102 protein-coding genes, 1 tRNA gene, 1 other RNA gene and 2 pseudogenes (1 of these 106 cut by a window edge) are annotated in these 115,343 nt (G+C 52.1%); 57 read left to right on the forward strand and 49 right to left on the reverse strand.

All coding sequences use genetic code 11. From position 1 onward, the window contains the following. The first annotated feature begins 67 nt into the window (after positions 1-67). The 3 genes from yibB to tdh all read left to right on the forward strand — a co-directional run bounded on the left by yibB (position 68) and on the right by tdh (position 3,436). Positions 68-925 (forward strand): protein YibB, encoded by an 858-nt coding sequence (gene yibB, locus GPJ68_RS00555; RefSeq protein WP_103284485.1) that lies wholly within the window; start codon positions 68-70, stop codon positions 923-925. A gap of 279 nt (positions 926-1,204) precedes the next feature. Further along, complete coding sequence (kbl, locus tag GPJ68_RS00560; RefSeq protein WP_046275754.1) at positions 1,205-2,401, forward strand: glycine C-acetyltransferase; 1,197 nt, start codon at positions 1,205-1,207, stop codon at positions 2,399-2,401. A gap of 9 nt (positions 2,402-2,410) precedes the next feature. Next, positions 2,411-3,436 carry an L-threonine 3-dehydrogenase gene (gene tdh, locus GPJ68_RS00565; RefSeq protein ID WP_046275753.1) on the forward strand — a complete coding sequence of 342 codons (1,026 nt, stop codon included), beginning with the start codon at positions 2,411-2,413 and terminating at the stop codon, positions 3,434-3,436. Between the two features lie 67 nt (positions 3,437-3,503). Here the strand turns inward: tdh and rfaY are convergent, their stop codons facing one another. After that, positions 3,504-4,190, reverse strand: a complete 687-nt coding sequence (rfaY, locus tag GPJ68_RS00570) for a lipopolysaccharide core heptose(II) kinase RfaY (RefSeq protein WP_047502168.1) — start codon at positions 4,188-4,190, stop codon at positions 3,504-3,506. Between the two features lie 244 nt (positions 4,191-4,434). Here rfaY and GPJ68_RS00575 point away from each other — a divergent pair, with 244 nt between their 5' ends. Continuing rightward, entirely contained in the window at positions 4,435-5,469 is a 1,035-nt protein-coding gene (locus GPJ68_RS00575; RefSeq protein ID WP_101700435.1) for a glycosyltransferase, read from the forward strand. Here the strand turns inward: GPJ68_RS00575 and GPJ68_RS00580 are convergent. The 3 genes from GPJ68_RS00580 to gpmM are packed head-to-tail and all read right to left on the reverse strand — an operon-like array spanning position 5,456 to position 9,268. Beyond that, the gene (locus tag GPJ68_RS00580; RefSeq protein WP_104651739.1) at positions 5,456-6,427 is read right to left on the reverse strand and encodes a divergent polysaccharide deacetylase family protein; all 972 of its coding nucleotides are present in this window, start codon (positions 6,425-6,427) and stop codon (positions 5,456-5,458) included. The genes GPJ68_RS00575 and GPJ68_RS00580 overlap by 14 nt on opposite strands. Before the next feature lie 3 nt (positions 6,428-6,430). Further along, positions 6,431-7,690, reverse strand: a complete 1,260-nt coding sequence (gene envC / locus GPJ68_RS00585) for a murein hydrolase activator EnvC (RefSeq protein ID WP_230330234.1) — start codon at positions 7,688-7,690, stop codon at positions 6,431-6,433. A 33-nt stretch (positions 7,691-7,723) separates the two neighbouring features. Continuing rightward, entirely contained in the window at positions 7,724-9,268 is a 1,545-nt protein-coding gene (gpmM, locus tag GPJ68_RS00590) for a 2,3-bisphosphoglycerate-independent phosphoglycerate mutase (RefSeq protein WP_047501311.1), read from the reverse strand. A gap of 247 nt (positions 9,269-9,515) precedes the next feature. Between gpmM and GPJ68_RS00595 the strand changes: the two genes are divergently transcribed. From GPJ68_RS00595 to cysE, 5 genes are all read left to right on the forward strand, one after another. Next, positions 9,516-9,947, forward strand: coding sequence for a rhodanese-like domain-containing protein (locus GPJ68_RS00595; RefSeq protein WP_005120473.1), 432 nt, complete (start codon positions 9,516-9,518; stop codon positions 9,945-9,947). A gap of 51 nt (positions 9,948-9,998) precedes the next feature. Continuing rightward, positions 9,999-10,250 carry a glutaredoxin 3 gene (gene grxC / locus GPJ68_RS00600; protein WP_003024152.1) on the forward strand — a complete coding sequence of 84 codons (252 nt, stop codon included), beginning with the start codon at positions 9,999-10,001 and terminating at the stop codon, positions 10,248-10,250. Positions 10,251-10,296: 46 nt separating this feature from the next. Beyond that, entirely contained in the window at positions 10,297-10,764 is a 468-nt protein-coding gene (secB, locus tag GPJ68_RS00605; protein WP_003024155.1) for a protein-export chaperone SecB, read from the forward strand. After that, entirely contained in the window at positions 10,764-11,783 is a 1,020-nt protein-coding gene (gene gpsA, locus GPJ68_RS00610; RefSeq protein WP_016154966.1) for an NAD(P)H-dependent glycerol-3-phosphate dehydrogenase, read from the forward strand. Before secB ends, gpsA begins: the two co-directional genes overlap by 1 nt. Positions 11,784-11,860: 77 nt before the next feature. Next, entirely contained in the window at positions 11,861-12,682 is an 822-nt protein-coding gene (gene cysE / locus GPJ68_RS00615; protein ID WP_016154965.1) for a serine O-acetyltransferase, read from the forward strand. A 181-nt stretch (positions 12,683-12,863) separates the two neighbouring features. Here the strand turns inward: cysE and trmL are convergent, their stop codons facing one another. The 6 genes from trmL to GPJ68_RS00645 all read right to left on the reverse strand — a co-directional run bounded on the left by trmL (position 12,864) and on the right by GPJ68_RS00645 (position 19,160). Continuing rightward, positions 12,864-13,337 carry a tRNA (uridine(34)/cytosine(34)/5-carboxymethylaminomethyluridine(34)-2'-O)-methyltransferase TrmL gene (gene trmL / locus GPJ68_RS00620; protein WP_016157744.1) on the reverse strand — a complete coding sequence of 158 codons (474 nt, stop codon included), beginning with the start codon at positions 13,335-13,337 and terminating at the stop codon, positions 12,864-12,866. A 46-nt stretch (positions 13,338-13,383) separates the two neighbouring features. Next, entirely contained in the window at positions 13,384-14,724 is a 1,341-nt protein-coding gene (locus GPJ68_RS00625) for an aromatic acid/H+ symport family MFS transporter (protein ID WP_172860729.1), read from the reverse strand. Positions 14,725-14,919: 195 nt separating this feature from the next. Continuing rightward, positions 14,920-16,110 (reverse strand): FMN-dependent L-lactate dehydrogenase LldD, encoded by a 1,191-nt coding sequence (gene lldD / locus GPJ68_RS00630; protein ID WP_180837069.1) that lies wholly within the window; start codon positions 16,108-16,110, stop codon positions 14,920-14,922. Then, positions 16,107-16,883, reverse strand: coding sequence for a transcriptional regulator LldR (gene lldR / locus GPJ68_RS00635; protein WP_003024170.1), 777 nt, complete (start codon positions 16,881-16,883; stop codon positions 16,107-16,109). Before lldR ends, lldD begins: the two co-directional genes overlap by 4 nt. Continuing rightward, complete coding sequence (gene lldP, locus GPJ68_RS00640) at positions 16,880-18,535, reverse strand: L-lactate permease (protein WP_016154960.1); 1,656 nt, start codon at positions 18,533-18,535, stop codon at positions 16,880-16,882. Before lldP ends, lldR begins: the two co-directional genes overlap by 4 nt. Before the next feature lie 262 nt (positions 18,536-18,797). Further along, positions 18,798-19,160 (reverse strand): YibL family ribosome-associated protein, encoded by a 363-nt coding sequence (locus GPJ68_RS00645; RefSeq protein WP_016154959.1) that lies wholly within the window; start codon positions 19,158-19,160, stop codon positions 18,798-18,800. Between the two features lie 292 nt (positions 19,161-19,452). Between GPJ68_RS00645 and GPJ68_RS00650 the strand changes: the two genes are divergently transcribed. Continuing rightward, a complete protein-coding gene (locus tag GPJ68_RS00650; RefSeq protein ID WP_016154958.1) occupies positions 19,453-19,659 on the forward strand; it encodes a hypothetical protein in 207 nt (68 codons plus the stop codon). Positions 19,660-19,671: 12 nt separating this feature from the next. Here the strand turns inward: GPJ68_RS00650 and mtlR are convergent, their stop codons facing one another. From mtlR to mtlA, 3 genes are all read right to left on the reverse strand, one after another. Next, positions 19,672-20,262: a mannitol operon repressor MtlR gene (gene mtlR / locus GPJ68_RS00655; RefSeq protein ID WP_005120486.1), complete on the reverse strand. Its 591-nt coding sequence runs from the start codon at positions 20,260-20,262 to the stop codon at positions 19,672-19,674. Beyond that, on the reverse strand, positions 20,259-21,407 hold the full coding sequence (gene mtlD / locus GPJ68_RS00660; protein ID WP_104651741.1) for a mannitol-1-phosphate 5-dehydrogenase: 1,149 nt from the start codon (positions 21,405-21,407) through the stop codon (positions 20,259-20,261). The genes mtlR and mtlD overlap by 4 nt, the downstream gene beginning before the upstream one ends. Before the next feature lie 220 nt (positions 21,408-21,627). Further along, positions 21,628-23,544, reverse strand: a complete 1,917-nt coding sequence (gene mtlA / locus GPJ68_RS00665; protein WP_016154956.1) for a PTS mannitol transporter subunit IICBA — start codon at positions 23,542-23,544, stop codon at positions 21,628-21,630. 533 nt (positions 23,545-24,077) lie between these two features. Between mtlA and GPJ68_RS00670 the strand changes: the two genes are divergently transcribed. The 9 genes from GPJ68_RS00670 to GPJ68_RS00710 all read left to right on the forward strand — a co-directional run bounded on the left by GPJ68_RS00670 (position 24,078) and on the right by GPJ68_RS00710 (position 34,210). Further along, on the forward strand, positions 24,078-24,440 hold the full coding sequence (locus tag GPJ68_RS00670) for a DUF3302 domain-containing protein (RefSeq protein WP_016154955.1): 363 nt from the start codon (positions 24,078-24,080) through the stop codon (positions 24,438-24,440). Between the two features lie 2 nt (positions 24,441-24,442). Further along, positions 24,443-25,579 (forward strand): HlyD family secretion protein, encoded by a 1,137-nt coding sequence (locus GPJ68_RS00675; RefSeq protein ID WP_016157740.1) that lies wholly within the window; start codon positions 24,443-24,445, stop codon positions 25,577-25,579. A gap of 70 nt (positions 25,580-25,649) precedes the next feature. After that, entirely contained in the window at positions 25,650-26,258 is a 609-nt protein-coding gene (locus tag GPJ68_RS00680; protein WP_101700432.1) for a glutathione S-transferase, read from the forward strand. Positions 26,259-26,356: 98 nt separating this feature from the next. Further along, positions 26,357-27,748, forward strand: a complete 1,392-nt coding sequence (selA, locus tag GPJ68_RS00685) for an L-seryl-tRNA(Sec) selenium transferase (RefSeq protein WP_104651744.1) — start codon at positions 26,357-26,359, stop codon at positions 27,746-27,748. Further along, a complete protein-coding gene (gene selB, locus GPJ68_RS00690) occupies positions 27,745-29,589 on the forward strand; it encodes a selenocysteine-specific translation elongation factor (protein WP_016157738.1) in 1,845 nt (614 codons plus the stop codon). The genes selA and selB overlap by 4 nt, the downstream gene beginning before the upstream one ends. A 188-nt stretch (positions 29,590-29,777) precedes the next feature. Further along, complete coding sequence (gene yiaY, locus GPJ68_RS00695) at positions 29,778-30,929, forward strand: L-threonine dehydrogenase (RefSeq protein WP_016157737.1); 1,152 nt, start codon at positions 29,778-29,780, stop codon at positions 30,927-30,929. Between the two features lie 92 nt (positions 30,930-31,021). Then, positions 31,022-32,560, forward strand: a complete 1,539-nt coding sequence (gene aldB / locus GPJ68_RS00700) for an aldehyde dehydrogenase AldB (protein WP_019078065.1) — start codon at positions 31,022-31,024, stop codon at positions 32,558-32,560. A 184-nt stretch (positions 32,561-32,744) separates the two neighbouring features. After that, positions 32,745-33,068: a DUF3302 domain-containing protein gene (locus tag GPJ68_RS00705; protein ID WP_003024200.1), complete on the forward strand. Its 324-nt coding sequence runs from the start codon at positions 32,745-32,747 to the stop codon at positions 33,066-33,068. A gap of 5 nt (positions 33,069-33,073) precedes the next feature. Continuing rightward, the gene (locus GPJ68_RS00710; RefSeq protein WP_016154946.1) at positions 33,074-34,210 is read left to right on the forward strand and encodes an HlyD family secretion protein; all 1,137 of its coding nucleotides are present in this window, start codon (positions 33,074-33,076) and stop codon (positions 34,208-34,210) included. Positions 34,211-34,257: 47 nt separating this feature from the next. Here GPJ68_RS00710 and GPJ68_RS00715 read toward each other — a convergent pair whose 3' ends face one another. Continuing rightward, positions 34,258-35,211, reverse strand: a complete 954-nt coding sequence (locus GPJ68_RS00715; protein ID WP_016157735.1) for a LysR family transcriptional regulator — start codon at positions 35,209-35,211, stop codon at positions 34,258-34,260. 121 nt (positions 35,212-35,332) lie between these two features. Here GPJ68_RS00715 and GPJ68_RS00720 point away from each other — a divergent pair, with 121 nt between their 5' ends. Both GPJ68_RS00720 and GPJ68_RS00725 read left to right on the forward strand, forming a co-directional pair. Continuing rightward, complete coding sequence (locus GPJ68_RS00720) at positions 35,333-36,073, forward strand: MipA/OmpV family protein (RefSeq protein WP_016154944.1); 741 nt, start codon at positions 35,333-35,335, stop codon at positions 36,071-36,073. A 237-nt stretch (positions 36,074-36,310) separates the two neighbouring features. Next, the gene (locus GPJ68_RS00725; protein WP_049042776.1) at positions 36,311-36,784 is read left to right on the forward strand and encodes a 4Fe-4S dicluster domain-containing protein; all 474 of its coding nucleotides are present in this window, start codon (positions 36,311-36,313) and stop codon (positions 36,782-36,784) included. 36 nt (positions 36,785-36,820) lie between these two features. On the opposite strand, the gene avtA is transcribed toward GPJ68_RS00725, so the two are convergent. Beyond that, positions 36,821-38,071: a valine--pyruvate transaminase gene (gene avtA / locus GPJ68_RS00730; RefSeq protein WP_049271770.1), complete on the reverse strand. Its 1,251-nt coding sequence runs from the start codon at positions 38,069-38,071 to the stop codon at positions 36,821-36,823. Between the two features lie 176 nt (positions 38,072-38,247). Next, the gene (malS, locus tag GPJ68_RS00735; RefSeq protein WP_104651746.1) at positions 38,248-40,278 is read right to left on the reverse strand and encodes an alpha-amylase; all 2,031 of its coding nucleotides are present in this window, start codon (positions 40,276-40,278) and stop codon (positions 38,248-38,250) included. Positions 40,279-40,594: 316 nt separating this feature from the next. On the opposite strand from malS, the gene GPJ68_RS00740 reads away from it, so the two are divergent. Beyond that, positions 40,595-41,419: a protein bax gene (locus GPJ68_RS00740; protein WP_016154930.1), complete on the forward strand. Its 825-nt coding sequence runs from the start codon at positions 40,595-40,597 to the stop codon at positions 41,417-41,419. A gap of 42 nt (positions 41,420-41,461) precedes the next feature. Here the strand turns inward: GPJ68_RS00740 and xylR are convergent, their stop codons facing one another. The 4 genes and pseudogenes from xylR to xylF all read right to left on the reverse strand — a co-directional run bounded on the left by xylR (position 41,462) and on the right by xylF (position 46,523). Next, positions 41,462-42,640: a D-xylose utilization transcriptional activator XylR gene (gene xylR, locus GPJ68_RS00745; protein WP_016154929.1), complete on the reverse strand. Its 1,179-nt coding sequence runs from the start codon at positions 42,638-42,640 to the stop codon at positions 41,462-41,464. 80 nt (positions 42,641-42,720) lie between these two features. After that, a pseudogene (gene xylH / locus GPJ68_RS00750) lies at positions 42,721-43,902 on the reverse strand (xylose ABC transporter permease XylH). Continuing rightward, positions 43,880-45,421: a xylose ABC transporter ATP-binding protein gene (locus GPJ68_RS00755; RefSeq protein ID WP_046275786.1), complete on the reverse strand. Its 1,542-nt coding sequence runs from the start codon at positions 45,419-45,421 to the stop codon at positions 43,880-43,882. Before GPJ68_RS00755 ends, xylH begins: the two are co-directional and overlap by 23 nt. Positions 45,422-45,530: 109 nt before the next feature. Then, a complete protein-coding gene (gene xylF / locus GPJ68_RS00760) occupies positions 45,531-46,523 on the reverse strand; it encodes a D-xylose ABC transporter substrate-binding protein (protein ID WP_016154926.1) in 993 nt (330 codons plus the stop codon). A gap of 365 nt (positions 46,524-46,888) precedes the next feature. Between xylF and xylA the strand changes: the two genes are divergently transcribed. From xylA to yiaA, 4 genes are all read left to right on the forward strand, one after another. After that, entirely contained in the window at positions 46,889-48,211 is a 1,323-nt protein-coding gene (gene xylA, locus GPJ68_RS00765) for a xylose isomerase (protein ID WP_016154925.1), read from the forward strand. Positions 48,212-48,282: 71 nt separating this feature from the next. Next, complete coding sequence (gene xylB / locus GPJ68_RS00770) at positions 48,283-49,737, forward strand: xylulokinase (protein ID WP_180837071.1); 1,455 nt, start codon at positions 48,283-48,285, stop codon at positions 49,735-49,737. Between the two features lie 166 nt (positions 49,738-49,903). Then, entirely contained in the window at positions 49,904-50,248 is a 345-nt protein-coding gene (gene yiaB, locus GPJ68_RS00775; protein ID WP_103928741.1) for an inner membrane protein YiaB, read from the forward strand. 24 nt (positions 50,249-50,272) lie between these two features. Further along, entirely contained in the window at positions 50,273-50,710 is a 438-nt protein-coding gene (yiaA, locus tag GPJ68_RS00780) for an inner membrane protein YiaA (RefSeq protein WP_016154922.1), read from the forward strand. A gap of 40 nt (positions 50,711-50,750) precedes the next feature. Here the strand turns inward: yiaA and GPJ68_RS00785 are convergent, their stop codons facing one another. Continuing rightward, on the reverse strand, positions 50,751-51,746 hold the full coding sequence (locus GPJ68_RS00785) for an acyltransferase (protein WP_104651756.1): 996 nt from the start codon (positions 51,744-51,746) through the stop codon (positions 50,751-50,753). 173 nt (positions 51,747-51,919) lie between these two features. Between GPJ68_RS00785 and GPJ68_RS00790 the strand changes: the two genes are divergently transcribed. The 3 genes from GPJ68_RS00790 (at position 51,920) to glyS (ending at position 55,314) form a co-directional block, all read left to right on the forward strand. After that, positions 51,920-52,228 carry a YsaB family lipoprotein gene (locus GPJ68_RS00790; RefSeq protein WP_016154920.1) on the forward strand — a complete coding sequence of 103 codons (309 nt, stop codon included), beginning with the start codon at positions 51,920-51,922 and terminating at the stop codon, positions 52,226-52,228. 95 nt (positions 52,229-52,323) lie between these two features. After that, positions 52,324-53,235 (forward strand): glycine--tRNA ligase subunit alpha, encoded by a 912-nt coding sequence (glyQ, locus tag GPJ68_RS00795; RefSeq protein ID WP_001168551.1) that lies wholly within the window; start codon positions 52,324-52,326, stop codon positions 53,233-53,235. Positions 53,236-53,244: 9 nt separating this feature from the next. After that, positions 53,245-55,314, forward strand: coding sequence for a glycine--tRNA ligase subunit beta (glyS, locus tag GPJ68_RS00800; protein ID WP_016157728.1), 2,070 nt, complete (start codon positions 53,245-53,247; stop codon positions 55,312-55,314). A gap of 63 nt (positions 55,315-55,377) precedes the next feature. Here the strand turns inward: glyS and cueP are convergent, their stop codons facing one another. The 3 genes from cueP to GPJ68_RS00815 form a co-directional block, all read right to left on the reverse strand. Then, entirely contained in the window at positions 55,378-55,917 is a 540-nt protein-coding gene (gene cueP / locus GPJ68_RS00805) for a copper-binding periplasmic metallochaperone CueP (RefSeq protein WP_104651747.1), read from the reverse strand. Between the two features lie 187 nt (positions 55,918-56,104). Beyond that, positions 56,105-56,317, reverse strand: a complete 213-nt coding sequence (gene cspA, locus GPJ68_RS00810) for an RNA chaperone/antiterminator CspA (protein WP_000014594.1) — start codon at positions 56,315-56,317, stop codon at positions 56,105-56,107. A gap of 279 nt (positions 56,318-56,596) precedes the next feature. Next, positions 56,597-56,887 (reverse strand): HTH-type transcriptional regulator, encoded by a 291-nt coding sequence (locus GPJ68_RS00815; protein ID WP_016157726.1) that lies wholly within the window; start codon positions 56,885-56,887, stop codon positions 56,597-56,599. A 380-nt stretch (positions 56,888-57,267) separates the two neighbouring features. Between GPJ68_RS00815 and GPJ68_RS00820 the strand changes: the two genes are divergently transcribed. Then, the gene (locus GPJ68_RS00820) at positions 57,268-57,978 is read left to right on the forward strand and encodes a DUF3053 domain-containing protein (protein WP_016154915.1); all 711 of its coding nucleotides are present in this window, start codon (positions 57,268-57,270) and stop codon (positions 57,976-57,978) included. A 58-nt stretch (positions 57,979-58,036) separates the two neighbouring features. Here GPJ68_RS00820 and ghrB read toward each other — a convergent pair whose 3' ends face one another. The 6 genes from ghrB to GPJ68_RS00850 form a co-directional block, all read right to left on the reverse strand. Then, positions 58,037-59,011 (reverse strand): glyoxylate/hydroxypyruvate reductase GhrB, encoded by a 975-nt coding sequence (ghrB, locus tag GPJ68_RS00825; protein WP_180837073.1) that lies wholly within the window; start codon positions 59,009-59,011, stop codon positions 58,037-58,039. A gap of 22 nt (positions 59,012-59,033) precedes the next feature. Continuing rightward, positions 59,034-60,314: an MFS transporter gene (locus GPJ68_RS00830; protein ID WP_003827389.1), complete on the reverse strand. Its 1,281-nt coding sequence runs from the start codon at positions 60,312-60,314 to the stop codon at positions 59,034-59,036. A 70-nt stretch (positions 60,315-60,384) separates the two neighbouring features. Then, positions 60,385-61,323 carry a sugar kinase gene (locus GPJ68_RS00835; protein WP_046275780.1) on the reverse strand — a complete coding sequence of 313 codons (939 nt, stop codon included), beginning with the start codon at positions 61,321-61,323 and terminating at the stop codon, positions 60,385-60,387. Between the two features lie 3 nt (positions 61,324-61,326). After that, positions 61,327-62,076, reverse strand: coding sequence for a sugar phosphate isomerase/epimerase (locus GPJ68_RS00840; RefSeq protein WP_049271797.1), 750 nt, complete (start codon positions 62,074-62,076; stop codon positions 61,327-61,329). A 99-nt stretch (positions 62,077-62,175) separates the two neighbouring features. Then, a complete protein-coding gene (locus GPJ68_RS00845; RefSeq protein WP_005133828.1) occupies positions 62,176-63,192 on the reverse strand; it encodes a LacI family DNA-binding transcriptional regulator in 1,017 nt (338 codons plus the stop codon). Between the two features lie 101 nt (positions 63,193-63,293). Beyond that, complete coding sequence (locus GPJ68_RS00850; RefSeq protein WP_016157720.1) at positions 63,294-63,956, reverse strand: OmpA family lipoprotein; 663 nt, start codon at positions 63,954-63,956, stop codon at positions 63,294-63,296. 159 nt (positions 63,957-64,115) lie between these two features. Between GPJ68_RS00850 and GPJ68_RS00855 the strand changes: the two genes are divergently transcribed. Next, a complete protein-coding gene (locus GPJ68_RS00855) occupies positions 64,116-66,449 on the forward strand; it encodes a molybdopterin guanine dinucleotide-containing S/N-oxide reductase (protein WP_180837075.1) in 2,334 nt (777 codons plus the stop codon). On the opposite strand, the gene GPJ68_RS00860 is transcribed toward GPJ68_RS00855, so the two are convergent. Both GPJ68_RS00860 and tag read right to left on the reverse strand, forming a co-directional pair. After that, entirely contained in the window at positions 66,418-66,858 is a 441-nt protein-coding gene (locus GPJ68_RS00860; RefSeq protein WP_016157718.1) for an N-acetyltransferase, read from the reverse strand. The genes GPJ68_RS00855 and GPJ68_RS00860 overlap by 32 nt on opposite strands. Next, positions 66,848-67,417, reverse strand: a complete 570-nt coding sequence (gene tag, locus GPJ68_RS00865) for a DNA-3-methyladenine glycosylase I (protein WP_047415864.1) — start codon at positions 67,415-67,417, stop codon at positions 66,848-66,850. Before tag ends, GPJ68_RS00860 begins: the two co-directional genes overlap by 11 nt. 159 nt (positions 67,418-67,576) lie before the next feature. Here tag and GPJ68_RS00870 point away from each other — a divergent pair, with 159 nt between their 5' ends. Beyond that, complete coding sequence (locus tag GPJ68_RS00870) at positions 67,577-68,278, forward strand: autotransporter outer membrane beta-barrel domain-containing protein (protein WP_016157717.1); 702 nt, start codon at positions 67,577-67,579, stop codon at positions 68,276-68,278. Between the two features lie 76 nt (positions 68,279-68,354). Here GPJ68_RS00870 and GPJ68_RS00875 read toward each other — a convergent pair whose 3' ends face one another. Continuing rightward, positions 68,355-68,531, reverse strand: a complete 177-nt coding sequence (locus GPJ68_RS00875) for a hypothetical protein (protein ID WP_172452819.1) — start codon at positions 68,529-68,531, stop codon at positions 68,355-68,357. Between GPJ68_RS00875 and GPJ68_RS00880 the strand changes: the two genes are divergently transcribed. The 11 genes from GPJ68_RS00880 to GPJ68_RS00930 all read left to right on the forward strand — a co-directional run bounded on the left by GPJ68_RS00880 (position 68,530) and on the right by GPJ68_RS00930 (position 79,617). Beyond that, the gene (locus tag GPJ68_RS00880; protein ID WP_016154906.1) at positions 68,530-69,732 is read left to right on the forward strand and encodes an MFS transporter; all 1,203 of its coding nucleotides are present in this window, start codon (positions 68,530-68,532) and stop codon (positions 69,730-69,732) included. The genes GPJ68_RS00875 and GPJ68_RS00880 overlap by 2 nt on opposite strands. A gap of 210 nt (positions 69,733-69,942) precedes the next feature. Beyond that, entirely contained in the window at positions 69,943-71,637 is a 1,695-nt protein-coding gene (gene eptB / locus GPJ68_RS00885; protein ID WP_016157716.1) for a kdo(2)-lipid A phosphoethanolamine 7''-transferase, read from the forward strand. A 91-nt stretch (positions 71,638-71,728) separates the two neighbouring features. Next, positions 71,729-71,805 (forward strand) — tRNA-Pro (locus GPJ68_RS00890). 33 nt (positions 71,806-71,838) lie between these two features. Next, positions 71,839-71,972, forward strand: a non-coding RNA gene (locus tag GPJ68_RS00895) — RtT sRNA. 419 nt (positions 71,973-72,391) lie between these two features. Continuing rightward, complete coding sequence (locus GPJ68_RS00900) at positions 72,392-72,628, forward strand: hypothetical protein (protein WP_137398959.1); 237 nt, start codon at positions 72,392-72,394, stop codon at positions 72,626-72,628. Then, positions 72,543-74,150 (forward strand): dipeptide ABC transporter periplasmic-binding protein DppA, encoded by a 1,608-nt coding sequence (dppA, locus tag GPJ68_RS00905; protein ID WP_016154904.1) that lies wholly within the window; start codon positions 72,543-72,545, stop codon positions 74,148-74,150. Before GPJ68_RS00900 ends, dppA begins: the two co-directional genes overlap by 86 nt. Before the next feature lie 161 nt (positions 74,151-74,311). Beyond that, a complete protein-coding gene (dppB, locus tag GPJ68_RS00910) occupies positions 74,312-75,331 on the forward strand; it encodes a dipeptide ABC transporter permease DppB (protein ID WP_016154903.1) in 1,020 nt (339 codons plus the stop codon). Positions 75,332-75,340: 9 nt separating this feature from the next. Further along, positions 75,341-76,243, forward strand: coding sequence for a dipeptide ABC transporter permease DppC (gene dppC, locus GPJ68_RS00915; protein ID WP_046275775.1), 903 nt, complete (start codon positions 75,341-75,343; stop codon positions 76,241-76,243). A gap of 10 nt (positions 76,244-76,253) precedes the next feature. Then, a complete protein-coding gene (dppD, locus tag GPJ68_RS00920) occupies positions 76,254-77,237 on the forward strand; it encodes a dipeptide ABC transporter ATP-binding protein (protein WP_019078085.1) in 984 nt (327 codons plus the stop codon). Beyond that, the gene (dppF, locus tag GPJ68_RS00925) at positions 77,234-78,238 is read left to right on the forward strand and encodes a dipeptide ABC transporter ATP-binding subunit DppF (RefSeq protein WP_003827418.1); all 1,005 of its coding nucleotides are present in this window, start codon (positions 77,234-77,236) and stop codon (positions 78,236-78,238) included. Before dppD ends, dppF begins: the two co-directional genes overlap by 4 nt. 176 nt (positions 78,239-78,414) lie before the next feature. Further along, positions 78,415-79,617: a sigma-54-dependent Fis family transcriptional regulator gene (locus tag GPJ68_RS00930; protein WP_172860394.1), complete on the forward strand. Its 1,203-nt coding sequence runs from the start codon at positions 78,415-78,417 to the stop codon at positions 79,615-79,617. A 33-nt stretch (positions 79,618-79,650) separates the two neighbouring features. Here GPJ68_RS00930 and GPJ68_RS00935 read toward each other — a convergent pair whose 3' ends face one another. Beyond that, positions 79,651-80,916 (reverse strand): amino acid permease, encoded by a 1,266-nt coding sequence (locus GPJ68_RS00935; protein ID WP_180837405.1) that lies wholly within the window; start codon positions 80,914-80,916, stop codon positions 79,651-79,653. Between the two features lie 19 nt (positions 80,917-80,935). Between GPJ68_RS00935 and GPJ68_RS00940 the strand changes: the two genes are divergently transcribed. After that, a complete protein-coding gene (locus GPJ68_RS00940; protein ID WP_000654804.1) occupies positions 80,936-81,904 on the forward strand; it encodes an IS5-like element IS903B family transposase in 969 nt (322 codons plus the stop codon). 228 nt (positions 81,905-82,132) lie between these two features. Here the strand turns inward: GPJ68_RS00940 and megL are convergent, their stop codons facing one another. Then, positions 82,133-83,329 carry a methionine gamma-lyase gene (gene megL / locus GPJ68_RS00945; RefSeq protein ID WP_003023295.1) on the reverse strand — a complete coding sequence of 399 codons (1,197 nt, stop codon included), beginning with the start codon at positions 83,327-83,329 and terminating at the stop codon, positions 82,133-82,135. Positions 83,330-83,754: 425 nt separating this feature from the next. On the opposite strand from megL, the gene GPJ68_RS00950 reads away from it, so the two are divergent. The 4 genes from GPJ68_RS00950 (at position 83,755) to GPJ68_RS00965 (ending at position 89,255) form a co-directional block, all read left to right on the forward strand. Then, a complete protein-coding gene (locus GPJ68_RS00950; protein ID WP_016154898.1) occupies positions 83,755-83,862 on the forward strand; it encodes a type I toxin-antitoxin system toxin Ldr family protein in 108 nt (35 codons plus the stop codon). A 226-nt stretch (positions 83,863-84,088) separates the two neighbouring features. After that, positions 84,089-86,095 carry a biofilm formation regulator HmsP gene (gene hmsP / locus GPJ68_RS00955; RefSeq protein ID WP_032931922.1) on the forward strand — a complete coding sequence of 669 codons (2,007 nt, stop codon included), beginning with the start codon at positions 84,089-84,091 and terminating at the stop codon, positions 86,093-86,095. A 157-nt stretch (positions 86,096-86,252) separates the two neighbouring features. Beyond that, the gene (gene dctA / locus GPJ68_RS00960; protein WP_003023301.1) at positions 86,253-87,539 is read left to right on the forward strand and encodes a C4-dicarboxylate transporter DctC; all 1,287 of its coding nucleotides are present in this window, start codon (positions 86,253-86,255) and stop codon (positions 87,537-87,539) included. Positions 87,540-87,761: 222 nt separating this feature from the next. Next, positions 87,762-89,255 carry a pitrilysin family protein gene (locus GPJ68_RS00965; RefSeq protein WP_016157710.1) on the forward strand — a complete coding sequence of 498 codons (1,494 nt, stop codon included), beginning with the start codon at positions 87,762-87,764 and terminating at the stop codon, positions 89,253-89,255. 64 nt (positions 89,256-89,319) lie between these two features. Here GPJ68_RS00965 and GPJ68_RS00970 read toward each other — a convergent pair whose 3' ends face one another. After that, a complete protein-coding gene (locus tag GPJ68_RS00970; protein ID WP_104651753.1) occupies positions 89,320-90,249 on the reverse strand; it encodes a sugar kinase in 930 nt (309 codons plus the stop codon). Positions 90,250-90,479: 230 nt separating this feature from the next. Here GPJ68_RS00970 and pdeH point away from each other — a divergent pair, with 230 nt between their 5' ends. Then, the gene (pdeH, locus tag GPJ68_RS00975; protein ID WP_016157708.1) at positions 90,480-91,247 is read left to right on the forward strand and encodes a cyclic-guanylate-specific phosphodiesterase; all 768 of its coding nucleotides are present in this window, start codon (positions 90,480-90,482) and stop codon (positions 91,245-91,247) included. A gap of 76 nt (positions 91,248-91,323) precedes the next feature. Further along, entirely contained in the window at positions 91,324-93,384 is a 2,061-nt protein-coding gene (locus GPJ68_RS00980) for an AsmA family protein (RefSeq protein ID WP_104651754.1), read from the forward strand. 92 nt (positions 93,385-93,476) lie between these two features. Here the strand turns inward: GPJ68_RS00980 and GPJ68_RS00985 are convergent, their stop codons facing one another. The 3 genes from GPJ68_RS00985 to GPJ68_RS00995 all read right to left on the reverse strand — a co-directional run bounded on the left by GPJ68_RS00985 (position 93,477) and on the right by GPJ68_RS00995 (position 97,069). Beyond that, complete coding sequence (locus tag GPJ68_RS00985) at positions 93,477-94,799, reverse strand: MFS transporter (RefSeq protein ID WP_003023312.1); 1,323 nt, start codon at positions 94,797-94,799, stop codon at positions 93,477-93,479. 294 nt (positions 94,800-95,093) lie between these two features. After that, a complete protein-coding gene (gene yhjD, locus GPJ68_RS00990; protein ID WP_016154892.1) occupies positions 95,094-96,122 on the reverse strand; it encodes an inner membrane protein YhjD in 1,029 nt (342 codons plus the stop codon). A 47-nt stretch (positions 96,123-96,169) separates the two neighbouring features. Further along, a complete protein-coding gene (locus GPJ68_RS00995; RefSeq protein WP_016157706.1) occupies positions 96,170-97,069 on the reverse strand; it encodes a LysR family transcriptional regulator in 900 nt (299 codons plus the stop codon). A gap of 119 nt (positions 97,070-97,188) precedes the next feature. Between GPJ68_RS00995 and GPJ68_RS01000 the strand changes: the two genes are divergently transcribed. After that, entirely contained in the window at positions 97,189-97,947 is a 759-nt protein-coding gene (locus GPJ68_RS01000) for an SDR family NAD(P)-dependent oxidoreductase (protein WP_016157705.1), read from the forward strand. Positions 97,948-98,494: 547 nt separating this feature from the next. After that, the gene (locus GPJ68_RS01005) at positions 98,495-99,097 is read left to right on the forward strand and encodes a response regulator transcription factor (protein ID WP_047415886.1); all 603 of its coding nucleotides are present in this window, start codon (positions 98,495-98,497) and stop codon (positions 99,095-99,097) included. An 18-nt stretch (positions 99,098-99,115) separates the two neighbouring features. On the opposite strand, the gene GPJ68_RS01010 is transcribed toward GPJ68_RS01005, so the two are convergent. Together GPJ68_RS01010 and GPJ68_RS01015 are read right to left on the reverse strand one after the other, a co-directional pair. Beyond that, entirely contained in the window at positions 99,116-99,466 is a 351-nt protein-coding gene (locus GPJ68_RS01010) for a lysozyme (protein ID WP_047501369.1), read from the reverse strand. Positions 99,467-99,537: 71 nt separating this feature from the next. After that, positions 99,538-100,092 (reverse strand): GNAT family N-acetyltransferase, encoded by a 555-nt coding sequence (locus GPJ68_RS01015; protein ID WP_103766977.1) that lies wholly within the window; start codon positions 100,090-100,092, stop codon positions 99,538-99,540. A gap of 167 nt (positions 100,093-100,259) precedes the next feature. On the opposite strand from GPJ68_RS01015, the gene GPJ68_RS01020 reads away from it, so the two are divergent. Next, on the forward strand, positions 100,260-101,849 hold the full coding sequence (locus GPJ68_RS01020; RefSeq protein ID WP_180837077.1) for an STY4199 family HEPN domain-containing protein: 1,590 nt from the start codon (positions 100,260-100,262) through the stop codon (positions 101,847-101,849). A gap of 27 nt (positions 101,850-101,876) precedes the next feature. Here the strand turns inward: GPJ68_RS01020 and GPJ68_RS01025 are convergent, their stop codons facing one another. Further along, complete coding sequence (locus tag GPJ68_RS01025; RefSeq protein ID WP_104651755.1) at positions 101,877-103,526, reverse strand: alpha,alpha-trehalase; 1,650 nt, start codon at positions 103,524-103,526, stop codon at positions 101,877-101,879. Between the two features lie 425 nt (positions 103,527-103,951). Between GPJ68_RS01025 and GPJ68_RS01030 the strand changes: the two genes are divergently transcribed. Together GPJ68_RS01030 and dinQ are read left to right on the forward strand one after the other, a co-directional pair. Continuing rightward, positions 103,952-105,346 (forward strand): cytochrome-c peroxidase, encoded by a 1,395-nt coding sequence (locus GPJ68_RS01030; RefSeq protein WP_016157700.1) that lies wholly within the window; start codon positions 103,952-103,954, stop codon positions 105,344-105,346. Positions 105,347-105,727: 381 nt separating this feature from the next. Next, positions 105,728-105,811, forward strand: a complete 84-nt coding sequence (gene dinQ, locus GPJ68_RS01035) for a damage-inducible type I toxin DinQ (RefSeq protein ID WP_003837776.1) — start codon at positions 105,728-105,730, stop codon at positions 105,809-105,811. Positions 105,812-105,877: 66 nt separating this feature from the next. Here dinQ and gorA read toward each other — a convergent pair whose 3' ends face one another. Together gorA and GPJ68_RS01045 are read right to left on the reverse strand one after the other, a co-directional pair. Further along, positions 105,878-107,230, reverse strand: a complete 1,353-nt coding sequence (gene gorA / locus GPJ68_RS01040) for a glutathione-disulfide reductase (RefSeq protein WP_019078096.1) — start codon at positions 107,228-107,230, stop codon at positions 105,878-105,880. Positions 107,231-107,334: 104 nt separating this feature from the next. Continuing rightward, a pseudogene (locus GPJ68_RS01045) lies at positions 107,335-108,176 on the reverse strand (23S rRNA (adenine(2030)-N(6))-methyltransferase RlmJ). Between the two features lie 214 nt (positions 108,177-108,390). Here GPJ68_RS01045 and prlC point away from each other — a divergent pair. Both prlC and rsmJ read left to right on the forward strand, forming a co-directional pair. Further along, complete coding sequence (prlC, locus tag GPJ68_RS01050) at positions 108,391-110,433, forward strand: oligopeptidase A (RefSeq protein WP_104652229.1); 2,043 nt, start codon at positions 108,391-108,393, stop codon at positions 110,431-110,433. 8 nt (positions 110,434-110,441) lie between these two features. Further along, positions 110,442-111,194 carry a 16S rRNA (guanine(1516)-N(2))-methyltransferase RsmJ gene (gene rsmJ / locus GPJ68_RS01055; RefSeq protein WP_104652228.1) on the forward strand — a complete coding sequence of 251 codons (753 nt, stop codon included), beginning with the start codon at positions 110,442-110,444 and terminating at the stop codon, positions 111,192-111,194. Positions 111,195-111,292: 98 nt separating this feature from the next. Here rsmJ and GPJ68_RS01060 read toward each other — a convergent pair whose 3' ends face one another. The 5 genes in view from GPJ68_RS01060 to GPJ68_RS01080 are tightly spaced (at most 39 nt apart) and all read right to left on the reverse strand, a layout consistent with a single transcriptional unit that may run on beyond the window. After that, entirely contained in the window at positions 111,293-111,580 is a 288-nt protein-coding gene (locus GPJ68_RS01060; protein WP_029139725.1) for an HPr family phosphocarrier protein, read from the reverse strand. Between the two features lie 2 nt (positions 111,581-111,582). Next, on the reverse strand, positions 111,583-112,755 hold the full coding sequence (locus GPJ68_RS01065; protein ID WP_104652227.1) for a mannitol dehydrogenase: 1,173 nt from the start codon (positions 112,753-112,755) through the stop codon (positions 111,583-111,585). A 17-nt stretch (positions 112,756-112,772) separates the two neighbouring features. Further along, positions 112,773-113,471, reverse strand: a complete 699-nt coding sequence (locus GPJ68_RS01070) for a DeoR/GlpR family DNA-binding transcription regulator (protein WP_016157694.1) — start codon at positions 113,469-113,471, stop codon at positions 112,773-112,775. 39 nt (positions 113,472-113,510) lie between these two features. Then, a complete protein-coding gene (locus GPJ68_RS01075) occupies positions 113,511-113,939 on the reverse strand; it encodes a PTS sugar transporter subunit IIA (protein WP_016157693.1) in 429 nt (142 codons plus the stop codon). After that, positions 113,936-115,343, reverse strand: the 3' portion of a protein-coding gene (locus tag GPJ68_RS01080; RefSeq protein ID WP_233896670.1) for a PTS mannitol transporter subunit IICB. The gene runs 53 nt beyond the window's last position; the window shows 1,408 of its 1,461 coding nt (coding positions 54-1,461); its start codon lies off the right edge, out of view; the stop codon is at positions 113,936-113,938. Before GPJ68_RS01080 ends, GPJ68_RS01075 begins: the two co-directional genes overlap by 4 nt.

A 115,343-nucleotide genomic window follows, 5' to 3' on the forward strand; every position in this document is an offset into this window, starting at 1 on the left:
TATTATATGTACAAAAACAAAAACTATGTGATATAATATTTTTTTTATTAATGGTTTGAAAATGGTTATGAAATCGTCTACCACTATTGTGACAGCATATTTTGATATCGGTAGGGGGGAGTGGACTGTTAATAAAGGCTTCCGTGAAAAACTTTCCCGATCTTCTGATGTCTATTTTGACTACTTCAAACGGTTAGCCGCTTTAGAAAATGAAATGGTTATTTTTACTTCGTCTGAGTTTGAAGACAGAGTTGCGGAAATACGCAAAGGTAAGCCCACAAAAATTATAACCATAGATTTAGGTAAAAAATTTAAGCATATTAATAATAAAATAAGACAAATCCAGCAGGATGATACCTTTAAGAATAAATTAGAGACGCGACAGCTAGGTAACCCTGAGTACTGGTCTCCAGAATATGTGTTGATCAATAATTTAAAAGCATATTTTGTAGTGAAGGCCATAAATGCAGGCTTAGTTAATACTCCGATGGTTGCCTGGGTAGACTTCGGATATTGCCGTAAACCGCAGGTTACTCGCGGATTAAAAGTATGGGACTTCCCTTTTGACCGTAATAAAATGCATCTCTTCACGATTAAAAAGGGTCTGGTTATATCATCCAGAAAACAGGTTTTTGATTTTATGATCGGAAATCATACTTATATTATCGGCGGCGCTATTGTTGGTTCACCAGAGAAATGGAAAGAGTTTTACTCATTAGTCACTGAGTGTCAAAAAGAGACTCTCAGAAATAATATTGTTGATGATGATCAGGGTATTTTTGTCATGTGTTATTACAAGCGCCCTGATCTATTAATGCTTAATTACCTTGGTCGGGGCAAATGGTTCGATCTGTTCCGTGTTTATCGGCGAACCGCTTTAGGTGCAAAACTCCAGGCATTGCGAATTTTTCTCACTCGAAAGTAGTGGCTTGAATGAGATTGAAGGGTTACCTAACCAGATAGAATGCTGCAAAGGCATTCTTCTGCTATTGCTGTTGTTTTTTTATGATTTTTTATAAAATCCAGCCAATTCAATTGGTTGAGATTCAGTGCGTCCAATGAATCCATACGACGGCATCACTGATTAGCCATGTGGGTATACGTGATTTATGCTTCATTTTGAAGAAGTGATGATGCGTCATCTCGTATCAGCGTATAGCTTTGGGTAATATGTGCTGAAATTTGCCCAGTCTGGAGAATTGAAATGCGTGGGGATTTTTACAAACAGTTAACGAACGATCTCGAAACCGCACGTGCGGAAGGATTGTTTAAAGAAGAGCGCATTATTACGTCTGCCCAGCAGGCGGATATCACCGTGGCGGACGGAAGCCACGTTATTAACTTTTGTGCGAACAACTATCTGGGGCTGGCTAACCACCCGGAACTGATTGCAGCTGCAAAAGCAGGTATGGATTCTCACGGATTTGGTATGGCTTCGGTCCGCTTTATTTGCGGTACCCAGGACAGCCATAAGCAACTGGAGCAAAAACTGGCGGCATTCCTCGGTATGGAAGATGCCATCCTTTACTCTTCCTGCTTTGACGCCAACGGCGGCCTGTTTGAAACGCTGCTGGGTGCAGAAGATGCGATTATCTCAGATGCGCTCAACCACGCTTCTATCATTGACGGTGTTCGCTTGTGTAAAGCAAAGCGTTTCCGTTACGCCAACAACGACATGGTCGAGCTGGAAGCGCGCCTGAAAGAAGCGCGTGAAGCGGGAGCCCGTCATATCCTGATCGCCACCGATGGCGTGTTCTCTATGGATGGTGTGATCGCTAACCTGAAAGGCGTTTGTGACCTGGCGGATAAATACGACGCGCTGGTCATGGTTGATGATTCCCATGCTGTCGGCTTTGTCGGCGAAAATGGTCGTGGCTCACATGAATACTGTGACGTGATGGGGCGTGTGGACATCATCACTGGTACGCTGGGTAAAGCGCTCGGCGGCGCATCTGGCGGGTACACCGCAGCGCGCAAAGAGGTTGTTGAGTGGTTGCGTCAGCGTTCCCGTCCGTATCTGTTCTCCAACTCATTGGCTCCTGCAATTGTTTCTGCCTCCATTAAAGTGCTGGAGATGGTCGAAGCAGGCAGCGAGCTGCGCGATCGCCTGTGGGCGAACGCACGTCAGTTCCGCGAGCAAATGTCTGCCGCAGGCTTTACGTTAGCGGGAGCGGATCACGCAATTATCCCTGTCATGTTGGGGGATGCGGTAGTGGCGCAAGAGTTCGCCCGCGAGCTGCAAAAAGAGGGGATTTACGTTACTGGATTCTTCTATCCGGTGGTTCCAAAAGGTCAGGCGCGTATTCGTACCCAGATGTCTGCAGCGCATACCCCTGAGCAGATTACGCGTGCTGTTGAGGCGTTCACACGCATTGGTAAACAACTGGGCGTTATTGCCTGAGGATGTGAAATGAAAGCGTTATCCAAACTGAAAGCGGAAGAGGGCATTTGGATGACCGACGTTCCTGAACCGGAAGTCGGCCATAACGATTTGCTGATTAAAATCCGTAAAACAGCCATCTGCGGGACTGACGTTCACATTTATAACTGGGATGAATGGTCGCAAAAAACCATCCCGGTACCGATGGTCGTTGGACATGAATATGTCGGCGAAGTTGTTGGCATCGGCCAGGAAGTTAAAGGCTTTAAAATCGGTGATCGCGTTTCAGGCGAAGGTCATATCACCTGCGGGCATTGCCGTAACTGCCGCGGTGGACGTACTCACCTGTGCCGCAATACGACCGGTGTTGGCGTAAACCGTCCTGGCTGCTTTGCAGAATACCTGGTGATCCCGGCATTTAACGCGTTTAAAATTCCGGACAACATCTCTGACGACCTGGCGTCTATCTTCGATCCGTTCGGTAATGCGGTGCATACGGCGCTGTCGTTCGATCTGGTTGGGGAAGATGTGCTGGTTTCCGGCGCGGGTCCAATCGGTATTATGGCGGCAGCGGTTGCCAGGCACGTTGGCGCACGCCACGTGGTGATTACCGATGTTAATGAGTATCGCCTTGAACTGGCGCGTAAAATGGGCATCACTCGCGCGGTCAACGTGTCGAAAGAGAGTCTGACCGACGTGATGGCTGAACTGGGCATGACCGAAGGGTTTGATGTCGGTCTGGAGATGTCCGGCGCGCCGCCAGCGTTTCGCACCATGCTGGACACCATGAACCACGGTGGCCGTATTGCTATGCTGGGTATTCCACCATCAGACATGTCCATCGACTGGACTAAAGTTATCTTTAAGGGATTGTTTATTAAAGGTATCTACGGTCGCGAGATGTTTGAGACCTGGTACAAGATGGCCGCATTGATTCAGTCTGGTCTGGATTTGTCGCCGATTATCACCCATCGATTCTCCATCGATGAATTCCAGCAGGGCTTTGACGCGATGCGCTCGGGCCAGTCAGGGAAAGTGATCCTGAGCTGGGATTGAATGCTCGACTTGTATTAAATGCTACCAACGGCCAGATTCTTTATTCTGGCCGTATAAAGAATAAATACTATTTGCCACGAAGCTTTCTGGATAAAGATCTTATCGCTTCTTTGAGCCAGATGAGCTTATAGATTAATCCTTTTCCTTTGATGTTAATATGATATTTTCGCTGCAAAGCTAAAATATCATTAGCCTGGCAAATCTTCATATTTCCCTTACAGGATAAGTCAATTATTCTTAATTCACCGCCTGGCGTACGAATGAAATTTCCAGGGTGGATATCATTAGATGCCAACCCGGCTTTGTGAAGGCGCAGAACGCACTGCTTCACTTCATCGGCATTCTTATGGTTAATTTCTTTTAAAGGAGTGCCTTCAACATATTCATGAATAATATAAACATCATGACACTGACGAAGTCGTACTTTTTCAGCGGCATAGTAGAGATCGGCTGTACAGGCGCGCATTTCCGGGGAGAGTGTGTCCAGCTTCTTGATGAGCCAGGAATAAAAGGGGCCGGAGATAAAATTCTGCATTTTTTTCTCAAATCGAGGATCAACTTCACGGTCGTTTTTGATGATAAATTTTTGTGAGTTGTACTCGACCAGTTCTACACTGCGCATGGCGTTACCACTGCTCAATGGTTTGCCACTGATTTCTTTGTTTATATACTTATTCATCAGTGACTTAAGGTCTGTTTTGGTCTCTTTGCAATAGACCGTATAACCTTTCTCATGTGTCTTACTGATGGCCATCACTTTCCTCAATATCAGTGTACATCGCGCGTTAATTTACAGGGGTATAGTATACAGGTTGTGTCCCTCAATATGTAGACGATCTGAGCTATCACAGCCCGCTGAACTCAGGCGCCGCATGGCATTTTCCCATACTGGTTGCTTTCGCTGCGCCGCTTCTGAAAATTAAACGTTCTAGCCTTAATAATTCCTTAATGAAACTGTAGTAAAAGTCATCAGTGTACTGACAAACTTGGGTTATCTGATGAGAAACCGCACAAATATGTTGAGTGTTATTATTCCGTTGTATAACGCGGGTGATAGTTTTCGGGGTTGCATGGAATCTTTGATCGCACAGACATGGGCTGCGATAGAGATCATTATTGTGGATGACGGTTCAACGGATAACTCTGTTGATATTGCAAGACATTATGCTGATAACTATTCCCATGTCCGGTTGTTACATCAGGCTAACGCCGGGGCATCTGTCGCGCGTAATCGTGGTCTGGCAGTGGCCAAAGGGGATTATGTTGCATTTGTCGATGCCGATGACCTGGTTTATCCCAATATGTATGAAACCCTGATGACCATGGCGCTTCAGGATGACCTCGATCTGGCACAGTGCAATTCTGATTGGTGCATTTTCGAAACGGGGGACACCTGGCAATCAATACCGACGGACCGTCTGCGGTCTACGGGTGTATTGACCGGCCCCGACTGGTTACGTATGGCATTGGCTTCACGCCGTTGGACGCATGTGGTCTGGATGGGGGTTTATCGCAGAGATGTTATCGAGAAAAACAAGATAGCGTTTATTCCAGGGTTGCATCATCAGGATATTGTATGGACGACGGAGTTTATGTTTAACGCCAAACGTGTGCGATATACCGAGCAATCATTGTATAAATACTTCTTACACGATCAATCAGTTAGCCGTCTTAAAAGACAAGGCTTAAAAAATCTCAATTACCAACGCCACTATATTAAAATTACACGGTTATTGGATAAGTTGAATCGTGAATATGCGGGTCGGATTACTATTTATCCGGAATTTCATCAGCAAATAACCTATGAAGCATTACGCGTTTGCCACGCAGTACGCAAAGAGCCGGATGTCCATATTCGTCAACGCATGATTGCAGAGATTTTTGTCTCTGGTATGTATAAACGCATGATTACTAACGTACGCAGCGCCAAAGTTTTGTACCAGGCGCTACTATGGTCATTCCGTCTCTGGAAATGGCGCGATAAAACATCCTCGCCTTCTCGTATTGCCCGTAAAACGCTTAATTTACGTTAGCGTTCATAGCGCTGGGTGAGGATGTATTCCCCCAGCCCTGCCATTGCAGGCGTATGTACTGCACCAGCGTGCTTTGGGTGATGCTTTCACCGAGCACGCTGAAGAAGCGGCTGGCGTAAACCGGCTCTAACGGCTGCTTCGGTTTGCATAATCTCACCCCGCGGAAAGGATTACGTGGCGCATCAGGTTTACCATTCTTCGGCGGTGTAAGGTTTGGTCTGGAGGTGTCTACCTGTGGTTCATTGAGCAGGCTGCTTGGGCGAACCAGCGTAATGTCCGCAGGCAGGTTATAAAGCATCTGCTGCAGGACGCGAACCGTCGAAGGGTGAGGATGCCCAATGGCAATTGCTGAACCGTTGCGGCGCGCAAGCTCAACGGCACGATTAAACTGACGGCGAATATCGGCTTCGTTTTGCGTGTCATCCAGGAAGACTTTGCGTTTGATAACCTTCACGCCGGTTCCTGATGCTGCGCGCATTGCCTGACTGTTGCCGATGGTCATACTGTCCAGGAAGTAGAGATCGTAGCGTTCCAGCGCCTGCATCACCTTCTGCATACCGAACAGGCTGGAGGTCATCGCGCTGCCCATATGGTTGTTCAGCCCGACCGCATTCGGTACTTTGCTTACCGCGTCGCGAATAATCCGCTCAATCTCTTCGCTGCTCATTTCCGGGCGCAAAGTATCTTTCTCTAACGGCTGTTTGCTCAGCGGCGCCATCGGCAGATGGATTAACACTTCATGCCCGCTGTTATGCGCTTTAATCGCCATTTCACGCGCGTGTGGGGCATTAGGCAGAACGGCAACGGAGAGGGTGGAAGGCATCGCCAGAACCTGATTTTCGGTGTGTGGACGATAGCCGAAATCATCAATAACGATGGCGAGTTTGCCAGCAAAAACAGGTGTTGCGAAGGCCAGCACGCTGGCGAGAGAGAATAATAGACGACGAAATTGAGGCAAAACTTATCTTCCCAACCACGGCTGTGGATTGACCGCCTGACCCTGGCGACGAATTTCGAAATAGAGTGCCGGCCTGCCCTGTCCGCCGCTGCTACCCACAAGTGCAATAGGCTGCCCGGCGCGAACCTGCGTACCGACGCTGACCAGCGCGCTCTGGTTATAACCGTACAGGCTCATATCGCCTTTACCGTGCTCAACGACGACCACCAGGCCGTAGCCCTGCAACCAGTCCGCCAGAATGACGCGACCATCGGCAATGGCTTTAACTTCGGTGCCTTCGGATGCGCCAATAACCATCCCCTTCCAACGTAGCTCACCTTGCAACTGTTCGCCATAACGATGTAGCGTTGGACCACGAACGGGCCAGAATGCCTGGCCGCGTGGGGAACCTAAACCGCCGGTACGGGACATCAGTGATTTTTCGCTTTCGGTTGGCTTGTAGGTTGAGCCTTTCCGTGACGCATCCTTCTGTTTGTCACGTACGGCCTGCGCCTCGCGAGCTTCACGTTCCGCGCGTGCTTTGGCTGCGGCTTCGGCGCGAGCAATGCTGTTGCGCAGGCGTGATTCGTTGGCGCGCATTTCGCCCAGTTGCTGCTGACCCTGCTGAATCGATGACTCCAGACCCGAGAGCGTCTTCTTGCGTTCATTACGCGCCTGCTCCAGCTTAGCCTGCTGAGCGCGCTGTTCGTACAGCAACGTCTGTTGTTCGCTCTGCTTATCTTCCAGCTCGGCTTTTTGCGAGTCGACTTCTTCGCGGGTTTGTTTCAACTGCGCGATGGTTTCCTGCCGCGCCTGGTTCAGATAGCCGAAATAGGCCTGCAGGCGTTGCCCGCGCTGGCTCTCTTCCCCGCTCAGAATGAGCTGAATACCGGTGTGTTCGCCCTGGCGAAACGCTGCGTCAAGTTGGGCTGCCAGGCTACGCTCTTGCGCAGCCCGCTGTTTTTCCAGCTTCGCGAGGGCGGCATTCATCTCTGTAATTTGCGCATTCAGCTGCGCCAGCGAGTTTTGCGTTTCGCGTAGTTGCCTGGCGGCAACGGCGATGGCCTGTTCCTGAGCTTTAAGTTGAGCGAGGAGAGTGGAGCGTTGTTGTTGTTGTTGGCGTACCGCGCGTTCTTTTGCCGCGATATCAGCCTGAATAGATTTGAGCTGATCGCGCTCGTCCGCGTGGGCGGAAAAGGCGCACAGCAATACGCCAGCGCTAAGCGCGCTGGCGTAGAACAAGGGCCTGACTGAAAGCTTTTGCAGTTTCACGGCCCAAGTGATGGTATTAATCGCCTTTCCCCTCATGGGGAGGGATTATTCCACGATGAACAGCGGCTTACCAGTCATCTCTTGCGGGATTTCCATACCCATCAGCGTCAGCATCGTCGGGGCGATATCAGAAAGTTTGCCGCCTTCAACTGCTTTGACGTTTTTACCACCGACATAAATCAGCGGAACGGGCAGGTTGGTGTGTGCTGTATGCGCCTGACCGGTGGACGGATCGCGCATTTGCTCTGCGTTACCGTGGTCCGCGGTGATCAGCAGTTGGCCGCCAACGGATTCAACCGCTTTAGTCACCTGCTCAACGCAGTGATCCAGCGCTTCAACCGCTTTAACCGCAGCTTCCATCACCCCGGTGTGACCAACCATGTCGCCGTTCGGGTAGTTACAAATGATGGTGTCGTATTTTCCGCTCTGAATCGCAGCAACCAGCTTCTCGGTCAGCTCAGCAGAGCTCATTTCCGGCTGCAGATCGTAGGTCGCGACTTTCGGCGAGTTGATCAGGATGCGATCTTCGCCTTTGAACGGCTCTTCTACGCCGCCGTTAAAGAAGAAGGTCACGTGGGCATATTTTTCAGTTTCGGAAATACGCAGCTGCGTTTTGTCATTCTTCGCCATCCACTCGCCAAGGGTGTTGGCCAGAGACGCTGGTGGGTAAGCAACAGCCGTTTTGATGTCGGCTGCGTATTCGGTCAGCATCACAAAGTTGAGGTTAACGACTTTCTTACGGGTGAAGCCGTCGAAGTCAGCGTTAACAAACGCACGGGTGATTTCACGCGCACGGTCAGCACGGAAGTTCATGAAAATCAGCGTATCGCCGTCTTCCATGGCGGCTTCAGCCTGGCCTTCAGCACGGATCACGGTCGCTTTCACGAATTCGTCGTTTTCGTCGCGGGCATAAGCAGCCTGCAGGCCTTCAACAGCCGTAGCGAACTGGAACTCGCCTTTTGCCAGCGTCATCAGGTCATAAGCCTGTTCAACGCGATCCCAACGGTTGTCGCGGTCCATGGCGTAGTAACGACCGATGATGGACGCTACGCGGCCTTTGCCCAGCGCGGCAAATTTCTCTTCGAATTTCTGCAGCGAATGTTCAGCGCTGCGCGGCGGGGTATCACGGCCATCAAGGAAAGCGTGCAGATAGATTTTCTCAGCACCGCGTTCAGCTGCCATTTCGACCATCGCCATGATGTGATCTTCGTGACTGTGAACGCCGCCAGCAGAGAGCAGGCCCATGATGTGAACCGCTTTGCCGCTATTTTTTGCCTGGTCGACCGCATCGGTCAGCACTGGGTTAGCGAAGAAAGTCCGTTCTTTAATTTCAACATCCAGACGGGTCAGGTCCTGATACACGATGCGGCCCGCGCCCAGGTTGACGTGACCCACTTCGGAGTTGCCCATCTGGCGATCGGGCAGGCCGACTTCCAGGCCAGAGGCATCAATCAGGGTATGCGGACGTTTTGCCCACAGAGCATCCATTACCGGGGTTTTGGCATTAAAGATGGCGTTATCCTGGCTGTCTTCACGATAGCCATAGCCATCCAGAATCACCAGTACCATAGGTTTTTTAGAAACCGACATTGCGACAACCTCACACTCAATAGACAAAAATAATTGCGTAATTTTACTACAGCTGAATCGATAAAATAGCCCCAGAAGATCAAATAATCGACCAGAGCGTGTCGCAGAGGGCGCGGATTTACGTTTTTTTTTCCGTAGCGCCCCGCAAAAATGCAATCCAATGCACGCTCTGGCTGTATTTGCGCCAACGCGCAGGTATACTCCTTTCCTGGTTTTTTAATCACTAAGTCGGGAGTTGTTACCCCCCATGCAAGAAATTATGCAATTTGTTAGTCGCCACCCTGTATTGAGTATCGCCTGGATTGCGTTACTGGCGGCTGTATTATTTACCACGTTTAAGAGCCTGACTTCGAAAGTGAAGGTAATTACGCGCGGAGAAGCCACTCGTCTTATCAACAAAGAAGATGCGGTGATTGTGGATTTACGTCAGCGCGACGACTTCCGCAAAGGCCATATCGCGGGCTCCACTAACCTGCTGCCGAGCGAAATCAAAGCCAACAATTTTGGCGAGCTGGAAAAACACAAAAACAAACCTGTTATTGTGGTTGATGGCTCTGGTATGCAGTGCCAGGATTCAGCAACTGCGCTGATTAAAGCCGGTTTTGAGCAGGTATCTGTACTGAAAGACGGCGTAGCGGGCTGGAGTGGCGAGAATCTGCCACTGGTTCGCGGCAAGTAATTTACCCGTCTTCTTTCATGCCTCAGGGTAAAAGAACACTGGAGATAAGTCATGGCCAATATTGAGATCTATACCAAAGCGACCTGCCCGTTTTGCCATCGCGCAAAGGCGCTGTTGAACAGCAAGGGTGTGAGTTTCCAGGAACTTCCGATTGACGGCGATGCCGTGAAGCGTGAAGAGATGATCAAGCGCAGTGGCCGTACAACGGTTCCGCAGATTTTTATTGATGCACAGCACATTGGTGGTTGTGACGACTTGTATGCGTTGGATGCACGTGGTGGACTGGATCCACTGCTGCGTTAAGGCGTACCGAAGTATTTAAAGGACAACACTAAAGGGTTTTCTCAACATGTCAGAACAAAATAACACTGAAATGGCTTTCCAGATCCAACGTATTTATACCAAGGATGTGTCTTTCGAAGCGCCAAATGCACCACATGTTTTCCAGAAAGATTGGCAGCCAGAGGTTAAACTGGATCTTGATACCGCATCTACCCAACTGGCAGATGATGTGTATGAAGTAGTGCTGCGTGTCACCGTAACGGCTTCTCTGGGTGAAGAAACTGCGTTCCTGTGTGAAGTTCAGCAGGGCGGTATTTTCTCCATCAGTGGTATTGAAGGGACTCAGATGGCGCATTGCCTTGGTGCATACTGCCCGAACATTCTGTTCCCGTATGCCCGCGAATGCATCACCAGCCTGGTTTCCCGCGGTACATTCCCGCAACTGAACCTTGCGCCGGTCAACTTTGATGCGCTGTTCATGAACTATTTACAGCAGCAGGCTGGCGAAGGTACTGAAGAACATCAGGATGCCTGATGAACCAAAGTAATGCTTCAATGACTGTGATTGGTGCCGGCTCGTACGGCACCGCTCTTGCCATCACCCTGGCAAGAAATGGCCATCAGGTTGTCCTGTGGGGCCATGATCCGAAACATATCGCGACCCTCGAGCACGATCGCTGCAACGTCGCGTTCCTCCCTGATGTGCCTTTTCCCGAAACGCTGCGCCTGGAAAGTGATTTAGCCACTGCGCTGGCCGCCAGTCGTAATATTCTGGTGGTGGTGCCTAGCCACGTCTTTGGCGAAGTGCTGCGCAACATCAAACCGCTGATGCGTCCTGACGCGCGTCTGGTCTGGGCGACAAAGGGTCTGGAAGCGGAAACGGGACGCCTGCTGCAGGACGTCGCGCGTGAAGCGCTGGGGAATTCTATTCCACTGGCGGTTATCTCCGGTCCGACGTTCGCCAAAGAGCTGGCGGCGGGCATGCCGACGGCGATTTCTCTGGCCTCGACGGACGACACCTTTGCTGACGATCTCCAGCAGTTGCTGCACTGTGGCAAGAGCTTCCGCGTTTACAGCAATCCGGATTTCATTGGCGTGCAGCTTGGCGGCGCGGTGAAAAACGTTATTGCGATTGGCGCGGGGATGTCTGACGGCATCGGTTTCGGCGCGAATGCGCGAACCGCATTGATCACCCGTGGACTGACCGAAATGTCTCGCCTTGGCGCGGCGTTGGGTGCCGATCCTGCCACCTTTATGGGGATGGCGGGTTTAGGCGATCTGGTGCTGACCTGTACCGACAACCAGTCGCGTAACCGTCGTTTTGGCATGATGCTCGGCCAGGGGATGGACGTGCAGGGGGCGCAGGACAAGATTGGTCAAGTGGTTGAAGGCTACCGCAATACGAAAGAAGTTCGTGAATTGGCGCACCGTTTTGGGGTTGAGATGCCAATAACCGAGGAAATTTATCAAGTATTGTATTGCGGAAAAAACGCGCGCGAGGCAGCATTGACGTTATTAGGCCGTGCACGCAGGGACGAGCTGAGTCGCCACTAGCTGTAAGGAACTGTTGAATATAACGACCCGACCCGCGAAGAACGGGTCGGTCGTTTTGCTACCTTCTGGAGTACGCAATGCCGTGTGAAGAACTGGATATCGTCTGGAAAAACATTAAAGCGGAAGCCCGGGCACTGGCGGAATGTGAGCCAATGCTGGCCAGTTTTTATCACGCAACGTTGCTCAAGCATGAAAACCTCGGCAGTGCGCTGAGCTATATGCTGGCGAATAAACTCGCTTCTCCGATCATGCCCGCCATTGCCATTCGCGAAGTCGTGGAAGAGGCCTACGCGGCCGATCCTGAAATGATTGCCTCTGCGGCCTGTGATATTCAGGCGGTACGCACGCGTGATCCGGCTGTCGATAAATATTCCACCCCACTTCTGTATCTGAAGGGCTTTCATGCGCTTCAGGCCTACCGTATCGGTCACTGGCTGTGGCATCAGGGGCGTCAGGCGCTGGCAATCTTCCTGCAAAATCAGGTGTCCGTTAGCTTCCAGGTAGACATTCACCCGGCGGCAAAAATTGGCCGTGGGATTATGCTCGATCACGCCACTGGTATTGTGGTCGGTGAAACTGCCGTGATTGAAAACGACGTCTCTATTTTGCAATCCGTCACGCTGGGCGGGACCGGTAAAGCTGGCGGTGACCGTCATCCGAAAATTCGTGAAGGCGTGATGATTGGCGCGGGAGCAAAAATTCTCGGCAACATTGAAGTCGGGCGCGGCGCGAAGATTGGCGCAGGTTCCGTCGTTTTACAGCCGGTACCCCCGCATACCACTGCAGCAGGCGTTCCGGCACGCATCGTCGGCAAGCCTGACAGCGATAAGCCGTCCATGGATATGGATCAGCATTTCAACGGGATACATCATACTTTTGAGTATGGAGATGGTATCTGATTTCGAGCTATCTTACCTGGCAGATTAAACCTGGGCTGTGCTCGTCATCCTCACGGACTGCGTGTACGCTCCGGTGACTGCGCGCAGTCCGTGTTCAATCTGTCTGCGCCGATAACGCTCGAAATGAATTTCATCAAATTAATGTAGGTCGGATCAGGCGCTAGCCGCCATCCAACAATCATCAGCTACGCAGTACCGCGCCCGGATACCCTAGCTGGCGCCAGGCCTCATACACCACCACCGACACCGCATTTGACAGGTTCATGCTGCGACTGTCTGGCATCATCGGAATACGAATTTTTTGTTCGGCCGGCAGCGCGTCAAGGATGCTGGCTGGCAGACCGCGTGTTTCCGGACCAAACATCAGATAATCCCCGTCCTGATAGCATACCGCGCTATGCGCTGGCGTACCTTTGGTGGTCAGAGCAAACAGGCGCTGCGGATGTTCTGCGGCGACGAAGGCGGCGTAATCAGGGTGGCGTAGCACGGCGGTAAATTCATGGTAATCCAGCCCCGCGCGACGCAGGCGCTTGTCGTCCCAGGTAAAGCCCATTGGCTCTATAATATGCAGACGAAAGCCGGTGTTGGCGCAAAGACGGATAATATTGCCGGTATTTGGCGGGATTTCTGGTTCGAATAAAACGATGTTAAGCATACTGCCCCCTTGATAACGGGGGGCAGAATAGCAGAAAGAGCGGGTACTATGCGACGGTCAGCGCGTGCGGTTTATAGCGCTGCAGCTTGTAAATTGTCGCGGCAGCAGCGACCAGGGCCGGAAGGCTGAGGAACATTAAGATACTGTCTGCCTGCCATTGCAGGGAAAGCAACTGGGCGCTCATCATCGTTCCGGCTACGCCGCCGAAGCGGCCCACGCCCTGCATCCAGGCAATGCCCGTCGCACGGCAGTGGGTTGGATAAAACGTGGCGGCCAGCGTCTGCAGCCCGGACTGCGCGCCGTTCATGGTAATCCCCATCAGGAAGATCAATGCGCCGAACAAGATGATGTGGTTATGTTCAAACCCGAGAGCGAGGGCAAACAGCATCGTCAGAATGAAGCCGAGTGAGACCACTTTATGGGCTTCCCAGCGGTCCATTAACCAACCGGCCAGCAGGATCCCCGCCGTACCGCCAAAGGTAAACAGCGATGTCAGCCAGGCGGATTCGGCCAGCGGATAGCCCATTCCCAGCATCAGCGTTGGCATCCAGCTCAGCAGCACGTAATAGATAACCAGCCCCATAAAGTAGGTCATCCAGAGCATCAGCGTACCCGGCAGCCAGGGCATACTAAATAACTGTGCCACGCTGCTTTTTTTGACCGTGAAGCGGTCTTCATCCAGATAAAACTGGGTAACCTGTTCCAGACTTCCCGACATAAAGCGTTGAGCAATGCGTTTAATCTGTGCAACCCCTTTACCGCGGTGAACCAGATACTTAACCGACTCCGGCAGGAACAGCACCAACAGTACGGTGAGGACCAGTGGGGCGATCGCACCAGCAAGCAGAACACTGTGCCAGCCGTAGTTGGGGATCAGCCAGGAGGAGATCACGCCGCCGCCCGCAGCCCCTAACGGAAAGCCACAGTACATGGTGTTAATCGCCATTGAACGACAGCGTTTCGGGGCGAATTCTGACACCAGGGTGATGGCATTGGGCATTGCCGCGCCAAGCCCAAGCCCGGTGAGAAAGCGCCAAAACGTGAGCATATTCAGCGTCTGGGCATAGGCGGTTCCCAGACTGGCGAGGCCAAAGAACAGACAGGAAAAGACCAGGACGCGCTTACGACCCATACGATCGGAAATCGGTCCGGCCAGCAGGGCACCAAATGAGAGGCCCAATAGCGCGGCGCTTAACACCGGTCCAAGATCTTGTTTCTTGATGCCCCAGTCGGCTGAAAGCGTGGGGGCAATATAGCCCATCGCCGCCGTATCGAAGCCGTCAATGGCTAAAACCAGAAAACCCAGGACAATAATGACCCAGTGGAAGCGCGAAAAAGCACTGTCATCTATCGCCTGCTGGATATTCACTTTTCCGGAATAAGCCATGTCACCCTCGCCCGTTATGATGGTTGTTATATGTATAAAATGCTGTTGTATTAGCTTGTCTATACATTTGGCAGGTGGATAAAAAGTTGTCAAATATATTGGTTGTAAATGTTAACTAGTCGTTATTTTCGGATAAAAAATGGTCGGGCTGAAAACAGACCGACCATTCAGAAAATGGGGTTTACGGGGAGGTTGTTACGCTGCGCTACCCTGGACCAGAGGTGCCAGCGCGGCAGGCAGGCTCTTACCCAGTTCCTGTACCAGCGAATCACGGCTGATTTCGCTAATCGACTTCGCACCGGTCAGGGTCATCGCCACCTTCATCTCTTTCTCGATCAGGTTCAGCAGATTCGCCACACCGGCCTGGCCGTGGGTCGCCAGCGCGTACAGATAAGCACGCCCCAGCAGTACACTATCCGCGCCCAGCGCTATCATGCGTACAACGTCCAGACCATTGCGGATCCCGCTATCAGCCAGAATGGTAATATCGCCTTTCACCGCATCGGCAATGGCGGGCAGCGCACGAGCTGAAGACAGCACGCCATCTAACTGACGGCCACCGTGGTTAGAGACAACGATGCCATCTGCGCCAAAGCGTACGGCGTCGCGGGCATCTTCAGGATCGAGGATCCCTTTGATCACCATCGGACCATCCCAGAATTCGCGGATCCACTCGAGGTCTTTCCAGGAAATCGACGGATCGAAGTTATTCGCCAGCCAGCCGATGTAATCTTCAAGGCCGGTGGGTTTGCCCAGATAAGTCGAAATATTGCCTAAATCATGCGGGCGACCGTTCAGACCAACGTCCCATGCCCACTGTGGATGAGTGACTGCTTGCCAGTAGCGGCGCAGTGCCGCATTTGGGCCGCTCATACCGGAATGGGCGTCACGGTAGCGTGCGCCAGGCGTTGGCATATCGACGGTAAAGACCAGCGTGGAGCAACCCGCCGCTTTGGCGCGCTCCAGCGCGTTACGCATAAAACCGCGATCGCGCAGAACATACAGCTGGAACCACATCGGACGCTTGATGGCCTGGGCGACTTCTTCAATCGGACATACGGACACTGTGGAAAGCGTAAACGGAATGCCTTTGGCATCAGCGGCGGCGGCGGCCTGAACCTCGCCCCGGCGTGCGTACATGCCGCACAAACCAACAGGCGCGAGGGCTACCGGCATGGAGAGTGTTTCGTTGAACAGCTTTGTTTCCAGGCTCAGGTCAGACATATTCTTCAGTACGCGCTGGCGCAGCGCCACCTCTGACAGGTCTGCCACGTTACGGCGCAAGGTGTGCTCGGCATACGCCCCGCCGTCAATATAGTGGAACAAGAAGGGGGGCAGGATGCGCTGGGCTGCGGCGCGATAGTCGCTGGCTGCTGAAATAATCATGTGTTGTTCTCCCTGCTATTCTCACCAGGATCACCGGGCAGGCGAGTAATACGCGCCTGCCGGGCCTGATCTTCATCAAATCGTTTAATTGTGGTGTGGACAAAACTGAGGTGCGCCATCATGGCCTTACGCGCCCCGTCGGCATCCCCGGCAACAATGGCGTCCAGCACGGCCTGATGCTGCGCCGTCAGTTGAGAAAATACCGGCGGTACCAGGTACATACGTTGGCGGCTCTGTTTTACCGAAGACTGCAGGACGTCGAAGAAACCGCGCATGGTCTGCAACAGCACCACGTTGTGCGAGGCTTCCGCAATGGCGAGATGAAAACGAACGTCAGCCTGCGAGGCGAGATCCGGATCTTCGCTTTGCGTGGCCTCGAAACAGAGCCTGATTTTCTCTTTATCCGCGGCGGTGGCCCGCATGGCAGCGTGCCAGGCGGTACTGGCTTCGATGGCGTGGCGGGCCTCCAGAATATCGAAACTGTAATCAGGATCGTCCGCCAGCAGGGTTTTCAGCGGCTGAACGATGTTTTGTTCAGACCAGGCCTCATGCTGCCAGCGGATAAACGTCCCGCCGCCACGACGGCTAATCAGTACGCCTTCACTGACCAGCTTTGCTAACGCCTCGCGCAGCGAGTTACGCGATACGCCGAGCTGTACAGCCAGTTGGCGCTCAGCGGGCAACTTCATGCCCGCCTCCAGCTGTTGTTCTTCAATCAGCGCCCGCACACGAGATGCGACTTCGTCTGACAGGCGTCTGGGCATCACTATCATGGAATCATCCAGGTTAAGACATAGGCCTGCAGCGTGGTAATCACACCCACCATGCAGGTGAAAATCAGGCTGTGTTTCACGGTAAAGCGGAACAGGTCAGACTCTTTCCCCACTAATCCCACTGCCGCACAGGCGATAGCGATAGATTGCGGCGAGATCATCTTGCCGGTCACGCCGCCGGTGGTATTTGCCGCAACCATCAGCACATCCGAAACGCCGATTTGCTGAGCAGCCGTAGCCTGCAGGGCGGCAAACAGTGCGTTTGATGAGGTGTCGGACCCGGTCAGAAATACCCCCAGCCAGCCGAGGAACGGTGAGAAGAAGGTAAACGCGCTGCCGGTGTGTGCCAGGGCCAACGCCAGGGTTGATGAAAGCCCGGAGTAGTTTGAGATAAACGCGAATGCCAGCACCATTCCGATGGAGTAAATAGGTAACGCCAGATCTTTCAGCGTGCTGCCAAAAGTCTGCAGCGCTGCGGACGGCTTCATCTTCAACCAGACGATAGACAGCAGGGCGGCAAACAAAATCGCGGTACCGGTTGCGGAGAACCAGTCAAATTTATACACCGCCGCGTAGGCTGTGGCTTCATGTACGACCGGCGGCATACGGGCAACCAGCTTATCGAGGTACGGAACCGGAATATTGACCACCCAGTGGTACATCGCGCCGCCTGGCGCAAACAGCGCTTTAAACGGCGGTACGCTCCACAGCGTGACGGTGGCGGTCAGGAACAGGAACGGAGACCAGGCGCGGACCACCTGTCCAGCGGTATAGTGGGTGCGAGCCAGCGTCTGATCGACCTGTGAAGCGCCCATATCGCCAAAGCGGAAGATGCGTACCGGCTGCCAGCGTTTCAGGAACAGCGTCAGGCAGACCAGCGAAACCAGAGACGAGATAATGTCTGGCAGTTCTGGCCCGATAAAGTTAGAGCTGAGGTACTGCGCGATAGCAAACGAGCCGCCAGCGACCATCACCGCAGGCCAGGTCTCTTTTACGCCGCGCCAGCCATCCATAATCGCCATAATCCAGAACAACACGATAATGGTCAGGAACGGTAACTGACGGCCCACCATCTGACCAATCTCGAAGCTATCCAGCCCGGTAACCTGACCGGCAACCAGAATCGGAATGCCCATTGCGCCAAAAGCGACCGGAGCGGTGTTTACGATCAGACACAAACCTGCCGCGTACAGAGGATTAAAGCCCAGACCAACCAGCAGTGCGGCGGTAATCGCTACCGGAGCGCCAAATCCTGCCGCCCCTTCGAGGAATGCCCCAAAGGAGAAACCGACAATCAGCATTTGCAGACGTTGGTCCGGGGTAATCGAGAGTATTGAGGAGCGGATGATGTCGAACTGCCCGGTTTTCACCGAGATTTTATAGACGAATACCGCGGCGATAATGATCCAGGCAATTGGCCACAGACCATAGAAGAAGCCGTACACCACGGAAGCCAGAGCGTGATCGACCGGCATTTTGTAAAACAGCAGGGCGACCGTCAGAGCGATCACCACCGTCCATGACGCCGCAACATAGCCTTTCAGCTTGAGCTTAATCAGGGCGAAGAAAAAGAACAGGATAGGGAGCGATGCGATCAGACTGGAAAGCCAGATGTTACCGGCCGGGTCGTAGTTCTGTTGCCAGAGATTCATTGCAGGTCTCCTGGGGGCCGCCGACATAATGGAATGAGTCTGTGCTCATCTCCTGGTCACATTATGTGTAAAAGTGGCCCTGCCAATATTGTTGTGTAGGGGTAATGACAATGAATGGTTAATCAAATGTTATTTATTGGCAACGGTATTGTACGCACATTTTAATGAAATGTGAGGTGCTGGTAGGATCTGGCTGAAATTGGTAGGGCCAATTGCGAGGGGAAGGGAAGGACCGGGCAAGCGAATGTTGCCCGGTGGGAGATCAGAACTCGCTCTTCGCGAAGCCCGTCATCTCTTTCAGGCCCATTTCACGGCCAAGCTCGGTCATCGGGTGAACGACGATCAGGCCGCGCACGCTCTTCTTCAGCTTGCCCATGTCGGCCTGTTCTTTTTTGGTGATAGCACGACGGAAAGGAAGTTTCGCCAGCTTTTGCGCTTCTTTGCTCAGCTTCTGGCCGTGGACGTCACGCAAACGCGCGATCTCGGTTTCCAGCGTTTCTTTCTCTTGCTCCAGCTCGGCATATTTGTCGGCGGCTTCAACCAGGGACAGGTCTGCCTGCTGGTGGCGGATAGCGTCCAGACGATCGCTCAGGCGTTTAATTTCGTTTTTTTCGACTTCTTTCATAGGATAGCTTCTGATAAAAATAGGATGAATATCCTATAGTATGCGCGCAGAGCGGGATTATTCACAACTAATCGAAGATAAATAATCAAATGTTGCAAGTATTATTCAGCTAATGAAAATACTACTATTTTGATTAATAAGGAATTTTAAGTGATAAGGTCGGCCGTGGTGCTTTTTATTGACGGGTTCATAGTGAAGCACGTTTTCCTCAATATAATCGCCCAACCGATCCTAAACTTAAATGAGCAACCGCGCAGGCTGAGCGCGGTTAATACATGGAGGAGGGAAGATTATGGCGAAAATAGGTGAGAACGTTTCGGCCCTTATTGATAAGACGGTCGATTTTATGGCTTCAAGCCAGGCTTTTCGCGAATATCTGAATAAAACACCACCGCGCAACGTTGTCCCTACTGAAATACCGCAGGAGAATGCGCAGCTGTATCTGCAACGTCTGGCGTATTATCGGCAGCTGTATCGACCGCAGCAGGAAGAGAAGTAAGCCTGCAGGGTCTTATTTTTGAAAGGCTTTTTTTAAGCTGATTTTAGAAATCAGCTCGGTCAGGGAAAGTACCATCGTGGAGCGTACCATCTGCTGGTAGCGCTGAATCTGCATTGCGTGCAAACCTGAGTCTGAGGTATCAAACTGCGGTGGCGGCGGGAGTGCCGTCACGCAGTGGAGTTCGCCAAACGGGCCAAGAATTTCGTCGTCGGTGAACGCGTATTCATTACCGTCATGGTTTAACTCTTCCCGCAGCGCCATCAGAAGCTCCGCATCTTCATACTCCGGCCGGCTGAGTACGCCCAGACCGTAAATTAGCTTCAGACGAACGGAAAGATCGCCCAGCGGACCGTCGCCGTCGAGCAGGGGTTCTACGGCATATTTTACCGCATAGTCATCTTTGCGAAATACCTGAAGCACAAGGATATTCACCGCTTCGGTGAGCAGTTCTACGGCGGTGATGAGGAAGCTGCGTACGGTTTTGCCAGCATTCAGACGCTCAAGCACACGATTTTCAAAGGCCTGCGTTTGTTCCATTATTGCCTGCATATCTGACAATCTGTCATTTGGGCGCAGGCTGACCTGCGCCACATTCTCTATCATTTGGTTGCGTTATATGCGTTAACCGCCTCCGCCACCACATCACTGTTGGCATCCAGACCGGAAACCTGCGCCAGCGCGGCCTGTGGACCTTTTTCGTCAATCAGCGCGGCCAGTTCCTGGGCCTGCGGATCTTCTTCACTGCGATAGTGCATCGCTGCAGCAATACCGGTGACCAGATTCGCGTGCGGCAGGGCATACTCCAGCGTGCCCAGCAGCGGTTTAATCAGACGATCGCCCGCGCTCAGTTTACGCAGCGGCTGACGACCCACGCGCTCAACGTCATCTTTCAGATACGGGTTTTCAAAGCGACCGAGGATTTTCTGAATATATGCCGCATGTTTTGCTGCATCAAAGCCATAGCGTTTGATCAGTACCGCGCCGCTCTCTTCCATCGCACCTTTTACCACTGCACGGATTTTCTCGTCGAGAATCGCGTCCCGGATGGTCTGATGACCGGTCAATTTTCCGAGGTACGCGGTTATAGCATGCCCGGTGTTCAGCGTGAAGAGTTTACGTTCGACAAATGCCATCAGGTTATCAGTTAATTCCATTCCCGGGATGTCAGGCAGTTCGCCTTTGAACTGTGTTTTGTCGACAATCCACTCACTGAAGGTTTCGACGGTGACTTCCAGCGGATCGTTGGTCGCAGAAGCCGAAGGGGGAACAATGCGGTCCACGGCGGAATCGACGAAGCCAACATGTTCTTCAACCCAGGATTTGTCTTCATCTGCCAGCGCGTTCATAACGTGGCCTTTCAACTGGGTGGTTCCGCGCACCATGTTTTCACAGGCGATAATATTCAGCGGAGTGGCGATGCCCTGCGCCTTGCGTTTAACCAGCCCTTTGGCGATGGCCGGAGCGATACGCTCAAGCACGACCGGGCCGACGGCGGTAGTGACTAAATCTACCTGGGCAATCAGGTCGACAACATCATCGCCGATGCTGCTTACGGCGTTGACGCCGGAAACGGTATCAACCTGCTCGTTTTCACCCACCACATGAACCTGATAGCTATGACGGGCATTCAGGGCATCGAGCACGACCTGGTTTACATCCGCGAACGTCAGTTGTATCCCCGCGTCCGCCAGCAGTTTGCCGATAAAGCCACGACCGATATTACCTGCGCCAAAATGTAATGCTTTCATAGTATTAACCTTCATTAATGTTTTTACCCAAGAGGGCTGGGGTGAGGCGTTTCCCTCAACCTAACCCTCTCCACAAGGGAGAGGATATCGCCTTCATATTTCGAACTGCAGATGCGTTGGATCTCCTCGCTCACCCCAGTCACGTACTTATGTACGCTCCTGGGGATTCGCTGCGTTGCCGCCTTTCTGCAGCTCGAACTATTTTGGAGATACTTAATGGTTAAGCTTTTTTACCAGCCAGCAGTTCCAGAACTTCATCCACGCTGGTGGTATGGGCCAGACGTTCGATCACGGATTCGTCATCCAGAGCGTTGGTCAGGCTGGTGATCACCTGGATATGTTCATTGTTACGTGCGGCGATACCAATGACCAGGCGGGCAATGTCGTCTTCTTCTTCACCGAAGCGCACGCCTTCCGGGTACTGGCAGAACACCACGCCGGTTTTCAGCACGCGGTCTTTGGCTTCAACCGTACCGTGCGGCACTGCGATGGACTCACCGAGGTAAGTCGGGGTTAGTTTTTCGCGGTCCAGCATCGCCTCGACGTATTCTGGCTCAACGTAGCCGCCTTTCACCAGTTGCTCACCGGCAAAGCGAATCGCTTCTTCTTTGTTAGTGGCTTTACGGCCGAGGAAGATATTCTCCGCACCCAGTTTGAACAGGTGGGTATCACCCTCTTCAAAGCTGTCTTTCAGGTGATCGCGGACTTTCTCTTCGTTCACGTTGTGGCGCTGTGCAGCAACCAGACGTTCGGTCAGGCTGGCGTACAGGCCGCTGTCGAGGAAGTTGGTCAGCGAAATGTGTTGCGCCTGAGGCACCTGGCGCATCGCACGTTCGGTCAGGTCACGGTGGGTAATGACCAGATCGACATCCGGCGGCAGATTGTTAATCGCGCTGTTGGTGACGGAAATCTGAGACAGACCGGCATCCTGCACTTTCTTGCGCAGTACGCCCGCCCCCATGGCGCTGGAGCCCATACCCGCATCGCAGGCAACGATGATTTTACGCACATGGCTCAGGTCGTTAGTCACGTCGCCAGCCGCCAGCGGAGATGCACCTTTGGATTCCGCTTTCATGTCGTGCATACGACGAGTAGCGGCATCAATGTCATCATCTTCTTTCACTTTGCTGGTTTTCAGCAGAATGGCTGAGACGACAAAGGAGACAGCCATTGCGGCACAGATAGCAGCGATGTTCGCGAAGTAAGCACCCTTCGGCGTCATTGCCAGTACGGCCAGGATAGAACCCGGAGAAGCCGGAGAAACCAGGCCGCCGTTCAGGATAGTCAGGGTAAATACGCCAGTCATACCGCCGAGGATAACGGCCAGGATCAGACGCGGGTTCATCAGCACGTACGGGAAGTAAATTTCGTGGATACCACCCAGGAAGTGGATGATAGCCGCGCCGCCTGCAGACTGCTTAGCGCTGCCGCGACCGAAGAACATGTATGCCAGCAGAACGCCCATACCCGGACCCGGGTTAGCTTCAATCAGGAAGAAGATGGATTTGCCCATCTCGTGGGACTGCTGAATACCCAGCGGTGAGAAAATACCGTGGTTGATGGCGTTGTTGAGGAACAGGATTTTCGCCGGTTCAACGAAGATAGACGCCAGCGGCAGCATGTCATGGACAACCATGAAGTTAACGCCTGCCGCCAGGATTTTGGACAGTGCTTCAACCAATGGGCCAATGCCAAGGAATGCCAGAATGGCGAGGATCATCCCGATGATGCCTGCGGAGAAGTTATTCACCAGCATCTCAAAACCGGACTTGATCTTACCGTCTACCCAGTTGTCGAAATGTTTGATAGCCCAGCCGCCCAGCGGACCTGCGATCATCGCGCCGAGGAACATTGGCATATCGGCACCGACGATAACGCCCATGGTGGTGATAGCACCCACCACGCCGCCACGCTCGCCGCCAACCAGCTTACCACCGGTATAACCGATCAGAAGCGGCAGCAGATAGGTGATCATTGGGCCGACAAGCTTCGCCAGCGTTTCGTTCGGCAACCACCCTGTCGGAATGAATAATGCGGTGATAATACCCCACGCGATAAACGCGCCGATATTTGGCATCACCATGTTACTGAGGAATCGACCAAAGCTTTGCACTTTGATCTTAATATCGGATGACATAAAAACACCCCTTCTTATGTTTGCTGTCGCGCAGGCTAAAAGCCCGAGGTTTGTTAATGTAGCGGCAGGAGGTAGCCGGACCCTGTAGATACTGCGAAATCTGGCACTGAATCGTTCAACTGTCCAGTCGATGGCTTTTTATGTGACGTTTGTCACGTAAATATAGGGTGTATGGCGTTAGTTAATGTGATTTTCATCACAAAATATCGGTACAAAAAAACATCACAGGTCAAGAATTGGCTAAAAATGGGCGTTAAGTGTGAAGTTGTTCACGTTTTTGCTTTGGCTGTTTGTTGGGTATTTGTGATCTACTTCGCAATAAATATTTGTCTGGATTTCTCCTGGTGTGATCTGGCGCGGATTCTGTTTCATCACCTATTTCTTGCAACTACCCCGCAAGCCATCAACCTGAAAATATATACCCTGGTGGTATGGCGGAAATGGCTAACTGCAATTATGTTCAAATTACCAGCCATGACTCCTTTCGGCTGCCTGCAATTGAAAGCTCTGATTAGCGTGAATACGAGGCGGGTATGTTTCTAAACTATTTCGCATTAGGTGTGCTGATCTTCGTTTTTCTGGTTCTGTTTTACGGAATCATCGCCATCCATGATATTCCCTATAACATGGCTAAGAAGCGCAACCATCCCCATGCCGATGCCATCCATACGGCGGGTTGGGTGAGCTTATTTACGCTGCATGTTATTTGGCCCTTCCTGTGGATCTGGGCCACGCTCTATCAGCCAGAACGAGGCTGGGGAATGCAGTCACACATCACGCCGTCCGGGAAGGAACCTGACCCTGAAATTGCCGCGCTGGCCGCGCGCATCACCCAGTTGGAAAATAGACTGGATGGGGAGAAAAAAAACGATAACTCCACCTTTCCGGAGATTTGATCATGGACTTGTTGATTGTCCTGACCTATGTGGCATTCGCCTGGGCCATTTTTAAAATATTCCGTATTCCGGTAAATCAATGGACGCTTGCTACCGCCGCATTAGGTGGGGTGTTTATTGTGGCGGGACTGATTTTATTAATGAACTATAACCACCCGTATACCTTTACGGCGCAAAAGGCGGTTATTTCAATTCCTGTTACCCCACAGGTCACCGGAATTGTTAGTGAAGTGACAGATAAAAATAATCAGCTGATTAAAAAAGGCGAGGTGTTATTTAAACTCGATCCCGTTCGTTATCAGGCGCGGGTCGACAGGCTACAGGCCGACCTGGTGACCGCTACGCACAACATCGACAATATGAAAGCGCAGCTGTCTGAAGCCGTAGCCAATACCACCCGCGTTTCCGCTGAACGAGATCGCCTGTATAAAGATTATCAACGCTATTTGAAGGGTAGTCAGGCGAAGGTTAATCCATTCTCTGAAAGCGACATCGACAATGCCCGGCAAAACTATCTGGCGCAGGATGCGCTGGTCAAAGGCTCCGTTGCTGAACAGACGCAGATTCAGAGCCAGTTAGACAGTATGGTCAATGGAGAGCAATCTCAGGTTGCGTCTCTGCGCGCCCAGCTCGCTGAAGCCAAATACAATCTTGAGCAGACTATCGTACGTGCGCCCAGCAACGGTTATGTAACACAGGTGCTTATCCGGCCCGGGACCTATGCCGCCGCGCTGCCTCTGCGCCCGGTGATGGTATTTATTCCGGAACAAAAACGGCAAATCGTGGCGCAATTCCGCCAGAATTCGTTGCTGCGCCTTAAACCGGGTGATGAAGCGGAAGTGGTCTTCAACGCGCTGCCAGGCCAGGTATTCTCCGGCAAGCTCACCAGCATTCTGCCGGTTGTTCCGGGCGGTTCTTATCAGGCGCAGGGAGCATTACAGTCCTTAACGGTGGTGCCGGGTACCGATGGCGTGCTGGCCACGATTGAGCTGGCTCCCAATGCCGATGTGGATGCGCTGCCGGACGGTATCTATGCCCAGGTGGCGGTCTATTCCGACCATTTCGCTCACGTTTCAGTGATGCGAAAAGTGCTGCTGCGCATGACCAGTTGGATGCATTACCTTTATTTGGATCATTGAGACCGTCATCACCTGCCATTTGCACTGACCTGAGCCATACTGATATTTTTGTTGGCAAAAAGGACCCGGCATGAAACTCATTGGCAGCTATACCAGCCCTTTTGTGCGTAAAATTTCTATTCTGTTACTGGAAAAGGGCATCACTTTCGAATTTGTGAATGAACTCCCCTATAACGCAGATAGCGGCGTGGCACGCTATAACCCGTTAGGAAAAGTGCCCGCGTTGGTTACCGATGAGGGCGAGTACTGGTTTGACTCTCCGATCATCGCGGAATACATAGAACTGCTGGATATTGCGCCAGCGATGCTGCCGCGTGAACCACTGGCGGCGCTGAAGGTACGCCAGTTGGAAGCGCTGGCCGATGGCATTATGGATGCCGGTTTAGTCTCGGTACGCGAACAGGCTCGCCCCGTCGCACAGCAGTCAGAAACCGAACTGTTACGCCAGCGAGAAAAGATTACCCGTAGTCTGGATATGCTGGAAGGTTATCTGGCGGAGGGTACGCTGAAAACGGATACGGTTAACCTGGCAACCATTGCGATTGCCTGTGCCGTCGGTTATCTCAATTTCCGTCGGGTTGCGCCAGGCTGGTGTGTTGATCGCCCGCGTCTGGTCAAACTGGTGGAAACGCTCTTTCAACGCGAAAGTTTTGCCCGTACGGAACCGCCAAAGGCTTGATACACATTATACTCGCCTAAGCAAAGTCACGGTACAATCCTTCCTATATCGATATCCCTCTCCACGGTGGAGAGGGCCACCAACAGCCAGGCCCTTTCATGACAACCGACATGCGTTCACTCTACAGCCAGCTTCCTGCGATCGATCGTTTATTGCGCGATAGCGCCTTCCCAGCTTTACGTGAGTCTCACGGTCATACCCGGGTGGTTGACCTGCTGCGTCACATGCTCGACGAAGCCAGAGAAGCTATTCGCGACACGCACGCGCTCCCGGCATGGTGTGAGGACTGGGCGCAAGAGGCCTGCGCCCGGCTGGAACGAGAATCGCAAAGTGCGCTGCGTCCGGTGATTAACCTGACCGGAACGGTGCTGCATACCAATCTTGGTCGCGCATCGCAGGCCGAAGAAGCGATCGAGGCGGTGGTGCAGGCGATGCGCACGCCGGTGACGCTGGAATACAGCCTGGATGATGCCGGGCGTGGACATCGGGATCGGGCCCTGGCGGATTTACTCTGCCGTCTGACGGGGGCGGAAGACGCCTGTATCGTCAATAACAATGCGGCAGCGGTTTTGCTGATGCTGGCGGCCACAGCTAACGGCAAAGAGGTGGTCGTTTCACGCGGAGAACTGGTAGAAATTGGCGGCGCGTTTCGTATTCCTGACGTGATGTGTCAGGCCGGATGTATTCTGCGCGAAGTGGGTACCACCAACCGGACCCACACGAAAGATTATCGTCAGGCGGTAAATGAAAATACCGGTCTGCTGATGAAAGTACATACCAGTAATTACAGCATCGAAGGCTTTACGAAGTCGGTGGATGAGGCAGAGCTGGCCACTATTGGCAAGGAGCTGGATATTCCGGTAGTGGCGGATCTCGGCAGCGGCTCGCTGGTCGATCTCAGCCAGTATGGATTACCGCAGGAGCCGATGCCGCAACAGCTGATTGCCGCTGGCGTCAGCCTGGTGAGCTTCTCTGGCGATAAATTACTGGGAGGGCCGCAGGCAGGGATTATTGTCGGTAAAAAAGAGATGATCGCGCGCTTACAGAGCCATCCGCTGAAACGTGCATTACGGGCTGATAAAATGACGCTGGCTGCGCTGGAAGCGACGCTGCGGCTCTACCTGCACCCGGAAGCGCTGGCAGCGAAGTTGCCGACGTTACGCCAGCTCACCCGCTCGCAGGAGGCTGTCCAAGCGCAGGCACAACAATTACAGGCACGGCTTGCTGATCATTACGGCGACGAATTCGCCCTGAACGTTATGCCTTGTTTATCGCAGATAGGCAGCGGTTCGCTACCTGTTGATAGGCTGCCCAGCGCGGCATTAACCTTTACTCCACATGACGGGCGCGGTAGCCGCCTCGAAGCACTGGCCGCCCGTTGGCGTGCGCTGCCTGTGCCGATCATTGGGCGAATTTATGATGGTCGCTTATGGCTGGATCTGCGCTGCCTTGAGGACGAGACCCGGTTTATGGAGATGATGCTGAAATGATTATTGCAACCGCCGGACACGTTGACCACGGAAAAACAACGTTATTACAGGCGATTACCGGCGTGAATGCCGACCGTTTGCCGGAAGAAAAAAAGCGCGGCATGACCATCGATCTCGGTTATGCCTACTGGCCGCAGCCGGACGGAAGGATTCTGGGATTTATCGATGTTCCCGGACACGAAAAGTTTTTGTCCAACATGCTGGCGGGTGTCGGCGGGATCGACCATGCGCTGCTGGTGGTGGCGTGTGATGACGGCGTGATGGCGCAAACGCGTGAGCATTTGCAAATTCTGCAACTGACGGGCAATCCGCAGATCACCGTGGCGCTCACGAAAGCCGATCGCGTGGATGACGATCGCATCAACGCGGTACGTACTGAGGTGCATACTGCGCTTGAGAACTATGGATTCGCCGATGCGGTTCTGTTCGTGACGGCTGCCAGTGAAGGTCGTGGAATCGAAGAACTGCGCGATCATTTACAGCAATTAACGTCGCGCGAGCATGCCCGCGATTGCAGCTTTCGCCTGGCGATTGACCGTGCCTTTACGGTCAAAGGCGCGGGTCTGGTGGTGACCGGGACGGCGCTTAGCGGTGAGGTGACTGTTGGTGACACGCTGTGGCTCACGGGCGTCAACAAACCGATGCGCGTACGTAGCTTGCATGCGCAAAATCAGGCCACCGATCGCGCGCAGGCGGGGCAACGTATTGCGCTGAATATTGCCGGTGATGCACAAAAAGAAGAGCTTAACCGCGGCGACTGGCTGCTGTCCGATGCACCGCCAGAGGCGTTTACCCGCGTGATTGTCTCTTTAGAGCATGCCGCGCCGCTGATGCAGTGGCAACCGCTGCATATTCACCACGCGGCCAGCCATGTCACCGGGAGAATCTCGCTGCTTGAAGGGACGCTGGCGGAACTGGTGTTTGATACACCGCTCTGGCTCGCCGATAACGACCGTCTGGTGCTACGCGATATTTCGGCCCGCACGACGCTGGCTGGCGCGCGCGTGGTAACGCTCAATCCGCCGCGTCGCGGGAAGCGTAAGCCGGAATATTTGCAGTGGCTAGCAGCGCTGGAGAAGGTACAGAGTGACGGCGAAGCTCTGGCGCTACATCTGACGCGCGGGGCGGTGAATATTCCTGACTTCGCCTGGGCGCGTCAGCTCAACGGCAACGGTATGCGTCCGTTGATTGAGCTGCATGGCTTTATTCAGGCGGGATACAGTCTGTTGAATGCTGCCGTTGCAGCGCGCTGGCAGCGGAAAGTCCTTGATACGCTGGCGACGTACCACGAGCAGCACCGTGATGAACCAGGACCTGGGCGAGAACGCCTGCGCCGTATGGCTTTGCCGATGGAAGACGAAGCGTTGGTCCTGCTGCTGATTGAAAAGATGCGTGAGAGCGGTGCCATCCATAGCCATCATGGCTGGCTGCATTTGCCGGATCATAAGGCCGGTTTCAGCGAAGAGCAGCAGGCTATCTGGCAAAAAGCAGAACCGCTTTTTGGCGATGAGCCGTGGTGGGTGCGCGATTTGGCAAAACAGACGGGCACAGATGAGCAGATGATGCGTGTGGCGTTACGACAAGCAGCGCAGCAAGGCATCATCACCGCGATCGTCAAAGATCGCTATTACCGTAACGATCGTATTGTGGCCTTTGCCAATATGATCCGTGAACTGGATCAGGAGAAAGGATCGACCTGCGCTGCCGATTTCCGCGACAGGCTTAACGTTGGACGTAAATTGGCTATCCAGATTCTGGAATATTTTGACCGCATTGGTTTTACGCGTCGCCGGGGAAATGATCATTTATTACGCGATGCTTTGCTGTTTCCCGAAAAATAATGAAACAATTAATTCAGGAATTAAATGAATTAATACAAAATAGATATTGATTGAAATAAGCACATTAGATTATGAACCTAATGTGCTTTTTAATTGTGGGTGTTATTAAAATAACAACCACGATCATATTTTGTTGGATATTTCACTCGTATGCTTCCTGACTCTTTAGAGTAATTAAGGATCGTACAATGGCTGCTTCAACATTTTTTATTCCTTCCGTGAATGTAATCGGCGCTGATTCATTAAAAGACGCAATGAATACAATGGCGGAATATGGTTTTCGTCGTACGCTGATTGTCACGGATGCCATGCTGACAAAATTAGGTATGGCTGGCGAGATTCAAAAAGCATTACAGGAACGTGATATTTTCAGCGTCATTTTCGACGGTACGCATCCTAATCCCACGACCAGTAACGTCGCTGCTGGCCTGCATATACTGAAAGAAAACGAATGTGATAGCGTTATTTCCCTCGGCGGCGGTTCTCCGCACGATTGTGCGAAGGGCATTGCGCTGGTGGCGGCTAACGGCGGCGATATTCGCGATTACGAAGGTGTGGACCGTTCTGCAAAACCACAACTGCCGATGATCGCCATTAACACCACCGCGGGCACGGCATCTGAGATGACCCGTTTCTGCATCATTACCGATGAAGTACGTCACATTAAAATGGCGATTGTGGATAAGCACGTTACGCCGCTGCTGTCCGTTAATGACTCCTCGCTGATGGTCGGCATGCCGAAGTCCCTGACAGCGGCAACCGGTATGGATGCGCTGACCCACGCCATTGAAGCCTACGTTTCTATTGCTGCAACGCCGATTACCGATGCGTGCGCGTTGAAAGCGGTCACCATGATTGCGGAAAACCTGCCGGTCGCCGTTGCAGATGGCAGCAATGCTCAGGCGCGCGAAGCCATGGCTTACGCGCAGTTCCTCGCGGGCATGGCCTTTAACAACGCTTCTCTTGGTTATGTGCACGCAATGGCGCACCAGTTGGGCGGCTTCTACGATCTGCCGCACGGTGTATGTAACGCAGTGCTGCTGCCGCATGTGCAGGTCTTCAATAGCAAAGTGGCTGCCGCTCGCCTGCGTGATTGCGCTGAGGCAATGGGCGTGGATGTTGCTGGCTTGAGCGCAGAGCAAGGGGCGGAAGCCTGCATCGCGGCGATCCGCGAACTGGCGCAGAAAGTGAATATCCCGGCCGGTCTGCGTGAGTTGAACGTGAAGGAAGAGGATATTGCCGTACTGGCGACCAATGCTCTGAAAGATGCCTGCGGTTTCACTAACCCGATTCAGGCGACTCATGAAGAAATCATGGCGATTTATCGCGCTGCTATGTAATTCGTGATACCTGTCGTAAAGCAGTAAATGGCTGGCGAATAATTCGCCAGCCCCGTCTACCCTTGTAGTACCCCTACAGCAAGGAGATGGTCATGACCAATAACCCCCCTTCAACGCGTATTTATCCCGGCGAGTATGGTTACCCTCTGAAGTTAAAAGCCCGATACGATAACTTTATCGGCGGTGACTGGGTTGCCCCGGTGGACGGCGAGTATTACCAAAACCTGACGCCGGTAACCGGGCAATTACTGTGCGAAGTGGCCTCTTCCGGCAAAAAGGATATCGATCTGGCACTGGATGCCGCGCACAAAGTAAAAGACAAGTGGGCACAGACATCCGTGCAGGACAGGGCAGCGATACTGTTCAAAATCGCCGATCGTATGGAGCAAAACCTGGAACTGCTGGCGACGGCAGAAACCTGGGATAACGGTAAGCCCATCCGCGAAACCAGCGCGGCAGATGTTCCGCTGGCGATTGACCATTTCCGCTATTTCGCTTCCTGTATTCGTGCGCAGGAAGGGGGAATAAGCGAGGTTGATAGCGAGACCGTGGCTTATCACTTCCATGAACCTCTTGGCGTGGTAGGGCAAATTATCCCGTGGAACTTCCCGCTGCTGATGGCCAGCTGGAAGATGGCGCCCGCGCTGGCGGCGGGTAACTGCGTCGTGCTTAAACCCGCGCGCCTCACGCCGCTGTCCGTGCTGTTGCTGATGGAAGTCATCGGCGATCTGCTCCCGCCGGGCGTGGTGAACGTGGTAAACGGTGCGGGTGGGGAAATCGGTGAGTATCTGGCGACGTCTAAACGCATTGCGAAAGTGGCGTTTACCGGCTCAACGGAAGTTGGGCAGCAGATCATGCAATACGCCACGCAGAACATTATTCCCGTCACGCTGGAGCTGGGTGGGAAATCGCCCAATATCTTCTTCGCTGATGTGATGGATGAAGAGGATGCGTTTTTTGACAAAGCGCTGGAAGGTTTCGCGCTGTTTGCCTTCAATCAGGGTGAAGTGTGTACCTGTCCGAGCCGTGCATTAGTACAGGAATCTATTTACGAACGTTTTATGGAAAGAGCTATTCGCCGGGTGGAGAGTATTCGCAGCGGCAACCCGTTAGACAGCGTGACGCAAATGGGTGCGCAGGTGTCGCATGGTCAACTGGAAACCATTTTGAATTACATCGATATTGGTAAGAAAGAAGGGGCTGATGTTCTCACCGGCGGGCGGCGCAAGCAACTGGATGGCGACTTAAAAGAAGGTTATTACCTCGAACCAACCATTCTGTTTGGCAAGAACAACATGCGGGTTTTCCAGGAAGAGATCTTCGGGCCCGTGCTGGCCGTCACGACCTTTAAAACCATGGAAGAGGCGCTGGAAATCGCCAATGACACCCAATATGGGCTTGGCGCTGGTGTCTGGAGCCGTAACGGAAATCTGGCGTACAAGATGGGCCGTGGGATTCAGGCGGGGCGTGTTTGGACCAACTGTTACCATGCTTACCCGGCCCATGCGGCATTCGGTGGCTATAAGCAGTCGGGTATCGGGCGCGAGACGCATAAGATGATGCTCGAGCATTATCAGCAAACCAAATGTCTGCTGGTGAGCTACTCAGATAAACCGCTGGGACTATTTTAATTTCTCATCACTTATTGCCCGGTTTTGCGCCGGGCATATCTTTATTCTGCAGTTATATATAAACCCATATATCGTTATATAAATAAGACGATTGCATCCAATCTGGTCATTCCACTACTATTATCAACTCTATTGTGTAAATCAAATTACAGCTGAGTTTTCAATTTAAATCCCTGAGGCAAATATGTTCCTTAATTATTTTGCATTAGGAGTGCTTATTTTTGTATTCCTGGTCATTTTTTACGGGATTATTATTCTGCATGATATTCCCTATCTCATTGCAAAGAAACGTAACCATCCTCATGCTGACGCAATACATGTCGCGGGCTGGGTGAGTTTGTTTACCTTACATGTCATTTGGCCCTTTTTATGGATCTGGGCAACGCTTTATCGCCCGGAACGCGGGTGGGGTATGCAAAGCGCGGATTCTTCCCTGATCCAGTTGCAGGCCAGGGTTGCCGATCTGGAAAAGAAACTGGGTGAGGCGAAGACCTCTCCGGCGGAGTAATATCGATGGATTTATTGATCGTTCTGACCTATGTGGCGTGCGCATGGTCAATATTTAAGATTTTTAAAATTCCTGCCAATAAATGGACAGTACCCACTGCAGCATTGGGCGGTATATTCATTGTTTGCGGGCTTATATTACTGATGAATTATAACCATCCGTATACATTTAAGGCGCAAAAGGCAGTAATTTCTATTCCCGTAGTACCGCAGGTCACGGGGGTCGTGACGGAAGTGACGGATAAGAAGAATACGCTGATCAAAAAAGGTGAGGTACTGTTTAAACTTAATCCGGGACGTTATCAGGCACGAGTTGATCGCCTGAAAGCTGATATTGTCACTGCACAACATAAAGAGCAGGTGCTGGTGGCGCAGTTAGACGAAATGCAAGCCAACACGCAGCGGGCAAAGGCTACGCGTGACAAGCTAGCTAAAGATTACCAGCGTTATGCGCAGGGGAGTCAGGCGAAGGTCAATCCTTTTTCTGAACGCGATATCGATGCGGCGCGGCAAAACTATCTGGCGCAGGAAGCAGCGGTGAAATCCTCCGTTGCGGAACAACAGCAAATCCAGAGTCAGTTAGACAGCCTGGTGCAGGGTGAGAATTCGCAAATTGCCAGCCTGAAAGCGCAGTTAGCCGAAGCGGAGTTCAACCTGGACCAGACAGTGGTTCGCGCGCCCAGCGATGGTTACGTTACGCAGGTGTTGATGCGACCGGGAACCTATGCCGCCGCGCTGCCTATGCGTCCGGTGATGGTGTTTATCCCTGATCAAAAACGGCAAATTATCGCCCAGTTCCGGCAAAACTCGTTGCTGCGATTGGAGCCAGGCGATGAAGCTGAAGTGGTGTTTAACGCCCTGCCGGGTAAGGTTTTCAGCGGCAAACTGGCTGCCATCAGTCCGGCCGTACCGGGGGGAACATATCAGTCGAATGGGGCGCTGCAATCCTTAAATTCTACGCCCGGATCGGAGGGGGTGATCGCCACGATTGAGCTGAATGATAATGTGGATGTGAACGCTCTGCCTGATGGGATTTATGCGCAGGTCGCGGTTTATTCTGATCACTTCACCCATGTGTCAGTGATGCGTAAGGTTCTGCTGCGTATGACCAGTTGGGTGCATTATCTGTATCTCGATCACTAGGCGCAGGCTATTTTGCTTACCATTTTGAACCTGGTACCCTAATTCGCTTACTCAGGTTGCTGTTCCAGCGCCTGAGTAAGTTGCTGGCGGATCTCTGCCAACATCTCATCAAGAATAAACTGTACCCGCCATGGCTGATATTCACGTTTGCGGAAAATCACCACCAAATCCAGCCACCATTCATGTTGTTCTGAGAAACATGGAACCAGCGACCCGGATTCAACATCTTTTTGCACACTCGCATTTGGCGCAAAAACAATGCCCAGATGGTTACGTGCCAGCGCCAGTGCAGATTGTGTATTGTCGCAGACATAATTTCCGGTTACCCGATAATCGTGCATCTCCTTGCCTCCGGCAGAAGTGAAACGCCAGATATTAGCCTCATCTATCATCATGGAATCAATCAGGATACAGGAATGTTCTTCCAGTTCATCAGGGCTACTAATAGGATGTGCTTTGATATACTCAGGGCTGGCAAAAGCCGTCACCGCATATTTGGTAATGAAACTGGCAACCAGAGATTCATCTTTAGGATGGGCATAGGTGATTAAAATATCACAATCTTCAGGGAAGTCGACACCTTCAAAAAATGCCTTTCGTTCCAGGTTACATGTTTTAAGTGAGAGGCTAATTCCACCGATATCCTGAATTTTTGCGATCACATGTTGCGATAAATAAGCAATTATGCCCGTCGGTGCATATACGGTTACCCGGCCACGTTTTTCGTGCTTATAATCAGCAATGAAATTATTGAGCTGATCGTTTCTGTCCAACATGTCATTGATGTAAGGAAGCAGCGCTGTACCAAACGGTGTGAGGGTGAGCTGTCGAGTGGTGCGATCAAATACCTTTAGTCCAACTTTGGATTCAAAATCAGCAAGGTACTTACTAACGTTGGCTTGTGCGATGCCGAGAACCGTAGCGGCATGACTGATGTTTTCACTGGCAGCAATTACCGAAATAATCTTCAGTTCCCGGTGTTTGAGTTGTAATTTGTTCATCGCCAAACCCAATATATATATGTTTGTATATATTACTATATAAATATGAATCTTGCACCGATGAAATTGTAAGCATTATTATGCACGCGTTTTGTATCTTATTTTAAAATGGAATGTGGGCATGTTAATTAAACGCAATATTGTGGCGCTATTCGCCTTTTCATTTATGGCGAGCGCAACTGCCGCAGAATTTTCTATTGGCGGCGGCGCTGTATATAACGAATCTCCTTATCGTGGATATAATGATAACGTTCACGCAGTACCGCTTGTCAGTTATGAAAGTGAATCATTTTATTTTAGGCAAACAACGTTAGGTTATATTCTTTCAAAAAATGAAAGTAATGAATTTAGCATTACTGCCTCGTACATGCCGCTTGAGTTTGATCCGGGTGATAACGACGATCAAGCGATGAAGCAACTGAACAAGCGTGACGCAACCGCGATGGCGGGTGCTGCATGGTATCACCATGAGAAATGGGGCAGCGTGAAAGTCTCCGCAGCAGCGGATGTGCTGGACAACAGCAACGGTTGGGTTGGCGAAATGTCTCTGTTTCGCCAAATGCCGATGGGCAAGCTGACGCTGACGCCGGCGATTGGCGTGCTCTACTATGACGAAAACTTCAACGAATATTACTACGGCATCTCTGGCAATGAATCCCGCCGTAGTGGGTTATCAAGCTACTCCCCTGGCGATAGCTGGACACCGTATGTTGGTCTGTCCGCTAAATACGCATTGACCAGCAATCTGACGCTGCTGGCCAGCGCCAACTATAGTGCGCTGCCAGATGATATTAAAAATAGCCCGATGGTTGACCGTGATGACAGCTTTACCTTTATGTCCGGTCTGACCTGGCGTTTCTGATTCTCACCCGTTTGTCCTCAGGGAGGAGGGCAATCTTTTCAATGTGATAGACCGGATAAGACCCGAAGCATCGTCATCCGGCTCATTTCCAATGAACTGGGCTTTACCGCTCGCGATTAGGCGGATCGCCATAGTTGTTCAGGCACCTGACAATATTTAACCGTTTCCCCTGTCCGATCAAGGCGTCAGGGGCAACCTCTCTGGCACTCTGTGGTTTTCACGCAGACGGAGGGAGCAATGAACACGTTTATTATGGCGGATGCGGCAAAATGTATTGGGTGTCGTACCTGCGAAGTTGCTTGCGTCGTCGCGCACCAGCAGAACCAGGACTGCGCGTCGGTCTCTTCCACTGCGTTTACCCCGCGCATCCGCGTGATCAAAGACGACGCCTTTACGACGGCAGTCGCCTGCCATCAATGCGAGGACGCTCCCTGTGCAAATGTCTGCCCGACGCACGCAATTCGTCGTGAACATGGGCATATCTTCGTTGAACAGACGCGTTGTATTGGCTGTAAAAGTTGTATGCTGGCCTGCCCGTTTGGGGCAATGAATGTCGTCGCCCGCTCGTCACGGGTGCAGGCGATAAAATGCGATTTATGCTGGCACCGTGATGCGGGACCCGCGTGTGTCGAAGCCTGCCCGACCAGCGCGTTGCAGTGTATTGATGCCGTCAGTATTCAGCGCCAGCGTCTGTGTTCACTACCACAGTAATTTGAGTCCCGACCTGTGGTTAGGTCGGGACTTGCGTTAGCCTTCCTGCCAGGCGCGTTCGATCTCTTCAGCCAGAATCTTCACTCCAGCTTCGATTTTCTCAGGTTCTGGCACGTAGTTCATCCGCATGCACTGATGCGTATGCGGCCAGGGTTTATCCAGACCAGGGAAGAAGTAATCACCGGGAACCATCAGCACGCCGCGCGCTTTCAGACGCTGATACAACAGTTCGGTGGTGATAGGCAAATCTTTGAACCATAACCACAGGAAAATCGCGCCCTCCGGTTTATGAATAAGGCACCGATCTTCAGATAAATAGCGGCGAATGATCGCAATCGTCTCCTGAACGCGCTGATAATAAAACGGCTTGATCACCGTCTCGGACAGGCGCAGAAGGTCGTTGCGCTTAATCATTTCGCACATGATTGCCGGACCCATTCCGCCAGGCGCGAGGCTGATAATGCCGTTCATGTTGGTGATGGCGGTGATGATTTTTTCATTCGCGATAATGATGCCGCAGCGGGAGCCTGGCAGACCCAGCTTGGAAAGGCTCATGCACAGCACAATGTTGGGGTTCCACAGCGGGCGCGCTTCGCTAAAGATGATGCCGGGGAACGGTACGCCATAGGCGTTATCAATCACCAGCGGGATCCCATGCTGGTTGGCCAGCCGGTCCAGCTTCATCAGCTCTTCATCGGTGATCACGTTGCCTGTCGGGTTTGTCGGACGTGACACGCAGATCATGCCCGTCTCTTCACCGATGTGCAGGTGTTCAAAATCAACGTGATACTTAAACTGACCTTCTGGTAACAGTTCGATGTTTGGACGCGCGGAGACAAAGAGATCCTCTTCCAGCCCGGAATCGGCATAGCCAATGTATTCCGGAGCTAACGGGAACAACACTTTTTGCGTTGTTCCGTCGGCGCGGCGTCCGGCGAACAGATTGAATAAGTAGAAAAATGCGCTCTGACTGCCATTTGTCAGTGCAATATTTTGTGGCTCGATATCCCAACCCTGCTTCTCACGTAGCAGTTTCGCCAGCTCAGTCAGCAGCTCGGTTTTACCTTGTGGACCATCGTAATTGCAAAGCGCATCAGTGACTTTGCCGTTTTCCAGCATATCTGCCAGCAGAGACTGAAAGTAATTTTGCATCTCTGGAATTTGCGCCGGATTGCCGCCACCGAGCATGATGGCGCCTGGAGTGCGTAAACCGTCGTTAAGGTCCTCCATCAGGCGTGTGATGCCTGAATGGCGGGTAAATTTGTCGCCAAAAAGTGAGAATGTCATAGCAGGTGGTCTGTCGAACTGAGTAGTAAAGTGGCTAACCATAGCGCTACCCATGGCAGGGTGCAAATCAGGGGTATCAGGCCGGATTGAGATTTTGTGCTACTGATTTTTATTTGGCTGGTTTTTAATGTTGAGTAAGGCTTCCCGCTGCGTGGACAGCGAGAAGCCTGCCGGGATCAGGGCTGACCGGCCCACACCACCATCACCTTATCGTCGCCATGCTCACGAATAAATCCGTATCCCTGCGTCAGCGGCAGCGTGATTTGTTTACCGGCGCCAATGGCGGGATGCCTGGCCCTGAACTGACTGATTCGCTGCCAGTGGGCGACGCTGGCGGCAGATTTCCCGGTCACATCCTGCCAGTTCATCTCTGAGCGCGTACCCTGTAATGGGTCTGAGCCGGTTGGGCCAAAGGGGCGGGCCGACTCGTCGCCATAAAAGAGTTGAACCGCGCCAGGTGCCAGCAGCAATAGCTCGGCGCCGTTGTCTCCACCTTCGCGGAACAGACGTGTATCGTGCGAGGAGAGATAGCTCAGGACGTTGAAGTTCTGCAATTTATCCGCCATCTGCTGCCAGGTGGGGTCCATATTTGCCAGACAATCGACGGCCTTTGCCGCCTGCTCCTGGTAGTCGAAATTGATCATCGCATCGAAGCCGTGACGGTAATAGTCGCTTTGCATCACACCGTGACCCCAGGCCTCGCCAGTCATCCAGAAGGGGTTATCATCCAGCGCTTTTTCCGGATTGGCTTTCTTCCATTCGACCAGCGCCGCGCTGGCTTGTGTTTTTAGCTGCTGCCAGGCGGGAAGCTCGACGTGTTTAGCGGTGTCGACCCGAAAGCCGTCAATCCCATAATCACGCACCCACTGACTGAGCCAGTGCGTCAGATAATCCCGGGGCGTGTAACCGGCGATGGCTTTGGCGTGCGTATCCGGCTTGTGCTGATAAAAGTTTGGCAGCCCGGAAGGCGTGGTGGATTCGGTTTTCAGATCGGGCAGGAAAGCCAGCGACATCGTCAGGTCGTCAAAGCCAGGATTGTCGTAATCGCCAATATCGGTGCGGATCCAGTTTTTTCCCCACCATTTTTCCCAACCAGCTTTATCGCTAAAGTTGATGTAATCATTGAAACTGTGCCAGCTTTGCCCGGCGGATGGCTGCCAGTCCGTCCAGCGTTCCCCGAGCGTTTTTTTCAGCTCATCGCCCGATAGGTACAGTGCCCCAAACTGATACTCCTGCATATCCGCCAGCGTGGCGTAGCCGGTATGGTTCATCACCACATCAAACAAGACACGGATGCCGCGCTGGTGTGCGCCATCAACCAGCGCGCGCAGGTCCGCTTCGTTTCCCATATTGGCGTCAAGCGTGGTCCAGTCTTGGGTGTAGTAGCCGTGGTAAGCGTAGTGGGGGAAGTCCCCTTTGGCGCCACCGCCGACCCAGCCGTGGATTTGCTCAAACGGCGCGCTGATCCACAGGGCGTTGACGCCTAACTGTTGCAGGTAGTCGAGTTTGCTGGCGAGCCCGCGCAAATCGCCACCGTGGAACGTGCCAATTTCCTGCATGCCGTCGTTGCGACGCCCATAACTGTGGTCGTTACTCGGATCGCCATTCACAAAGCGGTCCGTCAGGACGAAATACACCGTGGCGTTATGCCAGTCGAAAGCTGCGGGGGCATCGGTTTCCGCCCGTTCCAGTAGCAACAGCCCGTTACTGGTTGCGGCGGGCTGTAGGGTAATCGACCCGTTTTTTACCGTTGCCGTTTGCTGGCTGTAGAAATCACGCACCACGGCACCTTCCGGGAAGGTCTGGCTCACGTCCAGCGTTAATGGTGAACCGTCCCATTTCGGGCATTGGCGAATCTGGGTGGTGACGGTGTCCTTAGCACTTTTTACCAACAGCATCAGCGTTGGCGTACCGGAGCGGGTATCGATTTCCAGTATGTAATCGCCGTCTTTGAATAAACGCCACTGTGGCGGCGTGCCTTCACAAGGTTTTAGCGACAGCATCTGGTTGAGTTTTATCGCATCAGCAGGCTGCCAGCACTGTTGGTCAAAATTCAGGGTTAAAGGACGGGTACCCTTCGTCAACGCTGCATGGCTGACGAATTTACCCGTACCTTCCGCTTCGAAGGTGGGAAGTCCTTGAGACGTCCATGATGAGGCGATGGCAATGCCGGGCATTAGCGCCAGCGCAACGGCGGCAAGTTTCATAGTGCTGTCCTTGATGCTGCGATTTTCGCCAGTTTGCCAGCGAAATCAGGCCGGAAACTCCTCCTTTGAGTTGATTCCGCCAGGAGGAGAAGTGAGGGTGAGCGATCGCGCGCAAAAAATGAACTGATTTTGCGATAACCTCCACATTTTCTTCGAATTAATGGCACCCAGAACTGTTAATACGTGACATAGTTTCAGAATTGGACTATTCCTGTGGGTGCTCTTGACGGCTATTTTTGATATGATTTGAGATTCATCTCTCATTTTTGTGAAAAATATAAGGTGTTGGAATGTATAAATCCGACCAGGAGACCTAATGATATTGACTCCCATTCGACGATATGGGGCAATGATTCTTATGTTACTCACCGTTGCATTTTCGGGTGAGGTGCTGGCAAAGACACACACGGCGACAACGAGTCACAAGCCCCAGATAACCAAGGCAAGTAATAAACAGGTTAGCAGTAAACAAGAGTATTCTCGCAATAGTGCAAAGAGTAGTTCACTTCCTGATTTGCGAAAATACCCTTCCGGAACACCAAGGAAAAAAGCGTTTCTCCGGACGGTTATGCCTTATATTACCAGTCAAAATGCTGCCATTACGGCGGACCGTAACTGGCTGATTTCAAAACAGTACCAGAACCGCTGGTCACCGACTGAGCGTACGCGTATGAAAGACATCGCGAAGCGCTACAAGGTGAACTGGTCTGGTAACACGCGTAAAATTCCGTGGAATACGCTGCTTGAGCGTGTAGACATTATCCCGACCAGTATGGTGGCAACCATGGCTGCGGCAGAAAGCGGCTGGGGTACGTCGAAGCTGGCGCGTAGCAACAACAACCTGTTTGGCATGAAATGTGGCAAGGGTCGTTGTAACAATGCACCGGGTAAGGTGAAAGGCTACTCACAATTTGAATCAGTGAAAGAGTCGGTGAATGCTTACGTCATTAATTTGAATACGCATCCGGCCTACTCTTCCTTCCGTAAGTCACGTGCGCAGTTGCGTAAAGCCGATCAGGAAGTCACCGCCACCGCGATGATCCATAAACTTAAGGGTTATTCCACTAAGGGACAGAGTTATAACAACTATCTGTTTGCAATGTATCAGGACAACCAGCGTTTAATCGCCGCGCATATGTAATTTCGAGTGCCGGATGGCGACTTCGCCCTCCGGCTATCATCCTTATAGCAACACTTCACTGTTCACATCGCGATACTCTTTTGGCGTCGTGTCGTACTCTTTCTTGAATACCGAATAGAAATACTGCAGAGATGGGTAGCCGCACATCTGTGAAATTTCGTTGATTGAAAGCGTGGTAGAAATCAACAGGCTGCGCGCCTTTTCCAGCTTTTCGGCATGAATCACGGCGTGAATGGTCTCTCCGACCTCTTCTTTAAAGCGTTTCTCCAGATTCGAACGTGAAATCCCTACTGAGTCCAACACTTGATCAACCTTGATACCTTTGCAGGCATGGTTGCGAATGTAATGCATCGCCTGAATAACGGCAGGATCGGTAAGTGAACGATAATCTGTAGACTGACGCGCAACAACGCGTACAGGAGGAACCAGAATGCGCTGTAGGGGAATCTCTTCGTGAGCCAGCAGGCGGTGGAGTAGTTTGGCTGCCTGATACCCCATTTGTCTGGCCCCCTGAGCGACGGAGGACAAGGCGACTCGTGACAGGTAACGGGTCAGCTCTTCGTTATCGATACCAATGACGCACAGTTTTTCCGGTACCGGAATATGCAGATGTTCACAGGCCTGCAGAACGTGCCGCGCACGTGCGTCGGTGACGGCGATAATCCCGGTTTGTGGAGGTAAGGTTTGCAGCCAGTCCGCCAGCCTATTTTGCGCGTGCTGCCAGTTTTCTGGCGCGGTTTCCAGACCTTGATACACCACGCCGCGGTACTTCTCTTTGGCAACCAACTGGCAAAACGCATATTCACGTTCTGCGGCCCAGCGTTTACCGCTTGAAGCCGGAAGACCATAAAATGCAAACCGGTTAATCCCTTTCTCTTTCAGATGCAGGAAGGCGCTTTCTACCAGCGCGTGGTTGTCGGTGGCAATGTAATGTACTGGTGGATAATCTTGCTGCAGATGGTAGGAACCCCCAACGCCAATGATCGGAACATCCACATCGACAAGTAATTGCGCAATATCATCATCGTCATAATCGGCAATAACGCCGTCGCCTAACCACTCTTTAATGTTATCAATGCGAGCACGAAAATCTTCTTCTATGAAGATATCCCACTCCGATTGCGACGCTTGCAGATACTCGCCAACCCCTTCCACCACCTGACGGTCGTAGGCTTTATTGGCATTAAATAACAACGTAATACGATGACGTTTATAAAACATGGTTCTTTTCCCGCTGAATCATGTAGATAAGACAATGCCGGTTGCATTAACCGGCATTGAGATACACCCACTTCTTAAATTCAGGAACGACGTTTGGTTGCTGAGTCCATCCATACCGCCAACAACAATATCGCCCCTTTCACTATGTATTGCCAGAAGGTGGGGACGTCCATCATACTCATTCCATTATCGAGAGAAGCCATAATGAATGCGCCCATGACGGCGCCGGCAACACTCCCGACCCCTCCCGCCAGGCTGGTTCCCCCGATGACACATGCGGCAATGGCATCCAGTTCTGCAATGTTCCCTGCGGAAGGGGAACCTGCGCCAAGCCGGGAGCTAAGAATGAGCCCGGCAATGGCGACCATCAAACCATTAATAGCGAAGACGGCAAGTTTGGTGCGTTCAACGTTGATACCTGAAAGGCGGGCGGCTTCCAGGTTCCCGCCAATGGCGTAAATTCTCCGACCGAATGCAGTGCGCGTGGCCATAAACATCCCACCGAGCAGCAGCAGCGTCAGCAGCAGGACGGGCGTTGGAACACCACGATAATCGTTTAATAGCCAGATTGCCCCTAAGACGACAATGGCTGTGAATGCCTGGCGACCCACAGCCGACGTTGATGCGGGAGTGGCAAGGCCTAACGCCTGGCGACGCATACGGCCTCGCCATTGCCAGCCAACAAACGCCATTAAGCCGAGAGCACCGATGACAAAGCCTGTGCCATCAGACAAGTAGCTCTGACCAATCTGAGACATTGCTGCGCTGGTGGGTGATACGGTGGTGCCGTTGGTGATGCCAATCAGAATACCGCGGAAAGCCAGCATTCCCGCAAGGGTGACGATAAACGACGGAACCTTGCGGTAAGCAACCCACTATCCATTCCATGCCCCGAGGAGCAATCCCAGAGTCAAGGTCACGATCACCGTCAGCGGTAAAGGCCAGCCTAGCCAAACATCGCAGATCGCCGCTACGCCGCCCAACAATCCCATCATGGAACCGACAGAGAGATCGATTTCAGCGGAAATGATCACAAACACCATACCCACGGCAAGAATACCGGTAATCGCAGTCTGTCGAAGCAGGTTCGAGACATTACGTGCGCTCAGGTATGCGCCATCAGTGGTCCACGTGAAAAACAGCATAATCACGATAATCGCCGCAATCATGACGAAGACTTGCAAGTTAAGCGATTTTATTGCTGGGAAACCACCTGTGATAGAGGGAGAAAGTTTCGCTTCAGACGGATTGTTTTTCGACATGATGTTCGCTCCTTAATGCGGCTTCCATCACCTGCTCCTGAGTCAGGTTATGATTTACCAGGTTAGCTTTCAGTTTTCCTTCATGCATCACGAGGATGCGATCGCTTAGTCCGAGCACTTCAGGTAATTCAGAGGAGATGACAATCACGGCAATGCCTTCCTGGACGAGCTGGTTGATGAGTTTGTAGATTTCATATTTGGCACCGATATCAATACCCCTGGTGGGTTCATCAAGAATGAGAATCCGGGGATTTAACAGGAGGCAACGTGCGAGAATCGCTTTTTGCTGATTCCCTCCGCTCAGACGCCCGATCGCAAGGTCGGGGGACGATGTTTTTACTTTGAGCTGTTGAAGCGATTCCAGAATGCATTTTTGTTCAGCGGCATCATCAAGATGGCTCATGCCCCCGGTAAATTTATCGAGTGCAGCCAGCGTGATATTTTTCCCCACAGCCATCACCGGAACAATGCCATCTTTTTTTCTGTCTTCAGGCACCATGGCGATGCCATGAGCAATAGCTTGCTGGCAGTTATGGATATGCACCTGAGTGCCTTCAATAAAAATCTTTCCCTCCCAACGACCAGACCAGACGCCAAACAGACACTGTACGGCTTCGGTACGTCCTGCACCGACGAGTCCGGCAATGCCGAGAATTTCGCCCTGCTTGAGTGAGAAAGAAATGTCGTTGACGCGTTTTATATGGCGATTGACGGGATGCCAGGCTGTCAGATTCTCAACCCGTAAAATCTCTTCTCCCGTGGTATGAGGCTCGCTGGGGTAAAGTGCGGTGAGCTCACGACCAACCATCATGGTGATAATATCGTCTTCAGTCATGTTGGTCGCATCGCGTGTGCCGATGTGTTTACCGTCGCGAATAACGCAAATGGTATTCGAGATGGCCTTAACTTCATTCAATTTGTGTGAAATATAAATGCAGGCGATATCATGCTGTTGCAGGTCACGTATAATATTCAGCAGTATTGCAGTTTCCTGCTCGGTGAGGGAGGCCGTTGGTTCATCCAGAATAAGTAAGCGGACCTGCTTATTCAGCGCTTTTGCAATTTCTACCAGCTGTTGTTGCCCTAATCCTAAATCGCCCACGCGCGTATCTGGCGAAATAGACAAACTGACCTGATCGAGTAATTTTTGACAGCGTAACGTCATCATCTCGTAATCAAGAACGCCGTTACGGGTCATTTCGTTACCGAGGAAAATATTTTCCAGTATTGTTAACTCTTTCACCAGGGCTAATTCCTGGTGGATGATCGCAATACCCTTACGTTCGGTATCACGAATATGGCTGGCACGGATGGCTTCGCCAGCAAAAATGATCTCGCCTTCGTAGGTTCCATGCGGGTAAATTCCGCACAGAACTTTCATTAGCGTCGATTTACCCGAACCATTTTCACCGCATAATGAAATGATTTCGCCAGCATTGATCCTAAGGCTAACGTTATCAACCGCCTTCACTACGCCGAATGTCTTGGTAATGTTTTTCATTTCAAGAAGATATGGCATAACTGCTCCACATAAGCCAATAAGAGAACCCTGCGTGGACATTCACGTATATCCGTGGCGAATTTGACACCACGTTTTATTGCCCTCTGATTTGCAGAGGGCACATGGCTTACAGATCGCTTTTCTTGTGGAATCCGTCTTTAATGACGGTCTCGTTAATATTGTCTTTGTTAACATCAATAGGTGTGAGTAGTCGGGAAGGGACATCTTTCAGGCCATTATTCAGCGAAGTATCTGCTTTAGGCTGTTGATCATTTCCCAGTTCGACGGCGATTTCCGCAGCGGTATTTGCGAGCAATGTAATAGGTTTATAAACCGTCATGGTTTGAGTCCCGGCGACAATGCGCTTGATGCCTGCAAGGTCTGCATCTTGTCCGGAAATAGCGACTTTTCCTGATAATCCTTGCGCACTCAGCGCCTGAATCGCACCGCCAGCTGTGGCGTCATTTGAGGCAACTACTGCGTCAATTTTGTTATTGTTGGCGGTTAGCGCATTTTCCATAATCTTCAACGCATTCTCCGGTAACCAGCCGTCAACCCATTGATCGCCCACCACCTTAATTTTTCCGCTGTCGATATACGGTTTTAATACTTTCATTTGTCCAGCGCGGAACAGCTTCGCGTTGTTATCAACGGGTGAGCCACCCATCAGGAAATAATTCCCTTCGGGAACAATATTGACTAATGATTGAGCCTGTAATTCACCTACTTTTTCATTATCGAAAGAGATATAAAAATCGATGTCAGCATCATTGATCATGCGATCGTAAGCCAGCACCTTGATCCCTTCTTGTTTTGCTTCTTTGATAACATTGCTTAATACCTGGCCGTTGTAAGGGATTATCACAAGGACATCCACGCCCCGGTTTATCATGTTTTCAATCTGCGACATTTGGGTTTCTTCATTACCATTCGCCGATTGTACAAATACTTTCGCACCAAGCGATTCAGCTTTGTTGACGAAAATATCGCGATCTTTCTGCCAGCGTTCCAGGCGGAGATCATCAATCGCCATACCGATTTTTACTTCTTTGGCATGACCTGCGACACTGGTGAGTAAAAGGGATGTGCAAACAGCAAGTAAAATGTTCTTCATCTTCATAATCGTGATGCCTTTTGTAGGGGAGAAACAGCAGTAAAAGTAACAATCACAGCATAAGACGTAGCAGAGTTTTAACAGGTAACGGCGGGAAGGCAATTATAGATTTTTATCTTCCAATTACGTTTTTTGGTTTATTTCTTGATTTATGACCGGGATCGTATTTTAAATGATTCGTTACCTGGGTTGCATTTAAGTTTGATAAGTAACAATTTTTAAATTGTTCAGATTTTATTTTGAGAAGTAGCGCACACTTGTGAATTATCTCAATGGCAGTATGAAATAACATAATTGAGCAATAGGTGGGGAGTGCCCAATATTACGACATTATCCATCACCCGCCGCATTACCTGATTATGGAGTTCATTATGCCAGCCTATTTTGACCAGCTTGAGCGCGTTCGTTATGAAGGCACCAAATCAACTAATCCATTAGCATTTCGCCACTACAACTCTGATGAGTTAGTGTTAGGCAAGCGTATGGAAGATCACCTGCGGTTTGCTGCCTGCTACTGGCACACTTTCTGCTGGAATGGTGCAGATATGTTTGGTGTTGGTGCATTTAATCGCCCGTGGCAGCAGCCCGGTGAAGCGCTGGAATTAGCGAAGCGCAAGGCGGACGTGGCGTTCGAGTTTTTCCACAAACTGAACGTGCCCTACTACTGCTTCCATGACGTGGATGTCTCGCCGGAAGGCGCGTCGCTGAAAGAGTACAAAAACAATTTTGCGCAGATGGTTGATGTACTGGCGGCAAAACAGGAACAGAGCGGCGTGAAGCTACTGTGGGGAACGGCAAACTGCTTCACCAACCCACGTTACGGCGCGGGCGCGGCCACGAACCCGGATCCGGAAGTGTTCAGCTGGGCCGCCACTCAGGTGGTTACGGCTATGGATGCCACGCATAAATTAGGCGGTGAAAACTACGTTCTGTGGGGCGGTCGTGAAGGCTATGAAACGCTGCTGAATACCGATCTGCGGCAGGAACGTGAGCAAATTGGTCGCTTCATGCAACTGGTCGTGGAACACAAACACAAAACCGGTTTCCAGGGCACTTTGCTTATCGAGCCGAAGCCGCAGGAACCGACCAAGCACCAGTACGATTACGATGCGGCGACCGTATACGGATTCCTCAAGCAGTTCGGTCTGGAAAAAGAGATCAAACTGAATATCGAAGCCAACCACGCCACGCTGGCGGGTCACTCGTTCCATCACGAAATCGCCACCGCTATCGCACTGGGCCTGTTTGGCTCTGTCGATGCCAACCGTGGGGACGCGCAACTGGGCTGGGATACTGACCAGTTCCCGAACAGCGTAGAAGAGAATGCGTTGGTGATGTACGAAATCCTGAAAGCCGGCGGCTTCACCACCGGTGGCCTGAACTTCGATGCCAAGGTTCGTCGTCAGAGTACCGATAAATACGATCTGTTCTATGGTCATATTGGCGCGATGGATACCATGGCGCTGTCGCTGAAAATTGCGGCGCGTATGATTGAAGACGGTGGTCTGGATCAGCGCGTGGCTAAACGTTATGCCGGTTGGAATGGTGAGCTGGGCCAGCAAATTCTGAAAGGGCAGATGACGCTGACGGAAATTGCGCAGTACGCTGAACAACACAACCTGGCGCCAGTGCACCAGAGCGGTCATCAGGAATTGCTGGAAAATCTGGTGAACCATTATTTGTTCGACAAATAACGGGTCTCTGAGCATGTCCGTAAGCCCGGTCAGCTCGCGCGACCGGGCCTTTCTTTAAGGAACGATGCCCTATGTATATCGGGATAGATCTTGGCACATCAGGCGTAAAGGCCATTCTGCTCAATGAGCAGGGCGATGTGGTCGCTTCGCAAACAGAGAAACTCACCGTTTCGCGCCCGCACCCGTTATGGTCAGAACAAGACCCAGAACAGTGGTGGCTGGCAACGGATCGCGCTGTGAAAGCCCTGGGTCGGCAGCATTCACTTCGCGAGGTGAAAGCGTTGGGAATTGCCGGACAGATGCACGGCGCGACGCTACTGGATGCACAACAGAAGGTATTACGCCCGGCTATCCTGTGGAACGATGGTCGCTGCGCCGAAGAGTGCGTCATGCTGGAGAGCCTGGTTCCGCAGTCTCGTGCCATCACCGGCAACCTGATGATGCCTGGCTTTACCGCGCCAAAGCTGCTGTGGGTACAGCGCCACGAACCGGAGATTTTTAGCCGGGTTGATAAAGTCCTGCTGCCGAAAGATTACCTGCGCCTGCGTATGACCGGCGATTTCGCCAGCGATATGTCTGATGCGGCTGGTACCCTGTGGCTGGATGTTGCGAAGCGTGACTGGAGTGATGTCATGCTGGAAGCCTGTAAGCTGACTCGTGCGCATATGCCTGCGCTCTATGAAGGCAGTGAGATTACCGGAACATTGTTGCCAGCAGTCGCCAGGGCCTGGGGAATGCAGGAGGTTGCGGTGGTCGCCGGAGGTGGGGATAACGCAGCGGGGGCGGTTGGCGTGGGCATGATGAATGCCGGTCAGGCGATGCTATCGCTGGGTACTTCCGGGGTCTATTTTGCGGTCAGCGACGGCTTTCTCAGCAAACCGGAAAGCGCGGTCCATAGCTTTTGCCATGCCTTGCCTGAACGATGGCACCTGATGTCCGTGATGCTAAGTGCGTCATCCTGCCTGGACTGGGCGGCAAAATTAACCGGACTGGCGAGCGTTCCTGCGTTGATTGCCGCAGCGCAACAGGCGGATGAACACGCTGAGCCGGTCTGGTTTTTACCCTATCTGTCCGGTGAACGTACGCCGCACAACAACCCGCAGGCGAAGGGCGTATTTTTCGGTCTGACGCATCAGCATGGTCCGGCGGAGCTGGCTCAGGCGGTGCTGGAAGGCGTTGGTTTTGCATTGGCTGAGGGTATGGACGTGGTACACGCCTGCGGCGTGCAGCCCTCCAGCATTACGCTGATTGGCGGCGGGGCGCGCAGCGAATACTGGCGTCAGATGCTGTCTGACATCAGCGGATTGCAGTTGGATTACCGTACCGGCGGCGATGTTGGTCCTGCTCTCGGTGCGGCGCGTCTGGCGCAAATTGCCATTAATCCGCAGCAGCCATTATCAGACCTTCTACCTCAGCTTACGCTGGAGCAGGCGCATTATCCTGATGCCGAGCGCCATGCCCTTTACCAACAGCGTCGGGAAACCTTCCGCCGAATCTATCAGCAATTACACCCGCTGATGTCCTGACCCTAAATCCCCTCTGGTAAACAGAGGGGATTTATCAAATATATATTTCAATCTAATTAATAATTAGCGCGCATGAATTTATTCTGAAAGTCCGGCGTAGTGACCTTTTCTGTGTTGTCTTTAGCGGGTTATTCATATTGTATCCATGATGGATAAGGAGGTCCCAATGAAGACGACAAGGCTGTTGCCATGGATATTATTCTTCTCTGGTGCATTGATTTACGTTATTGGCTTATGGCGGGCATGCCCTTTATTGAGTAGTAAAGGCTATTTTTTCGCCGTGCTGATGACGGGAATGTTTGTGACGTACGTTTATCAGCGTGCAGATAATCTCAATCAGAACGATGAACACTTCGCCTCTGTATGTCAGATGGTGGCGCTCATCACGGTAGGGGTGCTGTTGGTGGGCGTATTGAATGTCCCATTATCACCCCTCGAAAAGGGGCTGTTCCCGGTGGCATTCATCGTATGTTTACTGGGGCAAGTTTTACTCATGCGTTCAGCAGAATAGTTATCTAAAGGACCGGAACTCTAAATGGAAAACAGGACATCAACTTATTCACCGGCATTTAGTATTGTGTCATGGGTCGCGCTTCTCGGCGGCATTGTGGTTTATCTGCTGGGGTTGTGGAATGCCGATATGCAGTTGAACGAAAAGGGGTATTACTTTGCTGTTTTGGTGCTTGGTTTGTTTTCTGCTGCGTCGTATCAAAAGACGGTACGGGATAAATATGAGGGGATCCCGACTACGCCGATTTACTACATAACCTGTCTTGCCGCGTTTATTATTGCGGTTGCATTGTTGGTTATCGGTTTGTGGAATGCCACGCTGCTGCTAAACGAGAAAGGGTTTTACGGCCTGGCCTTCTTTTTGAGCCTGTTTGGTACCGTTGCGGTGCAGAAAAATATCCGTGATAGTGGCTTTGAGCATCCAAAAGAAACGCTGGCAGTCGCAGACGATTTTACGGAGTGATCGTATGCCCTCGATGGTTACCGATCGAGGGCTTTTATTGTTAGCTCACCAGTCTGCGCGTATCGATGCGCTGTAACAATGCAGACAACAGTAAACTTCCCGCCAGCGTGGCGCTAAAAATCCACAGCATATCCAGCGGCGGCCAGTTTTTGAGTTCTACACCGTTGGTGCGTAGCGCGTGAATGATCAGCGCATGAAAGCCATAAATACCCAGGGAGTGGCGGGAAATAAGGCCCAGTACCGGCAGAGTGCGCGTACTGAGCGTATTTTTGACCAGCGTCAGGAGGGAGGCAGCACAAATAAACACCGCCGGGCCGCAATAGAGATACCAGGTATCGGCAAAATTGCCTCGCCAACGCAGTTCATGCAACGTGCCTCGAGAAATAATAAACACTGCGGTGATAAACAACGCCGCACAGAGCCAGGTAAGCGCGCGCTTGTGCGTATCCATCATACCAATCGCTCGGCCTAGCATACCGTACACGATGTAGTAGAACGTGTCGCCACTGATGTACAGGTTGATGGGAAGCCACTCAAAACCGCCAATTTTTTGTGAGACGGTATTGGGATTGGCAATCACCCCAATCACCACCATAAGCGCCAGCAGCATCTTGCCGCTGATATTTTTTACCTGTATCAGCGGGGAAACCAGGTAGATTACGGCGATCGCGAAGAAAAACCACAGGTGATAGAACACCGGCTTTTGCAGCAGGTTTTTCAGCGACAGCTCAGCGTTGATCGAGGTAAACAGCAGGATGTAGGCCAGCGCCACGCTGCTGTAAAACAGGATGCAGAGCGCAATGCGCATGAAATGGCGCGGTTTGGCGCTGCGCTCGCCAAAAAACAGATAGCCCGAAATCATAAAGAACAACGGGACGCTGACGCGAGAAGCTGAATTGAGCACATTGGCCAGATCCCAATTCAATGGGCTGACGCTTTGCGCATTGGTGATGTACCAGGTCGTGGTGTGGATCATCACAACCATGAGACAGGCTATCCCGCGCAGGTTATCAATCCAGAATATTTTGGGCTGCATCAGTTCCTCTGTATCCATTAAAAAAAGTCTGACCGAAAATTTGCGAGCGTAGCTCACTGGAAAAATCCGAGTTCTTACGCTAAAGCTTGAGATGGTCTGATGAGATTCTCAAAATAGCATCCGTTTCCAGACACTTAATAATAAGACTGACCAGCAAACCAGGCGGTAATAAAATGATGATGAAGTATTTCTTTTCCGCGATCGTTACCCTTTTACTGGTTGCGTGCGCCGACACCCAGCCGCCTGCACCCGCGCAGAAGGCGCAAAAGATCAAAGTCAGTGCAACACGTTCGCTGGATATGGAGTCACTATGTAAAAATGAGGCGGCACAAATCTACAACACTGGAGTGCAGAAAATTGATATCTCCGGTCTGGAACAATTCCAGGGCAGCTATGAGATGCGTGGTTCTACCTTCCGTAAAGAGAGTTTTGTTTGCTCTTTTGATGCAGACGGGCAGTTTTTACACCTTTCCATGCGCTAAGTTCCCCCTTTTTCCCGTTTCGTACTGTATATCTTGCAGCCAGCGGGTATACTGACCGCTTCCTTTAAATCCACACGTATCCAGCACGAAATAATATGCAAAAGTTTGATACCAGGACCTTCCAGGGCTTGATCCTGACCTTACAGGATTACTGGGCTCGCCAGGGCTGCACCATCGTTCAACCATTGGACATGGAAGTCGGCGCGGGGACATCTCACCCAATGACCTGCCTGCGGGCGCTGGGGCCGGAACCGATGGCGACTGCTTATGTGCAGCCTTCTCGTCGTCCGACCGACGGCCGCTATGGCGAAAACCCGAACCGCTTACAGCACTACTATCAGTTCCAGGTAGTGATTAAGCCGTCTCCGGACAACATTCAGGAGCTGTACCTGGGTTCTCTGAAAGAGCTGGGTATGGACCCGACCATTCACGATATCCGTTTCGTGGAAGATAACTGGGAAAACCCGACGCTGGGTGCCTGGGGTCTGGGTTGGGAAGTGTGGCTGAACGGCATGGAAGTCACGCAGTTCACCTACTTCCAGCAGGTTGGTGGTCTGGAATGTAAACCAGTGACCGGGGAAATTACCTACGGTCTGGAACGTCTGGCCATGTACATTCAGGGCGTAGACAGCGTTTACGACCTGGTCTGGAGCGACGGCCCGCTGGGTAAAACCACTTACGGCGACGTGTTCCATCAGAACGAAGTGGAGCAATCCACCTACAACTTCGAATACGCCGACGTGGACTTCCTGTTCACCTGCTTCGAGCAGTACGAGAAAGAAGCGCAGCAGTTGCTGGCGCTGGAAAATCCGCTGCCGCTGCCTGCGTATGAACGTATTCTGAAAGCCGCCCATAGCTTCAACCTGCTGGATGCGCGTAAAGCCATCTCCGTCACCGAGCGTCAGCGCTATATCCTGCGTATTCGCACCCTGACCAAAGCAGTGGCAGAAGCTTACTACGCTTCCCGTGAAGCCCTTGGCTTCCCGATGTGCAACAAAGACAAATAAGAGGCGGCCATGTCTGAGAAAACTTTTCTGGTGGAAATCGGCACTGAAGAGCTGCCACCAAAAGCACTGCGCAGCTTGGCTGAGTCCTTTGCTGCGAACTTTACCGCGGAGCTGGATAATGCTGGCATCGCGCACGGCAACGTGGAGTGGTTCGCCGCGCCGCGTCGTCTGGCGTTGAAAGTCGCTGCCCTGGCTGAAGCACAACCCGACCGTGAAGTAGAAAAACGCGGCCCGGCTATCGCCCAGGCGTTTGACGCCGAAGGTAAACCGAGCAAAGCGGCTGAAGGTTGGGCGCGTGGCTGTGGCATCACGGTTGATCAGGCTGAGCGTCTGACCACCGACAAAGGCGAGTGGCTGCTGTATCGCGCGCATGTGAAAGGCGAAAGCGCTGAAGCGTTGCTGCCGAATATGATCGCCACCTCACTGGCTAAGCTGCCGATCCCGAAACTGATGCGCTGGGGCGCGTCTGACGTTCACTTCGTGCGTCCGGTTCACACCGTGACGCTGCTGCTGGGCGATAAAGTTATTCCGGCAACTATTCTGGGTATTCAGTCCGATCGCGTGATCCGCGGGCATCGCTTTATGGGCGAGCCGGAGTTCACCATCGATAATGCCGATCAGTACCCAGAAATTCTGCGTGAGCGCGGCAAAGTGATTGCGGATTACGCTGAGCGTAAAGCCAAAATCAAAGCTGATGCCGAAGACGCGGCGCGTAAAATTGGCGGCAACGCCGATCTGAGTGAAAGCCTGCTGGAAGAAGTCACCTCGCTGGTGGAATGGCCGGTCGTGCTGACCGCGAAGTTCGAAGAGAAATTCCTCGCTGTTCCGTCCGAAGCGCTGGTACACACCATGAAAGGTGACCAGAAGTACTTCCCGGTATACGCGAACGACGGCAAACTGCTGCCGAACTTTATCTTCGTTGCCAACATCGAATCCAAAGACCCGCAGCAAATCATCTCCGGTAACGAGAAGGTGGTTCGTCCGCGTCTGGCGGATGCCGAATTCTTCTTCAATACTGACCGTAAAAAACGTCTGGAAGACCATCTGCCGCGTCTGCAAACCGTGCTGTTCCAACAGCAACTGGGTACGCTGCGCGACAAAACTGACCGTATCCAGGCGCTGGCGGGCTGGATTGCTGGTCAAATTGGCGCTGACGTTAACCACGCAACGCGTGCTGGCCTGCTGTCCAAGTGTGACCTGATGACCAACATGGTCTTCGAGTTCACCGATACCCAGGGCGTGATGGGCATGCACTACGCGCGTCACGATGGTGAAGCGGAAGATGTCGCTGTGGCGCTGAACGAGCAGTATCAGCCGCGTTTTGCCGGTGATGACCTGCCGTCTAACCCGGTTGCCTGTGCCGTGGCGATTGCCGATAAGATGGACACACTGGCGGGTATCTTCGGTATCGGTCAGCATCCGAAAGGCGACAAAGACCCGTTTGCGCTGCGTCGTGCCGCGCTGGGCGTACTGCGTATCATCGTTGAGAAGAACCTGAATCTGGATCTACAAACGTTGACCGAAGAAGCGGTTCGTCTGTATGGCGACAAGCTGACTAACGCCAACGTGGTGGATGATGTGATCGACTTTATGCTCGGTCGATTCCGCGCCTGGTATCAGGATGAAGGTTACACCGTCGATACCATTCAGGCAGTACTGGCGCGTCGTCCGACTCGTCCGGCTGATTTCGACGCACGTATGAAGGCGGTTTCGCACTTCCGTACGCTGGAAGCCGCGTCCGCGCTGGCTGCAGCGAACAAGCGTGTATCGAACATCCTGGCGAAGTCTGAAGAGACGCTGAATGACCGTGTAAATTCGGCAACGCTGAAAGAGCCGGAAGAAATTGCGCTGGCGCTGCAGGTTGTGGTGCTGCGCGATAAGCTGGAGCCTGTCTTTGCAGCTGGTCGTTACCAGGAAGCGCTGGTTGAGTTGGCGGAACTGCGTGAACCGGTTGATGCGTTCTTCGAGAAAGTGATGGTCAACGTGGAAGATAAAGATCTGCGTATTAACCGTCTGTCTATGCTCGCAAAACTGCGCGAACTGTTCCTGCGCGTAGCGGATATTTCTCTGCTGCAGTAACGCTCCTGAGCTGACTTTGAAAAGCCGGATAAGCATTGTGCCATCCGGCTTTTTTGTATGTTGTTAGCGCAGCTGTAATTTTGTCAGACAGGTCTGGCTGTCTTCCATCGTCTTGATGGGATACTCTGCCGTTTTACCGTTGTAACTTACCGCGATTGTGCCTGCCATATTGCGCGGTAGCCATACCCCGACGAAGCCATTTCGACCACTCTTCATCACTTTTTGTACCATCACCTCACCCTTGTTATCCGTCACTTTGACATTGAATGCCTTCTCCGGCATTTCGCCCTGGCAGCCAGAAAGGCTGTGGTTGAAGCAAGGATGTGTTTGCCATTCATAGGGGGCAAATGACAGATAGAACTTGTCACCGAGCGGTAGGGTATAAATCTGATCGCCCGAAGAGAGCTTCAGTTCGGTACTGGTGATAGATGCTGAGTACGGCAGCGGGCGGTTCTGTGGCGACTGGTCAATGGTCTCGACGATTTGCTCGACGGATTTACCGCTGAGCCCGTGTTCCGCCAGAAAAGCAGCTTCCGGAGTTGCTGCGAACGCGCTACCGGTTGTGAGCAAACCTAAAACCAGCAGCAGTGAGGATTTCGACATAACTTCAATTCCTTGTGAATATTGTGGAATACAGACTGGCTCACTATAAAGCTTGCCCTTAGGGAAAGGTCAAAGGGAGGACGGGTAAAGTAATGCAAAGAAGCGTTTGGGCGGGGAGTCTTGCGAAGTACAGATAAAAAAAATCCCCGCCGTTTGGCAGGGATTCAGAATTTTGAGCTTTTTAAGCTTACAGGCTGGTTACGTTGCCAGCTGCCGGGCCTTTAGCGCCGCTTTCGATGGTGAAGGAAACTTTCTGACCTTCGTCCAGAGATTTGTAGCCATCGTTCTGGATAGCAGAGAAGTGTACGAACACGTCTTTAGAGCCATCGTCAGGAGTGATGAAGCCGAAACCTTTGTCAGCGTTGAACCATTTTACGATACCAGTCATTTTACCGGACATAGTGTATTACCTTTTAAAAAATAAGTGTGCCTTTCGGCGATATGGCGTGCTTTACAGATTTTTTAACAGTAAAGGAAATGCTCACTACGAAGGGTATCAACGATAACTCTTGAAGGGACTTGCCTTACTAACTGCTGTAATGGTCTGTACGTCAAACCGTTGAGGGCATTAACTCATTTTACGCATGTGGATGCAACTACTATTTTCTTTTTTGTGGATAACCCCCTTAAGGGAACGGCCCTTTTACAGGACCGTTCATAAGTAAAATTGAAAAATAGTTCAATCCATCAGTTGCTTACTTAATCTTGGGTCTGCCTGAATCAGGCGCATTAACTTCAATTCGGTATTGGAAGGCTTTACGCGTTTAGACTCCCATTCATGAACCGTCGCGACCGTCACGCCCATCACTCGGGCAAAATCATCTGTTTTTAAACCTGTCCCTCGTCGTAGCTGTTCAAATTCGGTGAAAGGGTTGGTTTTTTGCGTCAGAGTAACCGTCTGCGATACATCTTTAAAAACAATCTGCTCCAGACTGCTCAGCAGTTCAAACATAGGATCTTTGTATTCCATTGAGAACTCCTACAAATCACACAGCGGGATCGTGAATTTCATCGAAGCTCATTAAGAGTAGTCGGAAAAAATGAAGCCGGATTTTAGGTTTGCGTGATGGATTCGTTTCAGCGGATCGGGGTCGACAATCTTTTGCAGGCTAACGAACTGATAAAGGTCGGGATCTGCGAACGATCGATCCCAATTGTAAAGATGACTAAAATATGACGTCGTGTGGTAAATGGCGCATTGTTTAGCAAAACGATGGGTGGCGGGAGCGGTTATTTTCCCCCACAAGATTACGCGGAAAGGGTATCTTGCGGGGCTGACCTGGACTATCCTTGTCAACGTCAGGCACGCGGGTGTCGTTGTGCGCATTTTTGGGTGAAAGGAGTATTAAAATGGCGACAGGTAAGTCCTGCTCTCGCTGGTTTGCGCCTGTTTTGGCGCTCTTAATGGTAGTTGGCCTGAGTGGGTGTTTTGATAAAGAAGGCGATCAACGCAAAGCGTTTATCGATTTTCTGCAGAATACTGCAATGCGTAGCGGAGAGCGTTTACCAACGCTGACCGCCGATCAGAAAAAACAGTTTGGCCCGTTTGTGTCCGATTACGCGATTCTGTATGGCTATTCGCAGCAGGTTAATCAGGCAATGGACTCCGGTCTGCGCCCGGTGGTTGATAGCGTAAATGCGATTCGTGTTCCTCAGGATTATGTGACTCAGCGTGAACCGCTGCGTCAGGCAAATGGTGCGTTGGGCGTATTAGGGCAACAGTTGCAGAATGCGAAACTGCAGGCAGATGCTGCGCATGGCGCGCTGAAGCAGGGCGAGGATCTGAAGCCGGTCTTTGACCAGGTCTACAATAAAGTCGTCACTGTACCTTCAGAGGCGCTACAGCCGCTGATCCCTGCCGCGCAAATCTTCACGCAGCAGTTAGTACAGGTCGGTGATTTTGTGGCACAGCAGGATACGCAGGTGAGCTTTGTCGCTAACGGTATCCAGTTCCCAACTTCACAGCAGGCAAGTCAGTACAACACGCTGATTGGCCCGTTGGCCTCTCAGCATCAGGCATTTAATCAGGCCTGGACTGCGGCGGTGAATGCCGCTCAGTAATGAAGGCGATGTAATACATAAAAGGCCGGGTAAGCGTAAGCGCTACCCGGCCTTTTGTTTATGGCGCGACCTGCGGGTTCACGCAATTCTTCTCAACGCGTCCTTGCAGCGCATCGATTAAGTTATCCACCGCACAGGCCGCCATGTTATAGCGCGTTTCATGCGTCGCTGAACCTATGTGCGGCACGGCTACCACGTTTGGCAGCGCCAATAACGGTGAGTCTGCTGGTAATGGCTCCTGCTCAAACACATCCAGGCCTGCGGCATGAATTTTCCCGCTTTGCAGGGCGGCAATCAGCGCTTTTTCATCGACCACTGGCCCACGCCCGGCGTTAATGAAAATGGCGGAGGACTTCATTTTGGCAAACTGTTCGGTACTAAACAGATGATGCGTTTCTGCGGTTAACGGCAGGATCAGGCAGACAAAATCGGACTCCTGCAACAGTGTATCGAGGTCGCAGTAACGCGCGTTGAAGCGTTCTTCCGCCTCCTGGTGATGACGGCGCGCGTTATAAAGAATCGGCATGCTAAAACCAAAATGCGCGCGTTGCGCCAGCGCCAGACCAATACGGCCCATGCCGACAATCCCCAGCGTTTTGTGGTGTACATCCGTACCAAACCAGTCCGGCCCGATACTTTTGGTCCATTCGCCAATTTTCACCCGTTCAGCAACTTCTACCACGCGGCGAGCGGTGCTTAACACCAGCGCCATTACCGTATCGGCGACAGTTTCCGTCAGCACGGTTGGCGTGTGCATCAACAGCACCTTGCGCGCGTTGAGGGCATCGACGTCGAAGTTGTCATAGCCTACGGAAATCGTGGATGTCGCACGTAGCCTGGGCATTCTCTCCAGTAGGGCGGTATTGACGGCTTCACTGGAACCCAGCATACCTTCCGCGTTGGCAAAAGCCTCGGCGTGCTGTGCGACCGTTTCCGGGCGCAGGTTAGGCACATGAGTCACAGTAAAATGCTCTTCCAGGCGATGCAGTAAATCGTCAGGTAACGCTTTATAGAGAATAATGGACGGCTTCATGCGAATCTCCGTAAGTTAAAATTTAAGCGTGGCGTGCGCCAATAGGTAATTGCTGATTATTAGCAGGCTTAACAATTAAAGTTAGCCATACTGAGACAAAAAGCGCTACCCCCATAAAAATGTACGAGGCGGATGGGCTGCCGGTTGCGCCATTGAGGTAGCCGACAAACCATGAACCAAAGAATGAGCCTAGCGCGCCCATGCTGTTAATCAGCGCCATTGCACCCCCGGCGACGTTGCGCGGCAGCATTTCCGGGATGATGGCGAAGAAGGGGCCATATGGGGCGTACATTGCCGCACCCGCAATAACTAACAGCGTGTAAGAAATCCAGAAGTGGTCTGCACCCACGGCCCAGGAGCCGATAAAAGCGAAAGCGGCTATCAATAACAGCGGCCAGACAAACAGTTTACGGTTTTGCAGCTTATCGGAGGCCCAGGAGACGAGGATCATCGCCGCCGTCGCCGCCAGATAAGGTACGGATGACAGCCAGCCAACCTCTACCATGCCCAGATTTGCGCCGCCGTTGCGGATAATCGACGGTAGCCACAGGACAAAACCATAGACGCCAATACTCCAGGCGAAATACTGCATGCACAGCAGGATGACGTTACGTGAGCGGAAGGCCTCGCTATAGTTACGCACGGCTTTGATGCCTTGCTGCTCTTTTTCCAGTTGCGCCTGAAGGGCGGCTTTTTCAGATTCTGACAGCCAGCCGACCTGAGACGGTTTGTCTTTTACCAATACCCACCAGCAGAACGCCCAGATGATGGCCGGGAAGCCCTCGATGATAAACATTTCCCGCCAGCCCAGCGCCTGGATCAGATAACCGGAAACCACAGACATCCACAGGACGGTAACCGGGTTACCGAGGATCAGGAAAGTGTTAGCGCGCGAGCGCTCGGATTTCGTAAACCAGTTGCTGATATAAATCAGCATTGCGGGCATCACCGCGGCTTCAACGACGCCAAGAATAAAGCGGATGGCGGCAAGCATTGGAATATTGCTGACCATACCGGTTAACGACGCGCATGCGCCCCAGAGGATCAGACAGACAAAAATCAGTTTTCGTACGCTGCGCCGTTCTGCGTAAATCGCGCCTGGGATCTGAAAGAAGAAATAGCCGAGGAAAAACAGAGCGCCCAGCAGGGAAGAGATCCCTTTGGTAATGCCGAGGTCCTCGTTGATACCGGCGGCGGAGGCGAAGCTGAAGTTCGCACGGTCAAGGTACGCCAGGCTATACGTGATAAACACGATTGGCATAATGTACCACCAGCGTTTTGCTGCATTAGTTGAGCTATTCATAGACTGCCCTCTGGTTATGCTGATACGCCGCCTCTGTATGTAGGGTACAGAGACAGAGTTGGCCGGGAGTTTATTCCCCTAATTGTTCACGTGTGGGTAATCCTTCGCTGTCGCCCTGAACCTGAATGGCCAGTGCGCCGATTTTATTGCCGCGGGTCACCGCCTGATGCAGCGAACGGCCTTCCAGCAGGGCGCTGATAACGCCCACGGCAAAGCCATCGCCTGCGCCGACCGTATCGACCACGTTGTCGACTTTTACCGGTGCAACGCAACCTTGTTCACCGCTGGCTGTTTTGTACCAGGCACCATCAGCCCCGGTTTTGATGATCACGGCCTTCACTCCGTGACGCAGATAAAAGTCGGCGATGGCTTCAGGCGTCTGTTGGCCGGTTAAAATCATCCCCTCTTTTAATCCAGGTAAAACCCAGTCAGCCTGGAATGCCAGCCGGTTCAGTTTTTCCACCATTTCGGCTTCGCTTTTCCACAGTACCGGACGCAAATTTGGGTCGAACGAGATGGTCTTCCCCTGGGCTTTCAGCGTGCGGGCGGTGTGCGCCAGTAGTTCATAGGAACTGGCAGAAAGCGCCGCCGCCACGCCGCTCAGGTGCAAGTGGCGCGCGCTGGCGAAATAGTCCTCGTGATAATCCTCAACGCTGAGGTGGCTGGCGGCGGACCCTTTGCGGAAATACTCCACAATGGGATCGGTTCCATTTTCGACCTTAGATTTAAGCTGAAAGCCGGTAGCGTAACGCCCGTCCTGGGTAACTCCCTGCGCATCTATCCCTTCTTTTTCCAGCGACTTAACGATAAAACGACCAAAACTGTCGTTGCCTACGCGGCTCACCCAGCCGACCTTCAGGCCCAGACGAGCAAGACCGGTCGCCACGTTGAGTTCAGCGCCTGCAACGCGCTTGATAAACTGCTCTACATCCGTCAGTTCGCCGGTTTGCGTGGCGACAAACATCGCCATCGCTTCACCAATAGTGACCGCATCCAGTGAATTTTTCATGTGTTACTCCTCGCGTAACAGCTCGACGTAGTGGCGGGTAACCGCCGTCAAATCCTGCCCTTCCAGGGGGAACTCAATACCGCGCGGAACATCGTTGGGCAGCGTTTTTAACAGCGCCAGCCAGCGTGAATCTGCTTCATCAGGCGGTACGGCACGGTAGCTATCGCGATGCGTAACTGCGGCTTTGACATGGATATATCCGACGGTTGGCGCCAGGTTCTGCGCGGCCTGTTCCGGGGAGTCGCCAACCCACAGCCAGTTGCCCATATCGAAAGTCAGAGATATCGGCAGGTTTTGCGTCTGACAGGCTTCATTAAAGCGTTGCATCGGCTGCAGGCGTCCGCAGGCGGTCTGATCGTTTTCCACAACCAGCTCCATGCCGCTGTTGTCCAGCCATTCACGTAAATCGTCGAACTGTTCGGTATGGGAAAAATGACCGAGAGAGACTTTTAACCACAGTGCCTGTAGGGCCTGCGCTTCTTCGAGAAGCTGCGGAAGTCGGGGATTCAGGTTCCCATCGTCAAGGAATAACGGTTCAGGCGCTGAATAACAGGCCAGCAGGCCGAAGAGTTCGATTGCAGAGGCCATTGTGGACAGCGTTTTCAGCTCGGCGTCGGTTAATAACTCGCGGCGGATTTCGACGCCGTCAGCACCGGCTTCGGCAATGATGGGCAACATTGCCGTTTGCCCGCCTGCGGCCTGCACCTGGTCGTAGCCGTAGGCGGCGGTAACCACCATAATTTTTCTTTTCATGGAAACTCCAGACTAGCATTCTTGTTATAACGCTAGATGGAACCGGTTCCAAAGAAAAGCTCATGATGTCGAATTTATGATCACCATCACGAAGGAAATTTAACGGGCGGTTGAGCCGCGTACGATCAGCTCGCCGGAGAATACCTGTTCCTGAATGGCAGCAGAGCCGCCATCAATTCGGCGTACAACCTGCTCAACGGCGGTGTAGCCAATCTGCCATGTGGGTTGTTTCAACGTGGTAATACCGACGCCCGCCAGCTCCGCCCATTCAAGTTCGTCAAAACCGAGCAGGCCGATATCGCTGCCCCAGTTAAGGCCAATGCGCTTCAGGGCGCGGGCAACCTGCAGCGTGAGAGCGCCGTTGGCAGAGATAACGGCTTTGCGCATCCCCCGATGCTGCTGGTGAAACTGGCGCAGCGTGTCATCCAGTTGCGTATTGTCCGTTAGCGGGACTTCGGCATTTTGCGCGATAACGCCGGGGTACTGTGCGAGCGTGGCGCGAAAAGCGCTCAGGCGTTCGCGGCGGGTATTCACCATGCCCAGCGGTTCGCTGAGGAACAGGATGGCTTCAAAACCTTGCTCGACCAGATGTTCAGTGGCAACCGTTGCCGCCTGGGTGTTATCCAGCCCGACCATATCACAGGCGAAATCGGGAATTTTACGGTCAATCAGTACCATAGGTAGCGCAGACTGTTGCAGGCGGTTCAGCCCCTCTTCGCGCATTCCAACGGCGTTGACCACAATCCCTTCGACTTGGTAGCTGCGCAGCAGGTCGAGATAATGCAGCTCCTGATCCACTTCGTTGTTGGTGTTACACACCAGCGGGGTAAAGCCCTTATCGCGACAGGCGGCTTCAATACCGCTTAACACGTTGACGGAGTAGGGATTAGTAATATCGGCGATGATCAGGCCAATCAGGCGGGTACGACCGTGTTTCAGGCCTCTTGCCATCAGGCTGGGACGGTAGTCGAGATCGGCAATGGCTTGTTCAATGCGGGCCAGTAGCGCGTCGGAAAGCAGGTGCTTTTCACCGTTGAGGTAGCGTGAAATGCTGGTCTTGCCGGTTTTTGCGGCTTTCGCCACATCGCTGATGGTTGCCCGTGTTGATTTGCTCATCGCTGATTTCCCTAAATTTGGTGACAACACCTTAACGCGAAAATCAACGATGGCAAGTGCTTCATGCCGGATAAGACGCTGCCATTATCCGGCACAAAACGTTACTGGAGCGGGCTTAAGGTGATCTCTACGCGGCGGTTTTGTGCTTTACCTTCCGCCGTGCTGTTACTGGCGATCGGGTTTGCCGGGCCCATACCCTGAGTGCGGATACGGTTAGCGGCGACGCCTTGAGTGATTAAGGCGCTGGCCACGGAGTCCGCGCGCTGTTGCGACAGGCGCATATTCAGATCCTGACTGCCGGTGCTGTCGGTGAAGCCGAGCACGTTGACGGCGGTTTTATTGTACTCTTTCAGTACCATTGCCACGCCGGTCAGGGTGTTGGCACCCGCAGGTTTCAGGTTGCTGCTGTTGCTGTCGAAGGTGACGTTATTTGGCATATTCAGGATGATGTTATCGCCACTGCGCGTCACGCTGACGCCCGTTCCCTGCATTTTGTCGCGCAGTTTTGCTTCCTGCACGTCCATGTAATAGCCGACACCGCCGCCAACGGCCGCGCCAGCCGCCGCACCAATCAGAGCGCCTTTGCCGCGATCTTTCTTCGAAGAAGAGAGTGCGCCAATACCCGCGCCGACCAGAGAGCCAATACCCGCGCCAATGCCGGATTTACCCGCTTCGCGTTCTCCGGTGTAAGGGTTTGTTGTGCAGCCAGAAACCGCCAGGGCGCCGCTCACGATGGCAGCAATAACAAAAACACGTTTCTTCATCTTAATTCCTTAATGACTTTTTCTTCTTTGCCACAGCGACCGTGGCGGTTGATTATGACGTGTGAACATGAAGAAAATTCCAGGGAAGACTCTGAAATTTGTAAGTAACATTGAACGGCATAATAAATAAGCCGTCACATCGCATTCAGGAGCGCCATCTTGGCTAATTCACCCGCACATTACTCGGTGTTAACCGCCGCCCACTGGGGACCTATTCTCGTCGAAACCGATGGCGAGACGGTTTTCTCCTCTCGCGGCGTGCTGCCCACCGCCCATCCCAACTCTTTGCAAACCGTGGTGCGCGACCAGGTACACAGTAAAACGCGGGTACGTTTTCCCATGGTGCGTAAAGGCTTTCTCGCCTCGCCGGAGGATCCGCAGGGGGTGCGCGGGCAGGATGAATTTGTTCGTGTCAGTTGGGACGACGCGCTGAATCTTATCCATACGCAGCATAAACGCATCCGTGACAGCTACGGCCCGGCCTCGATTTTTGCCGGTTCCTACGGCTGGCGTTCCAACGGCGTGTTACACAAAGCAGCGACCCTGCTACAGCGTTATATGGCGCTGGCGGGTGGTTATACCGGGCATCTGGGGGATTACTCGACAGGTGCTGCGCAGGCCATCATGCCTTACGTGGTGGGCGGTAACGAAGTTTACCAGCAGCAGACCAGTTGGCCGGTGGTGCTGGAGAACAGCGAAGTGGTGGTGTTATGGAGCGCCAATCCGCTGAATACCCTGAAAATTGCCTGGAACGCCTCCGACGAGCAGGGCCTCGCTTACTTTGAGGCACTGCGTGGCAGCGGGAAGCGGTTGATCTGTATCGATCCGATGCGATCGGAAAGCGTCGATTTCTTTGGCGAGAAGATGGAATGGATCGCTCCACATATGGGAACCGACGTGGCGCTGATGCTGGGTATCGCGCATACGCTGGTGGAAAACGGCTGGCACGACGCGGACTTTCTTGCCCGGTGTACGACCGGATATGACCGTTTTGCTGACTATCTGCTGGGCAAATCTGACGATGTTGCAAAAACGGCAGAATGGGCCGCTGAAATTTGTGGTGTTCCGGCGGCGAAAATACGTGAACTTGCGGCGATATTTCACCAAAACACCACCATGCTGATGGCGGGATGGGGTATGCAACGCCAGCAGTATGGTGAGCAGAAACACTGGATGATTGTCACGCTGGCCGCCATGCTCGGGCAAATCGGGACGCCTGGCGGCGGCTTTGGGCTGTCGTACCATTTTGCCAACGGCGGCAACCCAACGCGCCGTGCTGCGGTGCTGGCTTCAATGCAGGGCAGCGTTAAAAACGGTACCGACGCGGTAGATAAAATCCCGGTGGCGCGAATTGTTGAAGCGCTGGAGAACCCCGGTGGTTTTTATCAGCACAACGGTATGGACCGCCATTTCCCGGACATCCGTATGCTGTGGTGGGCGGGCGGCGCCAACTTCACCCATCATCAGGACACCAACCGTCTGATTCGCGCCTGGCAAAAACCGGAGCTGGTGGTTATCTCGGAGTGTTTCTGGACAGCCGCAGCGAAGCATGCCGATATCGTGCTGCCGGCGACGACGTCTTTTGAGCGTAATGATTTGACCATGACCGGCGATTACAGCAACCAGCATCTGGTGCCGATGAAGCAGGTTGTATCGCCGCAGGATGAAGCGCGAAATGATTTTGATGTCTTTGCCGAGCTGAGTGAACGCTGGGAGAAGGGCGGGTATGAGCGATTTACCGAAGGCAAAAGCGAGCTGGAATGGCTGGAGACTTTTTACAACATTGCCGGGCAGCGTGGGGCTAGCCAGCAGGTGACGTTGCCGCCATTCACCGAGTTTTGGCAGCGGAATGCGCTGATCGAAATGCCAGAAAACGCCGCCAGCGCGGAGTTTATCCGTTTCGCAGATTTTCGCCGTAACCCACAGGCGCATCCGCTGAAAACGGACAGCGGTAAAATTGAAATCTACTCCGCGAGGATTGCCGGTTACGGTTACGCGGACTGTGCTGGGCATCCGATGTGGCTGGAGCCGGATGAGTGGTTCGGTAACGCCGAGCCGGGCCAGTTACAGCTGCTTTCCGCCCATCCGGCGCACCGTTTGCACAGTCAGCTAAATTACAGCGCGTTGCGCGAACAATATGCGGTAGCGGATCGTGAGCCCGTCACGATTCATCCGCAGGATGCCAAAGCGCGCGGTATTGCGGATGGCGACACGGTCAGGGTGTGGAACCAGCGTGGGCACGTTCTGGCGGGAGCGGTCGTGACGACGGGAATTAAACCCGATGTCATCTGTATTCATGAGGGCGCCTGGCCTGATTTGGATCTCGCCGCCAACGGTATTTGTAAAAATGGCGCCGTCAACGTGCTGACCAAAGATCTCCCCAGCTCGAAGCTGGGGAATGGCTGTGCGGGCAACACTGCGCTGGCGTGGCTCGAAAAATACAGCGGACCAACGTTGACGCTTACGGCGTTTGATCCGCCTGCCAGCCCATAATCCACGTGGGATGGTGAGTCTCTTCCTGCCATGCGCCATCTTCAATGCGAAAACCCAGCGCATGGTAGAAGTTCACCGCTGATTGATTCTTCTGGTAGACCTCGAGGCTGAGTAACGAAAAGCGCTGCTGCACATGCTGCACCAGCGCTTTGCCGATCCCGCTTCTGATGGCGGCAGGCGCGACGAACAGCGCGCCGAGAAAACGGTCGTCAATGACGCTGGCAAAGCCTTTGAGCACCCCTTCTTCTTCCCATACCCAGGTTTGTGCGGCTGGCAGGTAAACATCCCGCACGATGGATTCACTTTCGCGCCAGTAGCGTTCTTCGATAAACGGATGGGCATGGATCGTGCTTTCCATCCACAGCGCCAGAATCGACGGTAGATCGTCAGCCTTTGATTCACGAATCATGTTGTTCTCCCGGGTAACAGATACAGCTGGTGACATGGTCGTTGACCAGGCCGCATGCCTGCATAAAGGAGTAACAGATGGTGGTGCCGACAAACTTAAATCCGCGTTTTTTTAACGCTTTAGACAGTGCATCTGACGCCGGTGTAGAGGTGGGGATATCGCTCAGGTTGGCGGCGCGGGTCAGTTGCGGTTGGTTATCAACAAACGACCAGACGAACTCGCTAAACGATTCTCCGTTTTGCGCCATGGTCAGAAAGGCGCGAGCGTTGCCTATAATGGCCTGAATTTTTCCTCGATGGCGAATAATGCCGGCATCCAGTACCAGTCTTTCCACATCCTCTTCGGTCATGGCCGCCACTTTTGCCGGGTCAAAATGGTGGAAGGCGTGGCGATAATTTTCCCGTTTCTTAAGCACAGTGATCCACGATAAACCGGCCTGTTGGCCTTCCAGACAGATCATTTCGAACAGCTTGTTGCCATCTGTTTCGGGGACACCCCATTCCTTGTCGTGGTAGGCAATGTAAAGTGGGTCCTGGCTGACCCATCCGCAACGCTGCATATTCTTCCTCGCTGTTTTTACTGGCGTAAAAATTTCATTCGGCCCGCCTTGACGCGCCAGCTAAAAAGACAATATTTAATACAGGGCCTGATGGGCCCGATATCCTTCACACAATGACAATAATATCGCCGAATTCGGCTCTTTTCTGGAGTCGCGTTGATGATTATAAGAAACAGTAGTGGTCGCCAAAGGTTAACTCTGGCGAGCGTCGTAGTTTGTGCGCTGTTCATCAATACAGCATATGGCTGGCAACAAGAATATATCGTTGATGCGATGTCAGGGCATACGGCTGAACGTTATACATGGGACAGCGATCACCAACCACGTTATAACGACATTCTGGAAGAACGTATTCGCTCCACTCAAAACGTGGCGGGTCCCGTGGTGAATCTGGCGGATGAAACGCCTATGGATGCGACCAGCGGCATGAGTATGGGCTGGAACTTTCCGCTTTCAAGGCAGGTGATGACCGGTCCGGTGGCCGCGCTGCATTATGACGGTTCGACCACGTCTACTTACAACGAATTTGGCGATAGCGTGACGTCAGTAACGCAGAACGATCCGCTGTGGCATGCCAGCGTCAGCACGTTAGGCTGGCGAGTCAATTCTCAGTTCGGTGATGTCCGACCGTGGGCGCAAATCAGCTATAACCAGCAGTTTGGCGAGAATATCTGGAAAGCGCAGTCGGGCCTCAGTCGCATGACGGCGGCGGGTCAAGACGGTAACTGGCTGGATGTTACCGTTGGCGCAGATATGCTGTTGAACCGGCACATGGCGGCTTACGCGGCGCTTTCGCAGGCGGAAAATAGCGCCAATAACAGCGACTATATGTACACCATGGGAGTGAGTGCTAAATTTTAACGCAAAAAATCATCAGCTAAACATCTCTGTTACATATTGAGATCAACAATCACAAGCCCCTCAGTGATAGCGTGTACTAACTCTTACGATAAAATTCAGCAACCCGACTTTTTGTCTCGTCATTCATTCCGCATTCCAGGCATTTCATTCCGTCCTGGCGGCATTTCATGCCGTTTTCTCCTGGCCATAAAAGCGCTTCGGTATGGTTGTTGGCAGAGAATTTCCCATTTTGCTTATGCAGGAAGACTGCCATGAAAACTTCTGATTATCAGCGTACTCGCTGGCTAACACTGATCGGCACGATTATTACCCAATTTGCTTTAGGTTCTGTTTATACCTGGAGCCTGTTTAATGGCGCGCTCTCTTCTAAGCTCGATGCGCCGGTCAGTCAGGTGGCATTTTCTTTTGGCTTGCTGAGCCTCGGGCTGGCGATTTCCTCTTCCGTTGCCGGCAAGCTGCAGGAACGTTTTGGCGTGAAACGCGTCACCATGGCCTCCGGTATTTTACTCGGCGTCGGTTTCTTCTTAACCGCCCATTCCAACAGCCTGATTATGCTGTGGCTGAGCGCCGGTGTGCTGGTTGGTCTGGCGGATGGTGCAGGTTACCTGTTAACGCTTTCCAACTGCGTAAAATGGTTCCCTGAGCGTAAAGGGCTGATTTCCGCCTTTGCCATCGGTTCTTATGGCCTTGGCAGCCTCGGTTTTAAATTTATCGACAGCCAACTGCTGAGCACCGTGGGCCTGGAAAAAACCTTCATGATTTGGGGCGCGATCGTACTGGTGATGATCGTCTTTGGCTCTACGCTGATGAAAGATGCGCCGAATCAGGAAGTGAAAGCGAAGAATGGCGTAGTTGAGAACGACTACACCCTGGCGCAGTCCATGCGCAAACCGCAGTACTGGATGCTGGCAGTCATGTTCCTGACAGCGTGTATGAGCGGTCTGTACGTCATTGGCGTGGCGAAAGATATCGCACAAAGCCTGGCGCATATGGATGTGGCGACGGCGGCGAATGCGGTTACCGTCATTTCTATCGCGAACCTGTCGGGTCGTCTGGTGCTGGGGATTCTGTCCGATAAAATCTCCCGTATTCGCGTGATCACCATTGGTCAGGTCGTTTCGCTGGTCGGTATGGCTGCACTGTTGTTCGCGCCGCTGAATGACGTAACCTTCTTTATGGCCATTGCCTGTGTCGCATTTAACTTTGGCGGCACCATCACCGTATTCCCGTCACTGGTCAGCGAGTTCTTCGGTCTGAATAACCTGGCTAAAAACTACGGTGTTATTTACCTGGGCTTCGGTATCGGTAGCATTTGCGGTTCCATTATCGCCTCGCTGTTTGGCGGGTTCTATGTGACCTTCTGCGTTATCTTTGCGCTGTTAATCATTTCGCTGGCGCTTTCTACCACTATTCGTCAGCCACAACGTAGCGTCTATACCGAGGCGCACGCCTAAATCTATTAGTAGTATGATTAATACCTGGCGCATATATTTACAAAAATTTATGCGCCATTTTCATTCTCTATAAGCACTTTTGCTCCCTCCTGTGGTCTACTTACCCGCGCCCGTAGACATTTCACTTCTGCTGTTGTCGCATTTTTCCTCTGTCAGGTCTGATTGATCGCTGCTCAGGGTTTTTTATCCCGATTTCCAGGGTTTGTTTGCATGAGATACATTAAGTCGATGACGCAGCAGAAACTCAGTTTCTTGCTGGCAATCTATATCGGTTTGTTTATGAACTGTGCTGTATTTTTCCGTCGCTTTAGCGGATATGCGCACGATTTTACCGTCTGGAAAGGACTCTCCGCGGTTGTTGAATTGGCCGGCACTGTGCTGGTGACCTTCTTTTTACTGCGCCTTCTCTCTTTGTTTGGCCGCCGCGCCTGGCGTGTCCTGGCAACCTGTTTGGTGCTGTGTTCTGCCGGCGCCAGTTATTATATGACCTTCCTGAACGTGGTAATTGGTTACGGTATTATCGCTTCCGTAATGACCACGGATATTGATTTATCGAAAGAAGTCGTCGGCTGGCATTTCATCGTGTGGCTGGTTTCGGTCAGTATTATTCCCTTGGTGCTGATTTGGAGTAACCGCTGCCGCTATACGTTGATGAGACAAATTCGTACGCCGGGCATGAGGTGGCGTAGCGTAGCGGTAGTTTTACTGGCCGGCCTGATGGTGTGGGCGCCGATTCGCCTGCTGAGTATGCAACAGAGAAGCGTAGAGCGAGAAACAGGTATCGATTTACCCAGCTATGGCGGGGTTGTGGCGAACTCTTACTTGCCGTCAAACTGGCTCTCTGCGCTGGGTTTGTACGCCTGGGCACAGGTGGATGAATCCTCAGACAACAAATCGCTGATGAACCCGGCGAAGAAATTTACCTATGTTGAGCCTAAGAACCTCGACGACACCTATGTGGTTTTTATTATCGGCGAAACCACCCGCTGGGACCATATGGGGATTTTTGGCTATGAGCGAAATACCACGCCAAGGCTCGCCCAGGAGAAAAACCTGGCCGCGTTCCGTGGATATTCCTGTGACACGGCGACCAAGCTTTCGTTGCGCTGTATGTTTGTGCGTGAAGGTGGGGCGGAAGAAAACCCGCAGCGTACCCTGAAAGAACAAAACGTCTTTTCCGTGCTCGGTCAGTTAGGGTTCAAGACAGACCTCTACGCGATGCAAAGCGAGATGTGGTTCTACAGCAATACCATGGCGGAGAACATCGCTTACCGAGAGCAGATTGGCGCTGAGCCGCGTAACCGTGGCAAGAACGTTGACGATATGCTGTTGATTACCGAAATGCAGCAGTCTCTGCAACCGACGGATGATGATGGCAAACGTCTGATTATTCTGCATACCAAAGGTTCGCATTTTAACTACACGCAGCGCTACACCCGCGAATATGCGCAGTGGAAGCCGGAGTGTGTCAATGTGGATAGCGGTTGCTCGAAAGCCGAGATGATTAACTCTTTTGATAACTCGGTAACCTATGTTGATCACTTTATTACCAAAGTGTTTGATCAACTGCGGGATAAGAAAGCGATAGTGTTCTACGCCGCCGATCACGGTGAGTCGATTAACGAGCGTGAGCACCTGCACGGTACGCCGCGTAAAATGGCTCCGCCAGAGCAGTTCCGCGTTCCTATGCTGGTGTGGATGTCAGACAAATATCTGGAAGACCCAGACCATGCGAAGGCGTTTGCACACCTGAAGCAAGAAGCTGATATGAAGGTGCCGCGTCGTCATGTGGAACTGTACGACACTATCTTGGGTTGCCTCGGTTATACCTCGCCAAATGGCGGTATTAACGAGAATAACAACTGGTGCCGTATCCCGGACGCGAAGAAGGTTACGGCTCAGTAATTGGGCTGCTGACTTTCTCGCCGATCAAATGGCATTTTGATACTAAGGGATTGACGGGGGCGCGGCTGAGCAGTAAGATGCGCCCCGCATTCGGTGATTGGCGCAGCCTGGTAGCGCACTTCGTTCGGGACGAAGGGGTCGGAGGTTCGAATCCTCTATCACCGACCAAATTCAAAACCCTGCTCAACGAGCAGGGTTTTTTGCATTTGAAACCCACGAGGATGAGAACCTCCGGGGGTAAGAGGTTCGACTCGAGCGCAGCGAGAAAACGTTGCGTTAGCAACGGCCCGTAGGGCGAGCCACGTCAGTGGCGAGTAATCCTCTCTCTCCGACCAAAATTGACCTTCCTTTTATCTGCAAAAATTGTGCACCACTTCCCACTGACTGTTAACGATTCTGTGACATATTCCATTGCCTTTTTTTATATTTGCTTGAAACTTTTTTTGCGCTACTTATGGCTGAACCTGGCATTTTCCGCTGTGCGCTTTAGCGTTCATGGCATTAATCGCTCAGATATGCAGCATTAATTTAGAAAGTTTTAATAATTTGCATAAATGTTAATCACCAAATGTTGCGAAATATGAAGATGTTTATTCTGGCATAGTGCGCGTAGCACAAATTTCCCTGCTGAAAATGTCCTTCTGCACTTTTTTTAATCTTTGTTTGCGAATTCTCACCGTTGGTGTAAATCACGGTTACCTGTATTGACGTTTTCACATTCTGTTGACAGATTGTAGGGCATGAGGGGCATTTCATGGAGAATCCGCACTGCAACTCAGTCGCTTATGTGAACGGAATCCCTATCCTCTTAACGCCGACCCGGCCGGGTAAAAAACAAAAAAGGCCAGGCGGTGCAAACCCACTGCAAAGGGTAAAACAACAAACATCACATTTGGAGCAGAAGAATGAGTATTTCCTTGAAGAAGTCAGGGATGCTGAAGCTTGGTCTGAGCCTGGTGGCTATGACCTGCGCCGCAAGCGTACAGGCTAAAACTCTGGTTTATTGTTCAGAAGGATCTCCTGAAGGCTTTAACCCACAGCTTTTCACCTCTGGCACGACCTATGATGCCAGCTCCGTACCGATCTATAACCGCCTGGTCGAGTTCAAAACCGGTACAACTGAAGTGATCCCGGGCCTTGCTGAGAAGTGGGAAATCAGCGAAGACGGTAAAACCTATACCTTCCACCTGCGCCAGGGCGTGAAGTGGCAGGACAACAAAGATTTCAAACCGACGCGCGATTTAAACGCCGATGACGTGGTGTTCTCTTTCGATCGTCAGAAAAATGCCCAGAACCCGTACCACAAAGTCTCTGGCGGTAGCTATGAATACTTCGAAGGGATGGGTCTGCCAGATCTGATCTCCGAAGTGAAAAAAGTGGACGATAAAACCGTTCAGTTCGTGCTGACTCGCCCGGAAGCGCCTTTCCTGGCTGACCTGGCGATGGACTTCGCTTCTATTCTTTCCAAAGAATATGCAGACAACATGCTGAAAGCCGGTTCCCCGGAGAAAGTGGATCTGAACCCAATTGGGACCGGTCCGTTCCAGCTGCAGCAGTACCAGAAAGACTCCCGTATTCTGTATAAAGCATTCGAAGGTTACTGGGGCACCAAGCCACAGATTGACCGTCTGGTCTTCTCCATTACGCCTGACGCTTCCGTGCGTTACGCCAAACTGCAGAAGAACGAGTGCCAGGTGATGCCGTACCCGAACCCGGCAGATATCGCGCGCATGAAGCAGGATAAAAACATTAACCTGATGGAGCAGGCCGGTCTGAACGTTGGCTACCTCTCTTTCAACACCGAGAAGAAACCGTTTGATGACGTGAAAGTCCGTCAGGCGCTGACCTACGCGGTGAACAAAGAAGCCATCATTAAAGCGGTATATCAGGGCGCTGGCGTTGCCGCGAAAAACCTGATCCCACCGACCATGTGGGGCTATAACGACGACGTTAAAGACTACACCTACGATCCTGAAAAGGCTAAAGCGCTGCTGAAGGAAGCGGGTCAGGATAAAGGCTTCACCGTTGAGCTGTGGGCCATGCCGGTACAGCGTCCTTACAACCCGAACGCCCGCCGTATGGCGGAAATGGTTCAGGCTGACTGGGCGAAAATTGGCGTTCAGGCCAAGATTGTGACCTACGAGTGGGGCGAATATCTGAAACGCGCCAAAGCGGGTGAGCATCAGGCGGTGATGATGGGTTGGACCGGTGACAACGGGGATCCGGACAACTTCTTCGCCACCCTGTTCAGCTGTGCGGCAGCGAAAGACGGTTCCAACTACTCTCGCTGGTGCTACAAGCCGTTTGAAGATCTAATCCAGCCGGCGCGTGCGACCGACGATCACAACAAACGTATTGAACTGTACAAGCAAGCTCAGGTTGTTATGCACGATCAGGCCCCGGCTCTGATTGTTGCTCACTCCACCGTGTATGAACCAGTGCGTAAAGAAGTGAAAGGCTATGTGGTTGATCCATTAGGCAAACATCACTTCGAAAACGTCTCTGTCGAATAATTAAAAGCAAGCCAGGCAGCGCTACGGACCGTTAAGTCGGGTCACCGTAGCGCCACCTGACAGTAATGCTTTATCTCCCTCTCGCTGGAGGGGGAGATAAGATTTGTGAGCAATACAGATTCACGGTTCCAGGCCGTGCGTCATTAGAGAGAATCCGGGTTATGTTGCAGTTCATTCTCCGACGTTTGGGACTCGTCATCCCCACGTTTATCGGTATCACTCTTCTCACCTTTGCTTTCGTTCATATGATCCCCGGCGATCCGGTAATGATCATGGCGGGTGAGCGTGGAATTTCCCCTGAGCGTCATGCTCAACTGTTGGCTGAACTCGGTCTGGATAAACCGATGTGGCAGCAGTACCTCCATTACATCTGGGGGGTTATGCATGGTGATTTAGGTATCTCGCTGAAAAGCCGATTACCGGTGTGGGAAGAGTTCGTTCCTCGCTTTAAAGCAACGCTGGAACTTGGCGTCTGCGCGATGATTTTCGCCGTTGCGGTGGGTATTCCGGTGGGTGTACTTGCTGCCGTTAAGCGCGGCTCCATTTTCGATCACACTGCCGTTGGCCTGGCGCTGACGGGTTACTCCATGCCGATTTTCTGGTGGGGCATGATGCTGATCATGCTGGTTTCCGTGCAGTGGAACCTGACGCCGGTTTCCGGTCGGGTGAGCGACATGGTGTTCCTTGATGATTCCAATCCCCTGACCGGTTTTATGCTGATTGACACCGCCATTTGGGGTGAAGAGGGCAACTTTATCGATGCGCTGGCGCATATGATCCTGCCGGCAATGGTGCTTGGTACCATTCCTCTGGCGGTAATTGTGCGTATGACTCGTTCATCGATGCTGGAAGTACTGGGTGAAGATTACATTCGTACCGCACGCGCCAAAGGCCTGACCCGTATGCGCGTCATCATCATTCACGCTCTGCGTAACGCGATGCTTCCCGTTGTGACCGTTATCGGCCTGCAGGTCGGTACGTTATTGGCTGGGGCGATCCTGACCGAGACTATTTTCTCGTGGCCGGGACTGGGACGCTGGTTGATCGATGCGCTACAACGCCGTGATTATCCAGTGGTACAGGGCGGGGTGCTGCTGGTCGCGACGATGATTATCCTCGTCAACCTGCTGGTAGACCTGCTGTACGGCGTGGTGAACCCGCGTATTCGGCATAGGAAGTAAGGGGCCATCATGTCACAGGTTACTGAAAATAAAGTTATTGCTGCACCGGTGCCCATGACCCCGATGCAGGAGTTCTGGCACTATTTTAAACGCAACAAAGGTGCGGTTGTTGGGCTGGTGTACGTTGTCGTGATGATCCTGATTGCGGTTTTTGCCAACGTCCTCGCGCCGTACAACCCGGCAGAGCAGTTCCGCGATACGCTGCTGGCCCCTCCTGCGTGGCAGGAAGGCGGTACCATGGCGCATCTGTTTGGTACTGATGATGTGGGCCGCGATGTGCTGTCCCGCCTGATGTACGGTGCGCGTTTGTCTCTGTTGGTCGGCTGTCTGGTGGTGGTGCTCTCCCTGCTGATGGGCGTGATTCTCGGGCTGATTGCCGGTTACTTTGGCGGGATTGTCGATAACGTCATCATGCGTGTGGTCGATATCATGCTGGCACTGCCGAGCCTGCTATTGGCGCTGGTGCTGGTGGCGGTATTTGGGCCCTCGATTGGCAACGCCGCGCTGGCGCTGACGTTCGTGGCATTGCCGCACTATGTGCGTCTGACGCGCGCCGCCGTCCTGGTGGAGGTTAACCGCGACTACGTTACCGCATCCCGCGTGGCCGGAGCCGGTGCGATGCGCCAGATGTTCGTCAATATTCTTCCTAACTGTCTTGCGCCGCTGATTGTTCAGGCGTCGCTTGGCTTCTCTAACGCCATTCTCGATATGGCTGCCCTCGGCTTCCTGGGGATGGGCGCACAGCCGCCTACGCCGGAATGGGGCACCATGCTCTCTGACGTGTTGCAATTTGCCCAAAGCGCCTGGTGGGTCGTGACCTTCCCGGGGCTGGCAATCCTGCTGACGGTGCTGGCATTTAACCTGATGGGTGACGGTCTGCGTGACGCGCTCGATCCCAAACTGAAGCAGTAAGAGGTTCGAGATGGCGTTATTAAATGTAGATAAATTATCGGTGCACTTCGGCGATGTGGGGTCCGAATTTCGTGCCGTAGACCGCATTAGTTACAGCGTGAACCAGGGTGAAGTGGTTGGCATTGTAGGGGAGTCCGGCTCTGGTAAGTCCGTCAGCTCGCTGGCGATCATGGGACTGATTGACTACCCAGGTCGCGTTATGGCCGAAAATCTGGAATTTAATGGTCGTGACCTGAAGCGCATCTCTGAGAAAGAGCGTCGCCAGTTAGTGGGCGCGGAAGTGGCGATGATCTTCCAGGACCCGATGACCAGCCTTAACCCGTGCTACACCGTCGGCTACCAGATTATGGAAGCCATTAAGGTGCACCAGGGCGGCAACAAAAAAACGCGTATTCAGCGGGCGATTGACCTGCTGACGCTGGTGGGGATCCCCGATCCGGCCTCGCGTCTGGATGTCTATCCGCACCAGTTGTCTGGTGGGATGAGCCAGCGCGTGATGATCGCGATGGCGATTGCCTGTCGTCCAAAGCTGTTGATTGCCGACGAACCGACAACGGCGCTGGATGTGACCATTCAGGCGCAGATCATCGAGCTACTGCTGGAATTGCAGCAAAAAGAGAACATGGCGCTGGTCTTAATCACGCACGACCTGGCGCTGGTGGCCGAAGCGGCGCACAAGATCATTGTGATGTACGCCGGGCAGGTAGTGGAAACCGGGGCCGCGCAGGATATTTTTCGCGCGCCGCGTCATCCGTATACCCAGGCGTTGCTGCGCGCGTTGCCGGAGTTCGCTCAGGATAAAGCGCGTCTGGCTTCGTTGCCGGGCGTGGTGCCAGGTAAATATGACCGCCCGACCGGTTGTTTACTGAACCCGCGCTGCCCCTATGCGACTGACAAATGCCGCGCTGAAGAACCTGAACTGAACCTGCTGGAAGGCGGTCGTCAGTCGAAATGCCACTACCCACTTGATGATGCCGGGAGGCCTGGGCTATGAGTACGCAAAAGGCCGCTTTGCCACAGCCGCTGTTGCAGGCAATTGACCTGAAAAAACACTACCCGGTGAAGAAGGGGATGTTCGCCCCGGAACGCCTGGTGAAAGCGCTGGACGGCGTCTCCTTTACCCTGGAACGCGGCAAAACGCTGGCGGTGGTGGGCGAGTCGGGCTGTGGGAAATCCACCCTTGGTCGCCTGCTGACGATGATTGAAGTCCCGACCGGCGGCGAGCTGTATTACCAGGGGCAGGATCTGCTTAAGCACGACCCGCAGGCGCAGAAGCTGCGCCGGCAGAAAATCCAGATTGTGTTCCAGAACCCTTACGGTTCCCTGAACCCGCGCAAGAAAGTAGGGCAGATTCTGGAAGAGCCGCTGCTGATCAACTCCACGCTAAGTAAAGAGGAGCGTCGTGAAAAAGCGCTGGCGATGATGGCGAAAGTGGGGCTGAAAACCGAGCACTACGACCGCTATCCGCACATGTTCTCCGGCGGTCAGCGTCAGCGTATTGCCATCGCTCGCGGGCTGATGCTTGATCCAGACGTGGTGATTGCCGACGAACCGGTCTCGGCGCTGGACGTTTCTGTTCGTGCGCAGGTGCTGAACCTGATGATGGACTTGCAGCAGGAACTGGGGCTGTCATACGTCTTTATCTCGCATGACCTGTCGGTGGTAGAGCACATTGCCGATGAGGTGATGGTGATGTATTTAGGCCGTTGCGTGGAAAAAGGAACGAAGGATCAGATCTTCAATAATCCGCGTCATCCGTATACGCAGGCGCTGCTCTCTGCGACGCCGCGCCTGAATCCGGACGATCGCCGCGAGCGTATCAAGCTGACCGGTGAGCTGCCAAGCCCGCTGAATCCACCGCCGGGCTGTGCGTTCAATGCCCGCTGCCGTCGGCGTTTTGGTCCGTGTACCCAGCTTCAGCCGCAACTGAAGGATTACGGTGGACAACTCGTGGCCTGTTTCGCTGTTGACCAGGATGAAAATCCACAGCAATAAACGTGGGTTATGACCTGATAACCGGAGCCTTGTGCTCCGGTTTTTTTATATTTTGTTTTTACGTCCACAATGTGAGTCCTCTGGCAGAACATTATTCCACAGCGTCTAAAATGTAGTCAGATTTCCTCTCGTCACAGAAATATCTATTTCGCAGTTGCTAACTGTCAGGAGCAAATGTGGTCACGATACGCTGGGATATTAAAACAATTGATCGTCTGTCGATGGTTGAGGATGTCCTGAAGGAATTTTCCTGCTGCGATATCAATATCATCTCCATGAAAGTCACGCCTGGACGGATCCTGATTAAATCCTGGTGCCGCCAGTTACAGGATATTTCCTGCGTGCAATCCTGTTTAGGCCGGCGCGCCGATATTATTAACGTCGCTTACCTGTGTGAAGAGATAAGCGAACTGTCAACGCCTGAGCCGGAACGCCCGCGCTATTTCTCTGACATTATTTGTAGCAGCCAGAGCATGCACTCGCTTATCGAAAAGGCGATAAAAATTGCCGACAGCAAATATACCGTTTTGATCCGCGGCGATACGGGTACTGGCAAAGAACTTCTGGCCCGAGCTATCCATAATTCCGGGCAGCGACGTTTTTATCCGTTTATTCCGATCAACTGCTCTGCGCTACCTGAGTCGTTGATGGAGAGTGAATTCTTTGGCTATGAGAAAGGGGCTTTTAGCGGTGCAGATTGTAAAGGCAAAAAAGGGCTGTTTGAAATGGCCGATAAAGGCACCCTTTTTCTCGATGAATTTGGTGAAATGTCGCTGAGCTTACAGGCTAAATTACTGCGCGTACTTCAGGATGGCGGGATCCGTCGCGTTGGCGGGGCGCAAATTATTCCGGTCAATGTGCGCATTATTGTGGCAACCAACGCCAATCTGGAAGAGATGGTGGAACAACGTCTGCTGCGCGCCGATCTCTATTACCGCATTAATGTACTTTCACTGACCATTCCGCCCCTGCGGGAGCGCCCGCAGGATATCAGCCTATTGATTCGCCACTTTGTGCAGAAATACGCGAAGGAATTCCAGCGACGGATCATTCTGGATAAAGCCTGCTTTGATGCCCTGCATCATCACACCTGGCCGGGAAACGTTCGCGAACTGGAAAATACCATCATTCGCCTGATGCTGATGGCGGAATCCGATGTCATTACGCGGGAAGAATTAGGGATGGTGAATTTGCCTACCGTTGAGCTGACGCCGACAGAGCGTCCTTTTAAAGAACAGGTTTTGTGTGCTGAACGCCAGCTTATTGAACAGATGGTGGAAGAGAATGTGTCGTCGCGGCATATCGCTAAAGCGCTGGGGGTGTCACATACCACGGTACTGAATAAAATTCGCAGCTATCAACTGGAGAGTGTGAGTTAAGCGCCGTCAGTGACTGACGGCGCTGTAAACGGATTAGTCAATCAGCTTCAATAATGGCGACAGGCACAGCAGGATCCCGTACAACAGGATTAGCCAGGTTTTCAGCCCGCGTAGTTTTTCCAGTTGCGTTACTTTATAGATCAGGAAAAACGGAATAATACAGGACACAATCCCGTAAAGTGGGCTGCCCAACTGGAAGAACACCAGTACCGATACACGAAATGACACCCAGATCACCAGGGTGATAACAATAAAAGTGCAAATACCCAGCGTAAGCACCAGGGGATTAATTTTCTCCACATCAATAACGCGGCTCAGAACATTAAGAATAATACCCTTAATCGCCTCGTGGAACCCCAGATAAATACCAAAGAATGCGGTTAATACGGCGAAGATATTTAGCACCGTTGAGGTGATATGAATAATTTGCCCAGGAATGACTTGCGCTGCCAGCGCCAGTGCGGAAATATTTTGTTCGAAGGCCGAAACGGCCTCTTCATGACTAATAGAAAAGGTAAAAGAGAATGAGAAAAACAGAATGACCGCAATCAGCGTAATGTAACTGATGCGATGCGTGCGTATTGCCATGCGGGTGGCCAGAACCCGGTCCGCTACCCGTTTGCGGTAGGCGATGTTCATTGGGTTCAACACCTGAATAAACACCGCCGAGAAGAAGCAGAACGGGATGGTCAGCAGCACGTCGCGAAAGAAGACCGATGCTTCAGGGAATGCGCTGATATTAGCGAAGTTCCAGTGCGGAACCATCGCAAAACCAAACACGATGATGATCCCCACTTTGACTACCACCATCGGGCCGGAGATTTTAAACAGCAGCTTTTCTCCCCCGGAAGCAATGGCCACCAGCACGGCAAAAATGGCCACTTTATAGATTATCGATTGTGAAAGATCGGCATCGGTTAAGCCGAAGGTTTTGATATATGAGGCACTGTCAAAAACCACGGATAAGGAATAGATAAATATGCCGTGAATAATCATCAAAAAATAGATGACGCCAAGAAATACACCCCAGTTTTTTCCCAGGTAATGACTGATAATATCGGTATAGTCATTACAAGTTTCACTTTCTGATAATGTTTTTAAATAAATATCCTGCACAATATAGGTTGCTGGATAGGCAATAATAAAGGCGACGATAAATACCCAAATGCCTGTTAAGCCTATTTGTACCGGCATCAGTACCGTTCCGGCACCAATTGCCATACCGATACACAGTAATACCCAGCCAAAGTCGTATTTCGTAAACGGTATTTTCTTTGAGAATGGTAGGCTTTGTTGAATAAATCGAACTTTTGCTGAGTTGAAGGATCAGATCACGCATCTTCCCGACAACGCAGACCGTTCCGTGGCAAAGCAAAAGTTCAAAATCACCAACTGGCCCACCTACAATAAAGCCCTCATCAACCGTGGCTCCATAACTTTCTGGCTGGATGATGAAGCTATTCAGGCCTGGTATGAGTCAGCAACACCTTCTTCACGAGGCAGACCTCAGCGCTATTCTGACCTTGCCATCACGACTGTGCTGGTCATTAAACGCGTATTCAGGCTGACCCTGCGCGCTGCGCAGGGCTTTATTGATTCCATTTTTTCTCTGATGAACGTTCCGCTACGCTGCCCGGATTACAGCTGTGTCAGCAGGCGGGCAAAGTCGGTTAATGTCAGTTTCAAAACGCCCACCCGGGGTGAAATCGCACACCTGGTAATTGATTCCACCGGGCTGAAGGTCTTCGGTGAAGGCGAGTGGAAAGTCAAAAAGCATGGCCAGGAACGCCGCCGTATCTGGCGTAAGCTGCATCTCGCCGTTGACAGTAAAACACATGAAATCATCTGCGCTGACCTGTCGCTGAACAACGTTACGGACTCAGAGGCCTTCCCCGGGTTAATCCGGCAAACCCACCGGAAAATCAGGTCAGCCGCCGCCGATGGCGCTTACGATACCCGGCTATGTCACGATGAACTGCGGCGTAAGAAAATCAGCGCGCTTATCCCTCCCCGAAAAGGTGCGGGTTACTGGCCCGGTGAATATGCAGACCGTAACCGTGCAGTGGCTAATCAGCGAATGACCGGGAGTAATGCGCGGTGGAAATGGACAACAGATTACAACCGTCGCTCGATAGCGGAAACGGCGATGTACCGGGTAAAACAGCTGTTCGGGGGTTCACTGACGCTGCGTGACTACGATGGTCAGGTTGCGGAGGCTATGGCCCTGGTACGAGCGCTGAACAAAATGACGAAAGCAGGTATGCCTGAAAGCGTGCGTATTGCCTGAAAACACAACCCGCTACGGGGGAGACTTACCCGAAATCTGATTTATTCAACAAAGCCAGAATGGTACGGTGGTTGCTGTATTGTTGCTTAGTTGTAATGTGTCGTCCTGCATAGAACCCCCTGCCCAAAATACGCGCACTCCCCGAAACAGGATTGCGCGTATTACCAGACTGTTGTGCCTTGATTCTCAACAACCTGAACCGATCGGCGTCGGTTCAGGTCATAATGGTCAGAATGTTGCCTTTCTGATGGCGTGTTCAAGGTCGTTAATAATATCTTCTGGATCTTCAAGACCCACAGAAAGACGGATAAGCCCGTCGGTAATACCTGCTTTAAGCCGTTCCTCTGGCGCAACGGGCGAATGTGTCATAGACGCTGGGTGCTGAATGAGGGTTTCGGTATCACCGAGACTGACCGCGAGGAGGCACAATTCTACAGAATTGATCATCCGTCTGCCAGCCTCGAGGCCGCCAGCGATTTCGAAGCTGATAATTCCTCCTGGCAGGCTCATCTGTCGCTGGCCCAGCTCATATTGCGGGTGTGAAGATAAGCCAGGATAATAAACGCGGGTAATGGATGGATGCCCCTCGAGGAAGCGGGCGATTTTCAATGCGTTTTCACAGTGGCGTTCCATACGTATACCCAGTGTTTTAACGCCGCGTAGCGTCAGCCACGCGTTGAAAGGACTCATGCAGCCGCCGGTGATATCTTTCAGACCAACAAACCGCGCCTGGTCAATAAACTCCTGCTTACCAACAATGATCCCGCCAATCACGTCTCCGTGACCGTTGATATATTTAGTGACGCTGTGCACCACAATATCCGCGCCTAGCTGTAAAGGCTGCTGGCAGTACGGTGACATAAAGGTGTTATCCACCACCAGCAATGCGCCTTGTTGATGGGCGATACCGGCTACCGTTTCAATGTCGACCAGCGACAGCGTCGGGTTAGCGGGCGTTTCGATATACACTACTTTGGTTTCCGGGCGCATGGCGGCGCGGATTTCTTCAGGCTTTGCCGCATCGACGAAGCTGACGTTAATCCCAAACTTCGGCATGCTGTGCGACAAAAACGCGTGGGTGCAGCCGTAAATCGCGCTGGCGGAAACGATATGGTCGCCCTGCTGGCACAGCGTCAGCAGCGTGGTGGTGATGGCAGAAATACCGGATGCGGTTGCCAGCCCGGCTTCACCTCTTTCCAGTACCGCCAGCTTTTTCTCCAGCGCATCGGTGGTGGGGTTACCCAAACGGGTGTAAATGTACCCGGACTCCTCGAGCGCAAAGCGGGCGGCACCTTGTTCGGCGCTGTCAAAAACAAACGTTGAAGTCTGGAAAATAGGCGTACTGAGCGCGCCAGTAGAAGGGTCGGGTTGTTGCCCCGCGTGAACGATCTGGGTGTTGAATCCGTAAGTACGACAGTCAGACATGATATCTCCTTTGATTCGGAACAGAACAGCTCACAGTCAAATAGCAATCGCTGTGCCAGAAAATGAAGGCATAGATATCAATGAGATATGTATTTTTCTGTATTGAGGAGCGGCAGGAATGTTGCCAACTGGCAAGAATCTTTCCAGCGTAATGGTGCGAAAACAGGTGAAATGCGAGGCGCTACGCAGAGCCGTATATTGCGCAGTGATATGGCAAGTGGGCTACCGTAGAATCAGCGGCAAGCCGGGAATTCCCGGTGAGGCGCAATGTTGCGGGGGCTTGATCCCCGGCGGCATCGGTTGCTGGAAAGAGAAAACCCCCGCACGTTGTTCGGTATAAACCTGGCAACAAAACGGGGGCTAACTTGAACCTGAACAACTCAAGAATAGCCGTGAACAGTTGCCATTGCAACACAGGCGGCTATATGACGCTCGCACAGTTAGGCGTGGCCTTCTGGCACGATTTAGCGGCTCCGATCATCGCTGGCATTATTGCCAGCCTGATTGTGAGCTGGCTGCGTAACAGGAAGTAAGGCACCTTGCGGGCGTCTGTCTGCCGTGATGGCAACATGCGCCCGAACCAGGCCGCAGGGGGAAACCTTGCGGCCTTTTTCGGCTTAAATGCAGATAAATCTCGTCGCCAGGTGCCTATCCTGTCGGGATAATGCAAGCTGGGAAGTTTTCAGATACCGCCTCTCTTAATACCGCTACGATCGGGTATACTCTGACGGCAGTTTCGTCTATCCGTGGAGAGTCAGTTTGCGTGTCAGTCGCTCGTTAACAATTAAGCAGATGGCAATGGTTGCGGCCGTTGTCATGGTGTTTGTGTTTATTTTTTGCACCGTTTTGTTGTTCCATCTGGTCCAGCAGAATCGCTACAACACGGCTACGCAACTGGAAAGTATCGCTCGCTCCGTCCGTGAGCCTCTGTCGGGCACGATCCTGAAAGGGGATATTCCCGAAGCAGAAGCTATTTTAAGAAGTATTCGACCAGCAGGCGTGGTCAGCCGCGCCGATGTGGTGCTTCCCAATCAGTTTCAGGCGCTGCGGATGAGCTTTATTCCTGAACGCCCGGTTCCGGTTACGGTGACTCGCCTGTTTGAACTTCCGGTACAAATTTCGCTGCCGGTCTATTCTCTTGAGCGTTCAGCGAATCCGCAACCGCTGGCGTATCTGGTGCTACAGGCGGATTCGTACCGTATGTACAAGTTCGTGATGAGTACGCTCTCCACGTTAGTGACCATTTACTTACTTCTCTCGTTAATACTCACGGTAGCTATCTCATGGTGTATTAACAGATTGATTTTGCATCCATTACGTAAAATAGCGCGTGAGCTGAACGACATTCCCCAGCAGGATCTGATTGGCTATCAGCTGGCATTGCCGCGTCTGCATCAGGACGACGAGATTGGCCTGCTGGTGCGTAGCTACAACCTCAATCAGCAACTGATTCAGCGCCGCAGTGAAGAGCAAAGCGACCATTCAATGCGGTTCCCGGTTTCTGAGCTGCCCAACAAGTCGTTTCTGATGGCGCTGCTGGAGCAGGTTGTGAACCGCCAGCAGACAACGGCGTTGATGATTGTCACCTGCGAAACCCTGCGTGATACCGCGGGTGTGTTATCCGAGACCCAGCGGGAAATCCTGCTGCTTACGCTGGTTGAAAAGCTGAAGTCAGTATTGGCCCCCAGAATGGTGCTTACCCAGGTGAGCGGCTATGACTTTGCCATCATCGCACATGGTGTGAAAGAACCCTGGCACGCTATTACGCTAGGTCAGCAAGTACTCACTATCGTTAACGAGCGATTACCGATTCAGGGCATTCAACTACGTCCAACCTGTAACATTGGGGTGGCGATGTTTAATGGCGATTTGACCGCAGAACAGCTTTACCACCGCGCACTCTCAGCCGTGTTAACGTCGCGTCACAAGGGTAAAAACCGGATTCAGTTCTTTGACCCGTTGCAGATGGAAGAGGCGCAACAGCGTTTGACGGAAGAGAACGATATTCTTACCGCGCTGGATAACCATCAGTTTGCGCTCTGGATGCAGCCGCAGGTGGAGATGTCCAGCGGTAAGGTATTGAGCGCAGAAGCATTATTGCGAATGCAGCAGCCAGACGGAAGCTGGGAGCTGCCAGAAGGGTTAATCGACAGGATTGAGTCCTGTGGCCTGATGGTGACGGTCGGTTACTGGGTGCTGGAGGAGACATGCCGCCAGCTGTCAGCCTGGCAGGAACGCGGCCTGATGCTGCCGCTCTCGGTGAACCTGTCTGCGCTGCAGCTGATGCACCCGAGTATGGTGTCGGATCTGCTGGAGTTGCTAAACCGCTATCGCATCAAGCCTGGGACGTTGATTCTGGAAGTGACCGAAAGCCGGCATATTGATGATCCTAACGCCGCTGTGGCTATTTTACGCCCGCTGCGCAACGCGGGCGTGCGTATCGCGCTGGACGATTTTGGTATGGGGTATGCGGGTCTGCGACAACTGCAGCACATGAAGTCGCTCCCGGTGGATGTACTCAAAATCGATAAGATGTTTGTCGATGGCGTCCCTGAAGATTGCAGCATGATCTCCGCCATCATTCAGTTGGCGCATAGCCTCAATTTGCAGATGATCGCTGAGGGCGTTGAAACCGAAGCGCAACGCGAATGGTTATCACAAGCGGGGGTAGAAGTGGCACAAGGGTTCCTGTTTGCCCGGCCGGTTCCGGCGAATATCTTCGAAGAACGTTATCTGACGCCGAAAAACGCTGATTACAAAAGTTAAAAAAGGTCTCGCTTGTGCGAGCCAGCTCAAAATTTTTAACATTTCTGTATCAATTATGATCCAGGCGCATTTCTGTCATGTTGTGTGGGTGTTACTTTAAGGCCGCAGGTTAAACAAAACCTTACAAGATCTGTGGTTTTTACTTTAAGGACACCCTATGAAAACCTCTATATTCAAAAGCCTTTACTTTCAGGTCCTGACAGCAATTGCCATAGGTATCCTCCTTGGCCATTACTACCCTGAATTAGGCGCCCAAATGAAGCCACTTGGTGATGCTTTCGTGAAGCTCATCAAAATGGTCATCGCACCTGTCATCTTCTGTACTGTCGTCACCGGCATTGCAGGCATGGAAAGTATGAAAGCCGTAGGCCGCACCGGTGCGGTTGCACTGCTTTATTTTGAAATTGTCAGTACGATTGCGCTGATCATCGGCCTTATCATCGTCAACGTGGTACAACCCGGTGCCGGTATGAACGTCGATCCGGCGACGCTGGATGCCAAAGCGGTTGCGATTTACGCCGAACAGGCAAAAGACCAGGGGATCGTAGGCTTCCTGATGGATATTATCCCGGGTAGCGTCATTGGCGCGTTCGCCAGTGGCAACATCCTGCAGGTATTGCTGTTTGCGGTTATGTTTGGTTTTGCGCTGCATCGTTTAGGTAGCAAAGGCCAGATGATTTTCAACGTGATTGAAAGCTTCTCGCAGGTTATTTTTGGCATCATCAACATGATCATGCGCCTGGCGCCGATCGGTGCTTTCGGTGCCATGGCCTTTACTATCGGTAAATATGGCGTCGGGACGCTGGTGCAGTTGGGTCAGTTGATCATCTGTTTCTACATTACCTGTATTCTGTTTGTGGTTGTGGTGTTGGGCTCGATTGCGCGCGCAACCGGCTTCAGCATTTTCAAATTCATCCGCTATATCCGTGAAGAACTGCTGATCGTTCTGGGCACCTCTTCTTCCGAGTCCGCGCTGCCGCGTATGCTCGATAAGATGGAAAAACTGGGCTGTCGCAAGTCGGTTGTCGGGTTGGTTATACCCACGGGCTACTCGTTTAACCTCGATGGGACATCAATCTATCTGACGATGGCGGCGGTGTTTATCGCTCAGGCCACCAACAGCCATATGGATATCTTCCATCAGATAACCCTGCTGGTGGTGCTCCTGCTCTCTTCAAAAGGTGCTGCGGGTGTGACCGGGAGTGGCTTCATTGTTCTGGCCGCGACTATCTCCGCTGTGGGCCATTTACCGGTTGCTGGTCTGGCGCTGATTCTCGGTATTGACCGCTTTATGTCTGAAGCCCGTGCGCTGACTAACCTGGTCGGTAACGGTGTGGCAACTGTTGTAGTAGCGAAATGGGTGAAAGAACTGGACCATAAAAAGCTGGATGATGTGCTGAATAATCGTGCGCCGGATGGCAAAACGCACGAAATATCCTCTTAATCTCTCCACTTATGCCCGTAGTCCCTTCCAGGACTGCGGGCGTTTGCGCATAATTAACCCCTGTGCCTGAAACCGCCGATTCGGCGGCGTCGGGATTTTTTCACTTCCTCCGTGACATTTTTATGTTCTTGCGGTCTAACACGAAGTGTTTTTAACGTCATATTCAGAGAGTCCTCTCGCGGGCTGTCTTTTTATTTCCAGGATAGTTGATCAGGGGTTCACATGCAGGGCACAAAAATTCGACTTTTAGCGGGCGGCTTGCTGATGATGGCCACTGCCGGCTATGTGCAGGCAGATGCGCTCCAGCCTGACCCGGCGTGGCAACAGGGCACGCTGGCAAATGGTTTACAGTGGCAAGTCTTAGCCACTCCCCAGCGCCCCAGCGACCGTATTGAGGTTCGCCTGCTGGTCAATACCGGTTCACTCACCGAAAGTACACAACAGAGTGGTTTCAGCCATGCGATCCCGCGTATCGCGCTGACGCAAAGCGGTGGCCTCGATGCTACGCAAGCCCGTTCTCTGTGGCAGCAGGGGTTCGATCCCAGTCGTCCCATGCCGCCCGTTATCGTTTCCTATGATTCCACGCTGTATAACCTCAGTCTGCCTAACAGCCGTAACGATCTGCTGAAAGAGTCACTTTCTTATCTGGCGAATATTTCCGGTAATCTGAGCATCACCCCTGAGTCGGTCAATCATGCGCTGAGTAGCGAAGATATGGTTGCAACCTGGCCGTCAGATACCAAAGAGGGATGGTGGCGCTATCGTCTGAAGGGATCGACGCTGCTGGGTCACGATCCTGCCGATCCGCTGAAAACGCCTGTTGATGCGACGAAAATCCAGTCCTTCTACCAGAAATGGTATACCCCGGATGCGATGACGCTGATTATCGTCGGTAACGTAGATGCGCGCAGCGTGGCTGATCAAATCAATAAAACCTTTGGCGAATTAAAAGGTAAACGTGAAACGCCTGCGCCGGTACCCACGCTCTCTCCGCTGCGTGCAGAGGCCGTAAGCATAATGACCGATGCGGTACGTCAGGATCGCCTGTCTATTATGTGGGATACGCCGTGGCAGCCGATCCGTGAATCTGCCGCGCTGTTACGTTACTGGCGCGCTGATTTAGCCCGTGAAGCGTTGTTCTGGCACATTCAGCAGGAGCTCACCAAAAACAATGCCAAAGACATTGGCCTTGGCTTTGATTGTCGGGTGCTGTTCCTGCGCGCGCAATGTGCCATCAACGTTGAATCACCGAACGGTAAGCTGAACGCGAACCTCAGCACGGTTGCGCGTGAGCTGGCCAAAGTGCGCGATAAGGGGCTGCCGGAAGAAGAGTTTAATGCGCTGGTGGCGCAAAAGAATCTGGAACTGCAGAAGCTGTTTGCCACCTATGGTCGCACCGATACCGATATTTTGATCAGCCAGCGTTTGCGCTCGCTGCAAAACCAGGTCGTGGATATTGCGCCTGAACAGTATCAGCGTTTACGTCAGAGCTTCCTGAACAACCTGAGTGTTGAGATGCTGAATCAGGACCTGCGTCAGCAACTGTCGCAAGATATGGCGTTAATTCTGTTGCAGCCGAAGGGTGAACCTGAATTCAATATGAAGGATCTGCAGGCGACGTGGGATAGCATTATGGCGCCGGTTACCGCCGCGGCAACGTCGGTAGAAACGGATGAATCACATCCTGAAGTGACGGACATCCCGCCGGTGCAATAAGGGAATCGTGACCTGCAGGCCGGACGCGACGTTAACGTCTAATCCGGCCTGCCAGAACGCCAGATTACTGCGGCATGGCGTCGCGAGGAATAATCGCCCCGCGATGCTGAATAACGGTGCTTGCCGTCAGGTGCCCGCGTTTTGCGGCATCAGCGGCATCGCCACCGGTCAGACGTACCGCCAGATACCCGGCGCTGAAGGAGTCTCCCGCAGCGGTCGTATCGATAACCTTCTCTTTCGGTAGTTTTACGGCCGGAACGTCGATGAGTTCTTCGCCTGCGATGGAAACCAGGCAAGAGTCAGCACCGCGTTTCACAACCACTTCCTGTACGCCAGCCGCGTGAGTACGGGCAATCACCTCGGCAACCGGTTTTTCACCCCACAGCGCGTCTTCATCATCCAGCGTCAGGAACGCGATATCGGTGCATTCCAGCATTTGCTGATACACCTGCTGGGTCTCTTCTTTACTGCTCCACAGACGTGGGCGGTAGTTATTGTCAAAAATGACCTTTCCACCGTTGGCGCGGCATTCTTGCAGCAGCGACAGCAGCTTGTCACGACTTGCCGGGCTTAAAATAGCCAGGCTGATTCCGCTCAGATACAGATAGTCAAATGTCGCCAGTTCTTCGCAAATAGCGGCGGACTGTTCGCTCTCAAGCCAGAATTTTGCGGCGGCTTCATTACGCCAGTAATAGAAGGTGCGCTCGCCGGTGCTATCGGTTTCAATGTAATAGAGGCCCGGCAGGCGGTTTTCCATGCGTTGGGTTAATGAGGTATCCACATTTTCGCTCTGCCAGGATTCCAGCATTTGTTGGCTAAAACTGTCGGTACCCAGCGCAGTCACATAGTGTACGGAAAGTACCGCAGCATCGACCTGACGGGCGATATAAACGGATGTATTCAACGTGTCGCCACCGAATCCGCGCTGAACGTCAGCGCCTTTCTGTGACAGCTCAATCATGCATTCGCCAATCACGGCAATCTTTCTGGACATAGTCGTAACCTGCTCTGAAAAAAATTAGCGTTAGTGTGCGCTGTGGGTGGTAAGTGGTCAACTATATTAAAATATCGTTCCATTATTTTTTTGAGCCAGCACGTGTTCTGCGTCGTTTTTTGCCGCTTAGTTTCTATTTTGCGTAGGGCTGAACGTAAAGTTCTTCGCCTGAGCGCCGATAACCTTTGACGAGTCCGGTCAGTCACACTCTTATTTACAGGACATCTCAGATGATAAAGCAGGTTACCCAGCAGCTAATTACGCTCGATGCGAGTATTGAAAACTTGCAGGAGAGACGCTATTGGCTGCAGTGCGAGCGTGCTTACACCTACCAGCCGATTTATCAGACTAACGGACGGCTGATGGCCGTTGAGCTGCTGACTGTCGTGAGCCATCCTGAAAACCCCTCCCAACGTATCGCGCCGGACCGCTATTTCGCCGAAGTGGCCGTACGACATCGTGTAGATGTGGTGAAAGAGCAGCTTGTACAGCTTGAACAAAAAGGGGCGTTTTTCAAAGCCCACGATCTGCTGGCATCCGTGAATGTCGACGGGCCAACGCTGATTGCAATGCGCCAGGATCCCGAAATCCTGAAAATCATCGAATGTCTGCCGTGGCTGCGCTTTGAACTGGTGGAGCATATCCGCTTGCCGAAGGGTTCGTCGTTCGCCTCAATGTGCGAGTTTGGCCCGCTCTGGCTGGATGATTTTGGTACCGGAATGGCAAACTTCTCGGCTCTGAGCGAAGTGAGTTACGACTATATCAAAGTGGCGCGGGATCTGTTTGTCATGCTGCGCCAGACGCCGGAGGGCCGCAATCTCTTTACGCTGCTGTTACAGCTGATGAACCGCTATTGCCGTGGTGTGATTGTCGAAGGCGTTGAAACGCTGGAAGAGTGGCGTGATGTGCAAAACTCGCCGGCTTTCGCTGCGCAAGGCTATTTTCTCTCTCGTCCAGTGCCTCTGGATACCCTTGAAGACGTAATTCTGTCGCTTTGATAAGGATGTAGAGCGCCTCCTTTCCTCTGCTGGACTATCTTTAGGACAGGCAAGGAAGAAAGTAAGGAGGTTAAACATGACGAGAACAGGCAAAATAACCACTTCAGTAATAGGGGTTTTCTTGTTGTTGATCGTCGTACTCATCATCGTGATTGCGACATTTGACTGGAACCGGCTCAAACCGACCATCAACCAGAAAGTCTCTACAGAACTCAACCGTCCCTTCGCCATACGGGGTGACCTGGGCGTGGTTTGGGAACGCCAAAAACAGGAAACCGGCTGGCGTAGCTGGGTTCCGTGGCCGCATGTTCATGCTGAGGATATCATCCTCGGCAACCCGCCGGACATTCCTGACGTCACCATGGTGCATCTCCCGCGCGTTGAAGCAACGCTCGCCCCACTGGCGTTGCTGACAAAAACCGTCTGGCTCCCGTGGATCAAGCTGGTCAAACCCGATGCACGGCTTATCCGCCTGTCGGAGAAAAACAATAACTGGACCTTTAACCTGGCAGGGGATGAAAACCGCGATCCCAAAGCGCCGCCATCAGCCTGGTCTTTCCGGCTGGATAACATTCTGTTCGACCAAGGTCGCATCGCCATTAACGATAAGGTGACGAAGTCAGAGATTGAGATCCTGGTCGATCCGCTGGGTAAGCCGTTGCCCTTTAGCGAAGTGACTGGCGCAAAAAGTAAAGAGAGCAACGCCCACATTGAGGACTACGTGTTTGGTCTGAAAGCGCAAGGCCGATATAACGGCGAACCGCTAAGCGGTACCGGGAAAATAGGCGGAATGCTGGCGCTGCGCGGTGAAGGAACCCCTTTCCCGATTCAGGCTGATTTCCGTTCGGGTAATACGCGTGTGGCGTTTATGGGTACGATAAACGATCCGATGAATATGGGCGGGGCGGATCTGCGGCTTAAATTCTCGGGAGATTCGCTAGGGGATTTGTACGATTTGACCGGCGTGCTGCTCCCGGATACGCCGCCGTTTGAAACCGACGGACATCTGGTCGCGAAAATTGACCCGGAAAAATCCTCTGTTTTTGATTACCGCGATTTTAATGGCCGAATTGGCGACAGCGATATTCACGGAACGCTGGCCTATACCACCGGTAAGCCGCGCCCAATGCTGAAAGGGGATGTTGAGTCACGCCAACTGAGGCTGGCTGATTTGGGGCCGCTGATCGGTGTGGATTCAGGCAAAGGGGCGGAGCGGGCCAAACAATCTGAACAGCGCAAAGGAGAGAAGAGCGTCCAGCCCGCGGACAAGGTCTTGCCGTATGACCGTTTTGAAACCGACAAATGGAACGTGATGGACGCTGACGTACGTTTCAAAGGACGGCGTATTGAGCACGGCAGTAGCCTGCCGATCAGCGATCTCTCCACCCATATCATCCTGAAAAATGCCGACCTGCGCCTGCAGCCGCTGAAATTTGGCCTCGCGGGAGGCAGCATTGTCTCCAGCATCCATCTGGAAGGGGATAAAAAGCCGATGCGGGGGCAGGCGGACATCCAGGCTCGCCGCCTGAAGCTAAAAGCGCTGATGCCGGATGTGGAGCTGATGCAGAAAACGCTCGGTGAAATGAACGGTGACGCCAGGTTTAGCGGGAGCGGAAACTCGGTAGCGGCGCTGCTTGGTAACAGCAATGGCAACCTGAAGCTGCTGATGAACGACGGTTTGATCAGCCGGAATCTGATGGAAATTGTTGGCTTGAATCTGGGCAACTATCTTGTTGGACAGATATTTGGTGATGACGAGGTGCGGGTGAACTGCGCGGCGGCGAATCTGGATATTGTTAACGGCGTAGCCCGCCCGCAGATTTTTGCCTTCGACACGGAAAACGCGGTCATTAATGTCACTGGTACGGCGAGTTTTGCGTCGGAGCAACTGGATTTAACCATCGATCCGGAGAGCAAAGGCATTCGTATTATTACCCTGCGTTCGCCGCTGTATGTTCGCGGCACCTTTAAGAATCCGCAGGCCGGTGTGAAGGCCGGGCCGCTGATTGCGCGCGGTGCGGTTGCTGCCGCGCTGGCAACGTTAGTGACGCCCGCGGCGGCCTTGCTGGCGCTGATTTCACCTTCTGAAGGAGACGCTAATCAATGCCGGACCATTTTGTCGCAAATGAAGAAGTGATTTTTGCCGTTGTCGGATGGTGCTAACGCGTCTCCGGCCTACATACATTTCATGCTCAACGTAGGCCGGAGACGGTGGTTACAGCCAAAGAATCACAATGACTGATGGCGGGTTTCGTGGGTTAACAGCAGCGCAATCAGCGTTAGCGCCGCCATTGATGCCAGATACGTACCTACCGCCGCCAGGCCGTAATTCGCCTGCAGCCATGCGGCAATGTAAGGGGCAACGGAAGCACCAAGAATCGACGAAACGTTGTACGAGAACGACGCCCCCGTGTAGCGCACTTCGGTTGGGAACAGCTCCGGCAGTAGCGCGCCCATCGGACCAAATGTCAAACCCATCAGGCTCAAACCAAGCAACAGGAAGGCGAACACCAGCACCGGATTGCCAGAGCCGAGCAGCGGTTTAAAGGCAAACAGCGCAAACAGAATAATAAGCGTGGTGATGATGAGCATGCTCTTGCGACGACCAAACGCATCGGCCAGCAGGCCCGCCACCGGCACCATGACGCCAAAGCCAATAACCGCCATCATCAGCATCCACAACACTTCATTACGCGGCAGGCCAAGCCCTACAGGCGCCGCGGCGGTGCTGAACGTCATGGAATAGACGGTCATGATATAGAACAGCGTATAGGTCGCCAGCATAATGAACGTGCCGAGGATCGTCACGCGGACATGTTTTGTCAGCAGGGTACCCAGCGGGATTTTCACCTGTTTTTTCGCCGCAGCCACTTTGGCAAAGACCGGGGATTCATGCAGCGAAACGCGAACGTACAGACCGATAATCACCAACACCGCAGAGAAGATGAACGGTACGCGCCAGCCCCAGCTCATAAACTGCTCGTCGGTCAGCAGCCAGGAGAGCAGCAGGAAAGTGCCGTTGGCGAAGAAGAAGCCGATAGGTGCGCCCAACTGCGGGAATGATCCGTACAGCGCGCGTTTACGCGGCGGTGCGTTTTCCGTCGCCAGTAACGCCGCGCCGCCCCATTCACCGCCCAGTCCTAAACCCTGACCAAAACGCGCCAGCGCCAGCAGCAGCGGGGCGAAAATACCGATAGTTTCATAGCCCGGCAGCAGGCCAATGACAACCGTCGAGATCCCCATAGTGAGCAGTGAGGCAACCAGCGTGACTTTACGCCCTACGCGATCGCCAAAATGCCCGAACACAGCAGAACCGATAGGCCGTGCCACAAAGGCGATAGCAAAGGTGGCGAGAGACTGCAGCGTTGCCGCGGTCGGATCCCCCTGCGGGAAGAAGATATGGGGGAACACGATCACCGCGGCGGTGGCGTAGATATAGAAGTCGAAGAACTCAATGGCAGTGCCAATGAGTGAGGCGACGACGACTTTATTGCGCGAGTTGACCGGGGTGTGTTCCTGTTCGTTGTCGAGCGTTGTGGCTGTTGCTTGCATAATATTTTCTTATTTTTGGTCGAACGAAAGGTCATATTACGCACAGCAAAAGAGACATTTCAATCTGTAACAAACCATGCGATCGGTCAAAAATAGAGCAAAAAGGGGATAATTTTTAGGCTGGAGATTTCACTTCCATGAAATGCTTCACATAATTTAAAACTTGGATGATAAAACTGGTTTTTGGTTAAACAAAAGTTACGGGCTGGATTTTAATTCTGATAATGCGCAGAATTTCGACGTAAGCATTGGGTTGGCCGGATAAGCGCAGCGTTATCCGGCAGTTAACAAAGATTAGCGGTGGGTTTTCCCCGGCATACGCGGGTCGTCTTTGTATTCTGCTGTGGCAATCCAGGCAGCGCAAAACAGAGTCAGACGGGCGAAGAAGTAGAAGAACGCCATTAAGCCAAGTACGGAACCAAACGCCGCGCCTGACGGCGATTGCACCAGTGATGGCAGCGTGTACGTCATGATCATTTTGATGACTTCAAACCCCAGTGCCGCGATAAACGTGCCGCGAATGAGCGCTTTTTTGCGCGGTCGGTGACGTGGTAGCCGCCAGAAAATCCAGAAGAACAGCAAGTAGTTGGCGAAAATAGAGATGGTCAGGCCGATCAGCCGCCAGGCGGGCTTCAGCCATTCGATGCCGTCGAGATACAGCGCAGAGATAATCATCTGCTGGGCCGAACCGGCGATGGAGGTAATGGACAGCGTAACAATCAGCGCAATCAGTAAACCAATCAATGAGACAAAATCACGCAGATATTTGACCCAAATTTTTTCCTGATCCTGTGGGGTCCGCTCCCAGACATCCCGCGACTGGGCACGAATAGCTTCGCGCAGGTTTCCCATCCAGTTAATTCCGGAATAGAGCGCGATGGCAAGACCCACCAGACCGACGGTGGTTCGTTGCTGAACGGCGGTATTGATGGTGTTTTTCAGCGTGGAGGCGAGTGTCGGATCGCTGACGTTGAGCAGGATTTTGCTGAAGATATCCTGCAACAGCGTAGGGTGCGAAGCGAGAATAAAACCCGCGGCGGCAAACGACACCATCAGGATAGGGATCATCGACAGAAACGAGAAGTAGGTAATGGCGGCGCCAAACTGATTTCCCATACGATCGTTAAATCTCTCCGCGGCGCGAATCAGATGGGCAATCATGGGCTGGCGTTGAATTTTATCGGCGAAGGTCAGGGCGGTTTTCAGCGCCTGGTTGGTCTTACCGTTGGTTTCTGTATTCTTACGCTCCAGGGTCTCAATTTTTGGGATTGGTGCGTGCTCAAGTTCCTGAATGGGGCGTTTAATCTCTTTTTCCTGCGTCATCAGGGCAGTAATCCTTGTTCTGTTCATTCTCAGGACAGTATAGCTTGTCAGTCCACATAGTCTTTCATCACGCCGGTCAGCCATTCCATAAACAGATGTACGCGGCGGGAGAGGTTACGGCGATGCGGATAGAGCAATGAAACCGGTAATGGTTCGGCGCGATATTGCGGCAATACTTCAATCAGCGTACCGGCGCGCAGGGCATCACGCACGCCCACGCGCGGTACCTGAATAATGCCCAGACCGGCAAGACATGCCGCATGATACGTTTCGGTACTGTTCACCGTCAGCATGCCGCCGGTTTTAACCCATTTAGCACCGTTGTCTGTCGCCACTTCAAAGCCTTGCGCACGCGTTCCCAAATTGACTGAGTAGTGCACCACCGCATGCGAGGCTAAATCCTCCAGGCTTTCCGGATAACCAAATCGGGCGAGGTATTGCGGGCTGGCGCAGTTAATCTGCGTGAGTTTTCCCAGCGGGCGCGCAATCAGCCCTGAATCTTTCAGCGTCCCCACGCGTACCACACAGTCGAAGCCTTCGCGGATCAAGTCTACCAGGCGGTCGCTGCTGCTAAGTTCGAGCTCAAGCCCCGGATACTGATGCAAGAAGGCCGGTAAGCGGGGCATCACCAGATTTCTCGCCACACCAACCGGCATATCGACGCGCAGCTTGCCGCTGATGCTGGCCGGGTCGTGATGGAATAGCCCATCCAGTTCATCGAGATTGCTCAACAAATCTTTCGCTCGTTCGTAATAGATCATGCCGTCTTGCGTGAGCTGAACGCGGCGGGTTGTGCGGTGCAACAACTGTGTGCCCAGATGATTTTCCAGGGCCTGGATTTGACGCGATACGCTACCTTTAGGAAGTCCGAGGGTGTCTGCCGCGCGCGAAAAGCTCTCCAGTTCTGCGACGCGGATGAACAACTGCATTGCGTGAATTTTATCCATTCTCATGCCCTATTGTTGTTCTAAATGAAACAGTAATGCGCAGTTAGCGGTATTTATTGTTTTTCTACCACCTAATAAGCTTTGTCTCAATCTTCACAACACCTGAAATGAGGTTTCTTATGACGCAACGTATCGCATTGGTGACCGGCGGCGGCCGTGGACTCGGTAAAAACGCGGCGCTAAAGCTGGCGAGTAAAGGCATTGGTGTCATCCTGACGTGGAACAGCAATGAAAAAGAAGCGCAGCAGGTTGTAGATGAAATTCGCCAATCTGGCGGTAAAGCTGCAGCATTACCGTTGAACGTCGGAAATATTTCCACTTTCCCTCAGTTTGTCAAACAGGTGCAGGAAACCCTACAAACGCACTGGCAAAGCGACACCTTTGATTATTTATTGAACAATGCCGGAGTTGGCATTAACGCACCGTATCCGGCGTTCACTGAAGCGCAATTTGACCAGCTTTTGGACATCCATTTTAAAGGACCTTTTTTCCTGACACAGAACCTGCTGGCGCTGATCAACAACGGCGGACGCATTCTTAATGTCTCGACCGGATTGTCGCGCTTTGCGCTACCGGGTTACAGCGCTTACGCTGCCATGAAAGGGGCGATGGAGGTGTTAACCCGTTATCAGGCGAAAGAGCTGGGAGAGCGCGGCATTACGGCGAATATTATTGCGCCTGGGGCAATCGAGACGGATTTTAGCGGCGGAAACGTGCGGGATAATGCGCAATTGAATGCCTACATTGCATCGCAGACGGCGCTGGGGCGTGTTGGGTTACCGGACGATATTGGCGACGCCATTGCTGCGTTGCTCAGCGATGAGCTGGCCTGGATGACGGCACAGCGTATCGAAGTCTCTGGCGGGATGTTCCTGTAAACGACTGCCTCTTACTTAGCCTTTTGAGCAAGAGAAAACCGGCGCGCCATCAGAAGTCAAAATATAGCTGGTGGCGTTTGCCGGTATTATTTGGAATCTGATACCGCAATCGCGGTGCTGAAAGAGATCGGGGATAAACGTTCTGAAGAGTTCATTCTTCTTCGGGAGTGGATTTGTTGTATCAGAAACCATGATCACCTCCCCATTCTCATGCCAGAATGATCATTTAATGCGATATTTTGTTTTGTAACATATTTGTCTGTTATCGTGAATTTCTTATTTTTAGCTAAGAATATAAACTCCGGGTTATTAATATTAGTAATCCAGGTTTGAACATCAAATATTAAGGATTTTCTGAACATTTGACCCCGATTTTGATCCTTTGTGTGATTCTTTGGTTTCAGCTGTAACTATTTATAACGTCTGCTTCTTTCTTATCCGTCTATCGGTAAAATGGCCTCCGCCAAATGGTGACTTCATATTTTGCCCCTCGGATAATACCCTTCCGCGTGTTAAGGCTAATATCTTATTCAGACGGAGATAAATAATGCAGTTAATAATGTTTGACAGGCAGTCAATATTTATTCATGGAATGAATGTAATTTTGCAAGAGCGTATTCCAGGAGTGAATGTTCAGGGTGTCAGTCAGGCAGATGATCTTTGGCGGACGCTGGAAGAGAATCCTGATGCACTGGTAATGCTGGATGGAGATTTTGACGCTGAGTTCTGCCGTAGCTTGCTGCAACAGATAGCAGAGCGCTTTGCGAAGGTAAAAGTGCTGGTAACCGCAACGGACTGCCGTAAAAAATGGCTACAGGAAGTCACGCAATTAAACGTGCTGGCCATTGTTCCGCGCGATTCTGATGCGGAAACCTTCACGCTGGCACTCAATAGCGTCGCGATAGGTATGATGTTTATCCCCAGAGATTGCATCACAGCGACCGAATGTGGCGGGCAAAATATCAGATTGCTCAGCGCGCGTCAGCGGGAGATTCTGACGATGCTGGCCGCCGGAGAATCTAATAAACAAATTGGTCGATTATTAAATATCAGCACCGGAACGGTAAAAGCCCATCTTGAATCGCTGTATCAGCGCCTGGAGGTAAAAAACCGTACGCAGGCGGCAATGATGCTAAACGACACCCTATAATGGGAAAATATTTCACAGTCAGACTGTTTCTGGCTGTGAAATAGCCCACGGCCAGAATTCAGCACTGCAAAACCGGCTAATCCCCACGCTGAGCATCCATGCAATTAACGCTTCCTGTTGAAACCGATCTTGTATTTGCGGCATTTCCTTATGGATGAATGCCTCGCAGATATTTATATCCGCGAGCAGCAATGTTTCGGCCTGCATCAGCATAATTGGGGCATCAAAGGATTCATCTGCGGTGATTTCGTGCCCGTAGCCAATGACCCAGATCCCCTTTTTGTCCTGATACTTTTCCAGCGACAGGCCCTGCCATTGCTTAATAAATGCGATACAGGCGGGCGTGAAATGCGTCGAATGCAGCGGCATAATAATCTCTGTACAAAGAGACCTATTTTAGGAAACACACCCCGTTACGCCAGCCGCTATCCAGCCATTTTTTACAGCAAAACGCCTGATGGCGCGGGCGGCTGATATTCCTGTTTTAACAGGCCGAAAATCCAGTCATCATGCCAGGTTTGATGTAGCCAGTAGCTTTCTCGCAGCGTGCCTTCGAGAATGAACCCGACCTTTTCCAGTAGACGCCGTGAGGCATCGTTTCCTGCGGTGACGCAGGCCGTCAGTCGGCGTAGTCCTCCGGCGGTAAACGCATACTCGCAAACGGCATGCAGGGATTCAGCGCCATAACCTTTGCCCTGCGCCTCGGGAGTGAGCAGAAAGCCGACCTCGGCACATTCATTTTTATCCTGAATATATCCGGTTACCCCAAGCGGTACGCCCGATGCCTTATCGCACAGGACCAGGCACAGCCAGTGTGGACTGCCGGGAGACCATTCAGGCAAGCGGGAGTCAAAGACTGTCCGTATCTCCTCTTCGGTACGCGAGTCAGCGACAAAGCGCATCACATCTGCGTTCTGCTGTAACGTTAAGAAAAACGCCCAGTCGTCATGTGTGAGCGGGCGGCAGATCAAACGCGAGGTTTTCAGTACAGGCACAGGCTTATCTCCAGAATAATTTTCAATGATTGTGCGGAAGTCACTGTAAAACATATTTATTTGCTATATGAATGTGTTTTAGTCTGTGGCGGCACAGCGCTGCATTTAAAAAAGATAACTACACACCATTGTGAGGCCGCACTTTTTGGGTCCTTTTAGGGAAGATAATGACCAATAGCGCGTTACAGGCGACATGTACACCATTCGAACATTGTTTGGGGATAATCCGGCAAGCCTCGGTAGAAATTTTGCTGATGCTTGGCGTGCGCGTCGCAGAGGGTAAAGATCCACGCTGGTTTCTCGAGCAGCTTGACCAGGCGCGATTGAATCTGGGAGGTTGGGGTGTTGTCGCCAGGCGGTTGCAGATGAATGACGCGCAATTGAGTCAGTTCACGTTGCGGCTACGCCATCTTCAGCAGAGCGTGCCGCAATATGAAAATGGCCAGGACGTCAGTGAAAACCAGCTGATTTCTGCGCTGCGCTTTGTCGCTTCTCTGGAACAGTTGCGCCAGCAACAGCCCCTCCTGAAGTATCCAACCGAGATTGAACGTGCAGAGCCGGATGCGCAGATGCGGGCGCAGCGTCAGCTTTGCGCAATAGAATTAACCCTCAAATCGCTGATTGCGCGGGTATGGCCGGATCAACATCCGCTCAACAGCTTCCTGAAACAGCACTTTGGCGGTGAACGTCTGCGTCGCTGGTTAAAGCTGGGAGAAAGTCGGGATGCGCTGGACGGCATGATGTTTAGCGAACTGGCGCTGATGGTTGTCGATAAGAAGTTATTCGTTCGGCATTTTAGCGAGATTTTTAACGATACCTCGGTGCTCATGTCGTTTGTTGAGCCACGTATCACGCTGAGGATGTTCCTGGATGACTGCCGCCTGGCCCGTAACTGCGTTATCGCGCAGCAGCCGCTAACCTCAGTACAACTGCTGTTGCTGGATTGTCAGTACCGACAGATTACTCACCCTGTGCAGCGGGCATTTGGAGAACGGCGTACGCGCATTAATCCTGCGTCGTATCTGGAGTCCGATGAGGCGATGGTTCGCCAGTTTTGGGAAAGCGCAAAGCAAAAAGACGAGCAGGCGGGGGGCGATAAACAGGAAATCGCAGACAGTATCGATCCGCCGGAGAAGCGGGCCAGGCGCACGGCGGAAGAACGTGAACAGCTGATTTCCGGCATGTTGTGGGTAGCGGTCGGCGTGATGGTGCTGGTGATTTCGCTGGGCGCGTTCTGGTTATTCACTTCGCCAGCGCCACAAGCGTCTTCCGGGCTATCCGTTGAAATCGTGCAGGAGGAGCCACGGCGTGATGCCCCTGGTGCGCGGGAGTCGGTGACCCGAATGGGCATCACCTGGGATGCCTTTAACATGCGCGCGGCTATCGAGCGCAACGACACCCGTGTGACGTCACTTTTCCTACAGGGCGGGATGGACTGGAAGCTGGCGTGGACGGAGCAGGCATTCTCGGCAGGCAATACCGAGGTGTTGAGGCTGCTGCTGCGTTACCCTTCGCAGATGAGTGAGAGTAAGCCATGTCGGCAGTTTATGACCACGGTCAGCCATGCGATGGCGAATGGGGCGTCACTCACATCGCTGCATAAAAGCTATCTGCAAAGTTTTTGCTCGGTGCCGGCGGTTGTCGCGCGTCAGCAGTATAACCTTGAACAGGCCGAGCTACGCGTTCGCGCGCAGCCAAGCCCAGAGAACAAGAAATGGCAAAAAATTCACGCCGAACTGTACGATGCGATTAACTGACGGTCTGATAATTCAGACCGTCAGCTGCTAGGGGTCGCCATACAGACCGATGAGTCGGCGCACCACGCCATTGGTCCAGCCAAAGCCGTCCTGTAACGGATATTCTCCGCCGCCGCCTTCGCGCGGCGCGGCGTCGGCGATGTGGTATTTTTCGATAAGCTTGTGGTGTTCCTGATAAAAGAGATTCACCGTTTTCAACCAGTTACGGGCGATTTCATCCCCGAGATGGTCGTCGCCGTAAAGTTTGAAACCCTGGATCGCCATCCACTGCAGCGGCGCCCAGCCGTTGGGTTTATCCCATTGCTCACCCGTTTCATGCTCCGTGGCTAAAATCCCTCCGGGGGTAAGCAGGCGACTGCGGACCGCATTGGCAAGTCGGTCGGCTTGTTCATGCGTTGCCATGCCGACATACAGCGGCACAATACTGGCGGCAGAGAACAGGGCCATTTGTTCGCGCCGCCAGTCGTAATCGCGATAGCAGCCGTTTTCATCGTCCCAGAGATAGCGATTAACCGCATCGCGGCGGTCATTGGCTTTCTGGCGAAACTGCGCTTCAGTTTCTTTGTCGCCTTTCAGTGCGGAAATATTGGCGATAGTGCTCTCCAGCTTGTAGAGGAACGCGTTCAGATCAATAGGGATGAACTGAGTGGTGCGTATGCTGGCAAGACGGCCTGCATCGCGTAGCCAGCGCGAGGAGTAATCCCAGCCGGAGGCCGCGCCCGCGCGCAAATCCCGATACACTTCATTGGGTGGGCGACCCGAATGCTTGGCGGTCTCGACGTCTTCAAGCCACGACTCATCGCGCGGCGTATCACGATCGTCCCAATAGCGGTTGAGCAGGGAGCCGTCCGACATTCTGATCACGTGACGGTAGGCCTGGTTGAGTACCAGGGAATCTGCGCCATCCATCCAGAACGCGTACTCCATTTTTAGATGATCAAGGTAACGACGCGCACCGCGTACGCCATCCTCTTCAAACAGTTCGACCATCAGCGCAAAGACCGGCGGCTGCGAGCGACTCAGGTAGTAAGTACGGTTACCGTTCGGGATGTGACCATAGTTTTCAATCATCCAGGCAAAGTTATCCGCCATACATTTCAGCAGATCTTCGCGACCGCTCTCCGCCAGACCCAGCATGGTGAAGTAGGAATCCCAGTAGTAGGTTTCACTAAAACGTCCGCCGGGCACAATATATGACTGCGGTAACGCCAGCAGCGAGGACCAGGGAATGTGGTCCTGTGGTTCGCGCGTCAGCACCGGCCACAGTTGATCGATATGCTGTTTCAGCGAATTTGCCGGGTCAGAAACATATTCACTGGAGGGCGTTTCCGGGAGCCAGAAGTGGTTCTCGACGAAGCGTCGCAGATCAAAGTCGCGGTGGCGTTTAACCTTGCGATAGCGGATCAAAATATCCAGCGGATCCATTTTCGGCGCACAGTCGGGGAAGGTTTTGCTATCGGCAAACAGTTTCGACGACTGAACGTGTTCGAACAGCTCGAGGTAACGATCGGCGGGAGTTAACGCATCTGAAGCGGGTAACCCTTCAATCATCTCTGGTTCAGGCTCCGCCTCAATCATTTCATCCAGCTTTAACTCGCACGGATCCATTTCATAAAGCAGATCAATGTCGATCGTCATTTCTTCAGAAGGGACGTGGGGTAGTTTCTGGTTGAGCATAATGCGAAAGACCTCCGATGGACGTTGAAAGATTAAGGCTATTGCCCGCTCGTCAATTAAGCGTAGACATTCGCTTCGGTATCTGGTGAGTAAAGCGTGCGGTCGATCACATTTTAGTGCTGCGCAATATCCAAAAAATAAATCTATCCCAATGAAAATAATGAATAATTCCGAATTCTGCACAACCTGAGGATATTCTATTTTCAGAACATTCGATTGCAACGAGGTGTGAACACAACCTGGTAACGTTTAACTCTATAATAGGCACAGGCTATTCTATCGATAGTTCTCCTCCATGTAATTGCTTGATACTTATCAAAATAGTAATCCCCTCATTTCCTATGATGGTCAGGTCTGACAAAGACTGTCTATTAATTATTCTAATTTTCTGGGTCACAATAACTCACAACGGTGAGGGTAAAATAATGAAAATCATTACCCGTCTTACCGTGATTGCCATAGCTGGCGTCGCGATTTGTTATTTTGGATTATCCGGTTATGTGTGGTATCACGATAATCAACGGAGTAAACAGGCTGATGTTCAGGCCTCTACGCTGGAAGAAAATAATAAAGTACTAGGGTTCTTACGTGAAAAAGGATGCGATTATTGTCACACTCCTTCGGCTGAATTACCTTTCTATTCTTCTTTTCCCGTCGCTAAGCAGTTGATGAATTACGATATTCAACTGGGATACAAATCATTCAATCTGGAGGCCGTTCGTGCGGCGCTGGTCGCGGATAAACCCGTTTCGCAAAGCGATCTGAATAAAATTGAGTGGGTGATGCAATACGAGACCATGCCGCCGACGCGTTATACCGCACTGCACTGGGCTGGCAAGGTAAGCGATACGGAGCGAGCAGAGATCCTGGGCTGGATTGCGAAACAGCGTGAGCAGTACTACGCCAGTAACGATACTGCCACGCAGCATCGTAATGAACCTGTACAGCCGATACCGGAAAGCATCCCGACCGATGCCCGCAAAGTAGCGCTTGGTTTTACGCTTTACCATGACCCGCGTATTTCCGGCGATAGCACGATTTCTTGCGCGCACTGTCACGCCCTGAATGCGGGCGGCGTGGATGGCCGGAAAACGTCAATCGGTGTAGGCGGCGCGGTTGGCCCTATCAATGCGCCAACGGTATTTAACTCGGTCTTTAACGTTGAGCAATTCTGGGATGGCCGTGCGCCAACATTGCAGGCGCAGGCCGGTGGTCCACCGTTGAACCCTATCGAAATGGCGTCTAAATCCTGGGATGAAATTATCCAGAAACTGGACAAGGATCCGCAACTTAAGCAAGAGTTCATTGCCGTTTATCCGCAGGGATTCAGTGGGGATAATATTACCGATGCGATTGCTGAGTTTGAGAAAACGCTGATTACGCCAAATTCGCCGTTTGATAAATGGCTGCGTGGTGATGAAGCGGCCTTAACCGCTCAGCAAAAACATGGCTATCAGTTGTTTAAAGATAATAAGTGCGCGACCTGTCATGGCGGTATTATTTTAGGCGGACGTTCATTTGAGCCATTGGGGCTGAAAAAGGACTTTAATTTCGGCGAGGTCACTGCTGCAGATATTGGCCGCATGAACGTCACCAATGAATTACGTGACAAGCTGCGTCAGAAAGTCCCTGGATTGCGTAACGTTGCGCTGACTGCGCCTTATTTCCATCGCGGTGATGTGCCTACGCTCGACGGCGCGGTAAAACTTATGCTGCGTTATCAGGTGGGTAAAGAACTACCGCAGGAAGATATCGACGATATCGTGGCATTCCTCGAAAGCCTTAATGGGGTATATACACCGTATATGCAGGGTAAATAATGTCTCTCAGGTCCAGATTCGGACGTAAAAAAACCGACTTCACGTCGGTTTTTTTACGCTTCAGCCCGAGTTGGTGGTTCTGGCCGAAGTGAGAGTTCCATCATCTAACGCTTCAATCGTATTACCTTACCGGTAGTATTGCAAGAATACGCTGGTTGTTTTGATTAAAATAACTGTATACTTATCCAGTTAGCTCTGAAGCATTTTCATTCCGGACGCGCGCTAAACGCTTTCTAAGTCCTGATCGGCTGTACGGGTGGTGCCGTTGGCCGATGCTCTGGCCGGAGTGAGAGTTCCATCATCTAACACTGGGACATGCGCCGTGACAGGCAATGGATGAGTAAGCGGATGCATTCTCACTCCATCTGATGGAGAAAACGGGTGATTGATAAAGCAATCATCGTTCTGGGAGCGTTAATCGCGTTGCTGGAGCTGATCCGCTATCTGCTGCAACTGCTGAACTGATAGCGGAAACGTAACTAAGGGCAAAGAGCTAACCCCTCTTTGCCCTTTAACATTCCTGAAGCGCGATTAACGCATGGTGACAAACTCTTCAGATGCCGTTGGGTGAATGGCAACGGTGTTATCAAAGTCTTTCTTGGTTGCGCCCATTTTCAGAGCGACCGCGAAGCCTTGCAGCATTTCATCCATCCCAAAACCAATGCCATGAATACCGACAATCTTCTCTTCCGGACCGACGCAAACCAGCTTCATGCGGCACGGCTGACGGTGGGTGGTGACAGCGGTATACATCGCGGTAAACGATGATTTATACACTTTCACCTGATCATCGCCGTGCTGTTCGCGAGCCTGCTGCTCGGTCAGGCCCACGGTACCAATAGGCGGATGGCTGAAGACCACGGTCGGGATGTTGCTGTAGTCCAGATGTTCGTCCGGCTTGTTGTTAAACAGACGCTCGGACAGACGACGGCCCGCGGCAACGGCAACCGGCGTCAGCTCAACGGCCCCGGTGTTATCGCCGACGGCATAAATACCCGGCACGCTGGTGTTCTGGAATTTATCAACGACGATGTAGCCTTTTTCGTTGGTTTTCACGCCAGTAACCGCCAGGTTGAAGTTGTCGGTGGCAGGTTCACGACCGATCGCCCAAATCAGGCAATCTACCGTTTCGCTACGACCATCTTCCAGTTGCAGGGTCAGGCTACCATCAGCGTTTTTAACGACCGCTTTTGGAATCGCGTGAGTATGCAGAGCCGGGCCTTCGGCGTTCATCACCTCAACCAGCGTGTCGACGATCATTGGGTCGAAGCTGCGCAGCGGCGCGTGTTTACGCACGAACAGATGCGTTTGTGCACCCAGACCGTTAATTACGCCCGCCAGTTCAACGGCGATGTAGCCTGCGCCAACAACGGCTACGCGTTTTGGCAGCGCGGGCAGCTCAAAGAAACCGTCGGAGTCGATACCGTATTCCACACCCGGAATGCTCGGATGGCTCGGGCGACCACCGGTAGCAATCAAAATATGATCGGCAGTAATGGTTTCACCGTTCACTTCAATGGTTTTGGCATCCACAAAGCGGGCAAAGCCTTTAATCACATCGACATTATTTTTGCCCAGCACGTTGTCGTACGAGGTATGAATGCGATCAATATAAGCGGTGCGCGTGGCGATCAGTTTATCCCAATCGAATTTATTGATGGTGGTGTCGAAACCGTAATCCGGCCCGTACATGTGGATTGCTTCGCGGACCTGTGCGGCATGCCACATCACTTTTTTCGGTACGCAGCCAACGTTAACGCAGGTGCCGCCTAGCTCTTTAGCTTCAATCAGCGCGCATTTCTGGCCGTACATTGCTGCACGGTTAATGGAGGCAATACCACCGCTGCCGCCGCCAATAGCGATGTAATCATAGTGCTTGGTCATGACCGCTCCTTCATGTTCATTGTAGGGCGGAGAAGCGTTACGCCATCCGCCAAAATATTCGCGATTGTATACCTGAAATTAAAAGGTTCCACCGATGACTGCGATTACTCCGGCACGATCCAGCTTACCGACGTATGACCGGTTCCTGCCGGAACCAGTTTTGCTGTGCAACCACGGCAGGACACTGTTCATCTGCTGCTCCAGCTTCCACGGCGGGTTTATTACAATCATACCGGACGCCGTCATGCCGCTGATCGCTGTCCGGACGCACCGCCAGCTCAATCTGCAGAATTTTGCGGATACCGGTGTCTTCCAGGTCGTGGATCATGCGTTTGATTTGCTGGCGCAGAACTACCGGATACCACAGCGCATAGGTGCCGGTTGCGAAACGCTTATAGCCTTCGTTAATACCGGTCACCACCGCCTGGTAGTCGCTTTTGATTTCGTAGGGGGGATCGATAAGGATCAGCCCGCGACGGGAAACCGGCGGTAATTTTGCTTTTAGCTGCTGATAACCATCGGCTTTGGCCACGCGTGCGCGCTCATCTTTCTGGAATTCGCCGCGCAGCAAAGGAAAGTCGCTCGGGTGCAGTTCCGTTAATTGCAGGCTATCCTGTTCTCGCAGCAGCTGGCGAGCAATTAATGGAGAGCCGGGGTAGTAGCGCAGTTGGCCGCTACGGTTGAAGTGCTTCACCACGCCAATGTAGGGTTCCAGTTCGGCAGGCAAATCGTCCTGCTGCCAGATACGGGCGATCCCTTCCAGATATTCACCGGTACGTTCGGCATGCTCACTGCTCAGCTGATAACGGCCTGCGCCAGCATGGGTATCCAGATAGAGAAACGGTTTTTCTTTCTCTTTAAGCGATTCGATGATCAGGCTCTGGACGGTGTGTTTAAGGACGTCGGCGTGGTTGCCAGCGTGATAACTGTGGCGATAACTCAGCATGGGTAAACGTGTTCCAGGTTATAAACGTAGGCCCGAAAACAGCGCAATATCGGGCGAAAATAAAGCGTATCACCACAGTATACAGAAAAGTCGTCACTGCCGCGAAAGCGCAACGCCTGGCATTGAAATCCTCTACACTTAACCCCATTGTACAAATTAATATGCACAGCGCCGGATACGCGCTTCATTCACTCTTTTCAACAGGACCGCGCTAATGACCAATCCATTGCTGACCCCCTTCGAACTGCCGCCATTTTCTAAAATTCAGCCTGAGCACGTCGTGCCTGCCGTGACTAAGGCGCTGAACGATTGCCGCGAAAACGTTGAGCGAGTGGTTGCGCAGGGCGCGCCGTACACCTGGGAAAATCTTTGCCAGCCGTTGGCGGAAGTTGACGATGTGCTGGGGCGTATTTTCTCTCCGGTTAGCCACCTGAACTCGGTGAAGAATAGCCCGGAATTGCGCGAAGCCTACGAACAAACGCTGCCGCTGCTGTCTGAATACAGCACCTGGGTTGGGCAACATGAAGGTCTGTACAAAGCGTACCGCGACCTGCGTGACGGCGATCATTACGCCACCCTGAACACCGCACAGAAAAAAGCGGTCGATAACGCGCTGCGCGATTTTGAGCTTTCTGGTATTGGTCTGCCGAAGGAAAAACAGCTGCGCTATGGTGAGATTGCCACCCGCCTGTCTGAGCTGGGCAATCTCTACAGCAATAACGTCCTCGATGCCACGATGGGCTGGACTAAGCTGGTGACTGATGAAGCGGAACTCTCCGGCATGCCGGAAAGCGCGCTGGCGGCTGCAAAAGCCCAGGCTGATGCTAAACAGCAGGAAGGCTACCTGTTAACGCTGGATATCCCAAGCTACCTGCCGGTGATGACCTACTGTGATAACCAGGGGCTGCGTGAGGAGATGTATCGCGCTTACTCCACTCGCGCGTCTGATCAGGGGCCAAACGCTGGTAAATGGGACAACAGCCCGATAATGGAAGAGATCCTCGCGCTGCGCCACGAGCTGGCACAGCTGCTGGGCTTTGAAAGCTACGCTTTTAAATCTCTGTCCACCAAAATGGCGGAAAACCCGCAGCAGGTACTCGACTTCCTGACGGGCCTGGCGAAACGTGCCCGTCCTCAGGGCGAGAAAGAGCTGGCTCAACTGCGCGCCTTCGCGAAAGCGGAATTTGGTGTCGATGAGCTGCAGCCGTGGGATATCGCTTACTACAGCGAGAAACAAAAACAGCACCTCTATAGCATCAGCGACGAGCAGCTGCGTCCATACTTCCCGGAAAACAAAGCCGTTAACGGCCTGTTTGAAGTGGTTAAACGTATTTACGGTATTACTGCTAAAGAGCGCACTGATGTTGACGTCTGGCACCAGGAAGTACGTTTCTTCGAACTGTATGACGAAAACAACGAACTGCGCGGCAGTTTCTATCTTGACCTGTATGCCCGTGAACATAAACGTGGCGGGGCGTGGATGGACGACTGCGTCGGCCAGATGCGTAAAGCCGACGGTACGCTGCAAAAGCCTGTTGCCTACCTGACCTGTAACTTTAACCGCCCGGTGAACGGCAAACCCGCGCTGTTTACCCACGATGAAGTGATCACCCTGTTCCACGAGTTCGGCCACGGTCTGCACCATATGCTGACCCGTATCGAAACCGCCGGTGTTTCAGGTATCAACGGCGTGCCGTGGGATGCGGTCGAACTGCCGAGCCAGTTTATGGAAAACTGGTGCTGGGAGCCCGAAGCGCTGGCATTTATCTCTGGTCACTTTGAGACCGGTGAGCCGCTGCCCAAGGAGTTGCTGGATAAAATGCTGGCGGCGAAAAATTACCAGGCGGCGCTGTTTATTCTGCGTCAACTGGAGTTTGGCCTGTTTGATTTCCGTCTGCATGCGGAGTTTAACCCACAGCAAGGGGCGAAAATCCTCGAAACGCTGGCGGAAATTAAAAAGCAGGTCGCCGTGGTGCCGGGACCAACGTGGGGCCGCTTCCCGCATGCCTTCAGCCACATTTTTGCTGGTGGCTATGCGGCGGGTTACTACAGCTACCTGTGGGCCGACGTGCTGGCGGCGGATGCATTCTCTCGCTTTGAAGATGAAGGGATTTTCAACCGTCAAACCGGACAATCGTTCCTCGATAACATTCTCACCCGTGGTGGTTCTGAAGAGCCGATGGAACTGTTCAAGCGCTTCCGTGGCCGTGAGCCGCAACTGGATGCAATGCTGGAGCATTACGGGATTAAAGGCTGATTATTCACGTGAAAATCTGCTTAGTAGATGAAACAGGCGCCGGAGACGGCGCCTTATCTGTTCTTGCCGCCCGCTGGAATCTTACGCACGATGAAGATAACCTGATGGCGCTGGTGATGACACCGGAACATCTGGAACTGCGCAAACGTGATGAGCCCAAACTCGGCGGTATCTTCGTGGATTTCGTTGGCGGTGCGATGGCCCATCGGCGCAAATTTGGCGGTGGTCGCGGCGAAGCGGTGGCGAAGGCGGTTGGCATTAAAGGCGATTACCTGCCGGATGTGGTTGATGCGACTGCAGGGCTGGGGCGCGATGCGTTTGTGCTGGCCTCAGTAGGCTGCCGCGTGCGAATGCTGGAACGTAACCCGGTCGTGGCGGCGCTGTTGGATGATGGCCTGGCGCGAGGGTATGCTGACCCGGAAATCGGTCCGTGGCTGCAGGAACGTTTGCAACTGATCCACGCTTCAAGCCTGACGGCGTTAACCGATATCACGCCGCGTCCGCAGGTGGTGTACCTCGACCCGATGTTCCCGCATAAGCAGAAAAGCGCGCTGGTGAAAAAAGAGATGCGCGTGTTTCAGTCGTTGGTGGGGCCGGACCTGGATGCGGATGGGCTGCTGGATCCTGCGCGTCAGCTAGCCACTAAACGTGTGGTAGTGAAGCGCCCGGATTACGCACCGCCGCTGGCGGATGTCGCCACGCCGAACGCGGTAGTTACGAAAGGGCATCGGTTTGATATTTACGCGGGGACTCCTGAATAGCCTTTCCACTTAACTCGATCGTGGGTGGTGGTCATCATAATGCTCCCAAATCTTCGGATGTTGGCGCTTATTTAAAAATAAGCGCCAATGATATTAGCTTATTCACCTAAACCATTTTCGATTTCGGCGCTAAGTTTTTGTAATGCAATTTGGGCATCTTCACCCAGGAATACGATATTGACTTCATGGCCTTTTTTTATACCCAGGGACATGAGAGCCATTAGACTCTTTGCATTTACGTATTTATCACTTCTTGCAAGATTTGCGATCTTAACTTCACATTTAAAGGGTTTTAATGTCGCAACCAGGTTTGCTCCTGGACGAGCATGTAGACCATGCTCATTTTTTATGATGAAACGAGCATTGCAATTGGCATCAGGCATCATAATTAACACTGTGTCGTTGGAATTAAATTTTCAGCATCCAGCGCTAAATATTGCTGTGCAACATTAAGCGTCACAGGGTGATTTTTAGGTAAGCCAATGATTTCGGCAGCGGTAGTCAGCAATCCCATTCGTTGCATTTTCTGTTGCAGTTTGACAGAGGCTTGATCGTCTTCGGCATAATAAGCAAGGCCGCAAGCGATCGCTTTTGTGAGGGGGGTGTAATCGAGGTCGTGTTTAAGACAAAGTTGCACTACACCCATTAAGCGATCCTGATAAGCCAATTTCCGAATAGGATCATAGGCGACACGATGAATCGAATCCGGGAGTTCGTTTTTAGCTTTAGGTAAGTACTCCAGATCTTTTAATGCTTCACGCGTGATTTGTGGGTATTCGGTCATTACCGCAGTAATTGTGACATCGTGTACCGCATTGGCCAAATCTGAAACCTGAGGATCGGCTGAGGCATCAGGAATGGTTTTGTAACCTTTCAGGTGTCCATACCAGGCGGTAGTAGCGTGAGGGCCATTGATGGTAAATACTTTGATGTCTTTAAGCATTTCCAGATGTTCGCGTGGCTCTAGCCATTCCACACCACTGATGTCGTTATAAAGAGGAGTTTGAATGATCAATGAGGCAACGGCGGTGCTGTCTATCTGGGTTGCGTAGTGCGTTTTGGCATCGGTGGAGCGTCTGACAATTGAGTCGCGGATCGCTACGTGGGTGTCGAACCATTGACGCGCTTCAGCAGATGGGATTGCGTCACGGTACCAGCCTTCAATATCTTTAATAATATGATTTTTATTTGTCAGGCAAATTAATGACATTTTTTTGTTTGGGTCAATATGATATTGATGCTCAAAACATTTGCCAAGATACTGAGCGGATTCTGCAAAATCCTCTGGATAAAGTGGACACATAATGACAGACGACTCAATAAAGTCATTCATGACAGAATAGTTGTCATCGGTCAAAAAAGCATTAAAGTTGGTGATCTCGTGTAAAATGATGTCATCAGTACGAAAAACCTGAACGGTATATTTGTTTTCACGGTTCAGTTCATCAATAACTCTTTGGTCTTTATCCAGAAATGTTATATCCCAGCCAGCATTGTCAAATGTTTCGCCCACAAAGCCTTTACCAAGGCGGCCAGCGCCTATAATTAATACGCGTTTCATTATAACTCCTCATATTATTAGATATCCTTGCTCGTGAATATATGATTTATATCCTTGAGTGAGGACACCACGAAATTAGATCTGGTCTCAAGTTTTTCTTCGGTTACAAGAATGGCAACTTCATTAGAGACTTCAGCCATTTTTTGTTTGGTATAACACTCATCCAGATCGGGAATAGTTACACCGACTTCACTGTCAACATGCGCAACACCCATAAAGTATATATCCGGGCGAATAGCATTTAATTCGCGAATAGTTTCAGCACCAATTAAAACCAAAGAGTTTTTATAAAGCCTGCCCCCTAATCCTATAACCTCTACATTCTTGTAATCACTTAATAAATGCAGAATAGGGATGTTATTAGAAACAACAGTGCATTTTAAATCTTTGGGTATTAGCTTTATGAGTTCGTAGTTAGTTGTTCCTCCGTCAATTAAAATGACGCTATTTTCTTTAATTAAATGTACGGCTTTCTTTGCCAGCTTTACTTTCTCATTGGTGTTCAGATCCTGCCGGACATTAAACTCAGTGATGGCAGGCCCGACGCGTATTGCGCCACTATGAACACGATGAATTACTCCTTGATTCGCAAGCTCATTTAAGTCGCGTCTTATGGTGTCCTCAGAAACCTTAAGACGCTCACTTAATTTACTGACAACAATCTTTTTCTCTTTCTCAAGTATTTGAAGAATAATATCTTGTCTTGCCGCTTTCATCGTAATGACTCATTTTATTCAGAGAATAATGAGTATATCTTAGATGTTTAGCACTTGTAAAATATATTCTATAGAGTTAGCGGTTCGTAATGCCTGAACATTCTTTTCTTCAATGCAAATTAAGGCGATTTTATTTAACAAGTCCATATGTTCGCCTTCTTTACCCGCGATACCTATGGTTATATAGGCAGTATTTCCATCACCAAAGTCTATACCGTCAGGAAACTGTACTAAAGAAATGCCTGACTTAATGATTTCGCAATCTGAACCATCCGTACCATGTGGTATTGCTAAACCATTGCCTAAATAAGTTGAAACAATCTCCTCTCTGAGTTTCATTCTCTGAACGTATTTATCTGTCACATAGCCATTCATTTTCAGAATATTTCCAGTAAGGGTTATAGCTTCAAATTTATCGTTGGCATGTGCATTAAGAATAATGTTCTCGGGGATAAAGATGTCACTCATGCTGGCACCTCTTCATGGTTTTCATGATTATGCGATTTTATAAACGCAACTGTTTCGTCATAATCACTCAACTTAATAAAGTTATTAACGGTCATAAACACAGTATCGGTGTTTTCACAGCTTAATTTTGCGCGCTCAAGGAGCCCAGATAAAGTAATTACCATATCGTAGTCTCTACCCACTCGGTTTGCTGAATCGTTAATAACCTTAATATAGCCGAGCCCTTCTTCTTGTAGTCGTTTACGTAGAACAGAAGCGCCCATTGCGCTAGAACCCATCCCGGAATCACATGCGACCAATATACGTTGCACCTTTTTTACGCTGGTATTGGATAAGCCTGGGACAAAATCAGCCACAGATTTAACCTGACGCCCGCCGACAGTCACTGGGCTTTCATCATCATCTTCTGAACCGGGGCTGATTTTAAGTATTAACCAGCCCAGCGCGCATGACACGATAAATCCTGCGCTGATGGACACCAGATTGGCAACGATGGCGCTTTTCGGCGTCATCATGGCGATAGCGATTAAACTGCCTGGAGATGCAACGCCGATCAACCCGCCTTCCATGATGACTTGTAAGAATAAGGAGACGGCAAGTCCTCCCATTGTGGCGAATACCAGTAATGGATTTGCCAGCACAAACGGAAAATAGACTTCACCGATCCCCGCTATACCTGCAATAAACATCGCCATCGGTGCTGTTTTCTTCGCGCGTCCACGTCCAAACAGGGCTATCGCCATTAATGTTCCGAGCAGTGGGCCATTATTGGTATCTACCAGGAACATGATTGATTTACCCAGTTCGGGAACCTGGGCGAAACCAATTGGTGCGAGAATGCCGTGGTTAACCACATTATTCAGGAACAGAACCTGAGCGGGCGCCATAAACACTGACAGTAAAGGGAGTAAATTATTGCTGGTACACCAGTTTACCCCTGACGTGATAATGACAATCAGCAGGCGGATAACCGGCCCAACGGTCATATAGGCGAAAATAGCGCATATCAGGCCAATAATTCCGAGACTGAAATTATTGACGAACATTTCAAATCCCGGCTTAATTTTGTCCTGCACTTTTTGGTCAAATTTCTTCAACAGCCAGGAAGAGAGTGGCCCCATGACCATCGCCCCACTGATCATCGTGATTTCTGACCCGACGATAACGCCCATTGTCGCGAATGCAGCAATGACCCCTCCACGTTGACCGTGGATGTTATATCCTGCGGTATAGCCAATCAGTAATGGAAAAAGGTAATTTAGGATTGGGCCAACCATTTCACCTAATTTTTCATTAGGGAACCAGCCATTAGGGATAAAGATGGCGGCCATTAAACCCCATCCCACAAACGCTCCCAGATTCGGCATAACCATGCCGCTCATAACTCCACCAAACTTTCTAATT

This window comes from Citrobacter sp. 172116965 (assembly GCF_013458095.1).
Taxonomy (GTDB): domain Bacteria; phylum Pseudomonadota; class Gammaproteobacteria; order Enterobacterales; family Enterobacteriaceae; genus Citrobacter; species Citrobacter braakii.

What these genes read in the sequence shown, in the direction of transcription:
- yibB (WP_103284485.1), top strand. Translation starts at nt 68, where the DNA reads ATGAAATCGTCTACCACTATTGTGACAGCATATTTTGATATCGGTAGG.
- kbl (WP_046275754.1), top strand. Translation starts at nt 1,205, where the DNA reads ATGCGTGGGGATTTTTACAAACAGTTAACGAACGATCTCGAAACCGCA.
- tdh (WP_046275753.1), top strand. Translation starts at nt 2,411, where the DNA reads ATGAAAGCGTTATCCAAACTGAAAGCGGAAGAGGGCATTTGGATGACC.
- rfaY (WP_047502168.1), bottom strand. Translation starts at nt 4,190, where the DNA reads ATGGCCATCAGTAAGACACATGAGAAAGGTTATACGGTCTATTGCAAA.
- GPJ68_RS00575 (WP_101700435.1), top strand. Translation starts at nt 4,435, where the DNA reads ATGAGAAACCGCACAAATATGTTGAGTGTTATTATTCCGTTGTATAAC.
- gpmM (WP_047501311.1), bottom strand. Translation starts at nt 9,268, where the DNA reads ATGTCGGTTTCTAAAAAACCTATGGTACTGGTGATTCTGGATGGCTAT.
- GPJ68_RS00595 (WP_005120473.1), top strand. Translation starts at nt 9,516, where the DNA reads ATGCAAGAAATTATGCAATTTGTTAGTCGCCACCCTGTATTGAGTATC.
- grxC (WP_003024152.1), top strand. Translation starts at nt 9,999, where the DNA reads ATGGCCAATATTGAGATCTATACCAAAGCGACCTGCCCGTTTTGCCAT.
- secB (WP_003024155.1), top strand. Translation starts at nt 10,297, where the DNA reads ATGTCAGAACAAAATAACACTGAAATGGCTTTCCAGATCCAACGTATT.
- gpsA (WP_016154966.1), top strand. Translation starts at nt 10,764, where the DNA reads ATGAACCAAAGTAATGCTTCAATGACTGTGATTGGTGCCGGCTCGTAC.
- cysE (WP_016154965.1), top strand. Translation starts at nt 11,861, where the DNA reads ATGCCGTGTGAAGAACTGGATATCGTCTGGAAAAACATTAAAGCGGAA.
- trmL (WP_016157744.1), bottom strand. Translation starts at nt 13,337, where the DNA reads ATGCTTAACATCGTTTTATTCGAACCAGAAATCCCGCCAAATACCGGC.
- GPJ68_RS00625 (WP_172860729.1), bottom strand. Translation starts at nt 14,724, where the DNA reads ATGGCTTATTCCGGAAAAGTGAATATCCAGCAGGCGATAGATGACAGT.
- lldD (WP_180837069.1), bottom strand. Translation starts at nt 16,110, where the DNA reads ATGATTATTTCAGCAGCCAGCGACTATCGCGCCGCAGCCCAGCGCATC.
- lldR (WP_003024170.1), bottom strand. Translation starts at nt 16,883, where the DNA reads ATGATAGTGATGCCCAGACGCCTGTCAGACGAAGTCGCATCTCGTGTG.
- lldP (WP_016154960.1), bottom strand. Translation starts at nt 18,535, where the DNA reads ATGAATCTCTGGCAACAGAACTACGACCCGGCCGGTAACATCTGGCTT.
- GPJ68_RS00645 (WP_016154959.1), bottom strand. Translation starts at nt 19,160, where the DNA reads ATGAAAGAAGTCGAAAAAAACGAAATTAAACGCCTGAGCGATCGTCTG.
- GPJ68_RS00650 (WP_016154958.1), top strand. Translation starts at nt 19,453, where the DNA reads ATGGCGAAAATAGGTGAGAACGTTTCGGCCCTTATTGATAAGACGGTC.
- mtlR (WP_005120486.1), bottom strand. Translation starts at nt 20,262, where the DNA reads ATGATAGAGAATGTGGCGCAGGTCAGCCTGCGCCCAAATGACAGATTG.
- mtlD (WP_104651741.1), bottom strand. Translation starts at nt 21,407, where the DNA reads ATGAAAGCATTACATTTTGGCGCAGGTAATATCGGTCGTGGCTTTATC.
- mtlA (WP_016154956.1), bottom strand. Translation starts at nt 23,544, where the DNA reads ATGTCATCCGATATTAAGATCAAAGTGCAAAGCTTTGGTCGATTCCTC.
- GPJ68_RS00670 (WP_016154955.1), top strand. Translation starts at nt 24,078, where the DNA reads ATGTTTCTAAACTATTTCGCATTAGGTGTGCTGATCTTCGTTTTTCTG.
- GPJ68_RS00675 (WP_016157740.1), top strand. Translation starts at nt 24,443, where the DNA reads ATGGACTTGTTGATTGTCCTGACCTATGTGGCATTCGCCTGGGCCATT.
- GPJ68_RS00680 (WP_101700432.1), top strand. Translation starts at nt 25,650, where the DNA reads ATGAAACTCATTGGCAGCTATACCAGCCCTTTTGTGCGTAAAATTTCT.
- selA (WP_104651744.1), top strand. Translation starts at nt 26,357, where the DNA reads ATGACAACCGACATGCGTTCACTCTACAGCCAGCTTCCTGCGATCGAT.
- selB (WP_016157738.1), top strand. Translation starts at nt 27,745, where the DNA reads ATGATTATTGCAACCGCCGGACACGTTGACCACGGAAAAACAACGTTA.
- yiaY (WP_016157737.1), top strand. Translation starts at nt 29,778, where the DNA reads ATGGCTGCTTCAACATTTTTTATTCCTTCCGTGAATGTAATCGGCGCT.
- aldB (WP_019078065.1), top strand. Translation starts at nt 31,022, where the DNA reads ATGACCAATAACCCCCCTTCAACGCGTATTTATCCCGGCGAGTATGGT.
- GPJ68_RS00705 (WP_003024200.1), top strand. Translation starts at nt 32,745, where the DNA reads ATGTTCCTTAATTATTTTGCATTAGGAGTGCTTATTTTTGTATTCCTG.
- GPJ68_RS00710 (WP_016154946.1), top strand. Translation starts at nt 33,074, where the DNA reads ATGGATTTATTGATCGTTCTGACCTATGTGGCGTGCGCATGGTCAATA.
- GPJ68_RS00715 (WP_016157735.1), bottom strand. Translation starts at nt 35,211, where the DNA reads ATGAACAAATTACAACTCAAACACCGGGAACTGAAGATTATTTCGGTA.
- GPJ68_RS00720 (WP_016154944.1), top strand. Translation starts at nt 35,333, where the DNA reads ATGTTAATTAAACGCAATATTGTGGCGCTATTCGCCTTTTCATTTATG.
- GPJ68_RS00725 (WP_049042776.1), top strand. Translation starts at nt 36,311, where the DNA reads ATGAACACGTTTATTATGGCGGATGCGGCAAAATGTATTGGGTGTCGT.
- avtA (WP_049271770.1), bottom strand. Translation starts at nt 38,071, where the DNA reads ATGACATTCTCACTTTTTGGCGACAAATTTACCCGCCATTCAGGCATC.
- malS (WP_104651746.1), bottom strand. Translation starts at nt 40,278, where the DNA reads ATGAAACTTGCCGCCGTTGCGCTGGCGCTAATGCCCGGCATTGCCATC.
- GPJ68_RS00740 (WP_016154930.1), top strand. Translation starts at nt 40,595, where the DNA reads ATGATATTGACTCCCATTCGACGATATGGGGCAATGATTCTTATGTTA.
- xylR (WP_016154929.1), bottom strand. Translation starts at nt 42,640, where the DNA reads ATGTTTTATAAACGTCATCGTATTACGTTGTTATTTAATGCCAATAAA.
- GPJ68_RS00755 (WP_046275786.1), bottom strand. Translation starts at nt 45,421, where the DNA reads ATGCCATATCTTCTTGAAATGAAAAACATTACCAAGACATTCGGCGTA.
- xylF (WP_016154926.1), bottom strand. Translation starts at nt 46,523, where the DNA reads ATGAAGATGAAGAACATTTTACTTGCTGTTTGCACATCCCTTTTACTC.
- xylA (WP_016154925.1), top strand. Translation starts at nt 46,889, where the DNA reads ATGCCAGCCTATTTTGACCAGCTTGAGCGCGTTCGTTATGAAGGCACC.
- xylB (WP_180837071.1), top strand. Translation starts at nt 48,283, where the DNA reads ATGTATATCGGGATAGATCTTGGCACATCAGGCGTAAAGGCCATTCTG.
- yiaB (WP_103928741.1), top strand. Translation starts at nt 49,904, where the DNA reads ATGAAGACGACAAGGCTGTTGCCATGGATATTATTCTTCTCTGGTGCA.
- yiaA (WP_016154922.1), top strand. Translation starts at nt 50,273, where the DNA reads ATGGAAAACAGGACATCAACTTATTCACCGGCATTTAGTATTGTGTCA.
- GPJ68_RS00785 (WP_104651756.1), bottom strand. Translation starts at nt 51,746, where the DNA reads ATGCAGCCCAAAATATTCTGGATTGATAACCTGCGCGGGATAGCCTGT.
- GPJ68_RS00790 (WP_016154920.1), top strand. Translation starts at nt 51,920, where the DNA reads ATGATGATGAAGTATTTCTTTTCCGCGATCGTTACCCTTTTACTGGTT.
- glyQ (WP_001168551.1), top strand. Translation starts at nt 52,324, where the DNA reads ATGCAAAAGTTTGATACCAGGACCTTCCAGGGCTTGATCCTGACCTTA.
- glyS (WP_016157728.1), top strand. Translation starts at nt 53,245, where the DNA reads ATGTCTGAGAAAACTTTTCTGGTGGAAATCGGCACTGAAGAGCTGCCA.
- cueP (WP_104651747.1), bottom strand. Translation starts at nt 55,917, where the DNA reads ATGTCGAAATCCTCACTGCTGCTGGTTTTAGGTTTGCTCACAACCGGT.
- cspA (WP_000014594.1), bottom strand. Translation starts at nt 56,317, where the DNA reads ATGTCCGGTAAAATGACTGGTATCGTAAAATGGTTCAACGCTGACAAA.
- GPJ68_RS00815 (WP_016157726.1), bottom strand. Translation starts at nt 56,887, where the DNA reads ATGGAATACAAAGATCCTATGTTTGAACTGCTGAGCAGTCTGGAGCAG.
- GPJ68_RS00820 (WP_016154915.1), top strand. Translation starts at nt 57,268, where the DNA reads ATGGCGACAGGTAAGTCCTGCTCTCGCTGGTTTGCGCCTGTTTTGGCG.
- ghrB (WP_180837073.1), bottom strand. Translation starts at nt 59,011, where the DNA reads ATGAAGCCGTCCATTATTCTCTATAAAGCGTTACCTGACGATTTACTG.
- GPJ68_RS00830 (WP_003827389.1), bottom strand. Translation starts at nt 60,314, where the DNA reads ATGAATAGCTCAACTAATGCAGCAAAACGCTGGTGGTACATTATGCCA.
- GPJ68_RS00835 (WP_046275780.1), bottom strand. Translation starts at nt 61,323, where the DNA reads ATGAAAAATTCACTGGATGCGGTCACTATTGGTGAAGCGATGGCGATG.
- GPJ68_RS00840 (WP_049271797.1), bottom strand. Translation starts at nt 62,076, where the DNA reads ATGAAAAGAAAAATTATGGTGGTTACCGCCGCCTACGGCTACGACCAG.
- GPJ68_RS00845 (WP_005133828.1), bottom strand. Translation starts at nt 63,192, where the DNA reads ATGAGCAAATCAACACGGGCAACCATCAGCGATGTGGCGAAAGCCGCA.
- GPJ68_RS00850 (WP_016157720.1), bottom strand. Translation starts at nt 63,956, where the DNA reads ATGAAGAAACGTGTTTTTGTTATTGCTGCCATCGTGAGCGGCGCCCTG.
- GPJ68_RS00860 (WP_016157718.1), bottom strand. Translation starts at nt 66,858, where the DNA reads ATGATTCGTGAATCAAAGGCTGACGATCTACCGTCGATTCTGGCGCTG.
- tag (WP_047415864.1), bottom strand. Translation starts at nt 67,417, where the DNA reads ATGCAGCGTTGCGGATGGGTCAGCCAGGACCCACTTTACATTGCCTAC.
- GPJ68_RS00870 (WP_016157717.1), top strand. Translation starts at nt 67,577, where the DNA reads ATGATTATAAGAAACAGTAGTGGTCGCCAAAGGTTAACTCTGGCGAGC.
- GPJ68_RS00880 (WP_016154906.1), top strand. Translation starts at nt 68,530, where the DNA reads ATGAAAACTTCTGATTATCAGCGTACTCGCTGGCTAACACTGATCGGC.
- GPJ68_RS00875 (WP_172452819.1), bottom strand. Translation starts at nt 68,531, where the DNA reads ATGGCAGTCTTCCTGCATAAGCAAAATGGGAAATTCTCTGCCAACAAC.
- eptB (WP_016157716.1), top strand. Translation starts at nt 69,943, where the DNA reads ATGAGATACATTAAGTCGATGACGCAGCAGAAACTCAGTTTCTTGCTG.
- GPJ68_RS00900 (WP_137398959.1), top strand. Translation starts at nt 72,392, where the DNA reads ATGGAGAATCCGCACTGCAACTCAGTCGCTTATGTGAACGGAATCCCT.
- dppA (WP_016154904.1), top strand. Translation starts at nt 72,543, where the DNA reads ATGAGTATTTCCTTGAAGAAGTCAGGGATGCTGAAGCTTGGTCTGAGC.
- dppB (WP_016154903.1), top strand. Translation starts at nt 74,312, where the DNA reads ATGTTGCAGTTCATTCTCCGACGTTTGGGACTCGTCATCCCCACGTTT.
- dppC (WP_046275775.1), top strand. Translation starts at nt 75,341, where the DNA reads ATGTCACAGGTTACTGAAAATAAAGTTATTGCTGCACCGGTGCCCATG.
- dppD (WP_019078085.1), top strand. Translation starts at nt 76,254, where the DNA reads ATGGCGTTATTAAATGTAGATAAATTATCGGTGCACTTCGGCGATGTG.
- dppF (WP_003827418.1), top strand. Translation starts at nt 77,234, where the DNA reads ATGAGTACGCAAAAGGCCGCTTTGCCACAGCCGCTGTTGCAGGCAATT.
- megL (WP_003023295.1), bottom strand. Translation starts at nt 83,329, where the DNA reads ATGTCTGACTGTCGTACTTACGGATTCAACACCCAGATCGTTCACGCG.
- GPJ68_RS00950 (WP_016154898.1), top strand. Translation starts at nt 83,755, where the DNA reads ATGACGCTCGCACAGTTAGGCGTGGCCTTCTGGCACGATTTAGCGGCT.
- dctA (WP_003023301.1), top strand. Translation starts at nt 86,253, where the DNA reads ATGAAAACCTCTATATTCAAAAGCCTTTACTTTCAGGTCCTGACAGCA.
- GPJ68_RS00965 (WP_016157710.1), top strand. Translation starts at nt 87,762, where the DNA reads ATGCAGGGCACAAAAATTCGACTTTTAGCGGGCGGCTTGCTGATGATG.
- GPJ68_RS00970 (WP_104651753.1), bottom strand. Translation starts at nt 90,249, where the DNA reads ATGTCCAGAAAGATTGCCGTGATTGGCGAATGCATGATTGAGCTGTCA.
- pdeH (WP_016157708.1), top strand. Translation starts at nt 90,480, where the DNA reads ATGATAAAGCAGGTTACCCAGCAGCTAATTACGCTCGATGCGAGTATT.
- GPJ68_RS00980 (WP_104651754.1), top strand. Translation starts at nt 91,324, where the DNA reads ATGACGAGAACAGGCAAAATAACCACTTCAGTAATAGGGGTTTTCTTG.
- GPJ68_RS00985 (WP_003023312.1), bottom strand. Translation starts at nt 94,799, where the DNA reads ATGCAAGCAACAGCCACAACGCTCGACAACGAACAGGAACACACCCCG.
- yhjD (WP_016154892.1), bottom strand. Translation starts at nt 96,122, where the DNA reads ATGACGCAGGAAAAAGAGATTAAACGCCCCATTCAGGAACTTGAGCAC.
- GPJ68_RS00995 (WP_016157706.1), bottom strand. Translation starts at nt 97,069, where the DNA reads ATGGATAAAATTCACGCAATGCAGTTGTTCATCCGCGTCGCAGAACTG.
- GPJ68_RS01000 (WP_016157705.1), top strand. Translation starts at nt 97,189, where the DNA reads ATGACGCAACGTATCGCATTGGTGACCGGCGGCGGCCGTGGACTCGGT.
- GPJ68_RS01005 (WP_047415886.1), top strand. Translation starts at nt 98,495, where the DNA reads ATGCAGTTAATAATGTTTGACAGGCAGTCAATATTTATTCATGGAATG.
- GPJ68_RS01010 (WP_047501369.1), bottom strand. Translation starts at nt 99,466, where the DNA reads ATGCCGCTGCATTCGACGCATTTCACGCCCGCCTGTATCGCATTTATT.
- GPJ68_RS01020 (WP_180837077.1), top strand. Translation starts at nt 100,260, where the DNA reads ATGACCAATAGCGCGTTACAGGCGACATGTACACCATTCGAACATTGT.
- GPJ68_RS01025 (WP_104651755.1), bottom strand. Translation starts at nt 103,526, where the DNA reads ATGCTCAACCAGAAACTACCCCACGTCCCTTCTGAAGAAATGACGATC.
- GPJ68_RS01030 (WP_016157700.1), top strand. Translation starts at nt 103,952, where the DNA reads ATGAAAATCATTACCCGTCTTACCGTGATTGCCATAGCTGGCGTCGCG.
- gorA (WP_019078096.1), bottom strand. Translation starts at nt 107,230, where the DNA reads ATGACCAAGCACTATGATTACATCGCTATTGGCGGCGGCAGCGGTGGT.
- prlC (WP_104652229.1), top strand. Translation starts at nt 108,391, where the DNA reads ATGACCAATCCATTGCTGACCCCCTTCGAACTGCCGCCATTTTCTAAA.
- GPJ68_RS01060 (WP_029139725.1), bottom strand. Translation starts at nt 111,580, where the DNA reads ATGATGCCTGATGCCAATTGCAATGCTCGTTTCATCATAAAAAATGAG.
- GPJ68_RS01065 (WP_104652227.1), bottom strand. Translation starts at nt 112,755, where the DNA reads ATGAAACGCGTATTAATTATAGGCGCTGGCCGCCTTGGTAAAGGCTTT.
- GPJ68_RS01070 (WP_016157694.1), bottom strand. Translation starts at nt 113,471, where the DNA reads ATGAAAGCGGCAAGACAAGATATTATTCTTCAAATACTTGAGAAAGAG.
- GPJ68_RS01075 (WP_016157693.1), bottom strand. Translation starts at nt 113,939, where the DNA reads ATGAGTGACATCTTTATCCCCGAGAACATTATTCTTAATGCACATGCC.